The sequence below is a fragment of the Streptomyces sp. NPDC045956 genome (assembly GCF_056430705.1).
In genome coordinates, this window is record NZ_JBWKKZ010000013.1 from 1 (window position 1) to 113,976 (window position 113,976).

Annotated in this window: 98 protein-coding genes, 4 pseudogenes and 1 riboswitch; of the genes and pseudogenes, 24 read left to right on the forward strand and 78 right to left on the reverse strand. The window is 71.5% G+C overall.

Features of this window, described 5'->3' with window-relative positions:
- The 4 genes from AC07FV_RS29115 to AC07FV_RS29130 all read right to left on the reverse strand — a co-directional run.
- Positions 1-275, reverse strand: a 275-nt coding sequence (locus tag AC07FV_RS29115) for a flavodoxin-dependent (E)-4-hydroxy-3-methylbut-2-enyl-diphosphate synthase (protein WP_479090376.1), incomplete at its 3' end; no start/stop codon positions are given.
- A 233-nt stretch (positions 276-508) separates the two neighbouring features.
- On the reverse strand, positions 509-1,801 hold the full coding sequence (locus tag AC07FV_RS29120; RefSeq protein ID WP_383645921.1) for a M50 family metallopeptidase: 1,293 nt from the start codon (positions 1,799-1,801) through the stop codon (positions 509-511).
- A gap of 8 nt (positions 1,802-1,809) precedes the next feature.
- Positions 1,810-3,066, reverse strand: coding sequence for a 1-deoxy-D-xylulose-5-phosphate reductoisomerase (gene dxr / locus AC07FV_RS29125; RefSeq protein WP_356612182.1), 1,257 nt, complete (start codon positions 3,064-3,066; stop codon positions 1,810-1,812).
- Positions 3,067-3,526: 460 nt separating this feature from the next.
- Positions 3,527-5,473: an acyl-CoA dehydrogenase family protein gene (locus AC07FV_RS29130; RefSeq protein ID WP_479090378.1), complete on the reverse strand. Its 1,947-nt coding sequence runs from the start codon at positions 5,471-5,473 to the stop codon at positions 3,527-3,529.
- Between the two features lie 325 nt (positions 5,474-5,798).
- On the opposite strand from AC07FV_RS29130, the gene AC07FV_RS29135 reads away from it, so the two are divergent.
- Positions 5,799-6,812, forward strand: coding sequence for a LacI family DNA-binding transcriptional regulator (locus AC07FV_RS29135; RefSeq protein WP_479090379.1), 1,014 nt, complete (start codon positions 5,799-5,801; stop codon positions 6,810-6,812).
- A gap of 96 nt (positions 6,813-6,908) precedes the next feature.
- Here the strand turns inward: AC07FV_RS29135 and AC07FV_RS29140 are convergent, their stop codons facing one another.
- From AC07FV_RS29140 to AC07FV_RS29165, 6 genes are read right to left on the reverse strand one after another with little or no spacing between them, the layout of a single operon-like run.
- Positions 6,909-7,616 (reverse strand): glycoside hydrolase family 12 protein, encoded by a 708-nt coding sequence (locus AC07FV_RS29140; RefSeq protein ID WP_479090380.1) that lies wholly within the window; start codon positions 7,614-7,616, stop codon positions 6,909-6,911.
- Between the two features lie 35 nt (positions 7,617-7,651).
- Positions 7,652-9,883 carry a glycosyl hydrolase family 95 catalytic domain-containing protein gene (locus AC07FV_RS29145; protein ID WP_479090381.1) on the reverse strand — a complete coding sequence of 744 codons (2,232 nt, stop codon included), beginning with the start codon at positions 9,881-9,883 and terminating at the stop codon, positions 7,652-7,654.
- The gene (locus AC07FV_RS29150; RefSeq protein ID WP_479090382.1) at positions 9,880-11,856 is read right to left on the reverse strand and encodes a beta-galactosidase; all 1,977 of its coding nucleotides are present in this window, start codon (positions 11,854-11,856) and stop codon (positions 9,880-9,882) included. Before AC07FV_RS29150 ends, AC07FV_RS29145 begins: the two co-directional genes overlap by 4 nt.
- Positions 11,857-11,899: 43 nt before the next feature.
- Positions 11,900-12,847 carry a carbohydrate ABC transporter permease gene (locus tag AC07FV_RS29155; RefSeq protein WP_383645631.1) on the reverse strand — a complete coding sequence of 316 codons (948 nt, stop codon included), beginning with the start codon at positions 12,845-12,847 and terminating at the stop codon, positions 11,900-11,902.
- The gene (locus tag AC07FV_RS29160) at positions 12,844-13,881 is read right to left on the reverse strand and encodes an ABC transporter permease (RefSeq protein ID WP_479090383.1); all 1,038 of its coding nucleotides are present in this window, start codon (positions 13,879-13,881) and stop codon (positions 12,844-12,846) included. Before AC07FV_RS29160 ends, AC07FV_RS29155 begins: the two co-directional genes overlap by 4 nt.
- A 29-nt stretch (positions 13,882-13,910) precedes the next feature.
- Positions 13,911-15,596, reverse strand: a complete 1,686-nt coding sequence (locus AC07FV_RS29165) for an extracellular solute-binding protein (RefSeq protein WP_479090384.1) — start codon at positions 15,594-15,596, stop codon at positions 13,911-13,913.
- Positions 15,597-15,987: 391 nt separating this feature from the next.
- Here AC07FV_RS29165 and AC07FV_RS29170 point away from each other — a divergent pair, with 391 nt between their 5' ends.
- A complete protein-coding gene (locus AC07FV_RS29170; RefSeq protein ID WP_479090385.1) occupies positions 15,988-18,885 on the forward strand; it encodes a glycoside hydrolase family 3 C-terminal domain-containing protein in 2,898 nt (965 codons plus the stop codon).
- A gap of 219 nt (positions 18,886-19,104) precedes the next feature.
- On the opposite strand, the gene AC07FV_RS29175 is transcribed toward AC07FV_RS29170, so the two are convergent.
- The 3 genes from AC07FV_RS29175 to AC07FV_RS29185 all read right to left on the reverse strand — a co-directional run bounded on the left by AC07FV_RS29175 (position 19,105) and on the right by AC07FV_RS29185 (position 24,759).
- A complete protein-coding gene (locus tag AC07FV_RS29175; RefSeq protein ID WP_479090386.1) occupies positions 19,105-20,550 on the reverse strand; it encodes an aldehyde dehydrogenase family protein in 1,446 nt (481 codons plus the stop codon).
- 227 nt (positions 20,551-20,777) lie between these two features.
- Positions 20,778-22,481, reverse strand: a complete 1,704-nt coding sequence (locus AC07FV_RS29180) for a PucR family transcriptional regulator (RefSeq protein ID WP_479090387.1) — start codon at positions 22,479-22,481, stop codon at positions 20,778-20,780.
- A 154-nt stretch (positions 22,482-22,635) separates the two neighbouring features.
- The gene (locus tag AC07FV_RS29185; RefSeq protein WP_479090388.1) at positions 22,636-24,759 is read right to left on the reverse strand and encodes an ATP-binding protein; all 2,124 of its coding nucleotides are present in this window, start codon (positions 24,757-24,759) and stop codon (positions 22,636-22,638) included.
- A 256-nt stretch (positions 24,760-25,015) separates the two neighbouring features.
- Between AC07FV_RS29185 and gabT the strand changes: the two genes are divergently transcribed.
- Together gabT and AC07FV_RS29195 are read left to right on the forward strand one after the other, a co-directional pair.
- Positions 25,016-26,350, forward strand: coding sequence for a 4-aminobutyrate--2-oxoglutarate transaminase (gabT, locus tag AC07FV_RS29190; RefSeq protein WP_479090389.1), 1,335 nt, complete (start codon positions 25,016-25,018; stop codon positions 26,348-26,350).
- Positions 26,351-26,901: 551 nt separating this feature from the next.
- Complete coding sequence (locus AC07FV_RS29195) at positions 26,902-27,636, forward strand: phosphatase PAP2 family protein (RefSeq protein ID WP_479090390.1); 735 nt, start codon at positions 26,902-26,904, stop codon at positions 27,634-27,636.
- Here the strand turns inward: AC07FV_RS29195 and AC07FV_RS29200 are convergent.
- The 8 genes from AC07FV_RS29200 to AC07FV_RS29235 all read right to left on the reverse strand — a co-directional run bounded on the left by AC07FV_RS29200 (position 27,575) and on the right by AC07FV_RS29235 (position 37,268).
- Positions 27,575-29,386: a chitinase gene (locus AC07FV_RS29200; protein WP_479090391.1), complete on the reverse strand. Its 1,812-nt coding sequence runs from the start codon at positions 29,384-29,386 to the stop codon at positions 27,575-27,577. The genes AC07FV_RS29195 and AC07FV_RS29200 overlap by 62 nt on opposite strands.
- 87 nt (positions 29,387-29,473) lie before the next feature.
- Complete coding sequence (locus tag AC07FV_RS29205) at positions 29,474-29,932, reverse strand: hypothetical protein (protein ID WP_383645658.1); 459 nt, start codon at positions 29,930-29,932, stop codon at positions 29,474-29,476.
- Positions 29,933-30,058: 126 nt separating this feature from the next.
- On the reverse strand, positions 30,059-31,486 hold the full coding sequence (locus tag AC07FV_RS29210) for an NAD(P)/FAD-dependent oxidoreductase (protein WP_479090392.1): 1,428 nt from the start codon (positions 31,484-31,486) through the stop codon (positions 30,059-30,061).
- Positions 31,487-31,521: 35 nt separating this feature from the next.
- Positions 31,522-32,322, reverse strand: coding sequence for an ABC transporter permease (locus AC07FV_RS29215; RefSeq protein ID WP_479090394.1), 801 nt, complete (start codon positions 32,320-32,322; stop codon positions 31,522-31,524).
- Complete coding sequence (locus tag AC07FV_RS29220; protein WP_479090395.1) at positions 32,323-33,252, reverse strand: ABC transporter permease; 930 nt, start codon at positions 33,250-33,252, stop codon at positions 32,323-32,325.
- A complete protein-coding gene (locus AC07FV_RS29225) occupies positions 33,252-34,430 on the reverse strand; it encodes an ABC transporter ATP-binding protein (protein WP_479090396.1) in 1,179 nt (392 codons plus the stop codon). The genes AC07FV_RS29220 and AC07FV_RS29225 overlap by 1 nt, the downstream gene beginning before the upstream one ends.
- A complete protein-coding gene (locus AC07FV_RS29230; RefSeq protein WP_479090398.1) occupies positions 34,430-35,677 on the reverse strand; it encodes a polyamine ABC transporter substrate-binding protein in 1,248 nt (415 codons plus the stop codon). Before AC07FV_RS29230 ends, AC07FV_RS29225 begins: the two co-directional genes overlap by 1 nt.
- Before the next feature lie 55 nt (positions 35,678-35,732).
- A complete protein-coding gene (locus AC07FV_RS29235; RefSeq protein WP_479090399.1) occupies positions 35,733-37,268 on the reverse strand; it encodes a gamma-aminobutyraldehyde dehydrogenase in 1,536 nt (511 codons plus the stop codon).
- Between the two features lie 203 nt (positions 37,269-37,471).
- Between AC07FV_RS29235 and AC07FV_RS29240 the strand changes: the two genes are divergently transcribed.
- Positions 37,472-38,068: an NADAR family protein gene (locus AC07FV_RS29240; protein ID WP_479090401.1), complete on the forward strand. Its 597-nt coding sequence runs from the start codon at positions 37,472-37,474 to the stop codon at positions 38,066-38,068.
- A 125-nt stretch (positions 38,069-38,193) separates the two neighbouring features.
- Here the strand turns inward: AC07FV_RS29240 and AC07FV_RS29245 are convergent, their stop codons facing one another.
- Positions 38,194-38,865 carry a DUF4190 domain-containing protein gene (locus AC07FV_RS29245; protein ID WP_479090403.1) on the reverse strand — a complete coding sequence of 224 codons (672 nt, stop codon included), beginning with the start codon at positions 38,863-38,865 and terminating at the stop codon, positions 38,194-38,196.
- Positions 38,866-39,021: 156 nt separating this feature from the next.
- Here AC07FV_RS29245 and AC07FV_RS29250 point away from each other — a divergent pair, with 156 nt between their 5' ends.
- Both AC07FV_RS29250 and AC07FV_RS29255 read left to right on the forward strand, forming a co-directional pair.
- Entirely contained in the window at positions 39,022-40,083 is a 1,062-nt protein-coding gene (locus AC07FV_RS29250) for an adenosine deaminase (RefSeq protein ID WP_479090404.1), read from the forward strand.
- Positions 40,084-40,097: 14 nt separating this feature from the next.
- Positions 40,098-40,817 (forward strand): glycerophosphodiester phosphodiesterase, encoded by a 720-nt coding sequence (locus AC07FV_RS29255; RefSeq protein ID WP_479090406.1) that lies wholly within the window; start codon positions 40,098-40,100, stop codon positions 40,815-40,817.
- A 25-nt stretch (positions 40,818-40,842) separates the two neighbouring features.
- Here the strand turns inward: AC07FV_RS29255 and AC07FV_RS29260 are convergent, their stop codons facing one another.
- Positions 40,843-42,033, reverse strand: coding sequence for an extracellular solute-binding protein (locus AC07FV_RS29260; RefSeq protein ID WP_479090407.1), 1,191 nt, complete (start codon positions 42,031-42,033; stop codon positions 40,843-40,845).
- Positions 42,034-42,193: 160 nt separating this feature from the next.
- On the reverse strand, positions 42,194-43,633 hold the full coding sequence (locus AC07FV_RS29265) for a gamma-aminobutyraldehyde dehydrogenase (protein ID WP_479090408.1): 1,440 nt from the start codon (positions 43,631-43,633) through the stop codon (positions 42,194-42,196).
- A gap of 165 nt (positions 43,634-43,798) precedes the next feature.
- On the opposite strand from AC07FV_RS29265, the gene AC07FV_RS29270 reads away from it, so the two are divergent.
- From AC07FV_RS29270 to AC07FV_RS29300, 7 genes are all read left to right on the forward strand, one after another.
- Positions 43,799-44,314, forward strand: coding sequence for an Lrp/AsnC family transcriptional regulator (locus AC07FV_RS29270; RefSeq protein WP_383645693.1), 516 nt, complete (start codon positions 43,799-43,801; stop codon positions 44,312-44,314).
- Positions 44,315-44,316: 2 nt separating this feature from the next.
- Positions 44,317-45,684, forward strand: coding sequence for an aspartate aminotransferase family protein (locus tag AC07FV_RS29275; protein ID WP_383645695.1), 1,368 nt, complete (start codon positions 44,317-44,319; stop codon positions 45,682-45,684).
- 209 nt (positions 45,685-45,893) lie between these two features.
- Positions 45,894-46,715, forward strand: a complete 822-nt coding sequence (locus AC07FV_RS29280) for an ABC transporter ATP-binding protein (protein ID WP_479090410.1) — start codon at positions 45,894-45,896, stop codon at positions 46,713-46,715.
- Complete coding sequence (locus AC07FV_RS29285) at positions 46,697-48,133, forward strand: hypothetical protein (RefSeq protein WP_479090411.1); 1,437 nt, start codon at positions 46,697-46,699, stop codon at positions 48,131-48,133. The genes AC07FV_RS29280 and AC07FV_RS29285 overlap by 19 nt, the downstream gene beginning before the upstream one ends.
- Before the next feature lie 144 nt (positions 48,134-48,277).
- The gene (locus AC07FV_RS29290) at positions 48,278-48,685 is read left to right on the forward strand and encodes a VOC family protein (RefSeq protein WP_479090413.1); all 408 of its coding nucleotides are present in this window, start codon (positions 48,278-48,280) and stop codon (positions 48,683-48,685) included.
- A gap of 26 nt (positions 48,686-48,711) precedes the next feature.
- Positions 48,712-49,845, forward strand: a complete 1,134-nt coding sequence (locus AC07FV_RS29295; protein ID WP_479090414.1) for an LOG family protein — start codon at positions 48,712-48,714, stop codon at positions 49,843-49,845.
- 155 nt (positions 49,846-50,000) lie between these two features.
- Positions 50,001-50,711, forward strand: coding sequence for an LAETG motif-containing sortase-dependent surface protein (locus tag AC07FV_RS29300; RefSeq protein WP_479090415.1), 711 nt, complete (start codon positions 50,001-50,003; stop codon positions 50,709-50,711).
- A gap of 110 nt (positions 50,712-50,821) precedes the next feature.
- On the opposite strand, the gene AC07FV_RS29305 is transcribed toward AC07FV_RS29300, so the two are convergent.
- The 6 genes from AC07FV_RS29305 to AC07FV_RS29330 form a co-directional block, all read right to left on the reverse strand.
- Complete coding sequence (locus AC07FV_RS29305; RefSeq protein WP_479090416.1) at positions 50,822-51,622, reverse strand: maleylpyruvate isomerase family mycothiol-dependent enzyme; 801 nt, start codon at positions 51,620-51,622, stop codon at positions 50,822-50,824.
- 24 nt (positions 51,623-51,646) lie between these two features.
- The gene (locus AC07FV_RS29310; RefSeq protein WP_479090418.1) at positions 51,647-52,666 is read right to left on the reverse strand and encodes an ABC transporter ATP-binding protein; all 1,020 of its coding nucleotides are present in this window, start codon (positions 52,664-52,666) and stop codon (positions 51,647-51,649) included.
- A 2-nt stretch (positions 52,667-52,668) separates the two neighbouring features.
- On the reverse strand, positions 52,669-54,339 hold the full coding sequence (locus AC07FV_RS29315; protein ID WP_479090419.1) for an ABC transporter permease: 1,671 nt from the start codon (positions 54,337-54,339) through the stop codon (positions 52,669-52,671).
- Entirely contained in the window at positions 54,315-55,400 is a 1,086-nt protein-coding gene (locus AC07FV_RS29320; RefSeq protein ID WP_479090421.1) for a thiamine ABC transporter substrate-binding protein, read from the reverse strand. Before AC07FV_RS29320 ends, AC07FV_RS29315 begins: the two co-directional genes overlap by 25 nt.
- A 79-nt stretch (positions 55,401-55,479) precedes the next feature.
- A riboswitch (TPP riboswitch) is annotated at positions 55,480-55,585 on the reverse strand.
- A gap of 57 nt (positions 55,586-55,642) precedes the next feature.
- Positions 55,643-56,749 (reverse strand): dual-specificity RNA methyltransferase RlmN, encoded by a 1,107-nt coding sequence (rlmN, locus tag AC07FV_RS29325; protein ID WP_356612260.1) that lies wholly within the window; start codon positions 56,747-56,749, stop codon positions 55,643-55,645.
- Between the two features lie 126 nt (positions 56,750-56,875).
- Positions 56,876-57,136 carry a hypothetical protein gene (locus AC07FV_RS29330; protein WP_479090422.1) on the reverse strand — a complete coding sequence of 87 codons (261 nt, stop codon included), beginning with the start codon at positions 57,134-57,136 and terminating at the stop codon, positions 56,876-56,878.
- A 36-nt stretch (positions 57,137-57,172) separates the two neighbouring features.
- Between AC07FV_RS29330 and AC07FV_RS29335 the strand changes: the two genes are divergently transcribed.
- Positions 57,173-57,994, forward strand: a complete 822-nt coding sequence (locus AC07FV_RS29335) for a LamG domain-containing protein (RefSeq protein WP_479090424.1) — start codon at positions 57,173-57,175, stop codon at positions 57,992-57,994.
- Positions 57,995-58,244: 250 nt separating this feature from the next.
- On the forward strand, positions 58,245-58,400 hold the full coding sequence (locus AC07FV_RS29340) for a hypothetical protein (RefSeq protein WP_479090426.1): 156 nt from the start codon (positions 58,245-58,247) through the stop codon (positions 58,398-58,400).
- 517 nt (positions 58,401-58,917) lie between these two features.
- Here AC07FV_RS29340 and AC07FV_RS29345 read toward each other — a convergent pair.
- The 5 genes from AC07FV_RS29345 to rpsB form a co-directional block, all read right to left on the reverse strand.
- Positions 58,918-60,135, reverse strand: coding sequence for a phosphatidate cytidylyltransferase (locus AC07FV_RS29345; RefSeq protein WP_479090427.1), 1,218 nt, complete (start codon positions 60,133-60,135; stop codon positions 58,918-58,920).
- Positions 60,135-60,692, reverse strand: coding sequence for a ribosome recycling factor (gene frr, locus AC07FV_RS29350; RefSeq protein WP_356612270.1), 558 nt, complete (start codon positions 60,690-60,692; stop codon positions 60,135-60,137). Before frr ends, AC07FV_RS29345 begins: the two co-directional genes overlap by 1 nt.
- 181 nt (positions 60,693-60,873) lie before the next feature.
- A complete protein-coding gene (pyrH, locus tag AC07FV_RS29355) occupies positions 60,874-61,632 on the reverse strand; it encodes a UMP kinase (RefSeq protein ID WP_356612272.1) in 759 nt (252 codons plus the stop codon).
- Between the two features lie 206 nt (positions 61,633-61,838).
- A complete protein-coding gene (gene tsf, locus AC07FV_RS29360; RefSeq protein ID WP_356612274.1) occupies positions 61,839-62,675 on the reverse strand; it encodes a translation elongation factor Ts in 837 nt (278 codons plus the stop codon).
- Positions 62,676-62,770: 95 nt separating this feature from the next.
- Positions 62,771-63,700 (reverse strand): 30S ribosomal protein S2, encoded by a 930-nt coding sequence (gene rpsB, locus AC07FV_RS29365; RefSeq protein ID WP_479090428.1) that lies wholly within the window; start codon positions 63,698-63,700, stop codon positions 62,771-62,773.
- A 272-nt stretch (positions 63,701-63,972) separates the two neighbouring features.
- Between rpsB and AC07FV_RS29370 the strand changes: the two genes are divergently transcribed.
- Positions 63,973-64,632 (forward strand): murein hydrolase activator EnvC family protein, encoded by a 660-nt coding sequence (locus tag AC07FV_RS29370; protein ID WP_479090429.1) that lies wholly within the window; start codon positions 63,973-63,975, stop codon positions 64,630-64,632.
- A 207-nt stretch (positions 64,633-64,839) separates the two neighbouring features.
- On the opposite strand, the gene AC07FV_RS29375 is transcribed toward AC07FV_RS29370, so the two are convergent.
- The 18 genes and pseudogenes from AC07FV_RS29375 to AC07FV_RS29460 form a co-directional block, all read right to left on the reverse strand.
- A complete protein-coding gene (locus AC07FV_RS29375) occupies positions 64,840-65,397 on the reverse strand; it encodes a TetR/AcrR family transcriptional regulator (RefSeq protein ID WP_383645923.1) in 558 nt (185 codons plus the stop codon).
- A gap of 128 nt (positions 65,398-65,525) precedes the next feature.
- Complete coding sequence (gene whiG / locus AC07FV_RS29380) at positions 65,526-66,368, reverse strand: RNA polymerase sigma factor WhiG (RefSeq protein ID WP_383645737.1); 843 nt, start codon at positions 66,366-66,368, stop codon at positions 65,526-65,528.
- A gap of 283 nt (positions 66,369-66,651) precedes the next feature.
- A pseudogene (locus tag AC07FV_RS29385) lies at positions 66,652-67,029 on the reverse strand (DNA-processing protein DprA); the annotation flags it as partial.
- 153 nt (positions 67,030-67,182) lie between these two features.
- A pseudogene (locus AC07FV_RS29390) lies at positions 67,183-69,009 on the reverse strand (recombinase family protein); the annotation flags it as partial.
- A 107-nt stretch (positions 69,010-69,116) separates the two neighbouring features.
- Entirely contained in the window at positions 69,117-69,329 is a 213-nt protein-coding gene (locus tag AC07FV_RS29395; RefSeq protein ID WP_479090431.1) for a hypothetical protein, read from the reverse strand.
- Between the two features lie 58 nt (positions 69,330-69,387).
- On the reverse strand, positions 69,388-69,867 hold the full coding sequence (locus AC07FV_RS29400) for a hypothetical protein (protein WP_479090432.1): 480 nt from the start codon (positions 69,865-69,867) through the stop codon (positions 69,388-69,390).
- 281 nt (positions 69,868-70,148) lie between these two features.
- On the reverse strand, positions 70,149-70,517 hold the full coding sequence (locus tag AC07FV_RS29405; protein WP_479090434.1) for a hypothetical protein: 369 nt from the start codon (positions 70,515-70,517) through the stop codon (positions 70,149-70,151).
- A 478-nt stretch (positions 70,518-70,995) separates the two neighbouring features.
- Positions 70,996-71,376 (reverse strand): hypothetical protein, encoded by a 381-nt coding sequence (locus AC07FV_RS29410; protein WP_479090435.1) that lies wholly within the window; start codon positions 71,374-71,376, stop codon positions 70,996-70,998.
- On the reverse strand, positions 71,363-71,935 hold the full coding sequence (locus AC07FV_RS29415) for a hypothetical protein (RefSeq protein ID WP_479090436.1): 573 nt from the start codon (positions 71,933-71,935) through the stop codon (positions 71,363-71,365). Before AC07FV_RS29415 ends, AC07FV_RS29410 begins: the two co-directional genes overlap by 14 nt.
- Positions 71,928-72,257 (reverse strand): hypothetical protein, encoded by a 330-nt coding sequence (locus AC07FV_RS29420; protein WP_479090438.1) that lies wholly within the window; start codon positions 72,255-72,257, stop codon positions 71,928-71,930. Before AC07FV_RS29420 ends, AC07FV_RS29415 begins: the two co-directional genes overlap by 8 nt.
- Complete coding sequence (locus AC07FV_RS29425; RefSeq protein ID WP_479090652.1) at positions 72,254-72,478, reverse strand: NUMOD4 domain-containing protein; 225 nt, start codon at positions 72,476-72,478, stop codon at positions 72,254-72,256. The genes AC07FV_RS29420 and AC07FV_RS29425 overlap by 4 nt, the downstream gene beginning before the upstream one ends.
- Positions 72,478-72,738: a hypothetical protein gene (locus AC07FV_RS29430; RefSeq protein ID WP_479090440.1), complete on the reverse strand. Its 261-nt coding sequence runs from the start codon at positions 72,736-72,738 to the stop codon at positions 72,478-72,480. The genes AC07FV_RS29425 and AC07FV_RS29430 overlap by 1 nt, the downstream gene beginning before the upstream one ends.
- On the reverse strand, positions 72,735-72,941 hold the full coding sequence (locus AC07FV_RS29435; protein WP_479090442.1) for a helix-turn-helix domain-containing protein: 207 nt from the start codon (positions 72,939-72,941) through the stop codon (positions 72,735-72,737). The genes AC07FV_RS29430 and AC07FV_RS29435 overlap by 4 nt, the downstream gene beginning before the upstream one ends.
- Before the next feature lie 572 nt (positions 72,942-73,513).
- A complete protein-coding gene (locus tag AC07FV_RS29440; RefSeq protein ID WP_479090443.1) occupies positions 73,514-74,182 on the reverse strand; it encodes a hypothetical protein in 669 nt (222 codons plus the stop codon).
- A gap of 213 nt (positions 74,183-74,395) precedes the next feature.
- Entirely contained in the window at positions 74,396-76,603 is a 2,208-nt protein-coding gene (locus AC07FV_RS29445) for a bifunctional DNA primase/polymerase (protein WP_479090445.1), read from the reverse strand.
- A gap of 112 nt (positions 76,604-76,715) precedes the next feature.
- Entirely contained in the window at positions 76,716-76,946 is a 231-nt protein-coding gene (locus tag AC07FV_RS29450) for a helix-turn-helix domain-containing protein (protein ID WP_479090446.1), read from the reverse strand.
- Positions 76,947-77,375: 429 nt separating this feature from the next.
- Entirely contained in the window at positions 77,376-78,227 is an 852-nt protein-coding gene (locus tag AC07FV_RS29455) for a helix-turn-helix domain-containing protein (protein WP_479090448.1), read from the reverse strand.
- A gap of 11 nt (positions 78,228-78,238) precedes the next feature.
- Positions 78,239-78,973: a DUF6879 family protein gene (locus tag AC07FV_RS29460; RefSeq protein WP_479090450.1), complete on the reverse strand. Its 735-nt coding sequence runs from the start codon at positions 78,971-78,973 to the stop codon at positions 78,239-78,241.
- A gap of 172 nt (positions 78,974-79,145) precedes the next feature.
- Here AC07FV_RS29460 and AC07FV_RS29465 point away from each other — a divergent pair, with 172 nt between their 5' ends.
- Genes AC07FV_RS29465 through AC07FV_RS29475 form a run of 3 tightly spaced genes read left to right on the forward strand, consistent with a single transcriptional unit; the run spans position 79,146 to position 79,749 of the window.
- Positions 79,146-79,349, forward strand: a complete 204-nt coding sequence (locus AC07FV_RS29465) for a hypothetical protein (protein WP_479090451.1) — start codon at positions 79,146-79,148, stop codon at positions 79,347-79,349.
- Entirely contained in the window at positions 79,346-79,573 is a 228-nt protein-coding gene (locus AC07FV_RS29470; RefSeq protein ID WP_479090453.1) for a hypothetical protein, read from the forward strand. The genes AC07FV_RS29465 and AC07FV_RS29470 overlap by 4 nt, the downstream gene beginning before the upstream one ends.
- Positions 79,574-79,596: 23 nt before the next feature.
- Positions 79,597-79,749 carry a hypothetical protein gene (locus AC07FV_RS29475; protein WP_479090455.1) on the forward strand — a complete coding sequence of 51 codons (153 nt, stop codon included), beginning with the start codon at positions 79,597-79,599 and terminating at the stop codon, positions 79,747-79,749.
- Between the two features lie 147 nt (positions 79,750-79,896).
- On the opposite strand, the pseudogene AC07FV_RS29480 reads toward AC07FV_RS29475, so the two are convergent.
- The 15 genes and pseudogenes from AC07FV_RS29480 to AC07FV_RS29550 form a co-directional block, all read right to left on the reverse strand.
- Positions 79,897-80,955: pseudogene (locus AC07FV_RS29480) on the reverse strand (DNA-processing protein DprA); the annotation flags it as partial.
- Between the two features lie 227 nt (positions 80,956-81,182).
- Positions 81,183-82,808, reverse strand: a complete 1,626-nt coding sequence (locus tag AC07FV_RS29485; RefSeq protein ID WP_479090456.1) for a YifB family Mg chelatase-like AAA ATPase — start codon at positions 82,806-82,808, stop codon at positions 81,183-81,185.
- Positions 82,808-83,170 carry a YraN family protein gene (locus tag AC07FV_RS29490; RefSeq protein ID WP_383645744.1) on the reverse strand — a complete coding sequence of 121 codons (363 nt, stop codon included), beginning with the start codon at positions 83,168-83,170 and terminating at the stop codon, positions 82,808-82,810. The genes AC07FV_RS29485 and AC07FV_RS29490 overlap by 1 nt, the downstream gene beginning before the upstream one ends.
- A 128-nt stretch (positions 83,171-83,298) precedes the next feature.
- Positions 83,299-83,607, reverse strand: a complete 309-nt coding sequence (locus AC07FV_RS29495; protein WP_003965949.1) for a DUF2469 domain-containing protein — start codon at positions 83,605-83,607, stop codon at positions 83,299-83,301.
- Between the two features lie 56 nt (positions 83,608-83,663).
- Complete coding sequence (locus AC07FV_RS29500) at positions 83,664-84,188, reverse strand: NUDIX hydrolase (RefSeq protein ID WP_479090458.1); 525 nt, start codon at positions 84,186-84,188, stop codon at positions 83,664-83,666.
- Positions 84,178-84,954, reverse strand: coding sequence for a signal peptidase I (gene lepB / locus AC07FV_RS29505; RefSeq protein ID WP_479090460.1), 777 nt, complete (start codon positions 84,952-84,954; stop codon positions 84,178-84,180). Before lepB (AC07FV_RS29505) ends, AC07FV_RS29500 begins: the two co-directional genes overlap by 11 nt.
- A gap of 171 nt (positions 84,955-85,125) precedes the next feature.
- A complete protein-coding gene (lepB, locus tag AC07FV_RS29510; protein ID WP_479090462.1) occupies positions 85,126-86,118 on the reverse strand; it encodes a signal peptidase I in 993 nt (330 codons plus the stop codon).
- Positions 86,009-87,091, reverse strand: a pseudogene (lepB, locus tag AC07FV_RS29515) (signal peptidase I); the annotation flags it as partial. The gene lepB (AC07FV_RS29510) and the pseudogene lepB (AC07FV_RS29515), both read right to left, overlap by 110 nt.
- A complete protein-coding gene (gene lepB, locus AC07FV_RS29520) occupies positions 87,084-87,839 on the reverse strand; it encodes a signal peptidase I (RefSeq protein ID WP_479090463.1) in 756 nt (251 codons plus the stop codon). The pseudogene lepB (AC07FV_RS29515) and the gene lepB (AC07FV_RS29520), both read right to left, overlap by 8 nt.
- Before the next feature lie 45 nt (positions 87,840-87,884).
- Entirely contained in the window at positions 87,885-88,235 is a 351-nt protein-coding gene (rplS, locus tag AC07FV_RS29525) for a 50S ribosomal protein L19 (RefSeq protein ID WP_201822504.1), read from the reverse strand.
- Between the two features lie 135 nt (positions 88,236-88,370).
- The gene (gene trmD, locus AC07FV_RS29530) at positions 88,371-89,204 is read right to left on the reverse strand and encodes a tRNA (guanosine(37)-N1)-methyltransferase TrmD (protein WP_479090464.1); all 834 of its coding nucleotides are present in this window, start codon (positions 89,202-89,204) and stop codon (positions 88,371-88,373) included.
- Complete coding sequence (gene rimM / locus AC07FV_RS29535) at positions 89,204-89,767, reverse strand: ribosome maturation factor RimM (RefSeq protein WP_356612298.1); 564 nt, start codon at positions 89,765-89,767, stop codon at positions 89,204-89,206. The genes trmD and rimM overlap by 1 nt, the downstream gene beginning before the upstream one ends.
- Positions 89,768-89,917: 150 nt before the next feature.
- Entirely contained in the window at positions 89,918-90,157 is a 240-nt protein-coding gene (locus AC07FV_RS29540) for an RNA-binding protein (RefSeq protein WP_003973401.1), read from the reverse strand.
- Between the two features lie 2 nt (positions 90,158-90,159).
- Positions 90,160-90,579, reverse strand: coding sequence for a 30S ribosomal protein S16 (gene rpsP / locus AC07FV_RS29545; protein WP_053137692.1), 420 nt, complete (start codon positions 90,577-90,579; stop codon positions 90,160-90,162).
- A 222-nt stretch (positions 90,580-90,801) separates the two neighbouring features.
- Positions 90,802-91,398 carry a hypothetical protein gene (locus AC07FV_RS29550; RefSeq protein WP_356612302.1) on the reverse strand — a complete coding sequence of 199 codons (597 nt, stop codon included), beginning with the start codon at positions 91,396-91,398 and terminating at the stop codon, positions 90,802-90,804.
- Between the two features lie 671 nt (positions 91,399-92,069).
- On the opposite strand from AC07FV_RS29550, the gene AC07FV_RS29555 reads away from it, so the two are divergent.
- The gene (locus AC07FV_RS29555) at positions 92,070-92,939 is read left to right on the forward strand and encodes a class I SAM-dependent methyltransferase (protein ID WP_479090465.1); all 870 of its coding nucleotides are present in this window, start codon (positions 92,070-92,072) and stop codon (positions 92,937-92,939) included.
- A 152-nt stretch (positions 92,940-93,091) separates the two neighbouring features.
- Positions 93,092-93,700 (forward strand): hypothetical protein, encoded by a 609-nt coding sequence (locus AC07FV_RS29560; protein WP_479090466.1) that lies wholly within the window; start codon positions 93,092-93,094, stop codon positions 93,698-93,700.
- A gap of 75 nt (positions 93,701-93,775) precedes the next feature.
- On the opposite strand, the gene ftsH is transcribed toward AC07FV_RS29560, so the two are convergent.
- The 6 genes from ftsH to nsdA all read right to left on the reverse strand — a co-directional run bounded on the left by ftsH (position 93,776) and on the right by nsdA (position 103,487).
- Entirely contained in the window at positions 93,776-95,719 is a 1,944-nt protein-coding gene (gene ftsH, locus AC07FV_RS29565) for an ATP-dependent zinc metalloprotease FtsH (RefSeq protein WP_479090468.1), read from the reverse strand.
- Positions 95,720-95,837: 118 nt separating this feature from the next.
- On the reverse strand, positions 95,838-97,388 hold the full coding sequence (ffh, locus tag AC07FV_RS29570) for a signal recognition particle protein (RefSeq protein WP_479090469.1): 1,551 nt from the start codon (positions 97,386-97,388) through the stop codon (positions 95,838-95,840).
- 124 nt (positions 97,389-97,512) lie between these two features.
- Positions 97,513-99,960 carry a [protein-PII] uridylyltransferase gene (locus AC07FV_RS29575; protein ID WP_479090471.1) on the reverse strand — a complete coding sequence of 816 codons (2,448 nt, stop codon included), beginning with the start codon at positions 99,958-99,960 and terminating at the stop codon, positions 97,513-97,515.
- A gap of 41 nt (positions 99,961-100,001) precedes the next feature.
- A complete protein-coding gene (locus tag AC07FV_RS29580; protein WP_019328769.1) occupies positions 100,002-100,340 on the reverse strand; it encodes a P-II family nitrogen regulator in 339 nt (112 codons plus the stop codon).
- On the reverse strand, positions 100,337-101,683 hold the full coding sequence (locus AC07FV_RS29585; protein WP_479090473.1) for an ammonium transporter: 1,347 nt from the start codon (positions 101,681-101,683) through the stop codon (positions 100,337-100,339). The genes AC07FV_RS29580 and AC07FV_RS29585 overlap by 4 nt, the downstream gene beginning before the upstream one ends.
- A 310-nt stretch (positions 101,684-101,993) precedes the next feature.
- Positions 101,994-103,487 (reverse strand): transcriptional repressor NsdA, encoded by a 1,494-nt coding sequence (nsdA, locus tag AC07FV_RS29590; RefSeq protein ID WP_479090475.1) that lies wholly within the window; start codon positions 103,485-103,487, stop codon positions 101,994-101,996.
- Between the two features lie 445 nt (positions 103,488-103,932).
- On the opposite strand from nsdA, the gene AC07FV_RS29595 reads away from it, so the two are divergent.
- Complete coding sequence (locus AC07FV_RS29595) at positions 103,933-104,604, forward strand: bifunctional DNA primase/polymerase (RefSeq protein WP_479090476.1); 672 nt, start codon at positions 103,933-103,935, stop codon at positions 104,602-104,604.
- A gap of 188 nt (positions 104,605-104,792) precedes the next feature.
- On the opposite strand, the gene ftsY is transcribed toward AC07FV_RS29595, so the two are convergent.
- A complete protein-coding gene (gene ftsY / locus AC07FV_RS29600) occupies positions 104,793-106,001 on the reverse strand; it encodes a signal recognition particle-docking protein FtsY (RefSeq protein WP_479090478.1) in 1,209 nt (402 codons plus the stop codon).
- Positions 106,002-106,177: 176 nt separating this feature from the next.
- Between ftsY and AC07FV_RS29605 the strand changes: the two genes are divergently transcribed.
- A complete protein-coding gene (locus AC07FV_RS29605; protein WP_479090480.1) occupies positions 106,178-107,629 on the forward strand; it encodes a cytosine permease in 1,452 nt (483 codons plus the stop codon).
- Positions 107,630-108,061: 432 nt separating this feature from the next.
- On the opposite strand, the gene AC07FV_RS29610 is transcribed toward AC07FV_RS29605, so the two are convergent.
- The 3 genes from AC07FV_RS29610 to AC07FV_RS29620 form a co-directional block, all read right to left on the reverse strand.
- The gene (locus AC07FV_RS29610) at positions 108,062-109,480 is read right to left on the reverse strand and encodes a sugar porter family MFS transporter (protein WP_479090481.1); all 1,419 of its coding nucleotides are present in this window, start codon (positions 109,478-109,480) and stop codon (positions 108,062-108,064) included.
- A gap of 192 nt (positions 109,481-109,672) precedes the next feature.
- Positions 109,673-113,227, reverse strand: coding sequence for a chromosome segregation protein SMC (gene smc, locus AC07FV_RS29615; RefSeq protein WP_479090482.1), 3,555 nt, complete (start codon positions 113,225-113,227; stop codon positions 109,673-109,675).
- Between the two features lie 263 nt (positions 113,228-113,490).
- Entirely contained in the window at positions 113,491-113,703 is a 213-nt protein-coding gene (locus tag AC07FV_RS29620) for a hypothetical protein (protein WP_003973418.1), read from the reverse strand.
- Positions 113,704-113,976 lie beyond the last annotated feature (273 nt).

Below are 113,976 nucleotides of genomic sequence, written 5' to 3' on the forward strand. Positions count from 1 at the left end.
ACCGGGATCTGCGACTTCCTCGCGATCACCGGCAACGCGTCCGCGTCGTCCTGCGTGGGACAGGCCACCCGCACGATCTGACAGCCCGACGCCGTCAGCTCCGCGATCTGCTGCAACGTCGCACCGATGTCCGACGTACGGGTCGTGGTCATGGACTGGACCGACACGGGGGCATCGCCGCCCACCGCCACGGTCCCGACCTGGATCTGCCGGCTCTTGCGGCGCTCCGCGAGCCTGGTCGGAACGTCCGGCATGCCGAGAGAAATCGCAGTCATCTGCTGTGCAACCCCAAGTCGTGGATCAGGTCCGGCCCCGTTCAGCGGCGGGCTCCGGCCTTCGAGATTACGGCACCGACGTGAACGCCCGGCACGGGGCGTACGCGAGATACACCCTTTGGCGCCCTTCTGCCGGGCGGCCGGCGTGAAGCCCGACCCGGAAGGACATGCTCCAGGATCGGGCTCCTCGCCGGACCGCTCGAATGGTCCGGATCACCCGGACCGTCCTGGTATCAGCTGATACGTACCGGATTGACGACGTCCGCCACCAGCACCAGAAGGGTGAAGCAGACGAAGATGCCCGCCACCACGTAGGCCACCGGCATCAGCTTCGCCACGTCGAACGGGCCCGGGTCCGGGCGGCGCAGCACCTTGGCCGCGTTGCGGCGCAGCGACTCCCACAGCGCGCCCGCGATGTGGCCGCCGTCGAGCGGCAGCAGCGGGAGCATGTTGAACAGGAACAGGGAGAGGTTGAAGCCGGCCACCAGCATGACGAACATGGCCAGCTGCTGGGTGGGCGGGATGTCGAGGGTGGCGATCTCGCCGCCGACGCGGGCGGCGCCGACCACGCCCATCGGGGAGTCGGCCTCGCGGGGCCCGTCGCCGAAGGCCGCGTCCCACAGGGCGGGGATCTTGGCGGGCAGGGCGGCGAGGGAGTCGACGGCGTCGCCGATCCGGTCGCCCATCCAGGTCACGGACTGGCCGAAGTCCTGTTTCACCACGCCGGTGGCGGCGCTGAAGCCGAGGAAGCCGGCGGTGACGTACTCGCCCTCGACGATCTGCCCGTTCCCGTCCTTCTTGGCGACCTGGTTGGTGGCGATGGTCGCCTGGAGGGTGACCTCCTGGCCCCCGCGCTCGACGACGACCGGCACCTTGTCGCCGGGGTTGGCGCGGATCAGGTTGGACAGCTGGTCCCAGTCGTCGGTGCGCACGCCGTCGAAGGAGACGATCTTGTCGCCCGCCTTGAGGCCGGCCGCGGCGGCCGGGGAGGCCGGGTCGGACTTGGTGCAGTCGTCGCGGTTCTCCGTCTGGGAGATGACGCACTGGGAGACGGAGCTGACGGTGGTGGTCTGCTGCGAGATGCCGAAGCCCATCAGGACGATGAGGAACAGCACCACCGCGAGGATCAGGTTCATGAACGGGCCCGCGAACATCACGATGACCCGTTTCCAGGGCTTGCGTGTGTAGAACAGGCGCTTCTCGTCACCCGGCTGGAGTTCCTCGAAGGCGGCCGAGCGGGCGTCCTCGATCATGCCGCGCCAGGGCGAGGTGGAGCGGGCCTCCACCCGGCCGTCGGCGCCGGGCGGGAACATGCCGATCATGCGGATGTAGCCGCCGAACGGGATGGCCTTGACGCCGTACTCGGTCTCGCCCCTCTTCCGCGAGAAGAGCGTCGGCCCGAAGCCGACCATGTACTGGGGCACGCGGATGCCGAAGAGCTTGGCCGTGGACAGGTGCCCCAGCTCGTGCCAGGCGATGGAGAACAGCAGGCCGACCGCGAAGAGGACTATGCCGAGGATGAACATCAGGGTCGTCATGCACGGGCCTCCGCCGTCTGTGCCGCCAGTTCCCGGGCCCGGGTGCGCGCCCAGGTCTCCGCTTCGAGGACGTCCGCGACGGTGAGCGAGGTTCCCGTACGGGGGGTGCCGTGCTCCTCGACCACCCGCGTGACGGTCTCCATGATCCCGAGATACGGCAGCGCGCCGCGGCGGAACGCCTCGACGCACTCCTCGTTGGCGGCATTGAACACCGCCGGGGCCGTGCCCGCGAGCTCCCCGACGTGCCGGGCGAGGTTCACCGAGGGGAAGGCCTCGTTGTCCAGCGGGAAGAACTCCCAGGTCGAGGCCTTGCTCCAGTCGAAGGTCGGGGCGGCGTCCGGGACCCGCTCGGGCCAGCCGAGGCCGATGGCGATGGGCCCCCGCATGTCGGGGGGCGTCGCCTGGGCCAGGGTCGATCCGTCCGTGAACTCCACCATCGAGTGGACATACGACTGCGGGTGCACGACCACCTCAATGCGGTCGAAGGGAATGTCGTAGAGGAGGTGGGCCTCGATCACCTCCAGGCCCTTGTTGACGAGGGTCGCGGAGTTGATCGTGATCACCGGGCCCATGGCCCAGGTGGGGTGGGCGAGGGCGTCCTCGACGGTGACGCCCGCCAGCTGCTCCCTGGTCCGGCCCCGGAACGGGCCGCCGGAGGCGGTGACGACCAGCTTGCGCACGTCGGCGCGGGTGCCGGCGGCCAGCGCCTGGAAGAGAGCGGCGTGCTCGGAGTCGACCGGGATGATCTGCCCGGGCTTGGCGAGGGCCTTGACCAGCGGGCCGCCGACGATGAGCGACTCCTTGTTGGCGAGCGCCAGCGTGCGGCCCGCCTCCAGGGCGGCCAGGGTCGGGGCGAGCCCGATGGAGCCGGTGATGCCGTTGAGGACGGTGTGGCAGTCGGAGGCGGCGACCCGGGTGGCCGCGTCGGGTCCGGCGAGGATCTCGGGGAGCGGCTCCCCACTGCCGTACCGGGCGCCCAGCGCCTCGCGCAGCGCGGGGACGACGTCCTCGCGGGCGACGGCGACGGTCCGCGCCCCCAGCCGGTGCGCCTGCTCGGCGAGGAGGGCGACCCGGCCGCCGTTGGCGGACAGGGCGGTGACCCGGAAACGGTCCGGGTTGCGCAGCACGAGGTCGATGGCCTGGGTCCCGATCGACCCGGTGGACCCGAGGATCACCACGTCCTTCGGGCCGTCGCCCGCCACCGGGTCGTACACGAGGTGGGGGTCGGCGAGTGGGGCTGGACTGTCGCTCATCCCCCCATTGTTGCCGCAACCGCCCGCCGCGAGGACAGCGCGTCCCTCGCACGGGTGTCACGAGGTCCCGGCGGGTGGACCGCGGAGGTGTCCCCGGCCGGGGCACCGGCGTCCCCGCCCGGGCGCACCGGCGCTCCGGGGCGGGCGCGGGGGTGTTCCCCGCCGGACGCGGTCGGGCTCCCGGCCGGGCGGCGGGCGCAGCCGGGCGGCGGGCGCAGCCGGGCGGCGGGACGCAACCGGGCGGCGGGACGCAACCGGGCGGCGGGACGCAGCCGGGCGGCGGGGCGCAGCCGGGCGGCGGGCGCGGCCGGGTGAGGGAGCGCCCGCCGGCCCTCGGGAGCGGCCGAGGCCGCCGGGTCCGCCCCCGGCCGGGAGACCGCTCCCCCGGCCGCCCGCCCGGGGCGCGCGCGGGTTCCGGGCGGGGGTGCGGTGGGCCCGGCGCCGCGCCGCCGGGCGGGGTTCACCTGACGGGGCGGTGCACGTTCGCCCGCTGCGAGGCGCCCGGGGAGGCGTCGGCGATCCACGGGCCGTCGCCGGACGGGTCGACGATCCCCTGCTCCAGCCACTCGTAGGCGCCGCCCAGCACGCCCTTGACGACCTTGCGGTCGAGGTCGTCGGTGTTGCTCCACAGGCGGCCGAACAGCTCCTCGACGCGGATCCGGGCCTGGCGGCAGAAGGCGTCGGCGAGCTGGTAGGACTCGCGGCCGTGCTCGCCCCGGGTGCGCAGGTGCTCGGCGCGGACACAGGCGGCGCTCATCGCGAACAGCTCCGCGCCGATGTCGACGACCCGGCCGAGGAAGCCCTGCTTGGTCTCCATCCGGCCCTGCCAGCGGGACATGGCGTAGAAGGTGGAGCGGGCGAGCTTGCGGGCGGTGCGCTCGACGTAGCGCAGGTGCCCGGAGAGGTCGGGATGGCCCGACGGGTGGAAGTCGGCGTAGGCACGCGGGAGCTGGCCGGGCCCCGCGACGAGTTTCGGCAGCCACTTGGCGTAGAAGACGCCCGCCTGTGCGCCCGCGCGTGCCTTGTCCGACAGCGTCTTCTCGGGGTCGATCAGGTCGCCCGCGACCGAGAGGTGGGCGTCGACGGCCTCCCGCGCGATCAGCAGGTGCATGATCTCGGTGGAGCCCTCGAAGATCCGGTTGATGCGCAGGTCGCGCAGGATCTGCTCGGCCGGCACCGCGCGCTCGCCGCGGGCTTCGAGGGAGGCGGCCGTCTCGAAGCCGCGGCCGCCGCGGATCTGGACCAGGTGGTCGGCCATCAGGCAGGCCATCTCGGAGCCGTAGAGCTTGGCGAGGGCGGCCTCGATGCGGATGTCGTTGCGGTCCTCGTCGGCCATCTGGGAGGAGAGGTCCAGGACCGCCTCCAGGGCGAAGGTCGTCGCCGCGATGAAGGCGATCTTCGAGCCGACCGCCTCGTGCAGCGCGACCGGCTTGCCCCACTGCTCGCGCACCGCCGACCATTCGCGGGCGATCTTCAGGCACCACTTGCCGGCGCCCACGCACATCGCGGGGAGCGAGAGGCGACCGGTGTTCAGGGTGGTCAGGGCGATCTTCAGCCCGGCACCCTCGGCGCCGATGCGGTGCGCGGCCGGGACGCGCACCCGGTGGAAGCGGGTGACGCCGTTCTCCAGACCGCGCAGGCCCATGAAGGCGTTGCGGTTCTCGACCGTGACGCCCTCGGACGCGGCCTCCACGACGAAGGCGGTGATGCCGCCCTTGTGGCCCTCGGACTTCGGGACGCGGGCCATGACGACGAGCAGGTCGGCGACGACACCGTTGGTCGTCCACAGCTTCACCCCGTCGAGGACGTAGTCGTCCCCGTCGGGCACGGCGGTGGTCGCCAGGCGGGCCGGGTCCGAGCCGACGTCCGGCTCGGTCAGCAGGAACGCCGAGATGTCGGTGCGGGCGCACCGCGGCAGGAACGTGTCCTTCTGCTCCTGGGTGCCGAACATCTTCAGGGGCTGGGGCACGCCGATCGACTGGTGGGCGGAGAGCAGCGCGCCGATCGCGGGGTTCGCGGACCCGACCAGGGCGAGGGCCTTGTTGTAGTAGACCTGGGTGAGGCCGAGGCCGCCGTACTTGGTGTCGATCTTCATGCCGAGGGCGCCGAGCTCCTTCAGCCCGGTGATCACCTCGTCCGGGATGCGCGCGTCGCGCTCGATCACGGAGCCGTCGATCTTCGTCTCGCAGAAGTCGCGCAGTTTGGCGAGGAACTCCTCGCCGCGCTGGACGTCCTCGTCGGCGGGGAGCGGGTGGGGGTGGAGCAGGTCGAGGCGGAAGCGACCGAGGAACAGCTCCTTGGCGAAGCTGGGCTTGCGCCAGTCCTGTTCCCGGGCCGCCTCGGCGACCTGTCGGGCCTCGCGTTCGGTGACGGTGGGTCGGGAGGAGGGGGTGGTGGGGGCGGACATGAGTCTCACCTCGCCGCGAATCGGCATCGGGGGGAAGCACGTCCACCAAGATCGCCGGAGGCGTGCCGCGCGGCCTTGCGGACGTACGTGACTTACTGGTCGGTGCTACCCGATCGTATTTACCCGAGAGCGGGCGGCCCCACCACCCTTCGTGCGGCCGTTCGGCCGAAGCCCCGCAGGGAGCATCCCGGAGAAAACGGGCAGTCGAAGCGCTTCGACTGCCTATGGACACTCCACCCGCCCGGGCGCTAGTGTCGGACCACCCTCGCTCGTCCCCGCATCTCTCGCGCGCTGTCGAAGCGCTTCACATCACTTGGAGAGCCGGATGGTCACCCTCGCCGAGGTCGCCCAGCACGCAGGAGTCTCGGCCAGCACGGTGAGCTATGTCCTCAGCGGCAAGCGGTCCATCTCCACCACCACCCGGCAGCGGGTCGAGGAGAGCATCCGCAAGCTCGGCTACCATCCGAACGCCGGCGCCCGCGCCCTGGCCAGCAGCAGGTCGAACATCATCGCGCTGATGATCCCACTGCGCACGGACATGTACGTGCCGGTGATGATGGAGATCGCCATCGCGGTCGCCACCAGCGCGCGGACCCACGGGTACGACATCCTGCTGCTCACCGGCGAGGAGGGCCCCGACGCGGTGCGCCGCGTCACCGGCAGCGGACTCGCCGACGCGATGATCCTGATGGACGTCGAACTGGACGACGAGCGGCTCCCCCTGCTGCGGGGCACGAACCAGCCGTCCGTCCTGATCGGGCTGCCCGCCGACACCGAGGGGCTCACCTGCGTCGACTTGGACTTCCGGGCGACCGGCGCGCTGTGCGTGGAGCACCTGGCGGGGCTGGGGCACCACGACATCGCCGTCATCGGCGAGGCTCCCGGGGTCTACGAACGGCACACCGGCTTCGCCGAGCGCACCCTCGACGGGCTGCGCACGCGCGCGCGGGAGCTGGGACTGCGGCTGCTGCACCGTCCCTGCGAGGGCGGGTACGACGCGATGGCCGCGACCCTCGCCCGGATCTTCGACGAGCGTCCCGGCACCACGGGCTTCGTCGTCCAGAACGAGGCGGCCGTCGAGCCGCTGCTCGCCCTGCTCCGCCAGCAGGGCCGTGCGGTGCCCGAGGACGTGTCGGTGGTGGCGGTCTGCCCGGAGCAGGTCGCCACCCAGGCCTCGGTGCGGCTCACGTCGGTCGCCGTGCCCGCGCAGGACATGGGCCGGCACGCGGTGGAGCAGCTGCTCGCCAAGCTGGGCGGACGCGGGAGCGACGAGGTCGTGCTGCTCGCGCCGGAGCTGACCGTCCGGGCCAGCTCCGGCCCGGCGCCCGTAAGGCCGTAGGGTCCCTCGTTCCCCGGCCCGGCGGACACGGGCCGGGCCCGCGGCGGAGTGGAGGGGCCGGTCCCGGGCGGGACCGGCCCCTCGCCGCGTGCCGGGTCAGCCGCCGCTGACCGTCAGGTTGTTGGTGCGGAAGTCCAGGCCGCCGGCGGACGAGGTGATCTCGTAGCCGAACTGCACGTCGCCGATGGTCTCGTTGCCCATCCAGCCCTTGGTGTCCTTGATCCACTTCAGGACGGGGAGGATGTTCACCGTGCCGGAGTTCGAGTCCGAGGTGCGCAGGAACGAGAAGACCTCGTTGGCCCCGTTGTTCCCCTTGTAGACGTTCCAGGTGTGGCCGCCGAGGGTGGCCGTCCCCTGCGGGCTGCCGAGCGGGCCCACGGCGCCGTTGTGGTTGACCCAGAGCATGATCTCGTAGTCGTAGTCCGTGTCCCAGATGTCGTACGACGTGTTGTAGGCGCCGGACGACGGGACGGTGACGTTGTAGCTGCTGGTGAGCGAGGTGATGGAGGTGATCGGCTTGTTGATCACCTTCTTGGAGTTCGGGTAGGACTTGATGCCGCCGGTGTTCGGGTGGTCGGCCCAGACGCCCCAGTTGGTACCGGAGTTGGCCCACACGCACTGGGCGCCGGCGCCGGAGCCCCAGATGTTGTTGTAGAGGGTGTAGCCGTTCAGGTTCGTGTTGCCCCACTGGTCGCAGGAGTTCCAGACGGCGGCCTGGGCGGGGGCGGCGGCGACGCCGACGGTGACGCCGAGCGCGAGGACGGGGGCGAGCAGCGCGGTCAGGGTGCGGGTGCGTGGTGCCATGGGGGTTCCTTCCATGGGTGGGGGGAGGTGCGGGGCTACCGCGCCACGGCAGGCATGCCGGCGATGCCGAGGGCGCGGTCCTCTCCGGCGACCAGGTCGAGCGGTTCGGCGCCGGAGGAGGTCCGGAGTTCGACGCGGACGGTGCGGCCGGGGCGCAGGAGCGCTCGCGCCGTCCCGTCGGGCGTCCAGGCGAGGTCGAGTTCGGCTCCGAAGCGGGTGCGTACGCCTCGGATCTCGCCCCGCGGGCAGGACGCGGGGAGGGCGGGCAGCAGGACCAGCCGGTCCGGTGTGGACTGCACGAGCATCTCGATGAGCACGGCCGGGAGCGTGTGCGCGGCGTCCGCGTTGTAGACGTCGCGGTGGGGGTAGTGCGCGCTCATCAGGGAGGGGTGGAAGTAGTCGCCGTCGAGGACGCGGGCGAGGCAGTGGGCGACCCGTCCGGCGTCCCGGAGGCGGGCCGCGACCAGGGCGTGGTGGAGGTGCCCGTGGGCGGAGTCGTTCTCCGCGCCGCGTAGTTCGAGGGCGCGGCGGGCGGCCTCGGCGAGACGGGGGGTGTCGTACGGGTTGATCTCGTCGAGCGGCCACACCCCGTAGAGGTGGCTCAGGTGGCGGTGGTCGTAGGTGTCGTCCAAGCCGGGCCGCGCCCATTCGGCGAGGGCTCCGTCGGCGTTGGTCCGGTGGGGCGGGAGGCGGTCGGCCAGAGTCCGCCAGCGGTCGGCGTGCTCGGGATGGCGGTCGGCCGCGGTCAGCAGGGCGTGCCGGGCGGCGGAGAGGTCCATGGCCGCGTCGAGGGTGCCCCAGCCGGCGTTGGCGGGGCGGTTCTCGGGCGAGTAGGAGGGGACGACCGCCAGCCGGCCGCTGTCGTCGGTGCGGGTGAGGAAGTCCTCGTAGAAGAGGGCGACTTCAGCGAGGGCGGCGGTGGTGCGGGGGTCGCGGGCGCCGCGGGTCTCGTCGTGGTCCACTAGGGGCTTGAGCAGCCAGTCGGCGCCCGCCGTCCACAGGTGGAGCGGGTACTCGCGGCTGAAGTGGTAGGTGTGCCCGGACTCGCCGTCGGTGTGCGAGGGCGCCACGACACCCCGGGCGCCGAAGATCGCTCGGGCGTTGTCGCGCCAGTCGGGGAGCTGGCGGTGGACCAGGGCCGCGTGGGCCTCGGTGACCTCGGGCAGGGCGGCGGCCGCGGCGGACGCGGTCTGGAGGTTCAGGTTGGCGTTGGTGGTGAACGCCCCGGACCAGGCGGTGTTCCAGTCGCCGGTCCACAGGCCGGTCAGCCGGGGCGGGAGCAGGCCGCTGGCGGAGAGCAGGTGGTAGCGGCCGGCGGCGAAGAGGCGCTCCAGCAGGGCCGGGCCGCCGGCGCGCTCCAGCAGGGCCGAGCCCGGCAGGGCGCGCTCCGCGGGGTCCGCGTCGAGGTCGAGGGTGACGCGGTCGTAGGCGGTGCGGTGCAGGGCGAGGTGCCGGTCGAGGAGTCCGTCGTACGACGCCGCGTCCGGCAGCTCGCGCAGGGCGCGGCCCTCGGCGGCCACGTCCAGCTCGCCGGTGTGGCGGCGCACCCGGGTGAGGAGCAGTACCTCCGTGGCGCCCTCGACCAGGACGCCCGGCGGGACCAGCCGGGTGGTGCCGCCGGTGACGGCGACCAGGGTGACGCCGGTGTAGGCGAGGTCGCTGCCGGGGTAGTGCGCCCGCAGGCTGAGCAGGGCGCCCTCCGGGGTGCGGACCGCGCCCTGGCCGACGGCGAGCCCGGCGGGTGCGCCGGGGAGGCGGGGGTCGAGGGAGAGGTCGAGGGTGACGTGCGGGGCGGTGAGGCGCTGGACGATCACGTCGTCGGCGCGGGAGACGAAGACGCGGCTGGTCCAGGTGGAGTGCGTGGCGGTGGTCTCGCCGGTGGTGAAGTCGACGGAGCGGCGGTAGGCGGCGCGGACGTCGCCGGGCGGTCTGTTCAGGCGCAGCTGGAAGGCCGGGTGGAAGGAGCGCACCCATTGCAGCGGGCGGCCGTCGGTGAAGTCCTCGGCGGCGGTGGCGTCCCCGGCGAGCAGGCGGTCCTGGAGGGCCGGCAGGTCGGCGGCGAGCCGGGGTGGGCGGCGGAACGCGTCGTCGCCGTCCGGGCGGACGAGGGTGTGGTGGGTGACCACGACCCGGTCGGCGTTCGGATCGCCGAACACGAGGGCTCCGTGGTGGCCGTTGCCGCTGAGGAAGGCGTCCTCCCACCGGGTAGCGGGCTTCGGCTCCCAGGTGCCGTGCACGGGCCCGTCGGCCGGGCGGGTGCCGGTCATGAGGCGGACTCCGCGAGGACCGCGGCGCCGTACCGGCCGAGGGTGAGCCGGTCGGTGACGGTCGCGTCGGTCAGCAGGTCGCGGTGGGTGCCCGGGACGTCGACGGTGACCGGCTCGCGGCCGTGGTGGAGGAGATAGAGCAGGTCACCGCGGCGTACGGCCTCGACCTGCGCGGGGAGGCCGTCGAGCACGGGACGGACGCCCGCCTCGGCGGCGGCCCGGGTGAGCAGCCCGCGCAGCGCCTCGGGCTCCGGCAGCGTCGACAGGTACCAGGCCCTGCCCTTGCGCAGCACGGCCGGCATGCCGTCCAGCTCGCCGCCCCGGTAGGGGACGGTTTCGGTGGCGGTGCCGTCGGGTTCGATCTCCTCGGACCACAGGGTGCCGCGGAAGCCGTCGCAGGCGGCCGGCTCGTCGGCCTCCAGGGGCCACCACTCGTGCAGGGTGCGGATGCCGAAGAGGGCGCGCAGCCGGGCGTCCATGCCGCCGGGTCTGATCCGGTCGTCCTCGTCGGCGACGCCGGTGAGGAAGCCGCAGACGAGGGTGCCGCCGTCGCGGACGTAGGCGAGGAGGTTGTCGATCGCCGCGTCGGTGAGGGCGTAGAGCTGGGGCACGACGACCGCCTTGTACGGGCTCAGGTCGTGCTCCGGGTGGGCGAAGTCGGTGGTGAGGTGGGCCTCCCAGAGGGCCCGGTGCCACGCGTGGAGGACGTCGGGGTAGTCGAAGCGGGTGGAGGGCCGGGCCTCCTGGGCGCCGGCCCACCAGGCGTGCCAGTCGTGCAGGACGGCGATGCCGGCGGTGACGCGGGTGCCCGCGGTGTGCGGGCCGAGCCGGGCGAGGTCGGCGCCGAGCCGCTTGACCTCCTGGTACGTGCGTCCCTGCGGGCCCGCGTGGCCGAGCATCCCGGAGTGGAACTTCTCCGCGCCCTGCCGGGACTGGCGCCACTGGAAGTAGCAGACGGCGTCGGCGCCGCGGGCCACGGCCTGAAGGGACCACAGGCGGTTGAGGCCGCGCGGCTTGGGGTGGTTCACCGCACGCCAGTTGACGGGTCCGGCGGCCTGCTCCATGAGCATCCACGGGCCCCGTGCCTGGGATCGGGTCATGTCCTGCACCAGGGCGCCGTGCTGTGCGCCGAGCGGGTCGCGCGGGTCGGGGTAGAGGTCGACGGAGACCACGTCCTCCTCCTCGGCCCAGCGCCAGGCGTCCTGGCCGAACCACAGCGGCATGAAGTTGGTGGTCACCGGCAGGTGCGGGGTGTGGCGGCGGACGATGTCGCGTTCGGCGACGTAGCACTCCAGGAGCATGTCCGAGGTGAAGCGCCGGAAGTCGAGCACCTGGGTGGGGTTCTTCAGGTAGTGGGCGCGACGGGGCGGGGCGACCTCCTCCCAGTCGCCGTAGCCCTGGCTCCAGAAGGCGGTGCCCCAGGCGGTGTTGAGGGCGTCGAGGGTGCCGTACCGGTCGCGGAGCCAGCGGCGGAAGCGGGTGGCGGCCTCGTCCCCGTGGTCGGAGGTGCAGTACTCGTTGTTGATGTGCCACATCGTGAGCGCGGGGTGGTCCGCGTACCGGGCGGCCAGGGCCTCGGTGACGGCTGCCGCGTGCCGGCGGTAGGTGGTGCTGGAGTGGGAGAAGTGCTGTCGGCCGCCCCACCACTCGGTGCGGCCGTCCTCGTCGCGGGGCAGGGTGTCCGGGTGGAGGTGGCCCAGCCAGGGCGGGGGCGAGGCGGTGGGGGTGGCGAGGACGACCCCGATGCCGTGCGTGTGCAGCAGGTCCGTCAGGCGGTCCAGCCAGCCGAACTCGTAGGCTCCGGGGCGCGGTTCGAGCTTCGACCAGGAGAAGACGCCGAGGGTGACGGAGTTGACGCCGGCGTCCTTCATCAGGCGGACGTCCTCGTGCCAGGTCTCCTCGGGCCACTGCTCGGGGTTGTAGTCGCCGCCGTAGAGGATGCGGTGGCGGGTGGTGTCCGACAGGTTCGGCATCGGCTGGGCTCTCTGCTTGCGGGGGGCAGGGTGGTCGGGAGGGTCAGCCCTTGACGGCCCCCGTGAGCATCCCCTTCTTGAAGTGGCGCTGGACGAAGGGCGAGAGCACGGCCACCGGCAGCAGCGCCATCACCATCACGGCCATCTGCACGGCGAGGCCGGACAGTTCCCCGGTCTTGATCGCCTGGCCGAGGCCGACCGGTGCCTCCTGCTTCTGCACGAGCTGGATCATGACGTTCTGCAGCGGCATCATGTCCTGGTCGTTCAGGTACAGGGAGGCGTTGAACCAGGCGCTCCAGTAGCCGACGGCGTAGAACAGCGTGATCACGGCGAGGACGGCGCGGGACAGCGGCATGACGATCCGCCACAGGATGCGGAAGTCCCCGGCGCCGTCGATGCGGGCGCTGTCGATCAGCTCCTGGGAGATGCCCATGAAGAAGCCGCGCAGGACCAGGATGTTGAAGACGCTGATCGCGCTCGGCAGGATCAGTGCGAGATAGCTGTCCGTCAGCCCCAGCGACTGCACCAGCAGGTAGGTGGGGATGAGGCCGGCGCTGAAGAACATGGTGGCCAGCAGCAGCATCAGGATCCAGCGGTGGCCCAGTGAGCCGGTGCGGGACAGGCCGTAGGCGCACAGCACGGACACCGTCATCGAGAAGGCGGTGCCGACGAGGGTGATGCCGACGCTGACGAGCGCGGCGCGGGTGACCTGGCCGCCGCTGAGCAGTTCCTGGTAGGCGACGAAGGTGATGTCCTTGGGGATCATCACCAGGCCGCCGGCCTCGTCGATGGTCCCGCGCGAGGACAGGCTGGTGACGATGACGATCCACAGCGGGAAGACGATCGCCAGGCAGGCCAGGCCCAGCACCAGGCCCTTGCCGGCGACGCCGGCCGTGCTGGGCTTCTCCTCCCACACCGGCCGGGGCGGGGCCGCCCAGCGGCCCGGCTTCCGCGAAGGCTGCCGGACGTCCTTGTCGATGACGGTGGTCACTTCTTGTACACCCCCTGTTCGCCCATCAGATGGGCCACCTTGTTCGCGGCGAGCACCAGGCCCAGGCTGATGACGCCCTTGACGAGGCCGGCGGCGGCCGCGTAGCCGAAGTCCTGGTTGCGCACGCCGTTCCACCACACGAAGGTGTCGAGGACCTCGGCCGCGCCGGGTCCGACGTAGTCCCGTTGCAGCAGGATCTGTTCGAAGCCGACGGTGAGGGCGTCGCCGACGCGCAGCACCAGCAGCAGGGCGATCACCGGGCGCAGCGCCGGCAGGGTGACGTGCCACATGCGGCGCCAGCGGCCCGCGCCGTCCATCGCGGCGGCCTCGTACAGGTCGTGGTTGACCGAGGCGAGCGCGGCGAGGAAGACGATGATCCCCCAGCCGGCGTCCTTCCACACGCTCTGCGCGGTGATCAGGAAGGCGAAGGTGTCCGGGTTGGTCATGATGTTCAGACCGTCGTACCCGTTCTCCCGCAGCAGCTGGGAGAGGATGCCGGCGCCGCCGAAGAGCTGCTGGAAGACGGCGACGACCAGCACCCAGGAGAAGAAGTGCGGCAGGTACAGGATCGCCTGCGACACGGCCCGCACCCGGGGCCTGACCACACTGTTGATGAGCAGCGCGAGCAGGATCGGGACCGGGAAGTAGAGGACGAGCTGGAGGACGAAGAGGACCAGTGTGTTCTGGACCGCGTTCCAGAAGGCGGAGTCCTCGAAGATCCGCTGGAAGTTCTCCAGGCCGACCCAGGGGCTGTTCAGGATGGAGACGATCCCGTTGTCGCTGAGGTAGGGGTCGTACTCCTGGAAGGCGACGACGTTGCCCAGGATCGGCAGGTAGTTGAAGAGCAGGACCAGCAGCACGGCGGGCAGCGTCATCAGCAGCAGCACGCGGTCGCGTCTGAGTCTGAGCCCGAGCTTCAGCTTCCCGGACGGCGTCTTCCGCGTCCGGGGGCCGGTGGCGCCGTCGGACGCCACCGGGGTCTTCTCCGTCGTATCGGCCTCGGCCCTGCTCCGAGGCACCGTGCTGTGCGACACGGCCGTTCTCCTCGCCTCGTCCGCGCCGGTCAGCTCGCCGCCGAGCCGTTCTCGTCGAGCAGCTTCTGGTACCAGTCGCGGAGCTTGTCGCCGCCCTTGCTGCGCCACTCGGAGACGGCCTGCTGGACGTCGCTCATCTTCTTGCGGCCGCGGACGAAGTCGTCCTCGAGCTGCTCGAAGTCGTTGGAGAGGTTGGTGTAGCGGGCGGGCTCGGTGATCTGCATGCCGTAGAACGCGGACTTCCTGGTGAAGGCGCCCATCCGCTGCTGCCACTCGACCTGGCCCTTGCCGACCTCGGGGAAGTCGGGACGGGCCATGGTCGCGGCGGGGCTCGCGATCATCACGTAGGCGTTCATCACGTCGATGTTGCCCTGGTCGGTCTTGGTGGGGACGCCGTCCTCGACCTTGTAATGGGTGCCCTCCACGCCGTAGTTGGTCGCCATGTACTCCTTGGTGCCGTACGGCGCCGCGGTGACGTTGGCGACGGCCAGCACGTCACGGATCACCGACTCCGAGGCCTTCTTGTTGACGAAGGCGAAGATGCTCGCCGGGTTCTTGGCCCACAGCGTCGGGGCGCCGCCGTCGTGGCCGAAGATGTCCATGCCCCAGATCTTGAACTCGGGGTTCTGCGTGGCCTGTTCGGCGGTGCGGCTCCACCACTGCGAGATGTCCTGGTTGTAGACGAGGAACTCGCCGGCGGCGAACTTGGGCCCCGGGTCCTGGGCGCTGCTCTTGCCCAGTTCGGCGTCCGGGTGGACGACGCCGGCGGCGAACAGCTTGCGGGTCCACTCCAGCGCCTCGAGGTACTCGTCGGTCTCGATGCGGTAGACCAGCTTGCCGTCGACCTCGTTCCAGCCGAGCGACTTCTCCTCGCCGGAGAGCACTCCGAAGGAGTAGAAGGCGGTCCACTTCATGTCCAGGCAGGCCCAGCGCCTGGCCTTGGCGTTGGTGGCCTCCTTGGCCAGTGCCATGAACTCGTCGGCGGAGGTGGGGACTTCGTACCCCTCCTTCTCGAAGATGTCCTGGCGGTAGAGGGGCACGTTGTTGGGCACGTACGAGGACGGCATCGGCAGGCCGCGCAGCTTGCCGCCGAAGATGCACCGCTGCCAGGCGTCGGTGGGGATCGCGGCGAGGTTGGGGAAGTCCTTGACCGCGTCACCGGAGAGGTAGGGGCCCAGGTCGGCGAACTTGCCGATGATGGCGCTGGGTATCTTGCCGGTCATGTTCCAGCCGGGCACGACCACCACGTCGGGCACCTCGCTGGAGGCGAGGACCGCGCCGAGCTTCTGGTCGTAGGTGTTGCCGTCCTGGTTCTGCCAGGCCACGTCGACGCCGATGAGGTCGTTCATCGCCTTGTAGTAGGCGTTGCCGTCCTTCGGCGGGGACCCCCAGAACGGCGACATGACGGTGACCCGGCCGCCCTTGCCGAGCTTCTCGGGCACCGAGGTCTTCAGGCCCGCCAGGTCCAGCTTGCTGGTGAAACCGACCGCGGAACCGTTCTTGCTCGGGATGTCGGGGGCGACCACGTTGCTGGCCACGTAGGCCGGCAGCAGCTTCTTCGCGTCCTTGGCGGACGTGGTGCCGTCGCGCGAGCCGCCGTCGGATCCGCCGCAGGCGGAGAGCAGCGGCATGCCTCCGGCCACCGCTGCGGTGGCGACCGCCGTGGAGGCGAGGAACTTTCTCCGGCTGGGGCCGGAGGCGGCGTTCGGCGTCATTGCGTCAACCCTTCGTGGCGCACCAGGACACCCGGCGGTGGCCGTCGGCTGCGGTGTCTCGAGTGGAACTGGCTGAGCTGAAGCGGTCGTCGGAGGTGTGCCCGGTCTCCGTCGCACCTCACGGCACGTGCGGGAGTGCGGGCCTCGGCGTCGAAGCGCTTCGATGTTGCAGCGAGGTTAAGTGAACGCCTGAGGGTGCACAAGAGTCGATGCCGTAATTCCTCGGAGGTGTGCGCGGGACGGGTCCGGCCTAACCGGCTCATATAGCACGCCGGTTGTGGCGAGAAGTCGGAGGCGGTGCCGGGCCGTGTCTTGACACCCGACCCCGTGGGGACTGAGCATCGAAGCGCTTCGAAAGCGTCCGGCCGCTCCACCGCAAGGGGATCCCCACGTGACCGCATCCACGCCGCCCGCGCCCGCATTCCGTGATCCGCGCCTGCCGTTCGCGAAGCGCGTCGACGACCTGCTTGCGCGGCTCACGCTCGACGAGAAGACCGCGTTCCTGCACCAGTTCGCGCCCGCCGTCGAGCGGCTCGGTGTCGCCGCCTTCCGCACCGGTCAGGAGGCGCTGCACGGCGTCGCCTGGATGGGCCCGGCGACCGTGTTCCCGCAGGCCGTGGGGCTCGGCGCCACGTGGAACGAGGACCTGGTGCGCCGGGTGGGCGAGGCGGTGTCCCGGGAGGCCAGGGCGATGCGCGCCCGCGACGATCGCGTCGGCCTCAACGTCTGGTCCCCGACGGTGAACCTGCTGCGCCACCCCCTGTGGGGCCGCAACGAGGAGGGCTACTCCGAGGACCCGAGGCTCACCTCCGCCATCGCCACCGCCTACACCCGCGGCCTGCGCGGCGGACATCCGACGTACTGGCGCACCGCGCCCGTCCTCAAGCACTGGCTCGCGCACAACAACGAGACCGACCGGGACACGTCCTCGGCGTCCGTCCGCCCGCGCGTCCTGCACGAGTACGACCTGCGCGCGTTCCGCGAGACGGTCGAGGCGGGCGCGGTGGCCGGGGTGATGCCGGCCTACAACCTGGTCAACGGCCGCCCCAACCACGTCTCCCCGTACCTCGACCGGCAGCTGCGCACCTGGACGCGGGACGACCTCCTGGTCTGCTCGGACGCGGGCGCACCCTCCAACCTGGTCGACTCCGAGCACTACTTCGACACCCACGAGGAGGCGACGGCCGCCGCGCTGCGGGCCGGGGTGGACAGCTTCACCGACCACGGCACGGACTCCTCGAAGATCGTCGCGCGGGTCCGAGGCGCCCTGGAGCAGGGCCTGCTGACCGAGGACGACGTCGACGCGGCCGTGCGCCGCCAGCTGTCGGTCCGGTTCCGGCTCGGCGAGTTCGACCCGGAGCACGACCCGCACGCCGTCACCACCGCCGAGGACGTCGCCGCCGCGTTCGACACGCCGGCCCACCGGGAGCTGGCGCGGGAGGCGGCGGAGCAGGCCGTGGTCCTGCTGAAGAACGACGGTGTGCTGCCGCTGGCCCCCGACGCCCGGATCGCCGTCGTCGGTCTGCTCGCCGACGAGTGCAAGCTCGACTGGTACAGCGGCACGCTCATCCACCGCTCCACGCCGCTGGAGGGCGTGTACGAGCGGTTCGGCGCCGAGCGCGTGAGCTTCGCGGAGGGTGTGGACCGGGTCCGGCTGAGGACCGCCGCCGGTACGTTCCTGCACGTCCTCCCGTCGGACGGCGCCGCGGACCGGGCGGCCGGCGCCGAGGGCGCGCTCGACCCGGCCCTGCTGGCCGGCCGCACCGACCTGCCGCCGCTGACCACCGACGCCACCGGCACCGAACTGGCCCTGGTGGACTGGGGGGACGGTCTGCTCACCCTGCGGGCCCCCGACGGCCGGTACCTCTCCGTCGCCGAGGACGGCTACGTGCGCGCCTCCGCCGACCAGCCCGGCGGCTGGGTCGTGCAGGAGACCTTCCGGCTGGAACCGCACGGGGACGGGCACCTCCTGAGGCACACGGGAACGGGTGGTCACGTCCGTGTCGCCGCCGACGGCGTGAAGGTTGCCGCGCCGGACGCCTCCGCCTCCTCCGCCACCGCCTCCTCAGCCGCCGACGCCCCGGAGGTCTTCGGGCTGGTCGTCACCGAGCGCGGCGAGGACGCGGTGGCGCGGGCCGCGGCCGAGGCGGACGTGGTCGTGGTGGTGGCGGGCAACGACCCGCACATCAACGGGCGGGAGACCGAGGACCGTACGACGCTGCGGCTCCCCGACCACCAGGAGCGGCTGCTGCGCGCGGCCCGCGCCGCCAACCCGGAGACGGTGCTGGCTCTGACCTCCGCCTACCCGTACGCGGTCGACGCACAGGCGCTGCCCGCGGTGCTGTGGACCGCGCACGGCGGCCAGGCGGCCGGCACCGCGCTGGCCCGGGTGCTGGCCGGAGACGTCTCCCCGGCCGGGCGGCTGCCGCAGACCTGGTACGCGGACGACGCCGACCTGCCCGGTCTCCTCGACTACGACGTGATCGGCAGCCGCCAGACCTACCTGTACTTCGAGGGCACCCCGCTGTTCCCCTTCGGGCACGGTCTGTCGTACGCGTCCTTCGCCTACGCGGACCTGTCGGCGCGGGCGGAGGCCGGGAGGGTGTCGGTGTCCTTCACCGTCACCAACACCGGGGACGTCACCGCCGACGAGGTGCCCCAGCTCTACGTCCGCGCCGAGGACCCGTCGGTCCCCCGTCCGCGCCGCGAGCTGCTGGCCCACCGCCGGATCACCCTCGCCCCGGGCGCCACGGCGGACGTGTCCTTCGACGTCCCGTCGTCCGCGCTCGCCTTCTGGGACGTGGCGCCGGACCGGTGGCGGCTGGAGCCGGGACCGTACGCCCTGCTGGTGGGCGCCTCCTGCGAGGACGTGCGCCTGTCGGCGACCGTGACCCTGGACGGCGAGCCCACCGCGCCGCGCCCGGTGCGCGCACGGGGGCTGGCGGCGGCCGGCTTCGACGAGCAGAGCGGCACGGAGATCGTCGACCTGACGAAGACGACAGGCGACGCGGTGACGCCCGTGGACGGACGCACGGGCGAACTGCTCTACCGGGCCTGCGACTTCGGCGCCGGGGTCAGCGGGGTGACGGTGAGCGTGGCGGGCGCAGGCACCGTAGAGATCACCCTCGACGGCGGCCCGGCACCGGTGCTGCTCTCCCCCGACAAGCCCACCCCGGGTCCGTACGCCTACACGGAGCTGCGCGCCGCGCTGGCCGCCGAGGGCGTGCACGACCTCCGCATCAGACTGCGCGGCTCTCTGCGGCTCGCGCACGTCGGCTTCTCCGGTTGAGGGTCCGGAGCGAGCCGGCACGAGGGGGCCGGGCACCGGCATCGACCGGCGCCCGGCCCCGACTCGTCCCCCTGGGCCCTCGGGGTCCCGCCTCGGAGAGTCGCCGTTCCCACCGCGCGGCCTGAGGAAGCACCGGGTGGGGCGGCGGATCGGCCCGCGGACGGGCGACGGCCCGAGCCCCCGCACAGTGGGCTCGGGCCGACAGCCCCTGGGGGTGGGTCAGAGGGCGAGGCCCGTCAGGACCAGCACCCGCTCGTAGGTGTAGTCGTCCATCGCGAACCTCACGCCCTCACGGCCCACGCCGGACTGCTTGGCGCCGCCGTACGGCATCTGGTCCGCGCGGTAGGACGGCACGTCGCCGATGACGACGCCGCCGACCTCCAGCGCGCGGTGGGCACGGAAGGCGGCCTGGAGGTCGTGGGTGAAGACACCCGCCTGGAGGCCGTACTTGGAGTCGTTGACCGCGTCGAACGCCTCGGTCTCGCCGTTCACCTTCTGCACGCTGAGGACGGGTCCGAAGACCTCCTCGCAGGCGAGGGTGGTGTCCGCCGGGAGGTCGGTGAGGACGGTCGGCGCGTAGGAGGCGCCGTCCCGCTTGCCGCCGGTGTGCAGGGTGGCGCCGGCCTCGACGGCCTCCCGCACCCACGCCTCGACGCGCTCGGCGGCGGCCTCGCTGACCAGCGGCCCGACGTCCGTGGCGTCGTCGTTCGGGTCGCCGGTGACCTGGGCCTCGACGGCGGCGACGATGCGGGGCAGCAGGCGGTCGTAGACGGCGGCGTCGGCGATCACGCGCTGCACCGAGATGCAGGACTGGCCGCCCTGGTAGTTGGAGAAGGTCGCGATGCGGGTCGCGGCCCGGTCCAGGTCCTCGTCGCTCGCCCAGTCGCCGAGGACGACGGCCGCGCCGTTGCCGCCCAGCTCCAGGGTGCAGTGCTTGCGGGGCACCGAGTCCATGATCGCGTAACCGACCGTCTCGGAGCCGGTGAAGGAGATGACCGGCAGGCGCTCGTCCTGGACGAGGGCGGGCATCTTGTCGTTGGGCACCGGCAGGATGCTCCAGGAGCCGGCGGGCAGCTCGGTCTCGGCGAGCAGTTCACCGAGGACCAGGCCGGACAGGGGGGTGGCGGGCGCCGGCTTGAGGATGATGGGCGCGCCGGCGGCGATCGCGGGGGCGATCTTGTGCGCGCACAGGTTGAGCGGGAAGTTGAACGGCGCGATACCGAGCACGACGCCCTTGGGGAAGCGGCGGGTGAGGGCGAGCCGCCCCTGGCCGCCGGCGTCGGTGTCCAGGCGCTGCGCCTCGCCGCCGTTGAACCGGCGGGCCTCCTCGGCCGCGAAGCGGAAGACGGACACCGCGCGGCCCACCTCGCCGCGGGCCCACTTGATCGGCTTGCCGTTCTCGGCGGAGATCAGGCGGGCGATCTCCTCGGTGCGCTCGACCAGGCGCCGGCTGACGTGGTCCAGGGCGGCGGCGCGGACGTGGGCGGGGGTGGCGGCGAACTCGTCCCGTACGGCGTACGCGGCGGCCACGGCCTCCTCGACCTGGGCGTCGGTCGGCAGGCTCACCGTGCCCACCTGGCTGCCGTCCCAGGGGGACGTGACGTCGAAGCCGGACTCGCCGGTGGCCTGGCGGCCGGCGAGCCAGAAGGCGTGGGTGGAAGTCATGTCGAGTCCCGGCCCTTCCGCGTTGGGTGTGAGTACGTGACGGGGGTGCGGGGTCCACGGTAGGGCGGCAGGCGGCGGGGGGCGCTTGTCCGGCGTGTAGTGGTGGGAAGGGGTTGTTCGACGCAGCGGCCAGGTGGGGCGGGAGGAGCCGGGCGGACGGCGGGGCGGCAGGGGCAGGGCGCAGTGGTGGGGTGGGGCGGAGGATGGTGGACCCGGCGGCCCCGTCCTCACCCGCCGGACGGGCTGTTCTCCGTCGACGTCGCCTTCAGGGCCAGCCACAGCTCCATCCGTACGTCCGGGTCGTCCAGGGAGCGGCCGAGGATCTCCTCGACGCGGCGCATGCGGTAGCGCAGGGTGTGGCGGTGGACGCCGAGGTCGGCCGCGGCCGCGTCCCACTGGCCGTGGCGGGAGAGCCAGGCACGCAGGGAGGCCACCAGGTCGCCCCGGCCGGTGGCGTCGTGGTCCCGCAGGGCGCGCAGCAGGCCGTCGGCGAAGGCGCGGACCGCGTCGTCGGCGAGGAGCGGCAGGACCGATCCGGCGGCCAGGTGCTCGTGTTCCACGCAGACCCGCCCGCGCCGCCGGGCCACCGACAGGGCCTGCTCGGCCTGCTTGTACGCGGCGGAGGCGGCGATCGGCCCGGAGGGCGCCGACAGACCGACGACCAGGCCCTCCTCGTCACCGCCCGCCCTCGGCTCGGGCGCCGGACGGGCGGTCTCCAGCGCCGCGGCGTACTCGGTGCAGGCGGCGACGGCCGCGCCCCCGTCCACGGCGAGCACCACCAGCCGCTCGCCCTCGGGGACGACGAGCACCGCCTCGCCGGACCGGGCCGCCGCCGACTCCACGACCTCGGCGAGCGCGCCGAGCGGGTCGCCGTCGGTGTCGGCGGCGGCCAGCGCGGCGGCGGAGGGCTTGGGCGGGGCGGCCGGCACGCGCGCGTGCGAGCCGGCGTGCGCCCGCGCGGCGGACGCGGACGCCGACTCGGCGACGACGATCCGGAAGGGCGCGTCCAGCAGAGCGCCGTACAGGTCCCCGGCGACCGTGCGCGCGTGGTCCGGTTCGCCGGCCAGCAGCATGCGCAGCACGGCCTCGTCGATGCGCTGTTCGGCCTCGTGCAGGGAGCGCGAGCGCTCCGTGGTGAGGGTCAGCAGGGCGATGGCGGAGTGCACGGCGTAGCGCTCGGCGGTGCCGAGGGCGGCGGCGGTGCCGACGGCGAGGGCCGAGCGCGGGCGGCGGGAGGTGCCGAGGGAGTGGAGTTCGACCCGGTCGGCGTTCTCGGCGTGCTCCGCGCCCTCGGCACCGCCGACGACCGAGGAGGCAGGAGCGGGGCGCTCCCGCAGCCGCTGGACGTCCCCGGTGAGCCGCGCGGCCCTGCGGCCCGCCCAGTCGGGTGCCGCGGCGACCACGGCGCCCGAGGCGTCGTACAGCGCCGCCCAGCCGTCGACCTGCGTGGCGAGCGCGGCCAGCAGCCCTTCGGGACCGCCGGACAGGGCCTGCCTGGTCAGCTCTCGCTGGGCCGCGAAGCCCGCGGTGACCGCCCGGTACTGGTCGGCGGCGATCGCGGCGGACACGGCCTTGCTGATGGCGAGGAACGGGGTGCGGCGCGGCACCTCCAGCAGCGGCAGCCCCTCCTGCCGGGCCGCCTCGACCAGCGGCTCGGGGATGTCGTCGTAGTTGACCCCGACGGCGAATCCGAGTCCGACCACGCCGGCGCCGGCCAGGCGCTTCACGTACCGGTGCATCACCGCGGGGTCCTCGGCGTCCAGCTTCAACGCGGTGATCAGCAGCAGCTCGCCGCCCTCCATGTAGGGCACAGGGTCGGCGAGTTCGCTGACGTGCGCCCAGCGCACCGGCACGTCGAGGCGGTCCTCCCCCGCCCGCACGGTCAGCTTGAGCGCGGAGTGGTGGACGAGCGAGGCGAGCGTGGGTGGCATGGGGCCTGGGCCTTCGGATCTGCGTGCGGTGCGGGCGGTGCCTGCGGTGTGAGACAACCGTGATCTTTTGGCCGCCGCGTATGAACGACCTGTGTCGATTCTGCCTCACTGTACGGTCAGAGGCGTCCGCTCCGGCCGGACCGTCCGCGGTGGGTCACCCGCGCAGGTCCACCAGGAGCGGCGGCGCGTGCTCCCCCTTGACGGAGGTCAGCGACAGCACGGCGTGTCCCGCGGGCACGGCGTGCGCCAGCTCGGACGCGGACCAGCGCTCCCGCTCGACCTGCCGCACGGTCACCGCCCGCGCGGTGGGCGCCTTCCCGGTGATCACCCGGCGCAGCATGTGCACGGCCTTGCCCGCCGGCGTCTCGGCGATGATCTGCCGGTCGGTGACGTCCGTGGCGTCGGTCCACTCCTTGCCCCACACCGCGGCGAAGTCCTGCCCGTCCCAGGGGGTGAGCCCGGCCAGTGCCATCCGGCACCCGACGGACCCGAGCAGCGGCCCGCGCAAGGGACGCGGCACGTCGTCCAGCGTGCGCAGGGTCAGGACGACCCCGGCGCCCGCGGAGCGCAGCCGCTGGACGCCCCGTACCGCCTCGGGCGTGATCACGCCGCTCGCGTCGTCCAGCACCAGGCAGGCGAAGAGCGACCGGTCCTCGCGCACCGGGACGCTCGCCGTGAACTGGGCCAGGATCAGGCGCGCCAGGATGCGGGAGGCGTCGGCGTGCCCGCGTTCGGGCAGGTCGATGCGGACCCGTACGGGATGGTCGAGGGCCTTGAGCGAGAACGGCCGGGTCTGCCCCGAGGTGTCGAAGAAGGGGGCGAAGGCGGGCCGGTCCAGCAGGGCCACCCGGTCGGCGAGCACGCCGCCCACGTCCCCGGGGTGCGTCATCTGCCGCTCGCGCGCGTCCAGCTCGCGCAGCAGGGACGCGTGCCCGGCCGCCCGCAGCCCCTCACGCAGGGCGGCCAGCGGGCCGGGCGTGCCGTCGAGCAGCTGCCGCAGCTCCGGTACGCCGGGGAAGCGCCCGTGCACCGCGTGGAACGGGCCCAGGAGCTGGGCGAGGACCGTCGTGGAGCGGCGGGTGTCGCCGCCCGCGTGCGCGTCGGTGAGGTCCCCGACCAGGGCTTCCGCGAGGACGGCCGCGGCCTCGTCCGGGTCGGTGGTGCCGCCGTACAGGTCGAGGTCGTACACCGAGTCCGGGTGGCCGATCCGTACGACGACGTCGTAGGCGTCGGCCGGGCCGAGGGGGGCGCCCGCGGCGCCGACCACGACGACGGCGGCCCGTCCGGCCAGCGCGTGCAGGCACAGCGACTCGGTGAGCGGGCGCACGACGCTGCCGGTCTTGCCGGAGCCCGCCGGTCCGACGGCGAGCAGGGAGGTGCCGAGCAGGCCGGGGTCGAGGGCCAGGCCGGTGCCCCGGTAGGCGTAGGGGTTGCGGGCGTCGTCGGCGGTCGTCCCGAGCCGTACCTGTCCGGTGACCAGGTCGTGCCGGGCCTGCCGGAGGGGCAGGTCGCGGGCGCCGGAGGGGTGCGGGCAGGCGCCGGCGCCGTGGCCGAGCACCGCGCCGGTGAAGGAGGCGAGGCTGTGCCGGCCGCCGAGGACGCCCTGCCACGCGCGGCTGATGCGGGCGTGGTCGACGTCGCGCATGAGCCCCTGGCGCGCCTCGGCGGCGAGCCGTTCGGCGGCGTCGTGGGCACCGGCGGCGCGCAGCGCGGGCCAGTCGGCGGGGTCCTCGGCGGCCTGGGGCTGCGGCTCCCGCGCCTCGGGGCGCCGCAGCCGGGGCTTCACGAAACGGCGCCAGACCTCGTCCCAGCGGCCCAGCCGCCCGACCCCGACCATGATCGCGAGGACCACGAGCAGGGTGTAGCCGTCCCAGACGAGGAGGTTGACGACCTGGCTGTCGCTGGTGCGCCAGGAGTCCGGGGTGAGCAGTTCCAGGGGGAGGATCCACCAGCCGCCCAGGTAGCCGTTGGCCAGGAGCGACCAGATGAGCCACCCGACGAGGAACGCGATCAGGGCGCCGGTCAGCAGCTGCCTGCTGGGCATCTGCTCCGGCTCCTGCGCCGACCGCGGCCGGTGCCCGAACCGCCACACGCCGGGCAGCGCCTCGGGGCGGGGGGTCCGCAGCCACGCCACGAAGGCGGAGCCGTCCGGCAGGGGCGGGGCGCCCGGCGGCGCCGGGGGGCGCGGCGGCACCGACGGCACCTCGGGAGGCCCCGCCGGACGCGGCACAGGATTCGCATGCGTACCCCGCGCGTCCCGCATCCCGTCGCTGTCCATCGCCCTTGCCCCCTGACCAGCCGCTCCGTCCACCATCAGCGAGCCAATCTAACGCCCTCCCAGGGGGAGTTCACCGTTTACGCGGCCGGGCCCGCGTGGACGTGTCCGGATGCCGCCGCGCGGACCACCTGTCCACCACGGACAACCGACGTTCCGGGACACGCCCCCATGGAGCATGCCCGCTCCCCCGTCCCGGTCCTAGCCTGCGAGAAAAGAAGGCAAACGTCCGTCACCTCCGCAAGACCCAGGAGCCCTCATGACCGCACTTCCGCAGGAGCGCCGCGTCGTCACCGCCATCCCCGGCCCGAAGTCGCAGGAGCTGCAGGCCCGGCGTGCGGCCGTGGTCGCGCAGGGTGTGGGCTCCGTCCTGCCCGTCTTCACCGCGCGCGCGGGCGGCGGCATCATCGAGGACGTCGACGGCAACCGCCTGATCGACTTCGGTTCCGGCATCGCCGTGACCTCCGTGGGCGCCTCCGCCGAGGCCGTGGTGCGCAAGGCGTCCGCGCAGCTCGCCGACTTCACCCACACCTGCTTCATGGTGACGCCGTACGAGGGCTACGTCGCCGTCGCCGAGGCGCTCGCCGAGCTGACCCCGGGCGACCACGCGAAGAAGTCGGCCCTGTTCAACAGCGGCGCCGAGGCCGTCGAGAACGCGGTGAAGATCGCCCGCGCCCACACCAGGCGCCAGGCGGTCGTCGTCTTCGACCACGGCTACCACGGCCGCACCAACCTGACGATGGCGCTGACCGCGAAGAACATGCCGTACAAGCACGGCTTCGGTCCGTTCGCGCCCGAGGTCTACCGTGTGCCGGTCGCCTACGGCTACCGCTGGCCGACCGGCCCGGAGAACGCCGGTCCGGAGGCCGCCGCCCAGGCGATCGACCAGATCGGCAAGCAGGTCGGTGCCGAGAACGTGGCCGCGATCATCATCGAGCCGGTGCTCGGCGAGGGCGGCTTCATCGAGCCGGCCAAGGGCTTCCTGCCGGAGATCGTGAAGTTCGCCAACGACAACGGCATCGTCTTCGTCGCCGACGAGATCCAGTCCGGCTTCTGCCGCACCGGCCAGTGGTTCGCCTGCGAGGACGAGGGCATCGTCCCGGACCTGATCACGACGGCCAAGGGCATCGCGGGCGGGCTGCCGCTCGCCGCGGTCACCGGCCGCGCCGAGATCATGGACGCCGCGCACTCCGGCGGTCTCGGCGGCACCTACGGCGGCAACCCGGTCGCCTGCGCGGGCGCGCTCGGTGCCATCGAGACGATGAAGGAGCTGGACCTCAACGCCAGGGCGAAGAGCATCGAGGCGCTCATGAAGTCCCGTCTCACCGCCATGGCCGAGAAGTTCGACATCATCGGCGACGTCCGGGGCCGCGGCGCGATGATCGCCGTCGAGCTGGTCAAGGACCGCGCCACCAAGGAGCCGAACCCGGAGGCGACCGCCGCCCTCGCCAAGGCCTGCCACGCCGAGGGCCTGCTGGTCCTCACCTGTGGCACCTACGGCAACGTGCTGCGCTTCCTGCCCCCGCTGGTCATCGGCGAGGACCTGCTGAACGAGGGCCTCGACATCATCGAGCAGGGCTTCGCCCGCGTCTGAGCGAGGCCGCGGAGCACCCGCGAGCGGGCCGCCGCACGAGGCCGCGCAGGACCGCGGAGCGGACAGGTGAGCGAGCGTCCGAACGCGCATCTGAGCTGCGCTTCGCACGCCTGACGGGGCGAACCGCAGAGCGTGTGAAGAAGGTGTGCGAGGTGGATGGCAGGACGCCGATGGCCCTGTCCTGAGCCCACCCCCTGCCGTAGGTTCTAGGCAGATGAGAGATACACCCCGCCCGCAGGGGACTGCGGGCGGGATCTCAGGCCGAGGCCTCCCCAGCTTCGACCTGGTCGTGCCTCGCGCACACGACCGGAACCCACGGGTCCCGGATCTCCTCACGATCGGACGGTCGCCCGCCCCACACCCCCCGGGGCGCGCGGCGTTCCGGTCAGGACGGCCGCCCCGGCACCCGGGACGGCGGTTCACCGAAGGGCCGGCACACTCCCCCCCTTGCGCCGGCCCTTCGGTGTTCCCACAGACCGGCAGCCCCCGGCCAGGCACACGCCGCACGGGCGACGGGACCGGGTGCGGGCAGGCCTGCGAAGCTGGACGTCATGCCGGTCTCCCCGTCCTCGCGCGCTCCCCGTGGCCGCCTCTCCCGTGCCCGTCCCTCCCGTCCCCGCGCGCTCTCCGCTCTCGTCGGCGTGCCCGTCCTCCTGTTCGCGCTGATCACCTGGCAGGTCGTCGCCGACGGCCCGCTGATCGGCGTGGACGAACGGCTGAGCGGGACGCTCGTCCACCCCGACCGGTTCTCCGAGCTGCTGGCCGACCTGGGCAACGTGCAGGTGGCGGTGCCCGTCCTCGTCCTCGCGCTGGCGTACGCCGCGTGGCGCGGGCGGGCCGCGGGTCTGGACCTCTGGTGGCTGCCGCCCCTGGCCGGGGCCCTGGCGATGGCCCTGGTGCCGGCCGTGGTCGCCCCGCTGAAGGAGTGGACCGACCGCCCCGGGACCCCGGCCGTCCCGCCGGCCGTCGGCTACTACCCCTCCGGGCACACCGCCACCGCGGTCGTCGCGTACGGCGCGGCGACGCTGCTCGTGCTCGGGCTGCTGCGCTCGCCGGCCGTCCGCCGCGCGCTCGTCGTGCTCTGCGCGCTCCTCGTGCTGGGTGCCTCGTACGGACTGGTGCGCCGGGGCTACCACTGGCCGCTGGACGTGGTGGCCAGCTGGTGCCTGGGCGCGGTGCTGCTGGCCGGGGTGTGTCTGGCGGCGGGCCGGTCCCGGCGCCCGGTCACCCGAAGTACGTGTCGAAGTTCCTCTGGAACTCCCAGTTCGCGTACCGGTCCCAGTTGATCGACCACGTCATCAGGCCGCGCAGGGCGGGCCAGGTGCCGTGGGTCGCGTACGCGCCGCAGTCGGTCTTCCTGGTCAGGCAGTTCAGGGCCTTGGTGACCTCGGCCGGGGAGACGTGGCCGTTGCCGGCGTTGGTGGAGGCCGGCATGCCGATCGCGACCTGGTCGGGGCGCAGCGGCGGGAAGACCTTGCCGGCGTCGCCCGCGACCGGGAAGCCGGTGAGCAGCATGTCGGTCATCGCGATGTGGAAGTCGGCGCCGCCCATGGAGTGGTACTGGTTGTCGAGGCCCATGATCGGGCCCGAATTGTAGTCCTGGACGTGCAGCAGGGTCAGGTCGTCGCGCAGGGCGTGGATGACCGGCAGGTAGGCCCCGGCCCGCGGGTCCTGGCCGCCCCACTTGCCCGTGCCGTAGTACTGGTAGCCGAGCTGGACGAAGAAGGTCTCCGGGGCCATCGTCAGGACGAAGTCGTCCCCGTACCTGGCCTTGAGGGTCTTCAGCGCGGAGATCAGATTGACGATCACCGGGGTCTTCGGGTTCCGGAAGTCGGTGTCGTCGGCGTCCAGGGAGAGGGAGTGGCCCTCGAAGTCGATGTCGAGGCCGTCGAGGCCGTACTCGTCGATGATCTTCGAGACCGAGGAGACGAAGGTGTCCCGGGCCGCGGCGGTGGTGAGCCGCACCTGGCCGTTCTGGCCGCCGATGGAGATCAGCACCTTCTTGCCGGCCGCCTGCTTGGCCTTGATCGCGGCCTTGAACTCGGCGTCGCTCTCCACGTTCGGGCACTCCGCGACCGGGCAGCGCTCGAACCGGATGTCGCCGGAGGTGACCGAGGTCGGCTCGCCGAAGGCCAGGTCGATGACGTCCCAGCTGTCGGGCACGTCGGCCATGCGCGTGTAGCCGGAGCCGTTGGCGAAGCTCGCGTGGAGGTAGCCGACCAGGGCGTGGGCCGGAAGGTCGGATCCGCCGCCGCCCGGGCCCTCCGCGGTGGTCGCCGTGACCGTGGCCGACCGCGCGGACTCGCCCGCGTCGTTGACCGCGGCCACCTGGAAGGCGTAGGCGGTCGAGGGGTTCAGGCCGGTGAGGGTGGTGGAGGTGCCGGTGACGGTGCGGACCCGGGCGCCGTCGCGGTAGACGGCGTAGCCGGTGGCGCCCGGGACGGATGACCAGGACAGGTCGACGCTGGAGGAGGTGACCGAGCCGGTCCGCAGACCGCCGGGCACCGCCGGGGGCTGACCCGCCTCCCCGCCGGGGCCGGTCAGGGAGATGTCGTCGGCGTGGTAGGCGCCGGTGCCGTACCAGCCGTGGGTGTAGATCGTGACCTTCGTGGTGGTGGGGCCGGTGCGGAAGGTGGTCGTCAGCCGCTGCCAGTCGGGGGCGGACTGGGTCCAGGCGGAGACGTCGGTGGTGCCGGTGCCGCTTGCGCCGAGGTACACGTAGGCGCCGCGGACGTGGCCGGTCAGCGTGTACGGGGAGTCCGGCTTCACGGTCACCGTCTGCGCGCAGCGGGCGTGGTCGGCGCCGGCCGGGGTGGCCTTCAGGGCGGCGGTGCCGCTGCGCACGGGTGCGGTCACGGTCGCACCCGCCGTGCAGGTCCAGCCGTCCAGGCCGGTCTCGAAGCCGCCGTTCCTGGCGAGGTCCGCGTCGGCCGCACGGGCGGCCGACGAGAGCGCGGTCGTACCGGACGCGGCGAGTGCCGCGGCGGTCAGCAGCGTGACGAGGGTGCGACGGGCGCGAGGTCTGGAGCGTTCCACAAGTGCCTCCGGACATGGGGGAGATGGGGAGGGTGGAGCGCGCCCAATTTGGTCCAGACCAATTGGCTTGTCAACCCTTGCCGTCGGTCAGCCTCCGCCCTCCTCCCCCGCCAGGGCCGCCGCCGCCTCGTGCATCGCCAGTTCGAGGAGCGCGGGATCGGTCAGGGTGCCCGCCCCGTCCGGGGGGACGAGCCAGCGGGTTCCGCCGGAGGAAAGCCCTCCGGGGTAGGGCACCACGATCCAGGTGCCGAGCCCGGCCGACCGGACCCCGGTGCCCACCCAGCGGGCGGCGGTGCCGGCCGGCACGAAGAAGCCCGTACGCGCGTCGCCGAAGTCGGCGAGGACCGGGCCGGGCCGGTCCAGGACACGGGTGAGTACGTCGAGGGTCGGATAGCCGAGCCTGCTCGGCAGGATGAGCACGTCCCAGGCCTTGCCGGCGGGCAGCAGCGCGACCCCCTGGGGGTTGCGCTCCCATTCCCGCCGACAGGACTCCGGATCCGGTGCGACGGATGCCAGCCATGCGACGGCCGTCTTCGCACCAGGCATGTGAGGACCTCCCTCTCGCTCGTGGACGCGGGTGCGTCACGAGGGAGAGGGAGGTCCCCCGGCGGGCATTACGCGGGTCCGGGCGACCCGTTCGGGTGAACCGGGACACACGGCACCGCTGAAGGACTAGCTGTCGAAGCCGAGTCCCAGCCTGTCCATGGTCCGCAGCCAGAGGTTGCGCCGTCCCTCGGACGCGTCCGCGCGGGCCAGCGACCACTTGGTGAGCGCGATGCCGGTCCAGGCGAAGGGCTCGGGCGGGAACGGCAGCGGCTTCCTGCGGACCATCTCCAGTTCGGTGCGCTCGGTGCGCTCGCCCGCGAGCAGGTCCAGCATCACCTCGGCGCCGAAGCGGGTGGCGCCGACGCCGAGGCCGGTGTACCCGGCCGCGTAGGCCACCTTGCCCCGGTGGGCGGTGCCGAAGAACGCCGAGAAGCGCGAGCAGGTGTCGATCGCGCCGCCCCAGGCGTGCGTGAAGCGGACGCCCTCCAACTGCGGGAAGCAGGTGAAGAAGTGCCCGGCGAGCTTGGCGTAGGTCTCCGGGCGGTCGTCGTACTCGGCGCGCACCCGGCCGCCGAACGGGTAGATCGCGTCGTAGCCGCCCCACAGGATGCGGTTGTCGGCGGAGAGGCGGAAGTAGTGGAACTGGTTGGCGCTGTCACCGAGGCCCTGCCGGTTCTTCCAGCCGATCGAGGCCAGTTGCCCGGCGGTCAGCGGCTCGGTCATCAGGGCGTAGTCGTAGACCGGGACGGTGTACGAGCGCACGCGCTTGACCAGGTTCGGGAAGATGTTGGTGCCGAGCGCGACCGTGCGGGCGCGGACCCCGCCGTAGGGGGTGCGCACGGCCATGCCGGCGCCGAGCGGCCTGAGGGTGAGCGCCGGGGTGTTCTCGTAGACGCGTACGCCCAGTTTCAGGCAGGCGCGCTTGAGGCCCCGGACGAGCTTGGCCGGGTCGAGCATGGCCACGCCGCGGCGGTCGTACAGGCCCGCGCGGAAGGTCGGGGAGTCGACCTGTTCCCGCACGGCCTCGGCGTCCAGGTACTCGACGCCGTCGGCGAGGCCCTTGGCGCTGATCTCCCCGTACCAGTCCTTCAGCTCCCGGGCCTGGTACTCCTCGGTCGCGACGTCGATCTCGCCGGTGCGTTCGAAGTCGCAGTCGAGGGAGTGGCGGGCGACCGCCGCCTCGATCGCGTCGAGGTTGCGGGCGCCCAGTTCCTCCAGCCGGTGGATCTCGTCCGGCCAGCGGGTGAGGCCGTTGGCCAGGCCGTGGGTGAGGGAGGCGGCGCAGAACCCGCCGTTGCGGCCCGAGGCGGCCCAGCCCACCTCGCGGCCCTCCAGCAGCACCACGTCCCGCCCCGGGTCGCGCTCCTTGGCGATCAGCGCGGTCCACAGTCCGCTGTAGCCGCCGCCCACGACCAGCAGGTCGCAGCTCTCGGGGCCGGTGAGGGCGGCCTCGGGGCGGGGCCGGCCGGGGTCGTCCAGCCAGTACGGGACCGGCTGGGCGTCGGAGAGGGATTTCGTCCAGTCGTTGCTGCGGCTCATGGCGCTCGGGGCCATGATTTCAACTCCCTACGAATGCAGTGCTCGGTGCCTTACGCCGTGCGGCGCTTTCGGCGGCTGCCGATGGCCATGGAGGCCAGGACGAACAGTACGGCGATGACGAACATGGCCGTACCGACGACGTTGATCTGAACGGGCGTGCCGCGCTGGGCCGATCCCCAGACGAACATGGGGAAGGTGACGGTGGAACCCGCGTTGAAATTGGTGATGATGAAATCGTCGAAGGAGAGCGCGAAGGCCAGCAGCGCGCCGGCCGCGATCCCCGGGGCGGCGATGGGCAGCGTGACCCGCACGAAAGTCTGCACGGGCCCGGCGTAGAGGTCCTGCGCCGCCTGCTCCAGCCTCGGGTCCATCGACAGGACGCGCGCCTTGACGGCCGTCACGACGAAGCTGAGGCAGAACATGATGTGGGCGATCAGCACCGTCCAGAACCCCAGCTGAGCGCCCATGTTGAGGAACAGGGTGAGCAGTGAGGCGGCCATCACGACCTCGGGCATCGCCATCGGCAGGAAGATCAGCGAGTTGACGGCGCCGCGCGCGCGGAAGCGGTAGCGGACCAGCGCGAAGGCGATCGCGGTGCCGAGCGCGGTGGCGCCGAGCGTCGCCCAGAAGGCGATCTGGAGACTCAGCGACAGGGACCCGCACAGTCCCGCGACGCCGCACGGATCTTTCCAGGCGTCCGTGGAGAACTGCTGCCACTCGTAGTTGAAACGCCCGTTCGGCTTGTTGAACGAGAAGACCGTGACGATGACGTTCGGCAGGAGGAGATAAGCGAGCGTGAAAAGGCCCGCGAGGACGACCAGATTGCGCTTGAACCAGTTGACGAAGGCCATTCAGACCAGATCCTCCGTGCCGGACTTTCGGATGTAGACGGTCACCATGGCGAGGATCGCGGCCATCAGGATGAAGGAGAGCGCCGCCGCCGTCGGATAGTCCAGCACCCGCAGGAACTGGGACTGGATCACGTTGCCGATCATGCCGGTGTCGGCCGAGCCCAGCAGCGAGGCGTTGACGTAGTCGCCGGTCGCCGGGATGAAGGTGAGCAGCGTCCCGGACACCACACCGGGCATCGACAGCGGGAAGGTGACCTTGCGGAACACCGTCGACGGCTTCGCGTACAGGTCCCCCGCCGCCTCGTGCAGCCGGCCGTCGATGCGCTCCAGCGACGTGTACAGCGGCAGGATCATGAAGGGGAGGAAGTTGTACGTCAGACCGCAGACCACCGCGAGCGGCGTGGCGAGTACGCGGTCACCGGCCGTCCAGCCGAGCCAGCTGGTGACGTCCAGGACGTGCAGGGTGTTCAGGACGCCGACGACCGGGCCGCCGTCCGCGAGGATCGTCTTCCAGGCCAGGGTGCGGATCAGGAAGCTGGTGAAGAACGGCGCGATCACCAGGATCATGATCAGGTTCCGCCAGCGGCCCGCCCGGAAGGCGATCAGGTAGGCCAGCGGGTAGCCCAGCAGCAGGCAGAGCACGGTGGCGGAGGCCGCGTAGGCGACCGAGCGCAGGAACTGGGGCCAGTACTCGGAGAGCGCGTCCCAGTAGGTGAGGAAGTGCCAGGTGACCTTGTAGCCCTCCTCCAGCGAGCCCGTCTGCACGGACGTGGAGGCCTGGTAGACCATCGGCGCCGCGAAGAACACGACGAGCCACAGGATGCCGGGCAGCAGCAGCCAGTACGGCGTCCAGCGGCCCCGCCTGCGCGGGGGCTTCCCCTGCGGTGCGGGCGGGGAGAGCGGCGGTGGCGCCTCGGTGAGGGTGGACATCAGGCGGCCTCGCCCTCGGTCACGCCCGCCTCGATGTCCTGTGACGCGTCCAGGCCGAAGGTGTGCGCCGGGTTCCAGTGCAGGACGACCTCGGCGCCGGGCACCAGCCGGGCGTCGCGGTCGATGTTCTGGACGTAGACCTCGAACTCGGGGCAGGCGGCGCAGTCGACGACGTACTGCGTGGAGACGCCGATGAAACTGGTGCTGCCGATCCTCCCGGTGATCCGGTTGCGTCCCCCGGGTATGGACCCGGCGTCGTCGGCGTGGGTGAGGCTGATCTTCTCCGGGCGCACGCCCACCAGCAGCCTGCCGCCGGTCTCGGCCGGCGCGGAACAGCGGGCGCCGGGCAGGACCAGCTTGTCGCCGGCCGCCCGCACCACGACGTCGTCGCCGCTGCGGCTGTCGACCTCGGCCTCGACGAGGTTGGAGGTGCCGAGGAAGTTGGCCACGAAGGTGGTCCGCGGGTTCTCGTAGAGGTCGGCGGGGGCGCCGAGCTGCTCGACCCGGCCGCCGTTCATCACGGCGACCTGGTCGGCCATGGTCATGGCCTCCTCCTGGTCGTGCGTGACGTGCACGAAGGTGATGCCGACCTCGGTCTGGATGCGCTTGAGCTCCAGCTGCATCTGACGGCGCAGCTTGAGGTCGAGGGCGCCGAGCGGTTCGTCCAGGAGCAGCACCTTGGGGTGGTTGATCAGCGCGCGGGCGACCGCGACGCGCTGCTGCTGGCCGCCGGAGAGCTGGTGCGGCTTCTTGCGGGCCTGCTCGCCGAGCTGCACGAGGTCGAGCATCTCGCCGACCTGCTTCTTCACGCTCTTGATGCCGCGCCGGCGCAGGCCGAAGGCGACGTTCTCGAAGATGTCGAGGTGCGGGAAGAGGGCGTAGGACTGGAAGACCGTGTTCACCGGCCGCTTGTACGGCGGCAGCGCGGTCACGTCCTGGTCGCCGAGGTGGACGGTGCCGGCGCTCGGCTCCTCCAGGCCGGCGATCATGCGCAGGGTGGTGGTCTTGCCGCAGCCGGAGGCGCCGAGCAGGGCGAAGAAGGAGCCCTGCGGCACGGTCAGGTCGAGCGGGTGCACGGCGGTGAAGGAGCCGTAGGTCTTGCTGATGCCGGAGAGGCGGACGTCCCCGCCGTGCTCCGTCGCGTCTGTCTGTGCCTTCGTCGTCTTCATCGTCGTCATCACGCCCCAGTGAGCTTCGCGAACTTCTCTTCGTAGGCCGTCTCTTCCTTCGGGCTCAGGGAGCGGAAGGCGCGGGACTTGGCCTGCATGGCCTTGTCGGGGAGGATCAGCGGGTTGTTCGCCGCGTCCTCGTCGATCTTCGCCAGCTCGTCCTTCACGCCGTCCACGGGACAGACGTAGTTGATGTAGGCGGCGAGCTGCGCGGCCGGTCCCGGCTCGTAGTAGTAGTCCATGAGCCGCTCGGCGTTGGTCTTGTGCCGGGCCTTGTTGGGGACCAGCATGTTGTCGCTGGACGTGATGTATCCGCTGTCCGGGATGAGGAAGTCGACGTCCGGGTTGTCCGCCTTGAGCTGGACGACGTCGCCGGCCCAGGCCAGGCAGGCCGCGAAGTCGCCCTTGCTGATGTCGGACGTGTAGTCGTTGCCGGTGAAGCGGCGGATCTGGCCGCGGTCGACGCCCTTCTGGAGGCGGGCGATCGCGGCGTCGTAGTCGTCGTCGGTGAAGCGCCCCGGGTCCTTGCCCATGTCGAGCAGCACCATCCCGACGGTGTCGCGCATCTCGGTCAGGAAGCCGACGCGGCCCTTGAGCTTCGGGTGGTCGAGGAGGTCGGAGACCGTCCTCACCTCGACGCCGTCCAGCGCCTTCTTGTTGTAGGCGATGACGGTCGAGATGCCCTGCCAGGGGTACGAGTAGGCCCGGCCCGGGTCCCAGTCGGGGTTGCGGAACTGCGGGGACAGGTTCGCGAAGGCGTGCGGCAGGTGGGACGGGTCCAGCTTCTGGACCCAGCCGAGGCGGATCAGGCGGGCGGCCAGCCAGTCGGTGACGACGATGATGTCGCGGCCCGTCTCCTGGCCCGCCGCCAGCTGCGGCTGGATCTTGCCGAAGAACTCGTTGTTGTCGTTGATGTCCTCGGTGTACTTGACCTTGACGCCGGTCCGCCGGGTGAACGCGTCCAGCGTCGGGTGCCGTCCGCCGCTGTCGTCGACGTCCATGTACTCGGTCCAGTTGGAGAAGGAGACCTCCTTCTCCTTTGCGGACCGGTCCTCGGAGGAGACCCCGCCCTCGCTCTTGCCCGCCGGGGGGATGCCGCAGGCACTCAGCGCCCCGAGGCCGCCGACCGCCAGCGCGCCGCCCGTGGAGGCGCGCAGCAGCGAGCGGCGGGTGAGGGAGGCCCTGCCGTGGGTGAAACCGCGCCGCATGGCGGCCACGCGGGCCGGGGACAGGCGGTCGGGCTCGTACTGCTCCATGCGCGTGTGTGGCCTTTCGGGTGGGTCGGCCGTGGTCGGCGGCCTGGGGTGCTGGCTATCGGTCCCCGAAGACGGTGCGGTGCCAGTCCTTGGCAGCCACCGCGGTGTTGTCGAACATGACGTGCTTGACCTGCGTGTACTCCTCGAAGGAGTAGGCGGACATGTCCTTGCCGAAGCCGGACGCCTTGTATCCGCCGTGCGGCATCTCGCTGATGATCGGGATGTGGTCGTTGACCCAGACACAGCCCGCCTTGATCTCGCGGGTGGCGCGGCCCGCCCGGTACACGTCCCGGCTCCAGGCGGAGGCGGCCAGCCCGTACGGGGTGTCGTTGGCCAGCCGGATGCCCTCGTCGTCCGTGTCGAAGGGCAGCACGACCAGGACCGGCCCGAAGATCTCGGACTGGACGGCCTCGCTGTCCTGGGCCGCGTCGGCGATGAGGGTGGGCCGGTAGTAGGCACCGTCCTTCAGCTCGTCCTGCGGTGCCTCGCCGCCGCACACCACGCGCGCGTAGGAGCGGGCCCGGTCGACGAAGCCGGCGACGCGGTCGCGCTGGACGTGGCTGACCAGCGGGCCGAGGTCGGTGCCCGGGGCGAAGGGGTCGCCGACCCGGACGGTGTCCATGAGGGCGGCGGTCCGCTCGACGAACGCCTCGTACAGGGGCCGTTGCACGTACGCGCGGGTGGCGGCCGTGCAGTCCTGGCCGGTGTTGATGAGGGCGCCCGCGACCGCGCCGTGGACGGCGGCGTCCAGGTCGGCGTCGTCGAAGACCAGGAAGGGGGCCTTGCCGCCCAGCTCCAGGTGCAGGCGCTTGACGGTGGCGGTGGCGACCTCGGCGACGCGCTTGCCGACGGCGGTGGAGCCGGTGAAGGAGGTCATCGCGACGTCCGGGTGTCCGACGAGGTGCTCGCCCGCCTCCAGACCGGTGCCGGTGACGATGTTGATCACGCCGTCGGGGATGCCCGCCTCGGTGGCTGCCTGGGCGAACATCAGGGAGGTCAGCGGGGTGATCTCGGCAGGCTTCAGCACGACGGTGTTGCCCGCGGCGATCGCCGGGAGGATCTTCCAGGCGGCCATCTGGAGGGGGTAGTTCCAGGGGGCGATGGAGCCGACGACACCGATCGGCTCGCGGCGCACGTACGAGGTGTGGTCGCCCGAGTACTCCCCCGCCGACTGGCCCTGGAGGTGCCGGGCGGCGCCGGCGAAGAAGGCCGCGTTGTCGATCGTGCCCGGCACGTCGAACTCGCGGGTCAGCTTCAGCGGCTTCCCGCACTGGAGGGACTCCGCGCGGGCGAACTCCTCGGCGCGCTCGGCGAGCACCGCCGAGAACCGGTGCAGGGCGTCGGACCGCTCGCCCGGGGTGGCGCCGGCCCAGCCCGGGAACGCCTCCCGCGCGGCGGCGACGGCCGCGTCGACGTCCGCGGGACCGGCCAGGTCGTAGGTCAGGACGTCCTCGCCGGTCGCCGGGTCGACGACGGTGTGGGTGCGTCCGGAGGTGCCCTTCGTCAGACGGCCCGCGATGTACTGGGCCCCGTCCGCGAAGCGGTCCTGGGCCGGGAATCGGTCCTGGGTGGCGTTGCCCGGGTTGTGCATGTCGGCTCTCCTCGGTCTCCCCTGTGACGGGGACCGGCGTGGCTCAGGCTCGATGTGAGTGCCGATCCTGACAGAGCACTAGGCCCCCAACAAGTGATTCCGTTGTTGCCATTTGGTTACGCGACGGAATCTGTCGACCAGGTGTCGAGTCGCCACGGAAAAGGACGGACGGACTGTCAGTGGCGCGTGCCAGACTCGCGTGTATGCGGCAGAACACGGGGGCGGGGGGCCGGGGCGCGGTGGAGATCATCGACAGCAGGGAAGCGCTGACCGGACGGGTCCGGGCGGGCGAGAGGACCCGGTACCTGTGCTTCTGGGGGCACCGGCCGCGGCCGGACGGCCGGATCGGGACGAGCTGTCTGAGCCAGTGGTGGCCGTCGCCGTTCACCGTGGCCGGGGTCGCGTACGCGACGGCCGAGCACTGGATGATGGCGGGCAAGGCCCGGCTCTTCGAGGACGCGGAGGCCGAGCGCCGGGCGGTGGCCGCGGGTCATCCCGCCGAGGCCAAGAAGGCCGGGCGGCTGGTGCGCGGCTTCGACGAGGCGGTGTGGGAGCGGGAGCGGCTGCGGATCGTCGTCGAGGGCAGCGTGCACAAGTTCGCCTCGGACCCGGCGCTGCGCGCGTTCCTGCTGGGCACGGGCGACCGCGTGCTGGTGGAGGCCAGCCCCGTGGACCGGGTGTGGGGCATCGGCCTGGCCGCGGACGACGAGGCGGCGACCGACCCGGAGCGGTGGCGGGGGGCGAATCTCCTGGGGTTCGCGCTGATGGCGGCGCGGGAGCGGCTGCGCGGGTCCGGCTGACGCCGGCATCGTGGGCTCGGCTCACGCGCGCGTGAAGCACCGGCCGGCGACGGTGAGGCCGGCTGACGCCCGTGACGCACCGGCCGGCGCCCGCCTGATCCGCGTCGCGGGCGCCGCCGTCGTCGTCAGCCCTGGGGCTGCGCGGCCACGGAGACCGCCGCCGGGCGCGGGGCGCCGTAGTACGGGTCCTCGTACTCCGAGTCGTCGTTGATCGCGGCGACGATCGCAACCGCGATCACGGCCATCACGGCGATGCCGAGGACGATGCCGATGATCCCCATGATGAAGCCGGCCTGGGCCTGCCCGTGGTTGTTGGCCTCGCCCCGCTCGGCCCTGCGGCGCCCCTTGACCCCGAAGACCACGGCGAGGATGCCGAGCACCAGCGAGACCACGCCGTACGCGCAGAACATGCAGCAGGCCAGGATGCCCAGCACCATCGCGGCGGTGCCCATGCCGTTCTGCGGCGGCAGCGGAGCCCCGGGCCAGCCGTAGCCCTGGGGGTAGGCCGGGTAGCCGTACCCCCCTTGGTACCCCGGGCCGCCCGGCGCGACGGGCGGGGGCGGCACCGCGCCGTCGGGCGGGGGGAATCCGGCGGCGGGCATCGAGGCGACCGTGGCCTGGTCGTGCACGGACGGCGGCGGCTGCCAGGACGGTGTGCCTCCGACCGCGGGCGCCGGCTGCTGCGGCGGTGCCGTCGCGGCGTCCCGGCCCTTGTCCAGCGACGGCCCGCTCTGCGGGGGTGCCCAAGGGTCACGGGCACCGTTCGTGTCCCCGCCCGGCTGTGTCGCGTCGCTCATCTCGTGTCCCCCTGGGTCGATCGTGCCCGTCATGCTACGGTCCCGGGCCGCACGCCGTGAGACCGGCCTACGATGATCCCCGCACCACCGATCAGCCGATCACCCGCGTCCCGCCACCGCCCCGCGCGGCCGGGACGCCGTCCTGGGGAGGAACCCTTGACCGAGCACCTCGTGGACCCCGCCGTCCCGCGTGACCTGCACGCCTTCGTCGCCGGACTGCCCAAGGCCGAACTGCACGTGCACCACGTCGGCTCCGCCTCCCCGCGGATCGTCTCCGAACTCGCCGCGCGCCACCCCGACTCCAAGGTCCCCACCGACCCCGAGGCGCTGGTCGACTACTTCCAGTTCACGGACTTCGCGCACTTCATCGACGTGTACCTGTCCGTCGTCGACCTGATCCGCACCCCGGAGGACGTACGGCTGCTGACGTACGAGGTGGCCCGGGACCTGGCCCGCCAGCAGGTGCGGTACGCCGAGCTGACCATCACCCCGTACTCGTCCACCCGGCGCGGCATCGACGAGGGCGCCTTCATGGACGCGATCGAGGACGCCCGCAAGGCCGCCGAGGCCGAGTTCGGGACCGTGCTGCGCTGGTGCTTCGACATTCCCGGCGAGGCCGGCCTGGAGGCGGCGGAGGAGACGACGCGGCTCGCCACCGACGACCGGGTGCGGCCACAGGGCCTGGTCTCCTTCGGGCTGGGCGGACCGGAGATCGGCGTCGGACGGCCGCAGTTCAAGCCGTACTTCGACCGGGCGATCGCCGCCGGGCTGCACTCGGTGCCGCACGCCGGCGAGACCACCGGCCCGCAGACCGTGTGGGACGCCCTGACCGAGCTGCGCGCCGAGCGCATCGGGCACGGCACCAGCTCCGCGCAGGATCCGAAGCTCCTTGCCCACCTCGCCGAACACCGCATCCCGCTGGAGGTGTGCCCGACCTCGAACATCGCCACCCGCGCGGTGCGCACCCTGGAGGAGCACCCCCTCGCCGAGTTCGTGCGCGCCGGTGTCCTGGTGACCATCAACTCCGACGACCCGCCGATGTTCGGCACCGACCTCGACAACGAGTACGCCGTCGCCGCCCGGCTCCTGGACCTCGACGAGCGGGGCCTCGCCGAGCTGGCGAAGAACGCGGTCGAGGCGTCGTTCCTGGACGCGCCGGGCAAGGCCCGGATCAGGGACGAGATCGACACGTACACCGCCGCCTGGCTCGCCTCCTGAGAGTTGCCCCCGCCATGAACCCCCTGCGCGACGTGACCGCCGTGGCCCACCGCGGCGACCCGTACCGGCACCGCGAGAACACGATCGGCTCGCTGCGCTCGGCGTTCGACCGCGGCGCCGACGCCGTCGAGACCGACGTGCGCCTCACCCGGGACGGCGTGCCCGTGCTGCTGCACGACGAGACGCTGAAACGGCTGTGGCGGCACGACCGGCCGCTGCGCTCGCTGTCCGCCGAGGAGGTACGGGGACTGACGGCGGGCGGGGTGCCGACGCTCGCGGAGGCGCTCGCCGCGACGGGGGACGGCCGGCTGATGCTCGACCTGCCGGGCGGGCCTGACGAACGGGCGGTGCGGCGCATCGTGGACGTCGTCCGGGCGTGCGGGGCCGAGGACCGCGTGTACTACACCGCGGGCCCCGCGGCCATGCTGGCCGTGCGCGCCGCCGACCCCGCCGCCGAGATCGCCATGACCTGGACGACGGCGGCACCACCGCGGCCCGCACTGCTCGCGGCGGTGCGGCCGCGGTGGCTCAACTACCGGTGGGGGCTGGTGGACCGGGCGCTGGCCGAGCGCGTCCACGGCGACGGCTGCCTGCTCTCCGTGTGGACCCCCGACACCCGACGCTCCCTGCGCCGGCTGATCGCCCTGGGCGTCGACTCGATCACCACGAACCGCATCGACGTCCTGTGCACCCTGCGCGACCGGCACCCCGCCGCCACCGGCCCGCGCCCCTAGGGCCCCGGCGCAGGCCCCTCACCGGTCACACGCCCACGATCCCGTTCCACCGCTTCGCGAACTCCGTCCGCTCCCCCGCCGCGATGTCCCGCGCGATCGCGAGGCGTCGGCGCATCGCGTCGTCCGGGAAGATCAGCGGGTCCTCCGCCAGGGCGGCGGTCTCCTCGTCGCCCGAGGAGGCCAGCACGTCCCGGGCGGCCGGGACCGGGCAGACGTAGTTGACCCAGGCGGCCAGCTCGGCGGCGACCTCGGGCCGGTAGTAGTGGTCGATCAGCCGCTCGGCGTTGGCCTTGTGACCGGCCAGGTTGGGGATCATCAGGGATTCCGCCCACAGCTCCGCGCCCTCCTCCGGGACGACGAACTCGATGTCCGGGTCGTCCGCCTGGAGCTGGATCACGTCCCCGGAGTAGGCCTGGCAGGCCAGGACGTCACCGCCGGAGAGGTCCTTGATGTAGTCGTTGCCGGTGAAGCGCCGGATCTGGCCCCGGGCGACCTGCCGCTCCACCCGGTCGCACATCCGGTGGAAGTCGTCCGCCCTCCAGTCGGTGACGTCGACGCCGTCGCCCAGCATCAGCAGCGCGAACGCCTCGTCCAGGCCGGAGAGCAGGGTGACCCGGCCCTTCAGATCGTCCGCCCACAGGTCGGACACGTGCCGGATCTCCCGGCCGAGCCGGCGGCGGTTGTAGGCGATGCCGGTGATGCCCGACTGCCAGGGCACGGTGTACTTGCGGCCCGGGTCGAAGGCGGGCGAGCGCAGCAGCGGGTCCAGGTGCGCGGTCACGTTCGGCTGGTGGGAGCGGTCCATCTCCTGCACCCAGCCGAGCCGGACGAACCGCCCGCACATCCAGTCGCTGATGACGATCAGGTCGCGGTCGGTCGGCTGGTGGTTCATCAGCGACGGGCTGATCTTGCCGAAGAACTCGTCGTTGTCGTTGATCTCCTCGATGTACTCGACGGAGATGCCCGACCGCTTCTCGAACCCCGCCAGGGTGGGCCGCCGGCTCGGGTGCTCGGAGTCGGTGTCGATGTAGAGCGGCCAGTTCGCCCAGGTCAGCCGCGGTTCGCCGGCGGACCGGTCGGTCGCGGCGCGGTCGCCCGGCGCGACGTAGGCGGCCGGCACACCGCAGCCGGCCAGCGCGCCGAGGGCCGCGGAGCCGCCCAGGCCGCGCAGCAGGGTCCGGCGGGAGATCGGGGACGTCTTCGTCAGCAGGGGCATGGCCGCAGGATTCCGTGCCCGCGCCCACCGGGACAATCGACGCTGCGTCGAGCGGGCCCGGCCAGGCCCGACACCCTGTCGACCAAGGGCAGTTCAGGGTGCCTTGCGCGCCGCGGCCCCGGACGGGAAGCTCCGTCCGGGGCCGCGCACGACAGGCAGGTCAGGCGTCCAGCGACGTCATCACGTGCTTGACCCGCGTGTAGTCGTCGAAGCCGTACGACGACAGGTCCTTGCCGTAGCCGGACTTCTTGAAGCCGCCGTGCGGCATCTCGGCGACCAGCGGGATGTGGGTGTTGATCCACACGCAGCCGAAGTCCAGCCTCTTGGACATCCGCATGGCGCGGCCGTGGTCCTTGGTCCATACCGAGGAGGCCAGCGCGTACTCGACGCCGTTGGCCCACTCCACGGCCTGGTCCTCGTCGCGGAAGGCCTGGACGGTGATGACCGGGCCGAAGACCTCGTTCTGCACGATCTCGTCGTCCTGCTTGAGGCCCGAGACGACGGTCGGGGCGTAGAAGTAGCCCTTGTCACCGACCCGGTGACCGCCCGCCTCGACCTTGGCGTGGGCGGGGAGCCGCTCGATGAACCCGGAGACCTGCTTGAGCTGGTTGGGGTTGTTGAGCGGGCCGTACAGCACGTCCTCGTCGTCCGGCTGCCCGGTCTTGATGTCGGACGCGGCCTTGGCGAGGGCGCTCACGAACTCGTCGTGGATCGACTCGTGGACCAGCACGCGGGTGGCCGCGGTGCAGTCCTGGCCGGCGTTGAAGTAGCCCGCCTCCGAGATGCCCCCGACGGCCTTGGCGATGTCGGTGTCCTCGAAGACCACGACCGGGGCCTTGCCGCCCAGCTCCAGGTGGACCCGCTTGAGGTCCTTGGCGGCGGACTCGGCGACCGACATGCCGGCCCGGACGGAGCCGGTGATGGAGGCCATCGCCGGGGTCTCGTGCTCGACCATCAGGCGGCCGGTGTCGCGGTCGCCGCAGACGACGTTGAAGACGCCCTTGGGGACGATCGAGCCGATGATGTCGGCCATCAGGGCCGTCGAGGCGGGGGTCGTGTCCGAGGGCTTCAGGACGACCGTGTTGCCCGCGGCGAGCGCCGGGGCGAACTTCCACACGGCCATCATCATCGGGTAGTTCCACGGCGCGACCTGGGCGCAGACGCCGATCGGCTCGCGGCGCACCATGGAGGTCAGGCCCTCCATGTACTCGCCGGCCGAGCGGCCCTCCAGCATCCGCGCCGCACCCGCGAAGAAGCGGATCTGGTCGACCATCGGCGGGATCTCCTCGGAGCGGGTGAGCCCGACGGGCTTGCCCGTGTTCTCCACCTCGGCCGCGATCAGCTCCTCGGCGCGGTCCTCGAACGCGTCGGCGATCTTCAGCAGGGCCTTCTGCCGCTCGGCCGGGGTCGTGTCGCGCCAGGCCGGGAAGGCGGCCGCGGCGGCGGCCATGGCGGCGTCCACGTCCGCCTGCCCCGACAGGGGGGCGGTCGCGTAGGCCTCGCCCGTGGCGGGGTTGACCACCTCCGTGGTCCGTCCGTCGGCGGCGTCCCGGAACTCACCGTCGATGTAATTGCGCAGACGACGCAGCTCGGTGCTCACTGCCGGCCCTCCAAGGTTGGGTGTCCAATCACTGAGACACCCACCCTAATCCGTATACCGACGTTTTCAACACCCCCGATCGCCTCCAGGTTGCGAAATCCGTAGACTGGAACGGCCTGGACAACGAATTTCATCGATCCCGCCTTGCGAAACGGTCGATACGTCGTGCACAGTGAAGCCGTGGCCAGTCGAAGCGCAGACCAGAGGGACTCCCGCGAGTCCAGGAGCGGCGGTCCCCAGTTGGACGCCGTCTCCCTCGCCATCATCGAGCAGCTCCAGGAAGACGGCCGCCGGCCGTACGCCGCCATCGGCAAGGCCGTGGGCCTCTCCGAGGCGGCCGTGCGCCAGCGCGTCCAGAAGCTGCTCGACCAGGGCGTGATGCAGATCGTCGCCGTGACGGACCCGCTCACCGTGGGCTTCCGCCGCCAGGCGATGGTCGGTGTGAACGTCGAGGGTGACGTGGAGTCCGTGGCCGACGCGCTGACGGCCCTGTCCGAATGCGAGTACGTGGTGATGACCGCGGGCTCCTTCGACCTCATGGTGGAGGTCGTCTGCGAGGACGACGACCACCTCCTGGAGGTCATCAACCGACGCATACGGGCCGTGCCCGGCGTGCGCTCCACCGAGAGCTTCGTCTACATGAAGCTCAAGAAGCAGACCTATATGTGGGGAACCCGATAATCGTGAGCACCGACAAGGACCTCAGCAGGACCGCGTACGACCACCTGTGGATGCACTTCACCCGCATGTCGTCGTACGAGAACGCCCCCGTCCCCACCATCGTCCGCGGTGAGGGCACCCACATCTACGACGACAAGGGCAGGCGCTACCTCGACGGCCTCGCCGGCCTGTTCGTGGTCCAGGCCGGACACGGCCGCACCGAGCTGGCCGAGACCGCCGCCAAGCAGGCGCAGGAGCTGGCCTTCTTCCCGGTGTGGTCCTACGCACACCCGAAGGCCGTAGAGCTGGCCGAGCGCCTCGCGAACGAGGCCCCCGGCGACCTCAACAAGGTCTTCTTCACCACCGGCGGCGGTGAGGCGGTCGAGACCGCCTGGAAGCTCGCGAAGCAGTACTTCAAGCTGACCGGCAAGCCGACCAAGTACAAGGTCATCTCCCGCGCGGTCGCCTACCACGGCACCCCGCAGGGCGCCCTCTCCATCACCGGTCTGCCGGCCCTCAAGGCCCCCTTCGAGCCGCTCGTCCCGGGCGCGCACAAGGTGCCGAACACCAACATCTACCGCGCCCCGATCCACGGCGACGACCCCGAGGCCTACGGCCGCTGGGCCGCCGACCAGATCGAGCAGCAGATCCTCTTCGAGGGCCCGGAGACGGTCGCGGCCGTCTTCCTGGAGCCGGTGCAGAACGCCGGCGGCTGCTTCCCGCCCCCGCCCGGGTACTTCCAGCGGGTGCGCGAGATCTGCGACCAGTACGACGTGCTGCTCGTCTCGGACGAGGTCATCTGCGCCTTCGGCCGCCTGGGCACGACCTTCGCCTGCGACAAGTTCGGCTACGTGCCGGACATGATCACCTGCGCCAAGGGCATGACCTCGGGCTACTCCCCGATCGGCGCCTGCATCATCTCCGACCGCCTGGCCGAGCCGTTCTACAAGGGCGACAACACCTTCCTGCACGGCTACACCTTCGGCGGCCACCCGGTCTCCGCCGCGGTCGGCATCGCCAACCTCGACCTGTTCGAGCGCGAGGGCCTCAACCAGCACGTGCTGGACAACGAGGGCAACTTCCGCGCGACCCTGGAGAAGCTCCTCGACCTGCCGATCGTCGGCGACGTCCGCGGCAACGGCTTCTTCTACGGCATCGAGCTGGTCAAGGACAAGGCCACCAAGGAGTCGTTCAACGACGAGGAGACCGAGCGGATCCTCTACGGCTTTCTGTCGAAGGCGCTCTTCGACAACGGCCTGTACTGCCGGGCCGACGACCGCGGTGACCCGGTCATCCAGCTCGCCCCGCCGCTGATCTCCACCCAGGAGACCTTCGACGAGATCGAGCAGATCCTGCGCGCCACGCTGACGGAGGCGTGGACCAAGCTCTGATCCCCCTCTCGGGCGATCATCCCCTCGGATGATCGCCCCGGCCCCGGTGTCGCCCGATCGAGTGAGAAACGGCGGCCCGGGGCCGCGTGCTGTCCGGCCTCCTCCCGCCGACTGCCTACGGTGCCCAGTGACCGATCGGCCCCGCCCCTCGCGTCCCCCGGACGGGGGACGCGACCGGGGAAAACGGATCAGAACCGAGGTGTACGCCCATGGAGGCCCCGCCGGACAACGACGTGCTCTGGGCCCGCGCCCTGCACTTCCAGCACCACGACGGCTCCCCCGCGCTCCAAGGCGTGTCGCTCGGTGTCCGCGAGGGCGAGATCCTCGCCGTGAGCGGCCCGCGCGGCAGCGGCAAGACCACTCTGCTGCGCTGCCTGTCCGGACTGGTGCGGCCGCAGAACGGCGAGGTGTGGTTCAACAGCGTGCCGGTGCACACCCTGGGCCCGCTCAGGCGCGAGCGACTGCGCCGCGACCGGTTCGGCTGGATCGACCCCGCCCCCGCCCTCGTCCCGGAGCTGAGCGTCTGGGAGAACACCGCCCTCCCCCTCATGCTGCGCGGCACCGGGCGGCGCCGGGCCAGGACCTGCGCCCTGGAGTGGCTGGAGCGCCTCGACGTCGGCGCGAAGGCCCGCCGGCGCCCGCACCAGCTCCACCAGGCCGAACGGCAGCGGGTCTGCATCGCCCGCGCGCTCGCCGTCGCCCCCGCGGTCCTCTTCGCCGACGAGCCGACCGCCCCCCTGCACCGGGCCGACCGCGCGCACGTCCTGCGCACGCTCACCACGGCGGCCCGCTCGCACGGCATCACCGTCCTCCTCGCCACGCACGACGCGCAGACCGCCGCCCTGGCGGACCGCACGGTCGCGCTGCTGGACGGGCGGCGGGTGCGGACCGTGCACCTGCCGCCGGTCGCCGAGACGACGGTGGCCACGGGGGCCACAGGGCCCGACGGGGCCTCGGGCTCGTCCGGCCGCTCCGGCTCCTCCGGCCCCTCCGGAACGGAAGGCCTGGCGGCGTGCTCGCTCTCCGCCTGACCCGCGCCGCCCACCTCGCCGTCCACGTGCGCCGCCTGCTGGTCGCGGTGGCATCGGCGGGCACGGGCTTCCTGCTGCTGAGCGCCCTCGGTCACGCGCTGACCCACCCGGACACCCCGGGCGCCTCCGCGCTCCGCCTGGCCTGGTGCACGGCGCCGCTGGCCGCGACGGCGTACCTCGCCGTCGCGGTGGCCCGCACCGACCCCGGCACCCGGCCGCGCCCCGGGCTGTCGGCGATCGGCCTGGGCGCCGGCCGGCTGATGGCCGTCTCCGCGACGACCACGGCCCTGGCCGCCGGGCTCGGCTCGGTCGCGGCCCTCCTCTGCTTCCTCCAACTGCGCGGCGACCTGGCGGGCACCCCCTTCCGCGGCGACGTTACCGACGCCCTGGCCGTCGGTCAGTCCCTCCCCCTCCCGGCCGCCCTGACGCTGCTGGCCCTGGTCCCGGCCACGGCGTCGGCCGCCGTCGCGCTGACGCTGCGCCCGCGCGAACCCCGCCCCGCCCCGGCCTCCGGTTCCCGCCGCTACGGCCGTTTCGGCGCGTACGGCTGGGGCGCGGCCCGCGAGACCTTCGGCACCTACGGCCGCTTCGGCGCCCGCTGGGCACCGGCGGCTGCGGTCGCGGGAGGCGGCGCGACGGCCCCGACGCAGCCCGCGGGCGGCCCCGAGACCGGGGTGGCGCTGCTGGACGCCGGCGGTCCCCCCTCCGGTACGGGCGCCCCGCAGGCACCGGCCGGCCTCGCGGACCTCGCCGACACGGCGGACGGCCGCCCCAGGGCAGCGGCGGACGGCCCGCCGTCGGCGCCGGACGCCCCGTCCGCGCCCCGCCCCCAGAGCACCACCGCCCTTCCCTGGGGCATCGCCGTCCTGACCGCGGGCCTCGCGGTGGAGACCTACGCCGGCGACACGACCGCCGCCACGGCGGACACCGCCCCGTCCGCCGGTGTCCTCGTCGGCTGGGTCCTCACCGCCCTGGGCCTCGCCCTGGCCGGCCCCGGCCTCACCCACCTGTGCGGCCGGCTGCTCCAGGCGGTCCGTCCCGGCGCGCTGCGCCTGCTGGCCGGCCGGGTCCTCATGGAGGAGGCGCACCGCATCGGCCGCCCGCTCGGCGTCGTCTGCGCCGTGGTCTCCGCGGCCTGGGCGGCGGCCAGGCTGTACGACGCGGACGGCCAGGCCGTCGGCCCCCTGAGCACCCTCGGCGCCCTGCTCGTGGCCGGCTGCACGGTGGCCACCCTCCTGACCGCGGCCGTCGAGGCCAAGCACGCCCGCGCCGACACCACGGACGCCCTGCTGCGGCTGGGCGCGCCCCCGGCGACCCTGCGCGCCGCGGCCGCCGTACGGGCCGGCGCCCTGCTCGCCCTGTTCGGTCCACTGACCCTGGTCGTCGCGCAGTTGGCGTCCCTGCCGCTGAGCCGTTGACCCGCTGACCCGCTGACCCGCCGCAGAAAACTTCTCGAAGAAAATCGCACGTCGGCGATGAGTTCCGGGCGCCTCCCGCGTCTAACCCTTCGAACAGCACGACAGCAGCACGACAGCAGCAGGACACCGACGGGAGAGGCCCCCATGTACCAGCAGATGATCTTCGTGAACCTGGCCACCAACGACCTCGACGCCTCGAAGAAGTTCTTCACCGGGCTCGGTTACGAGATCAACGCCCAGTTCAGCGACGACACCACCGCGTCGATCCCGCTCAGCGAGACCATCGTCGTGATGGTGCACACCCCGGAGAAGTACCGCCAGTTCACGAAGAAGGAGATCGTGGACTCCGCGAAGAGCAGCGAGGTGCTGCTCGCGCTGAGCGCCGAGAGCCGCGAGAAGGTCGACGAGCTGGTGGAGAAGGCGGTCGCGGCCGGCGGCTCGGTCTCCGGCGAGACCCAGGACCACGGGTTCATGTACGGCCGCGCCTTCGACGACGTCGACGGCCACACCTTCGAGGTCGTGTGGATGGACCCGGCGGCGGTCGAGGGCTGAGCGGACCCCACGCCTAGCATGGGCGGGTGGATCCGACGACACCCGCCCAGCCCCAGTCCCACCACGCCTCGCACGACCGGGAGATCGAGAGCCTCGCCGAGTTCGACCGGGTCGTCTCGGCGCACGGCACGCTCGCCCACTACCGCGTCCAGGCCGTCGACCTGACGGCCCGTACGGACGCCCTGATGTCCGCGGACCCCACGGGCGCCGTCTTCCTCGGCTGCGCGATGGACCCCGGGGCCGCCGCCCGGGTGCGTGCCGCGGGCGCCCTGGTCTTCCCGCCCATACCGGGCCTGCCCTTCGACCCGTACCGGGCGCGCGTCTACTCCCCCGAGGAGCTGTACGCCCGGCTCGACGAGGGCTACGGGGCCACCCCGGACGCCCTCGCCCACGACTGGTTCCAGCAGACCAGGTCCGACGGCGACGTCTTCGCCTCCATGCTGCGCGCCATCCACGACGACGCCGTCTCCGACGCGGTCGACGAACTCCTCGCCGGCGCCCGGGTGGTGGGGGTCATGGGCGGTCACGCCATGGCGCGCGGCACCAGGCCGTACGCGGGCGCCGCGCGCCTGGGCCGGGAGCTGACCCGCGCCGGGTTCACCGTGGCGACCGGCGGCGGCCCGGGCGCGATGGAGGCGGCCAACCTCGGCGCCTACGCCGCCCCGTTCGGCGACGGGATGCTGGACGACGCCCTGCTGCTCCTGGCCGAGGTCGCGTCGTTCACTCCGTCGGTCACCGACTGGGCGCGCTCCGCCTTCGAGATCCGCGACCGCTGGCCCGGCGGCGGCGCCTCGGTCGGCATCCCGACCTGGTTCTACGGCCACGAGCCGCCCAACGCCTTCGCCGCGCACATCGCCAAGTACTTCGCCAACGCCACCCGCGAGGACGGCCTGCTGGCCCGCTCGAACGCGGGCGTGGTCTTCCTGCCGGGCGCCGCCGGCACCGTGCAGGAGATCTTCGACAACGCCACGCCGAACTACTACGAGTCGCGCGGCGAGCCCACGCCCATGGTGCTCGTGGACCGGGCGCACTGGACGGAGCGGCTGCCGGCGTGGCCCCTGCTCACGTCCCTCGCCTCGGGGCGGACCATGGAGTCCCGGATCGCGTTGGTCGACCGGATCGAGGAAGCTCCGGAGGCGCTGAAACGTCTGGGCGGTTAATAAGACGGTAAAGCCAAGTCCCTTGACGGGCATATGCGTTGACACTGCTTATGCATCGCTTATAGACCAGTGAGGCTCGTGGGTGTGCTGATGCCGCGACAACGGTGTCGGCACCCTCTCCACCCCCCGCATCCGCGCTCCCGTAAAGGACCAACGTGGCAGTCCTGTCCATAATCAGCCGCACGGCATCACGCCGTAGCGTCCGCGCCCTCGGTGTCGCCTCCGCCTCGGTGGCCCTGGCCGTCGGCGCCGCCGGCACCGCCCTGGCCTGCGACATCAGCGAGTTCTCCGCCGCCGCCAAGTGCGAGGGCGGCAAGGGTGTCATCACGGTCACCGACGTGGACCCGGCCGGTATCCCCGCCACCGTCACCGTCCACCTGCAGAACAACGGCGCCGACATCGAGAAGATCGGCGAGCAGGTGGTCAAGGGCTCGCGCGAGGGCACCACCATCACCTTCGCCGCCGACTGGAAGCCGAACGCCGAGTACCGCATCCACGTCAAGGCCGACAAGTACGTGGACGAGGACATCAAGCCGAACCTCGTGACCCCGTCGACCCCGTGCGCGACGGAGGGGACGCCGACCCCGACGCCGTCGGAGAGCTCCTCCACCCCGGCCGAGGAGACGGAGACGCCGGCCCCGGCCCCGTCGACGTCCGCCCCCGCGCCGGCGGAGAGCGAGAGCACCGCTCCGGCGGCCGTGCCGAGCAACGCGCCGTCCCCGGCGGCCGGTGACTCCAACCTCGCCGAGACCGGTGCCAACTCCAACACCGGCATGATCGCCGGCATCGCGGCGGCCCTCGTCGCGATCGGTGGCGGCGCGGTCTTCTTCGGCCTGCGCCGTCGCGGGGCGGGCGGCAACCGCTGACGTCGCACGCCCGTCGCGGCACCGGTGGCCCGTCCCCTGCCCGGGGCGGGCCACCGTCGCGTCACGGCCCACGGCCGGGCCCGGCGGCGGACCGGACCGCGGGCGCCGGCTCAGCCGAACGTCGCCCTGGCCAGCCAGAGGTCCAGCAGGCCGCGGTCGCCGAGCACCTGGAGCCCGGGGGCGTCCGGCGGGAGCCTGCGGTAGAAGGCCAGCAGCACGTCCGTGAGCGGCCCGCGCAGTGCCACGGTCGCCTTCTCGTGGCCGCGGCGCCAGGTCACCCCCTCCTCACGCAGTTCGATGAGCCACTCGGCGTTCACGTCGTCGCCGGCATCGGTGGCGTGCAGGTGAATGCTCCGGCCCGGGACCCGCAGCTCCTTCGCCGGTCCGTCCGGGAACACCCGCTGCACGAACCGCACGATCTCCAGCCACTCGTCGATCGCGTCGGCGGCCACGTCGGCCGCGACCGCCTCGAGGGGCCGTCCCGCCGCGAGGGCCGCGTCGACCCCGTGGACGAGGAGTTCGTGCGTCGTACGGCGGGCCCAGAAGCCCGCGGTGTGGTCCCCGAACCACGACCACGCCCGCCCGTCCGGTCCGGCCTCGCGCAGCGCGTGCACGGCCTTCGCGCCGGACTCCGCCAGCCACTCGTCCAGTGCGGCGGCGTCCCCGCGCGTCGGCGGCCCTCCGGACCCGGGCGCCGAGTCGACCGGAACCTCCTCCTCGGCGCGGGTACGGACGATCAGCTCCACCCAGCACAGGGCGCGGCCGACATGCCGTACGAGGTCCTCCAGAGACCAGTCCGGGCAGGTCGGCACGGTGGCCGACAGGTCGGCACCGGACCCGACGACGGCCCGCAACCGCCGTATCCGTAGGGCGGTTTCGTCGCAGTAGCGCTCATGGGCGAGGAGTGTCATGCCCGCGACCCTACGGTCGGGCGATCATCCGAGCACGACGATTTCCGCCCCGTCGAACTCCACCCCGACCACGTCCCCCACCTCCGGCGCCGCCCGCAGCGCGCACGCGGCCTCCAGGCGCGGGGCGTTTTCGGGCTGGAGGTGGACGGCGACGTGGGTGCCCCGGAAGGTGCGGGCGGTGACCGTGCAGCGCAGGCCGGCGTCGGCGGACGCCAGGCGGACCCCGGAGGGTCGGACCAGCAGGTCCCGCACTCCCTGCGGGGCGTCCTCGGGAACCGGCACCTTGCCCCACGGCGTGTCGCCGCTCTGCCCGGTGACCGTCGCCTCCACCACGTTGTCGAAGCCGAGGAAGCGGGCCACGAACGCGTCGGCCGGCCGCTGCCACACCTCCAGCGGCGTCCCCGCCTGGGCGATCCGCCCGTCCCGCATCACCACCACCCGGTCGGCGAGCGCGAAGGCCTCGCCCTGGTCGTGCGTCACGGCGAGCACGGTGGTGCCCAGCCGGCCGAACAGCTCCCGCAGTTCGACGACGAGACGCTCCCGCAGCGAGCGGTCGAGCTGGCCGAGCGGCTCGTCCAGCATCAGCAGCCGGGGTCGGGGCGCCAGCGCGCGGGCCAGCGCCACCCGCTGCTGCTCACCGCCGGAGAGCGCGGCGACGGACCGGCGGGCGGCGTCCGGCAGCCCGACCAGCTCCAGCAACTCGCCCACCCTGGCGCGCTGTTCCTCGCGCGAGGCGCCGCGCATCCGGGGCCCGAAGGCGATGTTCCCCGCCACGTCCCGCTGCGGGAAGAGCTGGTGGTCCTGGAACATCAGCCCCACCTCCCGCCGGTGTGCGGGCACCGCGGCCTGGTCCCGCCCGTCGAGCACCACCCGGCCGGCGTCCAGCGGCTGGAGCCCGGCGACCGCGCGCAGCAGCGTCGACTTGCCGCTGCCGCTGGGCCCCAGCACACACACCACCTGGTGCTCGGCGACCGCCAGGTCGACGGAGTCGAGCACCGCCCGCCCACCGAAGCGGACGGTCGCGCCCTCAAGGCTCAAAGGCATCCCTAGAACTCCCCGCTCCGGTCGGTCCGCAGCCGCTCCAGCACCACCAGGGCCACGGCGCACACCAGCATCAGAATCGTCGAAAGGGCCATGGCCTGGCCGTAGTTCATGTCCCCGGGCCGTCCCAGCAGCCGGGCCACGGCGACCGGCAGCGTCGGGCTGTCCGGCCTCGCGATGAAGACGGTGGCCCCGAACTCCCCGAGCGACACCGCGAAGGCGAACCCGGCCGCGACCAGCAGGGCCCGGCGCACCATCGGCAGGTCCACCTCGCGCCACACCCGCCAGGGCGACGCCCCGAGCACGGACGCCGCCTCCCTCAGCCGTACGTCCACCGCCCGCAGCACCGGCAGCATCGTGCGCACGACGAAGGGGACGCCGACCAGTGCCTGCGCGAGCGGTACCAGGATCCAGGTCGACCGGAGGTCCAGCGGGGGTTCGTCCAGCGCGATCAGGAAGCCGAAGCCGACCGTCACGGCGGACACCCCGAGCGGCAGCATCAGCAGCGCGTCGAAACCGCGCACGAAACGTCCCGCGTCACGCCGGGTGAGCGCGGTGGCGGCCAGCGCGCCGATCACCACGGCGATGACGGTGGCGGCGAGGGCGTACCGGAGGGAGTTGCCGATCGCCTCGATCGGCGGGACGAGGAAGGCGCCGCCGTCCGCGTGGGTCAGCGCCCGGTAGTAGCCGAAGCCGGACGCGCCGAGCGAGCGCTGCACCAGTACCGCCAGCGGCAGCAGGACGAGTCCGGCGACGGTGAGCAGCACTCCGGCCAGCAGCGCCCACTGCCCGGCCCCGCGCGGGCGGTGCGCCGTCCGGGCGGCGTCCACCAGGCGCAGGGCCGTCTCCCGCCGCCGTACCGTCCAGGCGTGCACGGCGAGGACGGCGGCGACCGCAGCGAACTGGATCATGGTGAGTACGGCGGCCGTGGACAGGTCGAAGACCTGCGAGGTCTGCCGGTAGATCTCCACCTCCAGGGTGGAGAAGGTGGGCCCGCCGAGGATCTGGACGACGCCGAAGGAGGTGAAGGTGAACAGGAACACCATCAGCGCGGCGGCGGCCACGGCGGGCCCGAGCGCGGGCAGCGTGACCGTCCGCCAGGCGGTGAGGCGGGACGCGCCGAGCATCCGCGCGGCCTCCTCCTGCCGGGGGTCGAGCTGCGACCAGAGGCCGCCGACGGTGCGCACGACGACCGCGTAGTTGAAGAAGACGTGCGCGAGCAGGATCGCCCACACGGTGGTGTCCAGCCGCAGGCCCCACACCTCGTCGAGCAGGCCGCCGCGTCCGACCAGCGCCAGGAACGCCGTACCGACGACGACCGTCGGCAGGACGAACGGCACGGTCACCACGGCCCGCAGGAACTGCTTGCCGGGGAAGTCGAAACGGGCGAAGACGTACGCGCCGGGCAGGGCGATCACGAGGGTGAGCGCCGTGGAGGCCAGGGCCTGCCAGGTGGTGAACCACAGCACGTGCCGGACGTCGGACTGGGCCAGCACGTCCGCGATCCGCCCGAACTGCCAGGCTCCGTCGACCTTCAGCCCGCGCGCGACGATCGCGGCGACCGGGTAGGCGAAGAACACCGCGAAGAACGCGACGGGCACGGCCATCAGGCCGAGCCGCGTCACGCTCCCGCGCGCGGTGCTCCGGCGCTTCACTTCAGGACGAGCGAGGTCCACGACTTGACCCACTGGTCGCGGTGGTCGGCGATCTTCGCCGGGTCCATGGTCTGCGGGTCCTCGGCCTGCGGCCCGAACTTCCGGAACGCCTCGGGGATCCGCGCGCCCTCACGCACCGGGTAGACGAACATGTTCAACGGCATGTCGTCCTGGAACTCCTTGCTGATCAGGAAGTCGAGGAGCGCCTTGCCGCCCTCGGGGTTCGCTGCGTTCTCCAGCAGTCCCGCGTACTCGACCTGGCGGAAGCAGGTGCCCTGGGCCACGCCCGTCGGCGCGGTGGCCGGCTGCGGGTCGGCGTAGATGACCTCGGCGGGCGGGGAGGAGGCGTAGGAGACGACGAGCGGACGGTCGCCGCCGGCCTTCTTGCCGCCGGACGAACCGGAGAACTCCTCGTTGTACGCCTGCTCCCAGCTGTCGACGACCTTGACGCCGTTCGCCTTCAGCTTCTTCCAGTAGCCCTGCCAGCCCCCGTCCCCGTACTTCGCGGCGGTGCCCAGCAGGAAGCCGAGGCCGGGCGAGGAGCTGCCGGCGTTCTCGGTGACGAGCAGGTCCTTGTACCGGGGGTCGGCCAGGTCGTCGAGGGAGTCCGGCGGGGTCAGCCCGTGCTCGCGGAAGTACGCCTTGTCGTAGTTGACGCAGACGTCCCCGGTGTCGACGGGCGTGACCCGGTGCTTGTCCTGGTCGGCCCGGTACTCGGGGAGGACCAGGTCGGAGCCCTTCGCCTCGTACGGCTGGAAGATGCCGTTGTCGAGGGCGCGGGACAGCAGCGTGTTGTCGACACCGAAGAAGACGTCCCCCTGCGGGTTGTCCTTGGTGAGGATGGCCTTGTTGACGGCCTGTCCGGCGTCGCCGTCCTCCAGGACCCTGACCTTGTAGCCGGAACGCTTCTCGAAGGCGGCGATGACGTCCTTCGACGCGGCCCACGAGTCATGGCTGACCAGGGTCACGGTCTTGGGGTCGCCGGATCCCTGAGCGTCGTCCGACGACGATCCGCAGGCGGCCAGCGTGCCGACCATGCCGAGTCCGAGGGCCAGGACGCTGACCTTCTTGGTGATGCTCACTGAATTCCTCCTGGGTGACCAGGAGAAGACGCGGCCCCGCCCGGGACCCCTGGCGAGGGTCCCGGGCAGGGCGCAACAGCTCGAGTGGTGACCGATCTCCCTACCCAGAATGACCTGGGCCAGGTTCGGAGGGTCTGCGGCCGGTGCCGCACTCTCAGCGCTGTGGCGCTCCCCTGTCGGAATATGAAGATGTACTTGTACGGACCTGTGAAGACCTGCGCGTGATACTGACGCCGGTCAGGTTACCGCTCGCTCGCGGCGAGCTGACCACACGCCCCGTCGATCTCCTGGCCACGGGTGTCCCGGATCGTCACCGGCACACCGTGCGCCGCGATCGCCTCCACGAACGCCTTCTCGTCCTCGGGCCGCGAGGCGGTCCACTTCGAGCCGGGCGTCGGGTTGAGCGGGATGAGGTTGACGTGCACGGGCCTGCCCTTGAGCAGCCGCCCGAGCCGGTCACCGCGCCACGCCTGGTCGTTGATGTCGCGGATCAGCGCGTACTCGATCGACAGCCGGCGCCCCGACCGCTCCGCGTACTCGAACCCGGCGTCCAGCACCTCGCGCACCTTCCACCGCGTGTTGACCGGGACGAGGGTGTCGCGCAGCTCGTCGTCGGGCGCGTGCAGCGAGATGGCGAGGCGGCACTTGAAGCCCTCGTCGGCGAACCGGTGGATCGCCGGCACGAGGCCGACGGTGGAGACGGTGATGCCGCGCTGGGAGAGCCCCAGCCCGTCGGGCTCGGGGTCGGTGAGCCGGCGGATGGAACCGACGACGCGCTTGTAGTTGGCGAGGGGCTCGCCCATGCCCATGAACACGATGTTGCTCAGCCGGGCCGGCCCACCGGGGACCTCCCCGTCGCGCAGCGCCCGCATCCCGTCAACGATCTGGTGCACGATCTCGGCGGTGGACAGGTTCCGGTCCAGGCCGGCCTGCCCCGTGGCGCAGAACGGGCAGTTCATGCCGCAGCCCGCCTGGGAGCTGATGCACATGGTCACCCGGTCCGGGTAGCGCATCAGGACGGACTCGACGAGCGTCCCGTCGAACAGCTTCCACAGCGTCTTGCGGGTGGTGCCCTGGTCGGTCGACAGGTGCCGGACCACCGACATCAGCTCGGGCAGCAACGCCTCCCGCAGCCCCTGCCGCGAGCCGGCCGGGATGTCCGTCCACTGCTCGGGGTCGTGCGCGTACCGCGCGAAGTAGTGCTGCGAGAGCTGCTTCGCACGGAACGGCTTCTCGCCGATGGCGGCGACGGCCTCCTTGCGCTCGGCGGGCGTGAGATCGGCGAGGTGCCGCGGCGGCTTCTTGACTCCGCGCGGGGCGACGAATGTGAGTTCTCCGGGCTTAGGCATGACCTTCCCAGTGTCGCAGATCGAAACCGGGGGCCCAGGCCGGTGCGGGGTGGGGGTGGTCACCCGCAGGTGCCGGCTGTCAGCGCTGGTCGACCTCGGACGGCCCAGGGAGGGCCCAGGACTCGGTCAGCCGTCGCCGCGGGTGCCCAGGTGGCGGCGCCACGGCACGTCATTCCGGCTGCGCTGGAGCGACCGGAGCTGTTCCCCGTCCGGCCATGTGAAGGTGCGGTCGGGTTCGAGACGGGCGTCATCCCAGTGAACGGCGTGGATGCCGTTCTCGGCGTCGGCTGCGAAGAACACACGGACCAGCCCCCGAAACGGCAGGCCGATACGTGAGCCCGGCGACCGAAACTCCTTGCGCCCGAAGGAGCGGGGCTGGAGGATCACAGCGGCATTCTGACCGGGTTTTGACAAAGGGGGGTCATGCACGACAGATACCGCGCCATGGTTGTGGCGCTGAGCGCCGTCGCGCTCTCGTTCACGCTCGGCGCGTTCCCTGGCACCGCCTACGCAGCCGGCGAAGAACACGGCCCTCGGGCTGGAGAGACGCCGCTCAGTCGGGAGGGCTACTGGCCCTTGGAGGCGGCGCCCGGCGGAGTCGCTCCGAATGTGGAGCCCGAGGGCCTGCCTCTGATGTTGAACGGCGATGCCTGGATCTACCACAACGAGGACATCTTCGGGAATCCTGCCCTGGTTGATCAGGGCGACCTCCGGCTCGACGGTGACGGTGACTGGGCGGCGACGTCCGCGGCACCGGTCGGCGGAAACGGGAGCTTCACTCTCGGTGCTCGCGCCCGCCCGGCCGCGGCCGACGACAGGACGCAGACGGTTCTGTCACTTCCGGGCTCCGATGCCGACCGCATTGCGATCCGGTACCAGGCGGCGAACGGGAAGTGGGAAGTCGTGGTGTCCACCGAGGACGAGGCGAATGCTCCGCACGTCGTCATCACCGAGGAACAGGATCTGCCTGACGACAATCCCTACGGCGTGGGCGATCACTTGGCCGTCGTCTTCGACGCCCCTGCTCATGAACTCCGCCTTTACGTGAACGGGCAGCTGGCCAACACCTCCACTGCCGTGGACACGACCTCGTGGACGGCCTCGGGCGGCCTTCAGGTGGGCCGCTCGGCGCACCACGGTGAGTACTTCAGGGGCACCCTGGACGAGGTGCGCGCCTACTCCGGCGTCGCGAGCCCGACCACGATCCGCCAGATGGCCGCCCTGACGGGACTTCCCGACCTCTGAGCGCCAGGCGGGCCGGGCAGCTCCCCTCAGCGCTACCGGCCCGCGGTCCACATGGGTGCCGGGCGCGGACTTCCTCCGAGGGAGATCGTGGGCCTGGGCGAGGACGCCGTCGACTTCGCGAGTGGCACCCTTCGCGGGGTCCGGCAGGTGAAGCACTTCTGGACGCGCACCTCATGCCGTCGAGCAAGGTGCGTACGAGGAAGGCCATAGATCGACGGTTCCGGCCCGAACGGCCGGGCACGCGCAGGGAATGACTTCCTACTACGCGGCATCGGTTCACCTGGCCGAGCGCTGGGAGGGCCCCCCGTGGTTCAAGTGGGCCTTCCTCGGTGTGTGGGCGCTCTGCGGAGTGTTCGTCCTCTACAAGCTGCGCCAGAACGGCTGGAAGTTCCCTCGGCGGCGCTGAGAGGGCTCGGCTGCGCAGACGCGGTGTGACTGCGCGAGCCTGTCGGCCCAGAGACGGCCCCCGGCGGTCGTAGGCGGTTTCCCCAGGTCACCGGGCGGCCGGGGGTCGTACGGAGGATGGAGCGACCCGTACGGATCGCACGCGAAAGGTGTGCGGACCGACCGCGGTGCCCGTCCCCCGGCCGTGGGTCGGGGATGTATGAACAGACAGCCGATGGCGAGCATGTACGCCGACAGGATCCACTGCGCGGCGGAGACGGTGACGTCGAAAGTCGCGCAGGCGGAGGAGTCGCCGGAGCGGCGGGGGTCGGCGGGCGGCGGGCCGAGGACGAAGCGAACGGGGCGCACCGGGAGGGGCGGGGAGCCCGACTTCCTCCGGCGACGCCCCGGAACGCACCGCGCCCCTCCCGCGAGGGCGGCCCGGTCGTGCGGCCGCGGGTGCGGAAGGGGCGGGGAGGCGGCCGGTACGACCGGCAGCGGTGGACCCGCGTGTCGGGCGGCCGGGACGGCCCGGGGGGTCAGCCCGACCCGACGAAGATCACCAACAGGAGCCACACCACCGGCGCCGTCGGCAGCAGGGAGTCCAGACGGTCCATGATGCCGCCGTGGCCCGGCAGCAGCGTGCCCATGTCCTTGATGCCGAGGTCCCGCTTGATCATGGACTCGCCGAGGTCGCCCAGCGTGGCGCTGACGGCGACCGCGAGGCCGAGCAGCAGACCCTGCCACCAGGTGCCGTCGTCGATCAGGAACTGCATGCACAGCGCGCCCGCCACCATCGCGAAGCCCACCGCTCCGAGCAGGCCCTCGCGGGTCTTGCCGGGACTGATGCGCGGGGCGAGCTTGGTCCTGCCGAACCGCCAGCCCACCGCGTAGGCGCCGGTGTCGCTGACGACCGTCAGCACCAGGAAGACCAGCACGCGCCAGGCTCCGTCGTCCGCCATGAGCATCATCGTGACGAACGTGGCCAGGAAGGGCACGTAGAACGCCGCGAACAGGCCCGCCGTGACGTCTCTGAGGTAGCCCTCGGGCGGCTCGGTCATCCGCCACACGAGGACCGCGAGCGCCGTGAGCGCCATGGCGACCCACGCGCCCTCCGAGCCGCGCACGTACCCGGCGACCACCATCGCGGCGCCGCCGATCGCGAGCGGTACCAGGGGCGCCTTGATGCCCTTGCGCTCCTCCAGCCGCGTGGTCAGCTCCCACAGGCCCACGACGACGGCGATCGCGACCACACCGACGAAGACGGCCTTGACGACGAACAGCGACGCGATGATCACCGCGCCGAGCCCGACACCCACCCCTATCGCGGCACCCAGGTCACGCCCCGCGGTCTTCTTCGGCTGCGGCCGGTGCTGCGCCGGCTGCGGGGCGTCGGGCATGGGCTCCGGATTCTGCGGCACCGCCGCATACGGCTGCGCCGACGGGTTCTCGTCGCGGTGTGTGCTGTCGCCGTATGTGCTGTCGCGACGTGTGCTGTCGCGATGTGCGCTGTCGCGGTGTGCGTCGCGATACGGCTCATCGCGGGACAGGGGGCCGCTCGGCCGAGCGGCCCCCTGGTCACCGTCCTGGGCACCGCCGTGTTCGGGTACGTCGGGCACGATGGGCATGGGGCGAGTCTGCTGCGCGTAGTGCGCATCGTACGCGGGACCCGCCGGGGCAGCGCCCTGGACAGGTCCCTGGTCGGACGGCCCCCAGTACCCGGCTTGTGGCGGCGCTCCCCAGGAAGAGTCGTTCATCAGACCTCGAGCAGCTCCGCTTCCTTGTGCTTCAGGAGCTCGTCCACCTGGGCGACGTACTTGGCGGTGGTGTCGTCGAGTTCCTTCTCCGCGCGACGGCCCTCGTCCTCGCCGACCTCGCCGTCCTTGACCATCTTGTCGATGGTGTCCTTGGCCTTGCGGCGCACGGAGCGGATCGAGACCTTGGCGTCCTCGCCCTTGCTCTTGGCGACCTTGATGTAGTCGCGGCGGCGCTCCTCCGTCAGCTCGGGGAACACCACCCGGATGATGTTGCCGTCGTTGCTGGGGTTGACGCCCAGGTCGGAGTCGCGGATCGCCTGTTCGATGTTGCGCAGGGCGCTCTTGTCGAAGGGGGTCACCACGGCCATGCGCGGCTCGGGCACGGAGAACGAGGCCAGCTGGTTGATCGGCGTCGGCGCGCCGTAGTAGTCGGCCACGATCTTGTTGAACATCGCCGGGTGCGCACGGCCGGTGCGGATCGCGGCGAAGTCCTCCTTGGCGACCACGACGGCCTTCTCCATCTTCTCCTCGGCCTCGAGGAGGGTCTCTTCGATCACCACTTGCTCCTGCGTGTCTTGAGTAGGCCCGGACGCGGTTCCCTGTCGGGACGGCGGCCGGCTGCGTCGCGTTCTTCCTGCACGGTTCCCGACCGGTGGGACATTGTCCATCCCCCGGCCCGGTCCCGTCCCGTCCGTCCCCCGGACAGGTGGCGTCCGCGGACGGGGGGTGGTCTTCGGGTCAGTCCCGGCTGCCTTGGTCACCCACAAGCGTGCCGATCTTCTCACCCTTGACGGCGCGGGCGATATTGCCCTCCTTCAGGAGCTCGAAGACCACGATCGGGAGGCTGTTGTCACGGCAGAGCGTGACGGCCGTGGCGTCGGCGACCTTCAGGTCCCGGGTGATGACGTCGCCGTAGCCGAGCGCGTCGAACTTCACGGCGTCCGGGTTGGTCTTGGGGTCGGAGTCGTAGACCCCGTCCACGCCGTTCTTGCCCATGAGGAGGGCCTCGGCGTCGATCTCGAGGGCGCGCTGGGCGGCCGTGGTGTCGGTGGAGAAGTAGGGCATGCCCATACCGGCGCCGAAGATGACCACGCGGCCCTTCTCCAGGTGGCGCACGGCGCGCAGCGGGATGTAGGGCTCGGCGACCTGGCCCATGGTGATGGCGGTCTGCACGCGGCAGTCGACGCCCTCCTTCTCCAGGAAGTCCTGGAGGGCCAGGCAGTTCATCACGGTGCCGAGCATGCCCATGTAGTCGGAGCGGGCGCGGTCCATGCCGCGCACCTGCAGCTCGGCGCCACGGAAGAAGTTGCCGCCGCCGATGACGATCGCGATCTCGGCGCCGTCCCGGACGACGGCCGCGATCTCGCGGGCGATGGCGTGCACCACGTCGGGGTCGACGCCCAGGCCCCCACCGCCGGAGAACGCCTCTCCGGACAGCTTCAGCATGAAGCGGCCGCGTACTTTGCCGTCGTCGCTCTTCTCGGCCTTGGTGGTCATGGAGATCTCGCCTCTTTTACGTGGGTCACACACACGAAGGAGGCCACTGCCGGTGGGGGCGTGATTCGCATCCCGTACGCGGCAATGGCCTCCTCGTCAGATCTGCTGTCGTCCGCCGCCACGCGCGCGTGCGCCAGGGCATGCGCGAACGGCGCCGACGACTGCTGTCGACCCTACCGGGGTCGAGCGTCCGTCGCGGTACGGACTCAGATGCCGACCTTGATGCGCGAGAAGCGCTTCAGGGTGACACCGGCCTCGTCCAGCACCTTCTGGACCGACTTCTTGTTGTCCAGGGCGTAGGGCTGGCCGAGCAGGGTGGCGTCCTTGAAGAAGCCGTTGAGGCGACCCTCGACGATCTTCGGCAGGGCGGCCTCGGGCTTGCCCTCGGCGCGGGTGGTCTCCTCGGCGACGCGGCGCTCGGACTCGACGACCTCGGCCGGCACGTCCTCCTTGGAGAGGTACTTCGGCGCGAAGGCGGCGATGTGCTGGGCGATGCCCTTGGCGATCTCGGCGTTCGGCTTGTCCAGCTCGACGAGGACACCGATCTGCGGGGGCAGGTCGGGCATCGTGCGGTGCATGTACGCGGTCACGAAGCCGCCGGAGAACTGCGCGAAGCGGTCCAGGACGATCTTCTCGCCGAGGTTGGCGTTGGCCTCGTCCACGTACGCCTGGACGGTCTTGCCGGGCTCGATCTCGGAGGCGAGCAGCGCCTCGAGGTCGGCCGGGGCGGCCTTGGCGACGTGCTCGGCGATGGTCTTCGCGACGTTCTGGAACTTGTCGCCCTTGGCGACGAAGTCCGTCTCGCACTTCAGCTCGACGAGGACACCCGAGGTGTTGTCGTCGGCGATGATCGAGACGACGGCGCCGTTCTCGGCAGAGCGGCCCTCGCGCTTGGCGACGCCCTTCTGGCCCTTGATACGGAGCGCCTCGACGGCCTTCTCGACGTTGCCCTCGGCCTCGTCCAGTGCCTTCTTGCAGTCCATCATGCCGGCGCCGGTGAGCTCGCGGAGCTTCTTGACGTCAGCGGCGGTGTAGTTCGCCATGATTCCGGAATCTCTCTCGAAGTCTGAAGATCTACGGGCCGGACGGCGGGGGCTTCGTGGGCCCCCGCCGTCCAGAACCCGAAGGTGGTGAGGGGTCAGGCCTGCTCGGCGTCCGCGGCCGGGGCGTCGGCGGCGGGGGCCTCGGCGGGCTTCTCGGCGTCGGCGGCCGGGGTCTCGGCCTCGGCGGCGGGGGCCTCGGCGGGCTTCTCGGCGTCGGCGTCGGCGTCGGCGGCCGGAGCCTCGTCGGCCTTCTTCTCGCCCTCGAGCAGGTCGCGCTCCCACGCGGCGAGCGGCTCTCCCGCGGCCTTGTCACCCTCGGCGCCCTTGCCGGCACCGGAGCGGGCGATGAGACCCTCGGCGACGGCGTCGGCGATCACGCGGGTGAGCAGGGTGACGGAGCGGATCGCGTCGTCGTTGCCCGGGATCTTGTAGTCGACCTCGTCGGGGTCGCAGTTGGTGTCGAGGATGGCGACGACCGGGATGTTGAGCTTCCGGGCCTCGCCGACCGCGATGTGCTCCTTCTTGGTGTCCACGATCCAGACGGCGCTGGGCACCTTGGACATCTCGCGGATACCGCCGAGGGTCTTCTCCAGCTTGGCCTTCTCGCGGGAGAGGACGAGCAGTTCCTTCTTGGTGAGGCCGGAGGCGGCCACGTCCTCGAAGTCGATCTGCTCGAGCTCCTTCAGGCGCTGCAGGCGCTTGTAGACGGTCGAGAAGTTGGTGAGCATGCCGCCCAGCCAGCGCTGGTTGACGAAGGGCATGCCGACGCGGGTGGCCTGCTCGGCGATGGCCTCCTGCGCCTGCTTCTTCGTGCCGACGAACATGACCGTGCCGCCGTGGGCGACGGTCTCCTTGACGAACTCGTAGGCGCGGTCGATGTACGACAGCGACTGGAGCAGGTCGATGATGTAGATGCCGTTGCGCTCCGTGAAGATGAAGCGCTTCATCTTCGGGTTCCAACGACGGGTCTGGTGACCGAAGTGGACGCCGCTCTCCAGCAGCTCCCGCATCGTGACGACGGCCATGGCCGTATCTCCTTGATTTTCTCGGTTGTGCCGCGCGAGCCGGACGGCTCCCGCGCCTGACGCCCGCGATGCGCCTGCCGCAAGGGACCGAGGGGCGCTGACACGAGCCTTTGCGGGCCTCGTGTCGGGGCGTGCGAAGTCGACCCGGTGACCCGGATCGCCATCAGAAGTGTACGGGACCCACGGGGCACCGGGTGACGCGGCTGTCCACAACCGCGGGGCGGTCCACAGGGCGGGGTGAAGAGGGCCCCGGGTGCGGCACGGTTTCCCGCATGCGAGCGAGGCGATGGGTGTGCGCGGGGCGAGGGGCGGGGCTGTGGGCGGTCGTGTGGCTGCTGCCGTTCGTGGCGGTCCCGGGGCCGCCGCGAACGGCGGCGGTGGTGACGGCAGGGGCTGCCGGAGCGCTTCCGGACCCGTCCGTGCCGGCCGTGGCACACGTCTGGCCGGTCGGTGGCCGTCCCCCGGTCCTACGGGGCTGGGAGGCCCCGGCGACCCCCTACGGTCCGGGCCACCGCGGCGTCGACCTCGCCACGAACGCCGGGACTGCGGTGCGGTCGGTGGCGGCGGGCAGGGTGTCGTTCGCGGGCCGGGTGGCGGGGAAGGGCGTGGTCTCGGTGGAGCTGGCCGGGACGGGCGATCCTCCCCTGCGGACGACGTACGAGCCGGTCGAGGCGTCCGTGGCGCGGGGCGACGAGGTCGCGGCGGGCGAGGTGCTCGGCACGGTCCAGCCGACCGGCTCCCACTGCGCGGGCTGCCTGCACTGGGGCCTGCTGCGCGGCGGGGTCTACCTCGATCCGCTGTCCCTGCTCCCCCCGTGGCTGCTCGACGGCGGCCCGTCGAGGCTTCTGCCGGTACTGGGGGTCCCCCTGCCGCACGCCCCTGGCGACCGTGCGGGCGGGTCGGGCCGGTCCGGCGCGGAGATCGCCCCGTGACGGCGCCGGACGAAGGCGCCGGTCACCGTGGCCGTCGGGACACACGGACACGCCGGACACCTGCCCGCCGGTACACCCGGCCGCGCCCGGACCCGGACGGCACGCCGCGACTCCGGACGAAGGCATCGGACACACCTGAACACCCGGCCACGCGGCTACTCGGCCACTCGGCCACTCGCACGCCGTGGCCCGGTCGCGCCTGGCTGGTCAGCCCCGTACGCCTCGCAGAGCCATGGAGACAGCGGCCTCGGTGACGGCCGTCGGTTCCTCCGCGGCACCCAGCTCGATCCTCCGCACGGCCGCGTCCACGACCCCTTGCAGCAGCATCGCCGCGAGCCGCGGCTGCTCGTGCCCCATCTCGCCCAGCGCCTCGACGATCATCGCGATCAGCCCGCCGTGCGCCGCCCGGATCTTCTCCCTCGCGCCGGCGTCCAGCTCGCTCGCGGAGATGGCCACCACGGCCCGGTGCCGCCGGTCTCCGACCAGGTCGAGCTGGGTGCGCACGTACGCCTCGACCTTGGCCTCGGCGGACGCCTCACGCTCCATCGCCGCCTCGACCTCCGCGGCCCAGACCGGGAAGTCGACGGCGCACAGCTCCTCGACGACCGCCGCCCGCGAGCGGAAGTACTCGTAGACGGAGGAGCGCGCGAGGCCCGTCCGTTCGGCGAGGGCGGGGAAGGTCAGCGCCTCCGTTCCGCCGTCGGACAGCAGGGAGCGTGCCGCGTCCAGCAGGGCGGCACGCTGCATCGACCGGTGCTCGGCCACGGAGGCCGCTCGAATCCTTGGCACGCCCCCACTTTACGGACGCGCCACCCCCTACGGGAGTCACTCGTCCGGCCACGCGACCGCCCACGGGGCCACCGCCAACACCATCGGCCGCACATCACCGCTGGTCAGCGGCCGAATCCCGCCAGCTTCGCGCGCAGCTGCAACACCGACTTGGTGTGGATCTGGCTGACTCTGCTCTCCGTCACCCCGAGCACGTTCCCGATCTCGGCGAGCGTGAGCCCCTCGTAGTAATAGAGCGTGACGACGGTCTTCTCCCGCTCGGGCAGCGTGTTGATGGCCCGCGCCAGGAGCCGTCGCAACTCGCGGTCCTCGGCGACCTCCACCGGGTTGTCGGCGGCGGTGTCCTCCAGGGTGTCCATGAGGCTCAGTCGGCCCCCGCCCTCCCCACCGGCGTGCAGCAACTCCTCCAGCGCCACCACGTTGGCCAGCGACAGCTGACTGAAGACCGCGTGGAGGTCCTCGACCGCGATCCCCAGCTCGACGGCCACCTCGCTCTCCGACGGGGTGCGGCGCAGTCGCGCCTCGAGCGTCGCGTAGGCGCGTTCCACGTTCCGCGCCTTCTGGCGGACCGACCGCGGGATCCAGTCCAGGGCCCGCAGTTCGTCGATCATCGCGCCCCGGATCCGGGTGATCGCGTACGTCTCGAACTTGATCTCCCGGTCGACGTCGAACTTCTCGATCGCGTCGATCAGCCCGAAGACCCCCGAGGAGACGAAGTCCGCCTGCTCGACGTTGGGCGGCAGCCCCACGCTCACCCGGCCTGCCACGTATTTGACCAGGGGCGAGTAGTGCAGGATCAGCTGTTCCCGCAGCCGCTCGTCCCCCGTCGCCTTGTACGACCGCCACAACTCGTCGAGCGTCGAGGGGGCGGGCGGTCGCACGCTGCCACCGTCACGGGCGGCTGGGGGGATCGCCGCCCGTTCGGGCCCGGAGGTGTGCTGGGGCATTCGTCGCCTTGTGCCGTTCTGCCGTGATGCGGGTGCCTGGTGGGGCCGCCGGTCTGCTGTCTGGTTGTCGCCTGCTGTCGGACGTCTGCGTGGGGGTCTTCGTGAGCGTAGCGTGACTGGACTGTCGCGGTGCGCGAAGAGCGGAGGGAGGGTCGTACGCAGATACGTTCCGCTGAACGCTCTACAGGGGGGATGATGATCGCTCTACGTGATCACTCGAACACCTCAACTGCCCGGATTCCCAAGGGCGTCGGGGTTCCCCCGGACGGCCGAACACGCTGCGTCAGGACGGGCTCCGGCCGCCGCGGACCGAGATCATCGGCTGGCGTGTCAACTTCCAGCCGTCGCCGTGTCGTTCGACGTAACCAAGTGCTCGAAGCTCGTACAGTCTCGCGATCGCGTCGTCCTCCGTGGTCTGCGCCCGGCGTGCCACCTCGGCCGCCGTGGCCGCTCCGCGCCCGGGGAGCCCGGCGAGCACCTGGCGGGCCCGGGGCTCCAGCAGGTCGGTGGGGAGCACCGGTCCGCGCCGGTCGGGAGCCAGCTCGCCCATGTCGCCGACCAGTTCCACGACCTCGGCGGCGTCGCTGACGAGCACCGCGTCGCCGCGCAGCAGTTCGTGCACCCCGGCGGAGAGCGCGCTGGTGGCCGGCCCGGGCATACCTGTTCCGGCGGACACCGCTTCTTCCTGGATATCGGCGTCGGTCAGGACGCGCGGGTCCACGCGCCCCTCCACCCGGAACGGCGGCACCAGGTTGAGTTCAGGGATCGGCCGGTAGCCGGGGCCCTCGGTCGGCAGGGTGGCCATGATCTCGTCCCACACCCCGCAGTTCCGCCAGGTCTTGTACCGGGAGTGGATGCCCTTCCACGCGCCGAACCGCTCGGGCAGGTCCTCCCAGCGGCACCCGGTGCGCGCCTTGTAGAACATCGCGTCGAGCATCAGCCGACCGGGGCGGAGCCGGTGGTAAGGAGGCTCCCACGCCTTGACGACCGGCTCAGCCGCCGACCACTCCTCATCGGTCAGCTCGGCGGGCACCTTGCGCCCGGCGGCCTTGAACCACTCAGCCATCGAGCACGACAGCCCGAGCTTGGGCTTCGGCACCGGGCCCGTGATCGTGACCTTCACGTCCAGGAGCGCCAGCACCTCGGCTTGGTGGGCGGGGTCCATGTCGGCCAGCCGGGTGCGCGCCATCGTGGCCAGCGCTTCCAGGTCGCGCGCCCGCTGGGCCGTGGCCTCGGTCTCCTCCATCCACTGGGCGGCCTCGTCGCGCAGGTCGGTGAGCTGGCGTCGCTCCTCCGCCAGCGCAGCGGTGGCCGATGCCACGGCCGACGCGGGCAACCCCGCCTTGGCGTACTCGGTGACCATCGTCGTGATGGCCTTGTCCAGGTTGGCAATCTGGCGGTCGAAGTCTTCGATGCGGTCGGCGTGCTGCACCTGGTCGCCCTCGGCCATGCCGACCCACTCAGCCGCCATCGCCTTCAGCCGGTCCGGGTCGCCCAGCAGGTTCACGACCTCACCCCAGACGGCCGACTCCATCGCGTCGGCGTCGACCATCTTGCATGTGCAGGTCGGACCGCCCGGGTACTTCGAGGCCAGGCCGGAACAGCGGTACCAACGACCCTCGCGGCTGGTGCGCGCCATGCCGACGTGATGCGAGTTGCAGCCCGTGTGCTCGTTGAACAGTCGCTTCGACAGCGGGTAGGGCTGCGGCTGCGGTTTGCCCTTGCCCTTGGAGGTCTGGCCCAGGGCTGCCGTCAGGGCGGCCACCTCGTCCGGCTCGAAGATGGGCTTGAGCTTGATGATGACCGTCTCGCCGTTGAGCGGCTTGCCGTCCCGGCCGAACTTCGCGCCGTGTCCGGCGTGCTTGCGGTTGGGGTTCCGGAAGATCACCCGGGCGTTGATGGTGGACTCGCTGAGGAGCTTGGCCCGGAGGTTGGAGTGCGACCAGGGGACGCCCGATCGGGTGAGGTAGCCCTCAGCGTTCAGCCGGGCAGCGAGGGTGCGCGTGTTGTTGATGCCGTCCTCGACCACGTACCGATAGGCCAGCCGCAACACCTTGACCTCGGCCTCGCACTGGACGAGGTGTGACTTGCCCTTCTGACCCTGACAGGCGATCTCGTAACCGTAGGGCGGCATGCCGCCCGGCCAACCGCCCTCCTCGGCCTTCTCCTGCAACCCGCCTTGAGTGCGCTTGCGGATGGTCTCCCATTCGGTCTCGGCGTAGTCGGCGTCACGGCGCATCTTCTTTCGACCCTCGGCCGTGCTGTTGTCGTAGTCGTCCTCTACTACGCCGACGTAGACGCCGATGTCTTCGAGGGCCCAGACCCACCGCCAGAAGGCGCGACCGGTTCGGCCGATGGCGCGGCCCTCGCTCACGACGACGATGTCGAAGGGCTTCGGCTTGCGGTGCGCGTCGGCCATCAGCCGCTTGAGGTCTTCGCGGTCGGCGGCCTCCAGGCTGCCGCTGATGCCCTCGTCGGTGTAGGTGCCGACGTGGTCCCAGTCCTTGCGCCCGATGTACCGGGTGATCTTCTTCAGGGCGGCTTGGACGCCGTACCCCTTGGCCTGCTCCTCGGTCGAGACACGGGCGTAAGCGACCGCCCGCAGCCGGGCCGTCTGGGTCACCCGCTCAACGACGCCCATGGCGATATCGAGGGCGTCTGTGCTTCGCTGGTTCACGCTGGGTTTCGCTTTCTCTCAGCACTTCGGCCCGGTCGGGGGCCATCACCCCCCGACCGGGCTCGTCCGTGTCAGGCGCGGTCGGCAGGGGCGAAGTAGTCGGTGCAGTCGGCCCAGATGAAGTCGCCGCTGGCCTCGTCGGCCGCGATCTGGCGCACGCGAAGCTCGTGCGTCTCGGGGCAGTCGGCCACGGCCTTGTTGGCGAGCCGCTGGATCTCGTCGCGGTCGAAGGACTGGGCGGTGACCATGCGGCCCTGCGGGTTGCGGTACTGGATCTTGAACACTGGGGCTCCTCTCGGGGAGCCGGGCGGCCTGAGCCGACCGCCCGGCGGGGCGGGTCGGTCAGCCGATGAGCTGGAACTTGGTGGTGGTCTTGGTCGCGCCCTTGGCGTCGGTGTAGGTGAAGGTGTCGCCCTCGACGGTCCCGGTGCGCTCCCAGCGGCCGACCTTGGCCGTGACCTTTTTGGGGGCGGTCTTCTTGGCCTTGCGCTGGGCGGCACGGGCGGCCTTCTCGGCGGCCTTGTCCCGGGCCCGGGTGATTCCGGCCTTGACCATGTAGCCGAACGTGAACTTGGCGGCCAAGGAGTCGGCCTGCCCGCTGGTGCGGTGGCCGTCCTCGGCGACTCGGGTGACCAGCTCGCCAGCGGCACCGGCCCGGATCAGGAACGACTTCAGCTTGGCGTCGTGGCCGGGGGCGAACAGCCGCTTGGTCTCCGCCTGGCAACCGGTGGTCCGGCCGTCCTCCAGCTCGTAGCGGCTGCACTCGCAGCGCGTGGACTCGGCGGCGGCGGTGGTCTTCGCGGCGGTGGTGTTGGCGGCCATTTCACTTCTCCCTGAATTCCCGAATTCCCCCCGGCGGCTGCCGAGAATTCAAGAAAATCATGGGATTTGCGCACCGCACAATTCCTGAAATTTAGCCGAATCTAAAAAGGCACTCGGAATAGGCGTGACCACACCCATTCGCGCACCGCCATTCACGGCAAGTAATCGGCACTTGAACTTGAGCCTGAACAGGGGGGAGACCCCCCTCCTGGGGGCTCCGTGGCCGGTGGGAGGGGGTGTCTGGGGGTGTGTTCAGGTTCGAGTTCAAGTTCAAGTTCGGGTCAGAAGCCGCCGCCGATGAAATCGCGGTTGCTGGCCAGGTCCCATTTCCGCTCGCCCTTGCGGGGGCTGGCGATCCGCGCGATGTCCTCTTGGTGGAGCTTGCGGAACATGGGCTGGAGGTCACGCGCGAGGGCGGCCACGCGCCGCAGGTCGGCGTGCATTTCCTTCATCTGGTCGACGATGGCGTCGTGAAGGGGGAACTCCTCGTCGGCGTGCCGGGCCATCGTGCCGAACGCCTGGGCGATCTGGTCGTACGCGTCGGCGAAGCCCATGAAGTCGTGGCCGACCTGCATCATGCCTTCGGGCGCGTAGACCGTGGCGGCACCCAGCATCTCGGCCGCTGCCTGGTTGAAGTGGGCTTGGCTCATGTCGACTCCTGCTGCTGTCACGTCACGTTGATTTGGCGATTACGGGTGGTGGCCGGCGGTCATGTTGAGGGTTGGCCTCGCGTGAGATCGTTGGGCCACCTGCTGCCGCCGATCCCTCGGGTTCACGGCCCGGGGTCCGGTGGATCTGGCTTGCCTGGTCGTCAAGGTCGAGCCGATCCGGCTTGCTGGGTCGTCAAGGTCGGCCCGATCAGGTCGGGACTCGGGCCGGACCTCAACGCCCGGATCTCGATCAGGAGTTGCGCGGTCGGCAAGGTCCGGCCCTCGTGCTGGCCGATCCGGCGGGGGTCCGAGCGGACCGAGGAGCGTCACCCGGCAGAGGCAGGCTGACGCCCGTTCCGCGCACCGCTCTGGCTGCGGCTCCCGGCGGCTCTCCCTGGATCTCTCGTGCGCCCGGCGGGCCCGTGGGCCCCCGGCGGGACGGGAGGCCGTCCGTGCCCCCGTCCCGCCCCGCCGCTGCCTACCGTCCGCCCCGCACGCGGGTGGCCGGACGGCTCTCGTCCACGATCTCGGTCCGGCCGTCCGCGTAGGTCCGGATCGCCTGGCCGGTGATCGGGTCGCGCCGCTCGCTGTAGGACTCGGCCGCCCGTGCCGCGTGCGCGTTGGCGCTCCCGATCCCGGCTGCCTTGCGGATCTCGGCGGCCTGCTCCTCGGTCATGGTGCCGTCGCCCTCGATCGGCTCGCCCTGGACCACCGCCGAGTCCAGCGGGGTCCGGCCATCCCGGTAGTGGAACCGCCCGGCCACCTGTCCGCCGTACATCTCCTCCCGCAGGTCGTCCACGCTCGGGCCGTCCGGGGTCATCGGGCCCTGCACGATCTGGCCGAAGTTACGGTTCGTCATGTTGCTTCGCCTCCTGGTGCATCTTGTTGAAGATCTCGATTCCTTCGGGGCTGTCCATCGGTACGCCATACTTCGCTTCAAAGCCGTCGCGCATCAGCCCCATTTGGAAACGAAGGTCGAGGAGCTGGCCCTTGGCCTCTTCGGCTTCCTCTTGGTTGGTGAGTTCGGGGGTCATGCGCTGGGCGGCCTGGGTCAGATCGCCGATCGCCTTGGAGGCGAACGCGTAATCCCGGTGGGTGCGAGCGGTGCGCAGCAGCATTCGGGCCACTGCGATGTCCTCGTGTAGGCCGAGGGCGATTCCGGCTGACGCCTTTTTCAGCTCGGCAATTCGAGCCTTCAACGCCTTTTCGGTCTGCGACGTGTCGAACGTGATGCCGTTCGCCTTGGCGATTCGGGTAACCGAAGCCCACGGAATCCCGGTGCGCCGTGAAATTTCATTTCGCCCCATGCCTTGCTGGGCGAGCACAACGACCATTTCCGCGCGAGGTTGGACTAGGTCGTCTCCGGCCGGTTTCGCGACCTCGTTGCCGATGCTTTCCGGCTCCTCCTGCTTAGGCACCTTCACCCCGCAGGCTCAGCCCCGGGTCTCCCGGCTTCCAGTTCGTGACCCATTCCGCGATCTTGTCCAGGTCGGCCAGCGCTTCCGGCGTCTTGCACCGTTCGGCCACCTCGTCCAGCTTCCGCAGCGTGGCCACCTTGGCTGCGTCCAGCGGCGTCCCTTTCAGGACTTCGCCCTCTCGGCTTCCGCTCCATTCTCCGGCCGTCATCGGGGTCACGCCCTCCTCGTCCAGCCACCAGCCCGTGACCTCGCTGGCGAGCTGTTCCCGCTTTCTGCCGACCGGCCCTATCAGCCACGTCCGCGTGTCCACCGGCTCGATCACTTTTCCTCCTCGGGGAAAGCAGCCGCCACCAGCAGGTGAACCCGGCGATCCCGCATCCGTCCGTCTGAACAGCTCATCCGAACCGTGGGGAATCCGTCCCGGTCCTTTCGCGTCTTGAGCGTGCGACCTCGGGCGATCGGTCCCCAGCTCCGCACTTCCCCGAAATTCGACACCTCGTAGATCCGATCGAATCCGGGAATCTTGCGCCATTCCTCGGTCATCACTTGGCGGCCTCCTTGGCTTTCGACCACTGGGCCACCTGCGCCCATGCCTCATCGCGCCCCATCAGCCGCAGCTCGCTGACATTCCCGGGGTTCGTGTCGACCCCCCTCAGGCTGGCCAGCTTGGGCGTGACGCCCTCCTCGGTGACGGTCCAGCTCTCCACGCGAACCGGCACCACCCCGTAAGGCGTCTCGACCATCGCCCACCAGACGGGCGCGTCCGGTGCTTTCAAGTCCACGTATGAAAATTCGCGCTTCATTCCGTCACCTCCCTTTTCAGTAGCTCGTCAATCGTGCAGCCCATGAAAGCGGCGATTTTGATAAGGCTCGGCACACTCGGTGTGCAGGCCCCGGTTTCCCAACGCCAGATCACCACGTGCGAGGTGCCGAGCGTCTCGGCAGCGTTCCGAATAGACATGCCCTGCCGCTCACGAAACCGCCGCAACTTCTGTCCGGCGCTCATATCTCTATGTAATCACCTGTGAAAACACCCAGAAATACCGGTTGCCCAAGGTGCAAGTTGCTCGCATGGCAATTGGTCTTTTAGGGCCACCCCGCCGGGTCTTCACTGGTGTTTGGTCTCGTAGAGGGACGAGGGAAGTTCTGGGTCCACCACTTCCCCGCTCATGTGGACCGCCCGGGGAAAGTGAGCCCCACCCAGCCGACGGGTCTGGGTGGGGCTCACTGGTATTTCTCGGGCCACTGCCGCCAGCGTTTGATAGGTGGTAGCTCGATGACTTATCTCGATGGGCCATTGAGTTACCTCCGAACGAAGCCCCCTCGATCAACCGGAATCAGGCCCGGTCCGAGGGGGCTTCGTCATGTTGGCGGCAAGGTGACCGCCGGCCTTACTTCCAGTGATTGGCGATCACGACTCGTTATTGCAGGCCAGCCCTGGCGCTCTCCGGGGCCACCTGCTGCCGTGCCCTGGTGTCGTCCGGGCCTCCGGTGGTATCTCCCGTGGCCTCTGGGCCCGTGCCGGGGCCCTCGTGCCGCCGGGCCTCTCTCGTGCCCTCCGGAGTACCGTCCCGGCCCTCAGCCCTCTCGATGCGGGCAAACACCGCCGTTCCAGTGTCGTCCTGAATTGCAGTTCCAACACATGACTTGGAAGCCGACCGGGTAGCCCTCACGCCGCAACCAGCGGTAAAGGGTTCCGTTACCCCCGTTGATCACTTCACGTCGGTGAGCTGCACCGTCATTGTTGACATGGTCTATGGTCAGCAACATCAGCCTATGCTCGCCACAGCAGGCGCATTTCCCACCATACGCTGACATCACATCAATTCTCACCTTACGCCTTTTACGCTGACCAATGTTGATTGGCTCGATTGGTGGGGCCAGGTGGGGGCAATCACCGCCATTGAAATAGCGTCCTGCGTTGCAGTTGATGCACAGCGTTTGAAACCCAGTCGGGAAGTCGTTCTTGTCAAGCCACCGGTACAGGCTCGCCCCGTTCTTTCCAATGCTTCGACGGTGTTCGGCTCCATTGTCCCAATAATGGTCAATGGTCAAGAAACGTTCGATCGTTTCGCCGCAGCACGCACACTCGCGGCCGTAGTAATCCAGGCACGCGGCACGTCGAGCAGCATTCGCCTCGTTTTCGGCAACTCTGCGACACTCTTTGCATTCTCCTCTGACCGTGATTTTGTCAGGGGTTCTCAAGTGGCCACGCTTGCATGTCGGTACTTCAATTTCGATTGCCATCGAGTCCTCATCCTGATGATTTCAGCCGACGTGTTCGGCGCGGGCGGGGGTGTGTGCCGGGGGGTGTGCGTGCTCCTCTCTCCGGAGGAGAACGCACACCCCGCACACCCCCTTGTGCACACAGTGTGTGCACACCCGCACACCCCCTCTGACCGGGGACGCTGTGGGTTGCGGGGGGTGTGCACGAGATTGTGCAGCGCACACCCTCCGGGCTCAGGTCGCCAGCCGGTACCGCTTGGGCTGTCCGGCCTTCCAGTCCGGGTCTTCCTCGACCCGTCCGGAATCAATGAGCTTCGCCACCGACCGACTGACAGTGGTCCGGTCCTTGCCAGAAACCTTGTCGAGTTCCGGCTTTCCGACCCATTCGCCCTTGGCGGCCTTGATGTGGGTAATCAGCTTGAACTCAAGCGGTCCCCAGTCGCCCCCAGGAACATCCGGCTTGGGTTCGGTCTTCGACCCACCCTTGTCGGTCCAGTGCATTTCGAGCGGACCGGGCGCGGTGGTCGTTACGTCCACCTGGAACGTGTGACCTGTGCTGAGGCCGTTACGGTGCTTGAGCACTTCCGCCGTGAACTGCCCGTCCTCGGTCTTGGTGAACTTGGTCTTAGTCGCCAGCCGGATTGCAATGCTGCTCTGCTGGACCTTGACCGACGCACCACGGGCGTGCTTGCCACCGGCCATGCCCTGATGGTCGATCAGGTAGAACGCGACATCCGGGAACCGTGAAACGAACTGCTCGATGTTGGTCCACAGCTTCATGGCACCCGCGTTGTCGTCTTCCAGCCCTGAATTGCTCATCAGCCGCGAAACCGAGTCGGCCCCGATGAGCGTGGCCTCAGGGTGGCGCTCCATCAGCTTGTCGAGCATTTCCGGGTGAGCGGCGAGGTTCCACCCTCGGTGGCCGTACCGCTTGAATCCTGCGCTCTGTTCCGGCGTGAGCTGGAAGGCAGACAGCTTGTCGAATGTCTGGTCTTTCGGCGACTCCTCATCAATGAAGATGACGGTTTCACCTCGGCGCAGGCGTTCGGCAGCAGCCCACAGAAACAGCATGGTCTTTGCCGACTCATAGTCGCCGATGACCAGCGAGAGCCACCCCGGCTGAATGAACAGACCGGCTCCGCTGAAGTCGCGTTCAACCGCCTCGCACTCGTCCCAGTCGTCCGGCTCACCAAGGTCAGTGTTACCGGGTGCGGCAAGGATCTTTGCCTGTTCGTCGGCCCGGTGCCACGCCGCCCGCTCAAACAGTTGCATTCGGGCGTACGGCGTCGCGTCGTATTCCTCCGGGCTGCGCTCCATCAGGGCGGCCAGGTGGCCCAGGTACTTGGCCTTGGCGATGTCGCGGATGTACATACCCGCAACGTCGTTGAAGACCTTCTCATCGAATTCGTCCCACGCCTCGACGGCTTCGGCCACGTCCATATCGCCCTTGGCGAGCTTGGCCGCTACAGCCGCCCCACTCATGCCGGGGTGATGGCGCTCATCGGACTTCTTGACCGATTCCCAGACCTTCAGGATTTCGGTCTCCGACTGCGGGTGATCCGAGACCAGGTCAACCGCACGGAGCAGGGCCTTGGCCGTCTCCTCGGTGAGCTGCTTCCGGCCCTTCATGACCGCCAGCAGTTCACCCGCGCCCTGGGTGAGCCAGTCGTTGCCGCGCGCCGGGTCGTCTGCCCAAAGGTTCGTCAGCGCATCCTTCGGACGGGCCACCTCGCCGACGATGGCCGGGGTGTCGTCCCGAAGGTGCCAGCCCTCCGGGTTGTCGGCCCACCCTGCGGGCAGCTCCGGCAGCTCGTCCACGGTCGGCACGCGGTCCGACGCGTTGCCCTCGGGGTCGTACCACCGGTACGTCAGCAGCGGCCCGGAGTTCGTCTTGTCGTCCTCGTGAACGACGGACGGCCAGGCAACGGCGTACCGGTGCGTGTACTGGATGACCTCGATGTCCGCCGTGGGCTTGGTCGGCCACTTCCGGCCCTCCGGCACCCGGTAGAACCGAATGCGTGACGGCCCCTCGCCGCGACGGGTAGACGTCCAGGTCGGCGGCAACTCGCCCAGCTTGGTTTCCAGCTCCGCAAGCTGGCTCGCGCCCTGCTTGATCCGGCCGGACTTGTCCGGGTAGCCGTGGTCCACGTCGATACCCACAACGTTGCTCGGCACCCGAAGGCCGATGTTGCCGGACCACGACGCACAGTCGTCGTCGGTCGGCCAGCCACCGTCAGCCCCGGTGTACCCGCCCGGCGGGCTGGCCTTCTTCTTGGCGGACAGCTTGAGCGTGCCGAGCCAACCAGCCTCGCGGTATTGCTTCCAGGCCGATCGAAACGGGTCTTGCGCCGTGCTCAAATCCGCTGCTTTGCTGGTGGCGACGGGATCACTCTGGCGGCCCTCGGTTGTGGCGACCGGGGGTCGCTGCATGTCGGTGGTCACTTGGTCTGGCCACCTCCGCCCTGGTCCTTCGCGGGGCGGTTGCCGAACAGCAGCTTGATCAGGCGTCGGCGCTCCGCGTCGGTCATCGGACGAGCGTCCTTGGCGATGTCCATCAGGCCGACACCTCTTCGCGGTCGGCGCTGGCGATCAGCTCGGTGTACTCGACGCCAAGGGCGTCAGCCAGCTCGCCGATCCCGTCGAGGAGCGGCGTCTTGATGCCGTACTCCCACCGGTTGATAGACGAGACGTGTCGGCCGACCTTGTCGGCAAGCTCATGGCGGCTCAGGCCGCGAGCTTCACGGATACGCCGCATGGCGGCACGGTCGAAATGCAGGGCGGGCATCGCAGTCCCCTGGGTCAGGTGGATTGGGAGTGCGGTACACCGCTGGTTTCCTCGGCCCGCCCCGCCAAGAAATGGGGGCCTGACCCGGTGCCGTAGCGCCGGACTGATCCCATGGGAGCATGCAGGTCCCCAGGGGCACAATCTGGTAATTGCCGAGGTCGCAAGTCACCTCGCTGGAGGGTCAGCAACCCTCGGGCGGTAGTTGCTCGTCGTGACGGTTTTCAACACGGGTGGTGACGGCCGGCCCGGACCTACCCCCTCAACATGAACGCGGGATCTCCGGGGCCGTGCCAGCAGCCGCCCGCATACATCGTCCTGGGCCGGGACGGGGTACGGGAGCGCCTGGAGCCCTCGCGCGGGGCGTCCGGCCGTACCCGCCAGCACGAGGCCCCCGGAGATACCACGGAGAGCCTCGCCCCAGATGACCCGTCAACGCGGGTTCAGCGCACGTCGAGCCGCGTTGATGACGTTGTGAGCGTCGGCCCCGTACACGGCCGACTCGCCCAGGGTTCGCCAGACCTTCGAGTACAAGGCGATGTTGTCGGCGTCGTCCAACCACATCTCGGCGTGCCAGTCCTCCGCCACCACCAGGCGGTCATCAAGGACCCAGAAGCCGTTGGCGGGCACGATCTTGACGGAAGCCGTGAACGGGATGACGCCCAGTTCCACGGTGTCCATGCCGAGCATCCCGGTAAGGCGGTCGAGCTGGGCGGCCAGCACCGAGGGCGGACAGATCAGCGACCGCAACGCCGCTTCCCACGTCAGAACGTGTAGCTTGCGACCGGGCTGGTACAGCCACTCTTGCCGCTGCACCCTGGACCGCACGGCGGCCTCAATGTCGCTGGCTCCGCCCAACAGGTCGGCGTACCGCTGGATGACGTGACGCGCGTACTCGGGGGTCTGCAACAGACCAGGGATCACCGACTCTTCCCAGAGCCACATTTCCGAGGTGCGGTCGATCTCGGCGCTCAGCCCCTCGTGCAGCGGCTTGAAGCCGTTCGCCAGCGCGCGACGCCATGACCTGATGTGCGACTCGAACCCCGCCAGCCGGGCGGCAAGCTCGGGGTACACGCCCGGCTGCTCGGTCGCGTCGGCCCACGCCCTCAGGTCCTCGGGGGTGGCCGTCTGCTTACCGTTCTCCAGCTTGCTGACCTTGGACCCCTGCCAGCCCAACCGCTGGGCGAGCTGCTGACCGGTGAGCCGACCACCCGGACAGGTGAACCGGAGTTCGCGCAGTCGCGCCCCCAGGGCCACCCTGGCTTGCTGGTAGTCAGTGCTCACCGGTCATGCGCTCATTCGGTCGCGGCGAACTGGTCGAACGGCACCGCGTGGTGCATCGCCGCGTCACGCACGATGGCGTACCGCACGACCTCAGCCGGTTCGGTGATCAGCTCGATGTCCGTGATGTTGTCGGCGTCGTCGAAGTGCAGCAGCGCGACCAACCGCGAGTCGAAGATCCAGAAGTCTTCGGCGGGCAGGTCGGCCGCGTCCTCGCGCCACAGGTACCGGATGTCCTCGCCGACCGCCGCGTTGTGCCGGGCGTAGTCGAGTAGGAACCGCTGCTCGGTGGTCATCGGGCGGTCGGCGACGCGCACCCGGCCGACCGTCTTGCCTGCCTCGGTCTGGGCTTTGATGTTGACGAACCAGGGTTCGTTGGGGTCGCAGGGTGAGGACCCCGTGGCGAGGAACGCCTGAAAGTCGGGGTCCTCACGGTCCGAGGCGTAACCGCGTCGGGTCTCCAGCCGCCAGGCGGTGTGCTTAAAGGTCTCGAACAGTCGGCGGAAGGTGGCCCGGTCCACCGGTTCGGGCACGCGCTCCATCTCCTTCGGTCCCCAGTTCACGAGCAGTTCGCGCGGCACGGCCACCGCTGCCTCGGCGGCCCCGAAGTGCTGGAGCTGCGCGAGGTCTGCCGGGTCGGTGACGGGCGTGCCTTGGACGATGATTTCGCCGGTGCCCTCGTCCGTGTGCAGGGCGGGGCAGCCGTCGACCTTGCTGTCTGTGCCGGTGAAGCGAAGCTGACGAGCCATGGACGCTCTCCCTTCCAGGGGTGTTGATCCAACAGCATGGCCGGGGGTCCGGCTCGGTTCTACGGGGTCAGGCACGGTCCCGGAGAAAACAGCAGCAAACTTGGTGGGCGGTCGAGCAATTTCGAGAAAGTAGCGTACCGCCCGCCAACTGCCCACTTCTAGCGTCCGGTTCATGGCAACCAAGGAACAGCAGGACATCGACCCATTCACGGCGGTGGAGTCCTTGAGAGCGGCCCTGGCCGACGCCGGGATCGTCCTCCCCTCGCTGAGCGTCGACCCCGCGTCGCCGCAACTGCGCCTGGTGGAGCTGGGGCGGGTGCGCGCCGACGTGGCCGCTCGCCTGGCCGAAGCACTCCAGCGAGGAGGCCGCGAGTGAAACCGCTGGAGGAGGGGGCTCTTGTCATCGACACCGAGCGCGACAGGTTGGGCCACGTCATGGGGCACGAGGGCCCGTACGTCCAGCTTCGGCCGGTGGCTGGCGGACGTGAGTGGGACGCCGACCCTGCTCACGTCCGCCCGGTCACCGACGAGGAGCGGCTGAGGTCCGTCCGGGAGCGAACACGGGCTCTCAACTCGGCCAGCAGCGGCGGCGTGCTCTGATGGCGGCCACGGACACCTCCACCATGTCCGCTGAATGCGCCCTCGCCCAGCGTCCGGAGTACAAGGACCTTCACCGCGAGTGCCGCCAGACCCGGGACGTGCCCCTGCCTCACAGCAGCGGCATCCTGCTCGTGCGCCGCTGCACCTGCCCCCACCACCGCTACACCCCCGCATAGGCCGTCGTGGGGTCTCCGTGGCTCTCCCTGGACATGAGAACGCCCCGCCGGTACTCGCGCCCGGCGGGGCGTCTCTGTGCGCCCCCGTGGCCGTCCGTGGGCTCAGGCGGCGATGGCCAGCCGGAACCGGATCGGAGCCAGAGCGGCACCCCCGGAAAGAGGTGTCGGTACGCCCATCGTGTGCCGGCCGAGGCGTTCGGCGGCACGTGCCGTGACCAGAGAACCGCTGCGGTAGGCGGCTTCCACGACCACGGTGCCCCGGGTCAGCGCGGCGATCACCCGGTTGCGCAGGATGAATCTGCTCGGCGTCGGGTGATCGCCCGGGGGCAGCTCACCGACGACCAGCCCCTGTTCCGCGATCCTGGTGATCAGCCCCGTGTGCCCGGGTGGGTAGGGGCGGTCGACTCCGCAGGCCAGGACGGCGGCGGTGGCGCCGCCCGCGCCGAGGGCCCCCCGGTGGGCCGCGCCGTCGACCCCGTAGGCGCCGCCGGACACCACGACCCACCCGCGCTCGGCCAGGCCCGCGGCGAGGGTGGCCGCCATGTGGGCGCCGTACTCGGTGCAGGCGCGGGCACCCACGACGGCCACCGACCTCAGCGCCCACATCCGCAGGCTCGGCCGACCGCGCACCCACAGCCCGAGGGGCCGGGCGTCCCCCAGGTCGTCGAGCTGCCCGGGCCATTCGGCGGATCCGGGCGCGACGAACCTCACCCCTGCCGCCCGGGCGACGGCCACGTCCCTGCGGGGGTCGGCCCGGTCGGCCCTGGCACGGAGCCCGGCCCACCGCTTCGCGCTGACCCCCGGCAGGGGACGCCCGTCCTCACGCAGGCGTCGCACCACGTCAGCGACGCCCCGCTCACGCACCCAGCGCCCGCCGGTCTCGTCGCCGGGCTCGAGGACCCGGGTGAGGAAGACCCTGCCGAGCAACTCGCCGTCCACCTCACCGGGAGGGTGATCTCCATGGCCCCGCACTCCGACATCCGGGGCACCGGCAGCGCCCTCACCGGCATCATCGGCCCGGGAGACGCCGCCCCCGGCCCGGTAGCCGCACCCAGGCCCGGTACCGCCCCCGGCCCGGCGGTCAGGCCCAGACGCGAGGCCCTCCCGCGCCCCATGATCATGCCCAGGCACAAGCCCACCCCCGACCCGCTGATCGCGCCCCGGCACGCCCCCCTCCCCCGCCTGATCCCCGGCCCCGGCGACCATCCCGCCCTCCGGCACGGTCCCGTCCCCGGCTCGATGGTCAGGCCCGGCCGTGAGCCCGTCCCCGGCCCGACAACCGCGCCCAGGCCCGGTCCCGCCCCCGGCCCGATGATCATGCCCAGGCGCAATCACACCCCCGACCCGCTGATCGCGCCCCGGCACGCCCCCCTCCCCCGCCTGATCCCCGGCCCCGGCGACCGTCCCGCCCTCCGGCACCGCCCCACCCCCGGTCATGTCAGCGCCCCCAGAGCCATGGGGACGCCCCGCGGGACTCCTGTGCGCAGTTGCAGCGCGAGGGCGACGTCCCCCGCGTCGGGCCGGTCGTGGCCGACGAGGTCGGCGACGGTCCAGGCGACGCGCACGACGCGGTCGAGGCCCCGGGCGGTGAGCACGCCCCGCTCCAGGCTGCGCTCCGCCTCCTCCAGCGCACCGGGCGCAGCGTGCCAGCGGCTGCGCAGCTCGCGCCCCGGCACCTCGCTGTTGGACCGCCAGGGCGTGCCCGCCAGTCGCGCCGCCGCCCGGTCCCGGGCCGCTCGCACCCGGTCGGCGACCTCGGCGGTGGTGTCCCCCCGCGTGCCCTCGCCGGCCAACTGGGCGCGGGTGATCCGGTCCACCTCGACCCGCAGGTCGACCCGGTCGAGCAGCGGGCCGGAGAGCCGCGCCTGGTAGCGGCGGATCGCCGACGACGGGCACTCGCACAGGTCCTCTCTCCGCGAGAACCGCCCGCACGGGCACGGGTTGGCGGCGAGGACCATCAGGAACCGCGCGGGAAAGCGCACGACACCCGCGCTGCGGGCGATGACGACGTGACCGGCCTCGAGCGGCTGGCGCAGCGCGTCGAGCACCCGGCTGCTGAACTCCGGCGTCTCGTCCAGGAAGAGCACGCCTCTATGGGCGAGGGAGACAGCTCCCGGCCGCGCGATGCCGGCACCGCCCCCGACCAGGGCCTGCATCGTGGCCGAGTGATGCGGTGCGCAGTAGGGGGCCACGTCGATCAGGGGTTTGCCCGGCGGCAGCAGGCCCGCCACCGAGTGCACCGCGGTGACCTCCAGCGACTCCGCCCGGCAGAGCCGAGGCAGGATGGCGGGCAGCCGCTCGGCGAGCATGGTCTTCCCGGCACCGGGCGGCCCCTCGAGGAACAGGTGGTGGCCGCCGGCCGCGGCGACCTCGACCGCCGTGCGCGCCGACTCCTGACCCACGACGTCGGCGAGGTCGTGCCCGTGGTCGTGCTGTCCCGCTCCCATGCTGCGCATGCCGGTGGCGGCTCCGGTGCCGGGCATCCGCAGACCGGCCAGCAGCGGGTCGGGGCGGCCCTGCTCGTCCCGCTCCTCCTCCGGGACGGGTTCGTCGGCGAGGACGGCGATCAGCTGGCGCAGGCTGCGCACGCCGAGCACCGACACACCGGGCACCAGGGACGCCTCGGCGGCGGCGCACTCGGGGACGACCACCTGTTCGTAGCCGGCCTCGGCGGCGGCGAGCACCGCCGGGAGGATGCCGCGCACCGGCCGCACCCGTCCGTCCAGCCCCAGCTCGCCGATCATCACGATGTCGGCGAGCACGCGGGGATCGATCCGCTCGGCGGCGCCCAGGACGGCCGCGGCGACCGCCATGTCGAACCCGCTGCCGCTCTTCGGCACCGATGCCGGGCTGAGGCCCACCGTCAGCTTCTTCTGCGGCCACTCGGCGCCCGAGTTCACCACCGCGGCCCGCACCCGGTCCCGGCTCTCGGTCAGGCTCTTGTCCGGCAGCCCGACCAGGGTGAACGCCGCCACGCCCGGTTCAAGGTCGGCCTGGACCTCGACCACCACGCCCTCGACGCCGGCGAGCGCCACGGAGCACGTTCGTGCGAACCCCATCACGCCACCCCCCGGGCGTGTTCGACGACGGGGGCGCCGCGTCGCGGGAGGAGGACGCCGACCAGGTCGATGCGGACGCCGCCGGGCGGGGCTCCTCCGTGGGTCTGGATCCAGCGCTCGCCGAGCCGTCGCAGCCGGTCGGCCTTCTCGGGGCTCACCGCGGCCATCGGGTGCTCGAAGGCTCCGCCCCTGCGCGTCTTGACCTCGCACACCACCAGGACGTCCCCGTCCCGGGCCACGATGTCGATCTCACCGGTCCTGCCACAGCGCCAGTTGCGCTCCACCACGGTCATACCGGCCCCGGTCAGCCGGCGGGCGGCGAGTGTCTCGCCGTACTTGCCGATCGCAGCTCGTGCGTTCATGTCGGCACCACCTCCGGCGCCAACGATGGGGGTGGCCCGACGATCTTTTGGATCTTGGTGGACGGTCAGCCGACTGTGGACAACGTCGTCACCCGCACGAGTGCGGTGCGGTGACCGCTTGACGGCTGTCAGCCGCCGGGAAGCTCCAGGTCGCTCTTGTTCAGCTCCTCGATGTTCACGTCCTTGAACGTCAACACGCGCACCTGCTTGACGAAGCGGGCCGGCCGGTACATGTCCCAGACCCAGGCGTCCGCCATGGAGACCTCGAAGAACACCTCACCCTGGACCGAGTGCACCTGCATCTCGTAGTCGTTGGTCAGGTAGAAGCGCCGCTCGGTCTCGATCACGTATTTGAACAATCCGACGACATCGCGGTACTCCCGGTAGAGCTTGAGCTCCATCTCGGTCTCGTACTTCTCGAGGTCCTCGGCGCTCATGGCATGTTCCCCTTCAGCCGTGCGGTCCCACCATTGTGCGCCAGTGCCGTGCACCCCTAGACGATTTCGGTGTCCAGGGTCACCGGCCCGGCGGGGGGCCCTTCGTCGAGCAGCGTGCGCAGCAGCCCGGCGAGTCTGGTCGGATACACCGTCTCACGTGCCCGGGCCAGTTCCTGACACGTCCACCAGCGCGCTCCGGCGACGCTGCGCCGCTCCAGTTCGGTCAGCCCCAGGGCCTCGGTCGCGGTCTGTGTCGTGCGGGCCAGGTAGTACCACTCGTCCTGGTCCCAGCGGCGGCCCGCGAAGGGGAAGGAGCACCTGCGCCGCCACAGCACCGGACCGAGCTCGACGTCGGTGATGCCGGTCTCCTCCACCAGCTCCCGCCGCGCGGCCTGCTCGCGGGTCTCGTCGCCCTCCACGCCGCCGCCGGGAGTGAACCACCAGTCGTCGGCCGGGTCGTCCGGCTCGTGTCCGTGCAGGAGCAGGATGCGGTCGTCGGGGTCGAGCAGCACCACCCGGGCGACCCGGCGCAGTCCGCCCTCGTAGGAGTCGTGCCCGGCCCGCGTCGGCTCAGCGGACACCGGTGGGCCCCGTCCCCTTCCGGGCACGGGAGGCCGCAGCCCTCTTGGCGAAGGGCCCGTACGCGGCCCCGGCCAGGATCAGCACCGCCCCGGCGATCACCAGGACGCCGACCGTCCGCAGCGGTCCGGGCGACGAGAGGTCCCCCAGCGTCTCGAAGCCGCTCGGGCGCTCCAGCATGCCGTCCATGGGCCAGACCACGGCGTCGACGCGAGCGTCCACGGCCCCGCGCGACACGGTCCCGCCGGCCGCGTCCGTGAGGTGGGCGGTGGAGTCCACGGAGTTGTCCCGCTCGTCGCCGAGCAGGAAGAGGCGGCCCTCGGGGACGGTCACGGTCGGGAAGTCGGTCATCTCCGCCGGCGTGCCGGCGGGCAGGTACGGCTCGTCGATCACCTTGCCGTTGACCTTGAGCTTCCCCTCCTGGCAGCAGGAGACGACGTCCCCGCCGACGGCGACGACCCGCTTCACCATGGGGGCGTCGGCCCAGGTCGCGTCCTTGAAGACGACGACATCGCCGCGGCGGACGTCGGCGCCGTCGACGCGCTGCGCCAGGACCCGGTCCCCGGCGTCGATGCTGGGCGTCATCGAGCTGGTCGGCACGGTGTAGGGCCGGTAGACGACCGCGCCCCAGCCGAAGCCTCCGAGGAACAGCACCAGGCCCAGCGCCACGGCGATACCGGACAGCCGCTGTCCGGTCCGGCCGCCGGCCGGGGCCCTGTTCGCTCCGCCGTCACGCGGGGTCGTACGTGTCGTGCTCTCGCCACCCATGGATCCGCACCCTACCCGGCGGTACCGGAACGGGGCAGCCCCTCCCGGAGACCGGGGGGCCGGCGGGCCGCCTCCGCGAGAGGGGCCACAAGGCGTGCGACACGGACCGCCCGCGGCGGCTGGCAGGGCCCGCCCCCCGGTATACGCCCGGAGGTGTACGCCCGGAGTGCCTCAGCGGGTGTCGGCGGCGGCGATGCGGCGGCGCCGCCACCAGACGACCGGCACGACCCCGGCGAGGGCCAGGCCCTGGGGCGCGGCCGAGAGCGCGGCGGCGGCCGACGACCGGGCCTGCAGACCGTCCTGGTCGAAGGTGTCGGGGACCGGCAGGGTGTCCCAGCGGTTCATCGGCCAGGCGATCACGATGGCGCGGCCGACGACCTCCTTCACCGGCACCATGCCGCCGTGCTTGTCCGACTGGTTGTAGCGGGAGTCACGGGAGTTCTGTCGGTGGTCGCCCATGACCCAGATCGAACCCTCGGGCACCTTGACCTTGAACTGGCCGCCCTGGTCGTCCTGGCTGCACGGGGTGTTGCCGGGGTAGACGTAGTCCTGCTCGTTCAGCGCCTTGCCGTTGACCTTGAGCGGGCCGGTGCCCTGGCACTCGACGGTGTCACCGCCCACGCCGATGACGCGCTTGATCAGGTCCTTCTCGTCCGCGGACGGCATCAGACCGATCCAGCTGAGGACCGTCTGCAGCGCGTTCGGGTCGGGGGTGGGCTCGCCGGCCAGCCAGTCGTCCGGGTCGTGGAAGACGACGACCTCGCCGCGCTCGGGCTCGGAGCCGAACCAGGGGGTCAGCTTGTCGACCAGGACGCGGTCATTGATCGTGAGCGTGTTCTGCATCGAGGCGGACGGGATCGAGAACGCCTGCACCAGGAACGTCTTGATCAGCAGCGCGAGTACCAGTGCGATGCCGATCAGGATGGGCAGCTCCTTCCAGAAGGAGCGCTGCTTCTTCGCCTCGCGAGGTGCCGTGGCGGGCGTCCCGCCCACCCCCTCGTCCTGGGGCCCGCTCTGTTCGTCCGTCACCCTGCCGCCCTCGGTCCCGGAGTCGTGCCCGGAGGCCGGGGCGCCGTCCGCGGCCGGGACGGGAGTCTCCACGGGGTGTCCGCGGTCCTCCTCGCCGTCGTGTCCGGACCGTGCGCCAACCGCCACATCCCCCACGCCAACTCCTCACTCTCTGCCACCGCCTGCCCCGTACACGGTGCAGGCCCACCACTCCCATAACGAGCGGGAGTTCCGCAGGGGTCGGGAGTTGCATCATCGCGTTCGGATCGTCGGGGGCAACCCTATGCGACAGCCGGGGAGCGGCGGTCGCACCGGAGGCCGCGTCGGGCACGGACGCGTACGTCTTCGGCTCGTCCAGGGTGGTCCAGTGGCCGAAGGGCCAGGCGATCACCATGGCGCGCCCCACGACCTCCTCCTCGGAGACCGTGCCGAAGTCGGTGCCCTGGTGGAACCGGGAGTCGGCGGAGTTCGACCGGTGGTCGCCCATCACCCACAGCCGTCCCTCGGGGACCGTGACGTCGAACGCAATCGTGGAGGGCCTGTCTCCCGGATACAGGTAGTCCTCGGTCAGCGGGACGCCGTTGACGGTGACCCGGCCCTGGGTGTCGCAGCACTTGACCCGGTCCCCGCCCACCCCGACGACCCTCTTGATGAGGTCCTTCTCGTCGTCGGACGGCAGCAGGCCGATGAAGGCGAGGCCTTCCTTGACCTGCTTGACGACGACGGGGTCGTCCTTCTTGGTGGTCTGCTCGCCCCGGAGCCACCCCCCGGGATCCCGGAACACGACGACGTCCCCGCGCTGCGGCTCGGAGCCGAACCAGGGCGTGAACTTGTCCACCAGGACACGGTCGCCGATCCGGATCGTCTGCTCCATGGAGCCCGAGGGGATCACGAACGCCTGGACCAGGAAGGTCTTCAGCACCAGCGCTATCAGGACGGCGACGCCCACGAGGAGCGGTATCTCCTTGACGGCACTGCGCCTGCGGCGCCGCTTCACCTTGCGCTGGAGCTTGCGCCGCTCGGCGCGCGACCGGCCGCCGGACGGCGCCTTCGCGCGCCGGGAGCCGGTGGGCAGCAGGTTCTCCGCGGGGCTGTCGGCCGCGCCGCGCGGTTTGCCCCGGTTACCCATCGGCGCCCTCGGCCCGACCGGACCGGCGTGCAGCTGGAGCCGGTTCGTCCGCGTCCGGTACGCGCGCGTAGGCGTCGGGACGGTCGAGGTGCGTGGCGTGGGAGAAGGGCCAGACGATCCAGTCGGCGCGGCCGATCACCTCGCCGACCGGGACCATGCCGCCGCCCGGCGAGCCGAGGTGGTCGCGGGAGTCGCTGGAGTCGGCGCGGTGGTCACCGAGGACGAACAGGGTGCCGTCCGGGACCACGACGTCGAAGGGCACCGTGGACGGGCGGTCGCCGGGGTACAGGAACGCCGACTCGTCGACCGACTGGCCGTTCACCTGGACTGCCCCCTCCCGGTCGCAGCACACCACATGGTCCCCGCCCACACCTACAACGCGTTTGATGTAGTCACCGTGCCCGAAGAGCCCGGTCCCGTCGAAGACGACGACGTCACCCCGCCGCGGCGCACCACCGAAACGGTACGCCAACTTGTTTACGAGAACCCGGTCGCCGATCCTCAATCCGCGCTCCATGGAACCGCTGGGAATCTGGAACGGCTGGAGCACGAAGGTGCTGAGCAGCAGCAGGAACAGCAGCAGCGTCAGCAGGGTCACGGTGATCCGGCCGCCCGGCACCCAGTCGGTGAGCCGGCCCGCGAACGCGGAACGCGACCGGTCCTCCGGTCCCTCCGCTTCCGAGCGCTGCTCGGAGTCGGAGGAACGGGAGGAGCGGTCGCGTTCCGTGGGCTGTGCTTCGGTGTCCATCGGGGCCAGATGCTATCCGGCCCCGGCATGGACCTCGGAGGGCGCTCAGCTGTCGCGCTTCTCCTTGATCTTCGCGGCCTTGCCGCGCAGCTCACGCAGGTAGTACAGCTTCGCGCGACGCACGTCACCGCGGGTGACGAGCTCGATCTTCTCCACGATCGGGGTGTGCACCGGGAAGGTGCGCTCGACGCCGACGGAGAAGGAGACCTTGCGGACCGTGAAGGTCTCGCGCACGCCGGCACCCTGGCGGCGGATGACCACGCCCTTGAACTGCTGCACACGGGAGCGGTTGCCCTCGATGACGCGGACGTGGACGTTGACGGTGTCGCCCGGGCGGAAGGCGGGGACGTCGCTGCGCAGCGACGAGGCGTCGACGGAGTCGAGCAGGTGAGACATTGCGTCTGCTTTCTTCGCTGATGCCACAGGTCATCAACGGAAACTAGGTGTTGAGGATCAGGGTCGTGCGGGTCGGGACGGGCGACGTCTCCCCCTGTGGCAGGGGCGCGCTCCGGACGGACGCACAACAGCGGCCTATTCTTCCACGCCGGGGGTCCTGCGCCAAAATCGGCCGTACGGCTCCCCCGCCGGGTCGGGCTGCCAGCCCAGGATGGAGAGCATCTCCCGGTCCTTCTTGTCGAAGGCCTTCGGATCGCACCGCTCGATCAGGTCGGGCCGGTTGGCCGTGGTGCGCCGCAGGGCCTCGTCGCGGCGCCAGCGGGCGATCTTCCCGTGGTGCCCGCTGAGCAGCACGTCGGGGATGCCCCGTCCGCGCCACTGCGGCGGCTTGGTGTGGACGGGGCCCTCCAGCAGGTTGGCCATGGCGCCGGGCGCGAAGGAGTCGTCCCGGTGGGACTCGGCGTTGCCGAGGACGCCGGGCAGCAGCCGCGCCACGGCCTCGGTGACGACCAGGACGGCCGCCTCGCCGCCGGCCAGGACGTAGTCGCCGATGGACACCTCGTACACGGGCATCCTGGTCGCGTACTCGTCGATCACGCGGCGGTCGATGCCCTCGTAGCGGGCGGGCGTGAAGATCAGCCAGGGGCGCTCGGAGAGCTGGACGGCGAGGTCCTGGGTGAAGGGCCGGCCGCTGGGCGTGGGCACGATCAGGGCGGGTCGTCCGGAACCCGTCTCGTAGCCGTCGGCCAGGACGGAGTCGAGCGCGTCGCCCCACGGCTCGGTCTTCATCACCATGCCGGGGCCGCCGCCGTACGGGGTGTCGTCGACGGTGTTGTGGCGGTCGTACGTCCAGTCGCGCAAGTGGTGCACGTGGACGTTCAGCTGCCCCCGCGCGCGCGCCTTGCCGACGAGGGAGACGTTCAGCGGTTCCAGGTACTCGGGGAAGATCGTGACGACGTCGAGCCGCATCACGCCTCGTCCCCGGCCGCGTCCTCGGCGTCGCGCGCGGAGGCGATCTCCGCGCGGTCGTCGATCAGACCGGGCGGCGGGTCGATGACGGCGCGCTGCTCGTCCAGGTCGATCTCGGTGACGATCTCGGAGACGAAGGGCACGTAGACCTCGCTGCCGTCGGGGCGCTCCACGACGAACAGGTCCTGCGTGGGCAGGTGGGAGATCTCGGTGATCCGGCCGACCTCCGTGCCGTCGGCGGTCACCACGTCGAGGTCGATCAGCTGGTGGTCGTAGTACTCGTCCTCGTCCTCGGGCCGCTCTTCGGGGTCGACGTCGGCGATCAGGAGGGTGTTGCGCAGCGCCTCGGCGCCGGTGCGGTCGTGCACTCCGGCGAAGCGCAGCAGGAGACGGCCGCTGTGGACGCGGCCGGTCTCGATGGTGAGCGGTCCGGTGGAGGCGGGGTCGGTGGCGAGTACGGCACCGGGGCCGAGCCGCAGCTCCGGCTCGTCGGTGCGGACCTCCACGGTGACCTCGCCCTTGATGCCGTGGGCGCGGCCGATGCGCGCGACTACCAGCTGCACGGTGCTTGCTTCTCCTGTCGGAACTACGACCGGGACCCACAGCCTTCGACCATGGTCCGGGACTACGACGAGTCGGTCACGGCGCACAACGACTGCGGGCCGGGGACGGCCGGTGGCCCTCCCCGGCCCGAGCCGGTGCTGCGTTTGACGTCAGCGGACGTGGTCGACGTCGACGAGGTCGACGCGGACACCACGGCCGCCGATGGCGCCCACGACGGTGCGCAGAGCGCGCGCGGTGCGGCCGTTGCGGCCGATCACCTTGCCGAGGTCGTCGGGGTGCACCCGGACCTCGAGCACACGCCCGCGGCGCAGGTTGCGCGAGGCGACCTGCACATCGTCAGGGTTGTCGACGATACCCTTCACGAGGTGCTCGAGAGCCTCCTCGAGCATGCTCAGGCCTCGGTCGACTCGGACGAGGCCGCGGCCTCGTCCTTCTTCTCGGCCTTCTTCTTCTGGGTGATGGCCTCACCCTTGCCGTCGTCCTCGCCGCCGAACGCCTCGAAGGACGGACGGGCCGGCTTCTCGGCGGCCACGAGCAGCGGCGCCGGGGCGGGCTCGCCCTTGAACTTCTGCCAGTCGCCGGTCTTCTTCAGGATGGCGAGCACGGGCTCGGTCGGCTGGGCGCCGACACCGAGCCAGTACGCGACACGCTCGGCGTCGACCTCCATCACCGACGGGTTGTACGTCGGGTGGTACTTGCCGATCTCCTCGATGGCCCGGCCGTCACGGCGGGTACGGGAGTCGGCGACGACGATGCGGTAGTGAGGCGAACGGATCTTGCCCAGACGCTTCAGCTTGATCTTGACTGCCACGGGAGTGGGTTCTCCTGGTTTTGACGTGGGTGGGCACGGCGAGAGAGCCGCGTGGGGTTGCGGTACCCGAGTGCCCGATGGACGCGTCAGCCGGAGGAGAGAGGGGTCCTGTGCGACTGTCGAGTACAGCTGACCATTGTGCCACACGCGGGCGTGCCCATCGGACCGAGGGCGGACCGAGGGCACCGCGCCCGGATCCGGCCGCCACGAGCAGCCGGATCCTCAGCTCGCCACCGCGCCGACCACCTCCGGAATCCGGAACGGCTTGCCGCAGCCGCCGCACATGATCGGGGCCTGGGCCAGGACGGACGGGACGACCCGGACGTTGCGTCCGCAGTCGCAGACCGCCTTCACCCGCACCCCTCCGCCGGAGGAGCCGTGGCGTGCGGCCGGCCCGCGGAAGCTGCGTGCCGAGTCGGTCGCGGTCGCGGCGGTGTGGGCCTTCAGCGCGCGCTGGAGGCGTTCGATCGTCGGGCGGTAGCGGCGCTTCGCCTCGGGGGTGAGCGTGACCAGCGAGAATCCGCTGCTGGGATGCGGCTCCTCGGGGTGGTCGAGGCCCATCTCCTCGGCGATCGCGAGGAAACGACGGTTGTGATAGCGCCCCGCGCGGGAGGTGTCGCGTACTCCGCGCGCGGCGGCGATGCCGTGGACTGCCTCATGGAGCAGTCGCTCGAAGGAGAGCTCGTGCCCGCAGGCGGACGACGACTCTCCGATCAGGGACTCGGGCGCGGCAAGATCGGGCAGCTCGGTGTGGTGCCGCTGAATGTCGGCCCACGCCTGCGCCAGCTCTGCGGCGAGAACAGGTGGTGTCGTGCTCACGTAATGACAACGAGCCGGAGTGCCGCTGTGTTCCTATTCCGGGGCATCCCAAATAATTTGCACGTACCCGTCAGTTGCCGCTGATGCGTCGCGACGAGGGCGGGTGCGCTGATCTGCGGAGAAGCCTCACAGCTCGTACCAAGCTGGTGCGTAGTCCGACGTACGCGCCGGCGCGTAGATCCTGTCCACGCGCGGGGGGCGTGAGAATGCCCGATGCGCAAGAGGCGTTTCGGTCGCTGTGCCCCCGTCGGAGCTCCACCCGATCGGGCGCGCCGACGGAGGCGAGGTTACCGGGTGTGCCACCGGCGTACGGCACCGCCCCTCCCCTCTGCGGGTTTCCGTCACCGGGCGGCGGTCGCCGGGCTCGGCGACCTTGGCCGGAACCGCGCCCTCCGCGTCGTCGCGACCCGCTGTCATCACCGAGCGCCACGATCAGGCCATCCGCCGAAGGGGTCGCGCGGGTGCTACCGCGAGTACCGCGCGGCCAGGCCCACATTGCCGGGAAGTGAAATCTCGCCACCGCGGCGGGGACCGGGCAAACCGGCGCCCGCTACCACTGGACGCCGGAGCGAGCCCGGAGTTTCCTGGCATACGGGGGGAGTGCGAGCGCACTGCACGGGGGCCACCGAATCCGGCACAGCGGCAACACTCGGCGATTGGGGCGCTTTCCTATGACACCTACGCTCGTGCGGCAGCACTCGTCTCACGCGGGGGCGACGCCCCGCGTGGACCCGCGTGCACGCGCGCGTGACTGGTCCGAGATACAGGAGCGGATGCTCGTACCGCTGTACGAGGCCGTCTACGAGCGGCTGCACGTGGGCGGCGGCACCCGGATGCTGGGGCTGGGCTGCGGGTCCGGACTGGCTCTGCTGATGGCCGCCTCGCGCGGCGCGTCGGTGACCGGGGTCGACTCCCGCTTCCCGGAGCGCGTCGAACTGGCACGGCAGCGGTTGCTGCCCGAAGCGCCCGGAAGCCGGGAGGCAGGCGCGCGTGCGGACGCCGCCCGGGTCGTCGAAGGCGGTCCCGGTGACGCGGCGGACCCGTCGGCGCCGGCGTTCACCCTGGTGACCGCCTTCGAACCCATCGGGTGCCTGGCGGGCGACTCGGAGGGGCTGGGCGAGCTGCTCGCCCGGGCCGTGCCGCTGGCCGGGCGCGGGGCGGCCGTGGTGCTGGCCGGCTGGGGCCCGCCGGAGCGCTGCGCGACGACGTCGGTGCTGCGGGTGGCCACCAAGCTCGCGGACCCGCTGCGCGGCGCGGGCCGGTGGCGCCCCGCCCTGCGCGACGACCTGGAGGAGGTGGCCCAGCGCGCCGGCCTCCGGCCGGACGGTTCGGGGCGGGTGGCGTGCCCCTTCGGGTACGGCGACGTCGACAGCGCGGTGCGCGGACTGCTGTCGACCGGCCTGTTCGACGCGGCGATCGCGGCGACCGACCAGGAGCAGGTCGACAAGGAGCTGGCGGAGGCTCTGCACGCGCACCGGCGGCCGGACGGGACCGTGTGGATGCCGAACGTGTTCCGGTACCTCATCGCCCGGACGACCTGACGAAGGGGCCCGGCCGGACGCGTGCGGCCGGGGAAGGGCTTCCCGCGGTGGCGGCGGGTCGGATGCGGAGCCCGGCGGGGCTCGCACGGGTGCTCCCGGTGCATCCGGGCGCTCTACTCTGGTCCACCTCCCCTGGGAAAGAACCCCTCTGCATGCAGGAGCCCGCAGTGCCGCACCGCACGAGCCCGTCGCGCCTCGCCGCGCCCGTCGCCGTCCTCGCCCTGACCCTCACCGCGTGCGGGGCCGGGGGCGGGGAGGACGCCGACGCGAGGAGCCCCGGGGCCCCGGCCGCTCCGGAGCGCGCGGCGTCGGGCGGCGACGTGGCGGTGGGCGAGGCCGTGACGGGAAAGGTCGAGGAGGTGCCCGGCACCGTCACCTACGAGGTCGTGACGCGGAAGGTCGACGTCGGCACGGAGGCGGAGGCCGCCGAGATGGTGGCCGACGCGGCGGACGCCGAGGGCAGGGTGCCGGCCGTCGCGCACCTGGAGTACACGCACCGGGGCGGCCCCGCCCTCACCGGAGTCTCCGAGGTCCACGACGCCGCCGCGGTCTTCGCCGACGGGCAGCGCGGCGGCATCCTCGTCGGCGCCCCGGACGACACCCCGGGCTGCGAGGACCCGTACGCGGTGGAGAGCTGGAAGCAGGGCGAGAGCCATGTCTTCTGCGAGACCTACCTGGTCCCCGCGGACGCCACGAGCGTCGAGGTGCACTGGTCGGAGGAGGACGGCGAGCCCTGGGTCTGGAAGTTCCCACGCGAGTAGCGGGCCCCGGGGGTCCGGTCCGGGGCCCGGGGGGCCCCGCGCCGGTAGCGGCCCCGGGGCGGCGCGGAACCGCGTTCACCCCTCCGGACTGTCCTTGGCCGACCGCGTGATCCCGGCGATCCGGTACGCGTCCGCCTCGTCCAGGGTCTCCTCGGCCAGCAGTGCCTCGGCCAGCGCGTCGAGCTGTCCGCGGTGCTCGCGCAGCTTGCGCAGGGCCTGCGCGTAGCACTCGTCGACCACCCGCCGCATCTCGCCGTCGATGGCGTCGAGGGTCCCCGGTGCGGCGGCGAGTCCGTAGGCCTGCTGGGCGTCGTCGGGGAGGGCGGAGAGCCGGCCGACCTGCTCGCTCATGCCCCAGCGGCCGACCATGCCGCGCGCGATCCGGGTGACCTGTTCGAGGTCGCTCTCCGAGCCGGTGGTGATCACGTCGTACACCACCTGCTCGGCCGCCATGCCGCCGAGCGCGCCGATGATCCGTCCGCGCAGGTACTCCTCCGTGAACGCGTACTTGTCCGAGTCCGGCGTCGACAGCGTCACCCCGAGCGCCCGCCCGCGCGGCACGATGGTGATCTTGCGGACGGGGTCGGCGCCCGGTTGCAGCATGCCCAGCAGGGCGTGCCCGCTCTCGTGGTAGGCGGTGCGCCGACGCTCGTCCTCGGGCATCACCAGGGGGCGTTCGGCACCCAGCTGGACCTTCTCCAGTGCCTCGGAGAGGTTCGCCTGCGTCACCCGGTCCTGCTTCCGCTTGACCGCGAGCAGTGCGGCCTCGTTGGCGAGGTTGGCGAGTTCGGCGCCGGTCATGCCCGGGGTCGTGCGGGCCACCTGGGTCAGGTCGACGTCCGGGGCGAGCGGGATCTCTCGGGTGTGGATCTCCAGGATCGCCCTGCGGCCGCCGCGGTCCGGCGGCGAGACGGTGACCAGCCGGTCGAAGCGGCCGGGGCGGGTCAGGGCGGGGTCCAGGATGTCGGCGCGGTTGGTGGCGGCGATGACGATCACGCCCTCGGCGCCCGAGAAGCCGTCCATCTCCGTGAGGATCTGGTTCAGGGTCTGCTCGCGCTCGTCGTGGCCGCCCATGCCGGAGCCGCCGCCCCGCGCGCGGCCGATGGTGTCGATCTCGTCGATGAAGATGATCGACGGCGCGACCTTGCGCGCCTCGGCGAACAGCTCCCGCACCCGGGAGGCGCCCACACCCACGATCATCTCGATGAACTCGGACGCGGACGCGGAGAAGAACGGCACGCCCGCCTCGCCGGCGACCGCGCGCGCGAGGAGGGTCTTCCCGGTGCCCGGCGGGCCGGACAGCAGGACGCCCCGGGGCATCTTGGCGCCCATGCGGCGGTACTCGTCGGGGTTCTTCAGGAAGTCGACGACGTCGCTCAGTTCGCCCTCGACCTCGTCGATCCCGGCCACGTCGGCGAAGGTGGTGCGGGGCTCGCCGGCCTCCAGCTCGACCGGCTTGGGCGGTGCCTTGCGGCCGAGCATGCCGCCGGCGCCGCCGCCGAGGGCGCCCCTCATGCGGCGCGCGATGAAGATCCACAGCACCACGAGGAGCAGCATCGGCGCCAGCGCGATCAGCAGGTTGACCAGGAAGCTGCGCTGCCGGACGACCGGTTCGGCCGTGACGGTGACGTCGTGCTCGGTCAGCTCCTCCCACAGCCGGTCGTCGGCGAAGGTCGGCCGCTCGGTCGTGAACCTGGTGTAGTTCCCGTCGCCCTCGGGGTTGTCCCGGGCCTTCCTCAGCTGGCCCTGGATCGCGTCGCCCTTGGCGTAGATCTTGCTGACGTTGCCCTCGTCGACCTGCTTGCTGAACTCCGTGTAGGAGATGGTCGGCTCGTCACCCTCGTTGAAGAAGGAGAGGACGAGGTTGGCGATGAGGTAGACGATCAGCGCGGCCAGGGCCAGGTTCCACCAGCCGCCGCGCATCCTTCTGCCGGACGGCGGCTTGGGCGGCTCGTCGGGCGTGCCCTCGGTGCGCCAGGGTCGCTCGGGGGCCTTGCGCGGCGGGGACGGGTTGGTCATATCCGGACGTTACGACACGAAGGCCGCGCGGGCATGTGGGTGTACGGCGCCCTACGGCACTGGGGGCGCCCCGCGCTGCTGCGCGCGGGGCACCCCCAGTGCCGTACTGCCAGAGGCGTCAGCCCATGAACTTCTTGAACTCGTCCGGCAGCTCGAAGTCCTGGCCGCCCTGCTGGGGCAGGTTGAAGGCGCCGCCGTTCTGCGCGGCGGCGGCGCGGCGGGCGGCCTCCTCCTGCTCCTGCTGCTTGCGCTTCATCGGGTTGCCGGAGCGCTGCTTGCCCTTGGTCTTCTTCTGCTGCTTCTTCTGCCGGCCCGGGCCGCCACCCATGCCCGGCATCCCCGGCATGCCGGGCATACCGCCGCCCTGGGCCATGCGGGACATCATCTTGCGGGCCTCGAAGAACCGCTCCACCAGGCCCTTCACCGCGCTGACGTCGACGCCGGAACCCTTGGCGATACGGGCGCGGCGCGAGCCGTTGATGATCGTCGGCTCCTGGCGCTCGGCCGGGGTCATCGACTTGATGATGGCGGCCGTGCGGTCGACGTCGCGCTCGTCGAGGTTGTTGATCTGGTCCTTGATCTGGCCCATGCCCGGGAGCATGCCGAGCAGCTTGCTGATGCTGCCCATCTTCCGGACCTGCTCCATCTGGGCCAGGAAGTCGTCCAGGGTGAAGTCCTGGCCCTTCTTGGACGCCAGCTTGGAGGCCATCTTCTCGGCCTCTTCCTGGCTGAACGTCTTCTCCGCCTGCTCGATCAGGGTGAGCAGGTCACCCATGTCGAGGATGCGGGAGGCCATCCGGTCAGGGTGGAAGGCGTCGAAGTCCTCGAGCTTCTCGCCGTTGGACGCGAACATGATCGGCTTGCCGGTCACCGAGGCGATCGACAGGGCCGCACCACCGCGGGCGTCACCGTCGAGCTTGGAGAGCACCACGCCGTCGAAGCCGACGCCGTCGCGGAAGGACTCGGCGGTGTTGACCGCGTCCTGACCGATCATCGCGTCGACGACGAAGAGGATCTCGTCGGGGCTGACGGCGTCGCGGATGTCCGCGGCCTGCTGCATCAGCTCCTGGTCGATGCCGAGGCGGCCGGCGGTGTCGACGATGACCAGGTCGTGGACCTTGGCCTTGGCGAACTCGATGGAGTCCTTGGCCACCTTGACCGGGTCGCCGACGCCGTTGCCCGGCTCGGGCGCGTAGACCGCGACGCCGGCGCGCTCGGCGACGACGCTCAGCTGGTTGACGGCGTTGGGACGCTGGAGGTCACAGGCGACGAGGAGCGGCGAGTGGCCCTGCTCCTTGAGCCACCGGCCCAGCTTGCCCGCGAGGGTGGTCTTACCGGCACCCTGGAGACCGGCCAGCATGATGACGGTCGGGGGCTGCTTGGCGAAGCGCAGGCGGCGGGTCTCGCCGCCGAGGATGCCGACCAGCTCCTCGTTGACGATCTTGACGATCTGTTGCGCGGGATTCAGCGCCTTGGAGACCTCGGCGCCCAGGGAGCGCTCCTTGACCTTCTTGATGAAGGCACGCACGACGGGCAGCGCGACGTCGGCTTCGAGGAGCGCGATGCGGATCTCGCGGGCCGTGGCGTCGATGTCCGCCTCGGTCAGCCGTCCTTTGCCCCGGAGGGATTTGAAGGTGGCTGACAGGCGGTCGGAGAGAGTATCGAACACGGCGGCGTAGGTCCTCGCGTCGGCGTTGGTGTGGGTCGCCCTCCAGGGTATCCGGCCTGGCAAGCAAAGTGTCCCTGCCCGCCGAGGGGAGCGGGGCCCCTCGGCGTACGGGACGACCGCGGGCTCACCCCCGCAGCGCCTCCTCCAGCGCCCGCGCCACGTCCCCCGCCTCCTCCCCCGGCAGCCGCGCGCCCTCCGGGCCGGTGACGTAGAAGGCGTCCACCGCGTTGGAGCCCAGCGTCGACGCGTGCGCGCTCCGCACCCGCACGCCCGCCGCCTCCAGTGCCCGCCCGAGCCGGAAGAGCAACCCCGGCGCGTCCTGGGCGCGGACCTCGATCACCGTGGCCAGCCGGGAGGCGGCCGGGGCGACGGTCACCCGGGGCGGGGGCGGTTCCACACCCCGGCGCCTGGGATAGGCGGCGTCCCGTTCCGCGAGCCGGCCGGCGATGTCCAGGCTGCCGTCCAGGGCCCTGACCAGGTCGGCACGCAGGCGGACGGCCTGGGGCAGGGAGCCGTACTCGGCGGCGACCCGCCAGTCCAGCAGCAGGACGGAGCCCTCGACGCCGTCCGGCAGCGGCAGGGACCGCAGCTCGGCGGTGCGGACGGTCAGCCGGTGCATGGCGAGGACCCCGGCCACCGCGGGGAGCACGCCGGCCTGGTCGGGCACGGCGATGAGCAGCTCCACGCCGAGCGGCTCCGGGTCGTCCCCCGGCGCCGGGGCCGCGGGCGGCTCGGTCTGGGCGCGCAGGGTGAGGACCGGCCCGCCGGTGCGGAAGGCCTCGACGGCGAGTCTTTCCTGCTCGGCGGTGGGCGCGGTGGCCTCGGGCTCCTCCAGCGGGTCGCCCGCCAGCACCGCCGAGGCGCGTTTCACCAGGTCGGCGACGAGCGAGCCGCGCCAGGAGGACCAGGCGGCGGGCCCGGTGGCCAGCGCGTCCGCCTCGGTCAGGGCGTGCAGCAGTTCGAGGGTGTGCTCGGTGCCGACCGCCTCGGCGACCGCCCGCACGGTCGCCGGATCGTCCAGGTCCCGCCGGGTGGCGGTCTCCACCAGCAGCAGGTGGTGGCGTACGAGGGTGGCGAGGACGGCCGCGTCGACGCGGTCGAAGCCGATGCGGGCGGCCACGTCCCGCGCGATGGTCTCACCGGCCACGGAGTGGTCGCCGGGCCAGCCCTTGCCGATGTCGTGCAGCAGCGCGGCGACCAGCAGCAGGTCGGGCCGGTGGACGCGGCGGGTGAAGCCGGCCGCGCGCACCGCGGTCTCGATCAGGTGCCGGTCGACGGTCCACACGTGCACGGCGTTGCGCTGCGGGCGGCAGCGCACCCGCTCCCAGTCGGGCAGGAGCCTGGTGATCAGCCCTTCGGCCTCCAGCGCCTCCCAGACCTGCACCGTGGGCCGGCCGGAGCCCAGCAGGGTCACCAGTTGCTCGCGTGCCTCGGCGGGCCAGGGGGTGGGCAGCGGGCGGCCGGTGGCCGCGAGCCGTCGCACGGCGTGCAGGGAGAGCGGGAGCCCGGCCTGCGCGGCGGCGGCCGCGGCCCGCAGCGGGAGCACGGGATCGCGTTCGGGGCGTGCGGTGCGGGCGAGCACCACCTCGCCGTCCTGCTCGACCACGCCCTCGGCGAGCGGCGAACGCTCCGGGGCGGGTTTCCCGCCGCCCAGCATGGCGCGCAGTCTCGGCCGCACGGACCGCGCCCGCAGGACGCGCCCCACCTCGCGCCAGGTGACGTCACCGGCGTAGGAGATGACGCGTGCCGCCTCGTAGACCTGCCGGAGCAGGGCGTCGGCGTCCAGCAGGCCCAGCTCGGCGGCCACCTGGTCCTGCTCCTGGAGGGCCAGCCGGTCGGTCGCCCGCCCTGTCGTCAGGTGCAGCGCGTCCCGTACGTCGAGCAGTCGGCGCCGGGCGTCGGCGAGGCCCTCGCGCGGGGCGTCGGCCAGCCAGGAGGCGGCGACCGCGCGCAGTGCGGTGGCGTCCCGCAGACCGCCCCGGGCCTCCTTGAGGTCGGGTTCCAGCAGGTACTGCAACTCGCCCTGGCGTTCGGCGCGCTCCGCGCACAGCTCCCGCAGTTCGGGCAGGCGCCGGGGGGCCTGGTTGCGCCAGTCGGCGAGGACGGCCGTACGCAGTCCCGCGGTCAGCCCGGCGTCGCCGGCGAGGTGGCGGGCGTCGAGGAGCCCGAGCTGGACCTTGAGGTCCTCGCCCGCCGTCTTCCGGGCCTGGGCCGGCGTGCGCACGGAGTGGTCCAGGGCGAGGCCGAGGTCCCACACCGGGTACCAGAGGCGGTCGGCGAGGGCGGCGACCGCCTTGTCGTCGCCGCCGTCGTGCAGCAGGAGCAGGTCGAGGTCGCTGCGCGGGGACAGCTCACCCCGGCCGTAGCCGCCGACGGCGACCAGGGAGACGCCCCGGGCCGGGCCGCCCGCCGCGGCGACGAGGCCGGACAGCCAGTCGTCCGTCAGCCCGGCGAGGGCGGAACGGCGCGGCGGCCCGGACCGCGCCCCCTCGGTGAGGAGGCGCAGCCGGGCCGCCGCGTAGCCGCTGGGTCCCGAGTCCTCTGCTTCTTTCGTCACGTCCGTACCCGTCACCCGGCGACTCTCCCGTCCCGTTCCCGTGTTTGCGAGCAGCGTCAGAGCGCGTCGGGTCCGCGCTCACCGGTCCGGACGCGTACGGCGGTGTCGACCGGGACCGACCAGACCTTGCCGTCGCCGATCTTCCCGGTGCGGGCCGCCTTGACCACGACCTCGATCAGCTGCTCGGCGTCGTCGTCCTCGACGAGGACCTCGATGCGGATCTTGGGCACCAGGTCGACCGTGTACTCGGCACCGCGGTAGACCTCGGTGTGGCCGCGCTGGCGGCCGTAGCCGCTGGCCTCGGTGACGGTGAGGCCGTGGACTCCGAAGGCCTGGAGGGCCTCCTTGATCTCGTCGAGCCGGTGCGGCTTGACGACGGCGGTGATGAGCTTCATGCGTCCACCTTCTTGCTCTCGGCCGGCGCGGCCGCGGAGGCGCCCGGCGTGGCGGTCGTCCGGGCGGCACCGCCGCCGGCGCCGCTGAAGTCGTATGCGGTCTCGGCGTGCTCGGCCTGGTCGATGCCGGCCACCTCGTCGTCCTCCGGCACGCGCATGCCGATCGTCTTGTGCAGGACGAAGGCGAGGGCGGCGGAGACGATCAGGGAGTAGGCGAGCACCCCGAAGACACCGGCGCACTGCTTCCAGAACTGGTCCAGGCCGCCTCCGTAGAAGAGGCCCTCGACGTCGGACTGGCCCTTGCCGGTGGCGAAGAAGCCGACGAGCAGGGAGCCGAGGATGCCGCCGACCAGGTGGACGCCGACGACGTCCAGGGAGTCGTCGTAGCCGAACCGGTACTTCAGGGAAACGGCCATGGCGCACAGGACACCGGCGACGATGCCGACGGCGATGGCGCCGAGCGGGGAGACCGCGCCGCCCGCCGGGGTGATGGCGACCAGGCCGGAGACGGCGCCGGAGGCGGCACCCAGCGTGGTGAAGGCGCCGTGCCGGATCTTCTCGTAGGCGAGCCAGCCGAGGACGGCCGCGCCGGTGGCGACCTGCGTGTTGACGAACATCAGCGCGCCGACGCCGTCGTCGTTGCCCAGCCACGAGCCGGCGTTGAAGCCGAACCAGCCGAACCAGAGCAGGCCCGCGCCGAGCATGACCAGCGGGAGGCTGTGCGGGCGCATCGGGTCCTTCTTGAAGCCGACCCGCTTGCCGATGACCAGGATCACGCCGAGCGCCGCGGCACCGGCGTTGATGTGCACGGCCGTACCGCCGGCGAAGTCGATCACACCCAGTTCGAAGGCCCAGCCGCCGGCGCCCCAGACCCAGTGGGCGACCGGGAAGTAGACGATCGTGGCCCACAGGGCGATGAACAGCGCCCAGGCCGTGAACTTCACGCGGTCCGCGAGGGCGCCGCTGATCAGGGCGGGGGTGAGCACCGCGAACATGAGCTGGAAGACCAGGAAGACGAAGACCGGGATGGTGTAGCCGTCCCACAGCTCGGTCAGCCCGATGTCGCTCAGGCCGACCCAGTCGGAGTTCCAGCCGACGATGCCGCCGGTGTCCGTGCCGAACGCCATGGAGAAGCCGTACAGCACCCACAGGACGGTGACGATGCCGAGGCTGATGAAGCTCATCATCAGCATGTTCAGGGTGCTCTTGACGCGGACCATGCCTCCGTAGAAGAAGGCCAGGGCCGGCGTCATGAGCATCACCAGGGCGGAGCAGATGAGCATGAAGCCCGTGTTGGCGGCAGAGAGCTCCGTCTCTGCGGCGAGCGTGATGGCTGGAGCCATCGGCGTCTCCTCGTCGTTGGTACGGCCCCGTGCGGGCGAAGCCTGGCGGCATGAGGGGTGGGCCGGTTATGCGCCACGAGATTGACGCAGCGCGGTTTCGGTGGAGGCCCCTGGTTGTTTCGCCGCCGTGACGAAGGCGCTGTGCGTGTTACGCGCCGGTGAACTGCCGGGTGCGGGGCGGGCGCCCCCCTGGGGCGCGCCCTGTCGTCCGCGGGCACGAGCCGGCCGCGGCGGGCCTCCGGATGACCTGGCATGGGGGAGCCGAGTCGGGCTGTTCGGGAGGGCCGGCCGCGGCCGGGGCTGGTGGGTTTCAGACCGCCTCGGCGGTCTCCGGCAACTCGACGGCGAGCCGTTCGGTGAGGTCGACGACCACTCCGAGGTCGCCGAAATCGCGTACGGCCGTGTCGACGGTCTTGCGGATGCGGGTGTTGACGCGTTCGGAGCGGACCTTCTTGGCGATGCCCATGGCCTCGGTGACCAGGCCGGTGCTCGCCTCGGGCTCCTTGTGCAGCAGGTGCACGGTGGCCATGCCGATGAGGTTCAGCGCGTAGGAACGCTGGTGCTCCTCGTCCTCGGCGAAGAGTTCCACGGCCCGCCGCATCAGGGGCTCGGCGAGGGAGGCGTAGGCGGGGCTGCGGCCGGCGACGTAGGCGAGGTCGCGGAAGGAGTGGCTGTTCTCCCCGTACAGCTCGGCCTCGGAGAAGAAGCGGATCCAGTCGGGGTCCGGCTCGTCCCACTCGTCGGCCTCGGCGAAGGTGTCCTCGGCCATCCGCACGGCCCGCTTGCAGCGGCCGGGCTGTCCCATGTTGGCGTAGGCGCGGGCCTCCATCGCGTACAGCATCGACTGGGTGCGGGGGCTCGCGCAGTCCCGGCTGCCGTACTGCGCGAGGTGGATCAGCTCCAGCGCGTCGTCGGGCCGGCCGAGGTGGATCATCTGGCGGCTCATGCTGGAGAGGATGTACGAGCCGAGCGGCCGGTCCCCGGCCTCCTTGGCGGCGTGCAGCGCGAGCACGAAGTACTTCTGCGCGGTGGGCTGGAGCCCCACGTCGTACGACATCCAGCCGGCCAGCTCGGCGAGTTCGGCGGCGACCTTGAACAGGGTGGCCCGGGTGGCCTCCGACTGGGGTTCCTGGAGCAGGTCGGTCACTTCGTGGAGCTGGCCGACGACCGCCTTGCGGCGCAGACCGCCGCCGCACTGGGCGTCCCAGCGGCGGAACATCACGGCGGTGGACTCCAGCAGGTCCAGCTCGGGCTTGGACAGGCGTCCCCGCGCGGCCGGGGCCGGCGCCGGCTCGCGCCCGGCGCCGGCGGCCTGGGGCGCGGGAACGAGCCAGCGCTGCATGGGCTCGATCAGGGACGGGCCCGCGGAGAGGGCCAGCGAGCTCCCGAGGAAGCCGCGCCGCGCCAGCATCAGGTCGCTGCGCGAGAACTCGCTGAGCAGGACCACGGTCTGCGGGCCCGTCCAGGGCAGGTCGACGCCGGTCGCGGAGGGCGTGGGGCGGGTGGAGCGCAGGCCCAGGTCCTCGACGGAGACGACGACACCGAAGCGTTCGGAGAACAGCTCGGAGAGGATGCGTGGGATCGGTTCGCGCGGGTTCTCCCCGTCGAGCCAGCGGCGCACGCGCGAGGTGTCCGTGGAGATGTGGTTGGCGCCCAGCTGGCGCGCCCTGCGGTTGACCTGGCGGGCCAGCTCGCCCTTGGACCAGCCGCTGCGGGCGAACCACGAGGTGAGCAGCTCGTTGGGGCGCTTGTCAGCGTGCGACGCGCTTGCCGCGCTCGTACCGCTTCCGCCGTTGCCGCTCACTGGAACGCCCCCATCCCTGAGACCACCTGTCGCCGAGTGCGCCAAGCCCTATCAGAATGCCGGTGGTTGTGGCCGCCCGTCCCCTGGTTGCCACCCTTCGAACGGAAAGTCGAGTTGCCTCCGGCATACCCATGAGTGCATGTGCCCCACGGCGTCATGCACACAAAGTAATCCTACGATCACCCGTCCAGCCACGCCGATCGCAGAATCGCCACCATTCGCCACCCCTTCGAATGAACTCCCGGTGGCCTGGGCGCGATTCACTTGACAGAGGCCGACCAGGAGTCGGTGCAACGGTGCACATCGGGGCGCGCACGGGCGAGCGCACCACCCTCGGTGCTTCCGGGCGCTGTCTGAACAGCGCCCCGCTGGGGAGGTGGAAGCACAGAGTCACGTTTCGCGTCCGCTGCGTAACCGTCGCTGCGTCGAACCCGTTGGAGGGGGCATGGGCTTCACGATCGGCATCGGCGGCACTCGGGGCATGCGCGACATCCGGTCCGGTGCGCGGCGCCGCGGCCGGGCGTCGGAGTGCACGGTCGTCGCCGAGTTCACCGGGCTGTGGGGCTGGGCCGTGGTGCCGGGGGCACGGGCCGCCGCGGGGGCCTGCTCCTGCGGCCGGGAGGACTGCCCGGCACCGGGCGCGCACCCCCTGGCCTTCGCTCCGGAGGTGCCCGCCGGCGCGACGCTGGACGAGGCGAGCGAGGCATGGGCCGAGTATCCGGGCGCATCGGTGATGCTGCCGGCCGGGCGGACCTTCGACGTGATCGAGGTCGCCGAGCCCGCCGGGCTGCGGGCGCTGGCGCGGCTGGAGCGCATGGGCCTCCCGCTCGGGCCGGTCGCGGCGACCCCGCAGGGCCGCGCGCTGTTCTTCGTCGCGCCGGGGGCTGCCGCCGAGCTGCCCCGCCTGCTCTACCGGATGGGCTGGGACGACCCCTCCGCCCTGGACCTGCGTGGACTGGGCCGCGGTGCGTACATCACCGCCCCGCCTTCCGACCGCGCCGGCCGGGGCCCGGTGCGCTGGCTCCGCGCCCCGGCCCTCGACTCGGCGACCAGGCCACCGGCGGCCCGCCTGCTGCTGGGGACGCTGGCGTACGTGGCCCATCGCTCACGGGCCTAGCCCTCCGGCTGCTGATCGTCCGGCCGCTGACTCACCAGCCGCTCGCCCTCCGACTGCCGGCCCCCGTCCGCTGGAGCGCTCGTGCGCCGCGCGGACGGTCGTACGGAAGAGCGCCCGCCCCCGATGACGGGGGCGGGCGCTTCCTCGTGCACGTGGCCGGTGCGGGCACCGGGTGCGGCCGAGTGGTGTCACTCGCCGATGAGGGCGTCCACGAACGCGGCCGGCTCGAACGGCGCCAGGTCGTCCGCGCCCTCGCCGAGCCCGATCAGCTTGACCGGCACACCCAGCTCGCGCTGCACGGCGACCACGATGCCGCCCTTGGCCGTGCCGTCCAGCTTGGTGAGCACGATGCCGGTGATGTCGACGACCTCGGCGAAGACCCGGGCCTGGATCAGACCGTTCTGGCCGGTGGTGGCGTCGAGCACGAGCAGCACCTCGTCCAGCGGCGCGTGCTTCTCCACGACCCGCTTGACCTTGCCCAGCTCGTCCATGAGGCCGGTCTTGGTGTGCAGGCGGCCGGCGGTGTCGATGAGGACGACGTCCGAGCCGATCTCCTTGCCCTCCTTGACCGCGTCGAAGGCGACGGAGGCCGGGTCGCCGCCCTCGGGGCCGCGGACGGTGTGCGCGCCGACCCGCTCGCCCCAGGTCTGGAGCTGGTCGGCGGCAGCGGCACGGAAGGTGTCGGCGGCGCCGAGGACGACGCTGCGGCCGTCGGCGACCAGGACGCGGGCGAGCTTGCCGGTGGTGGTGGTCTTCCCGGTGCCGTTGACCCCGACGACCATCACGATGCCGGGCGTGCCACCGGGCGGCTCGGTCTTGACCTCGCGGTCCATGTCCGGGCCGAGGAGAGCGATCAGCTCCTCGCGCAGCAGGCCGCGCAGCTCCTCGGGCGTGCGGGTGCCGAGCACCCTCACCCGCTCGCGCAGCCGTTCGACCAGCTCCTGGGTGGGCTGCACGCCGACGTCGGCGGTGAGCAGCGTGTCCTCGATCTCCTCCCAGGTGTCCTCGTCGAGGTGTTCCCGGGAGAGCAGGGTGAGCAGGCCCTTGCCGAGGGCGTTCTGCGAGCGGGAGAGGCGGGCACGGAGCCGGACCAGACGGCCGGCGGTGGGCTCGGGAACCTCGATCTGCGGGATCTCGAGCTCTTCGACGACGGGCGGCTCCTCGACGGTGGCGGTGCCGCCGTCCGGGAGGTCGACCTCCTCTATCGTCCGGCGCGTTTCGTCGCGCGGCGTCTCGGCCTCTTCGCCGACGTGCGGCTCGGCCGGAGGGGCGGTGATGTCGGGCGTGGAGGGGGGCGGCGGAGGCAGCTGCTTCTTACGGCGACTGCCCACGACCAGCCCGCCGAGCGCACCGATCACGACCACGGCGATGACTACAGCAAGGATGACGATGTCCATAACCCGTCCAGTATCAGCCATGGACCCCCTCAGGCGGCCTCTTGTGTGTTCCTCCCAGGGACAAAGGCCCCTGGAGGGAAGGAGTCGGAGCAAAGTACGATGGAAGAGGCCACGTCAACGCGCGTAGAGTCCCGACCGCCCCCTCTTCTCCCACGATCGAGGCACGGACCCCCCACATGAGCAAGACCGCCGAGACCGAAGGCGCCCTGGAAACGCGTGGCATCGAGCAGGTGCCCGACGAGGAGCGCACCGCCCGGACCCGCGAGCTGTTCCCGACCTGGGTAGGCGCCAACATCAGCGTGCTGCTGCTCACGATGGGCGCGAGTCTCGTCGTGGCGTACCGGCTCAACTTCTGGCAGGCCCTCGTGGTCGCGGCCGCCGCCCCGGTCCTCTCGTACGGCCTGGTCGGGCTGATCGGGATCGCCGGAAAGCGCGGTGGAGCACCCGGCATGGCGCTGTCCCGGGCGGTGTTCGGGCAGCGGGGCAATCTGCTGCCCGGTTCGCTGATCTGGGTCGCCCGCTGGGGCTGGGAGACGATCAACGCGGTGACCGGCGCCTACGCCCTGCTCACCGTGCTGGACATCGTGTTCGGTGTGCGGGCCGACGCGGTGCTGGACATGGTGACGCTGCTGGCCTTCGTCGTGGCGACGTTCGCGATCTCCGGGCTGGGCATCAACGCCGTGCAGAAGTGCAACAAGTACGCGGCGTACCTCTTCGGCGCCTTCTCGGTGCTGGTGCTCGGCTACCTGGTCGTCGACACCGACTGGTCGGCGGTCTTCGACCGGTCCGCCGGGTCGGTGGCGGCGATGATCACGGGCGTCGGCCTGATCGCCGCCGGCGGTGTGAGCTGGATCCCGTCGGCCCCGGACTTCACCCGGTACCTGCCGCGCACGGCCTCCTCGAAGGGGATCGTGGGCGTGACAGTCGGGGGTGCCGGGATCGTCGTCCTGCCCATGGTCCTGATGGGCATGGTCATGGCCGTCTCCACTCCGGACCTGGCCTCGGCCTCCGACCCGGTCTCCTTCCTCGGTGAGATCCTGCCGACCTGGATCGCGGTGCCCTACCTGCTGATCGCGCTGATCGGCATGCTGCTGATCAACTCGATGTCGATGTACTCGGCCGGCTTCACCGCGCAGACCCTCGGCTTCAAGGTCCCGCGGCACTGGGCGGTCTCCGTCAACGCCGTCATCTCACTGATCTTCGGTGGCGTGCTGATGCTGGTGGCGACCAGCTTCATGGGTTCCTTCATCGCCTTCCTGTCGCTGCTGGCCGTCGCCTTCTCCGCCTGGGTCGGTGTCTTCGGCGCGGACATGCTGCGCCGCAAGGAGTACGACGGCGAGGCCCTGGCCGACACCGGGCGCACCAGTGCCTACTGGTACCGCGGCGGCTTCTCCCCCGCCGCCGTCGCCGCCTGGGCGGTCGGGCTGCTCGCGGGCCTGATGTTCACGACGTCCGACTGGTTCACCGGCCCGCTCGCCTCGAACAACGTCATCGGTGAGTACGGCCTCGGCTGGGTCGCCACGGTGGTGATCTCCGGCCTGCTCTACGTGGTGCTGCCGAAGCCGCCGGTGACCGTCCCGGCGGCGCCCGCGGAGCGGGCCGAGCAGCCCGCGACAGTGACCGTCTGACCTGGACCGTCCGTCCGCTGTCCGTCCGGACGCTCGAGGCCCCCCGCACCCGGTGGTGCGGGGGGCCTCGACGTGTCCGGGCCGGGTCGAACGACTCACCCCCGGCCGCGCGGAGCGCACCGCGCCGAACGCGACCCGCCGCTCCCTGCGGCCGGACGTCGTACGCCCCGGGGCGGCGCGGGCCACGCGCCTGTCGGGGTCTGTCCACCGCGCCTGCCAGAGGTCTCGCCACCGCGGGCCGCGGCCGCACCGGCGGGCCGTGCCGGTGCACCGGCGGGTACCGGGCCGAGAGGGAGCCCTAGCCCGTCGGCCTCCTCCGGGAGGCGGGTACGAGACCGCCGCCCCCGTCCGGAGTGACCGGTACGGGGGCGGCGGACAGTGCGAGGAGAGGGGCAGCGGGGACTTGGCCCTTCTCCCCGGGATCGGGGGCGGTCAGCCCATCTCCTCCAGGGCCTTGCCCTTCGTCTCCTTCACGAACTTGAGCACGAAGGGGATGGAGAGCGCGGCGAAGATCGTGTAGATCACGTAGGTACCGGAGAGGTTCCACTCGGCCAGCGACGGGAAGCTCGCGGTGATGGCCCAGTTGGCGATCCACTGCGCGGAGGCGGCCACGCCCAGCGCGGCGGCGCGGATGCGGTTCGGGAACATCTCGCCGAGGAAGACCCACACGACCACGCCCCAGGACAGGGCGAAGAAGAGCACGAAGACGTGGGCGGCGATCAGCGCGACCCAGCCCTGCGTGGCCGGCAGCTTGCCGTCGACGAGGTCGAAGGAGAACGCCCAGGCCTCCAGGGCCAGGCCGATCACCATGCCGACCGAGCCGATGAGGGCCAGCGGCTTGCGGCCGACGCGGTCCACGAAGATCATCGCGATCACGGTGCCGACGATGTTGATGATCGACGTCGTGAAGGAGTAGAAGAACGAGTCCGTCGGGTCGACGCCGACCGACTGCCACAGCGTCGAGGAGTAGTAGAACGCGACGTTGATGCCGACGAACTGCTGGAAGACCGACAGGCCGATGCCGATCCAGACGATCGGCTTGAAGAAGAAGGTGCCGCCGAGCAGGTCCTTGAAGGAGGACTTCTCCTCGCGGTGCATCGCGTGCTCGATCTCGGCGATGCGGGCGTCGAAGTCCACGTCCTTGCCCTCGACCTCTTCGAGGATCTTCCGGGCGCGCTCGTGCTTGCCGACGGAGATCAGGAAGCGCGGCGACTCGGGGATGGCGAAGGACAGCAGGCCGTAGAGGACGGCCGGGACGACCATGACGCCGAGCATGACCTGCCAGGCCTCCAGGCCCATCAGCTCGCCGCGCTGGTCGCCGCCGGCGGCGTTGAGCAGACCCCAGTTGACCAGCTGCGACACGGCGATGCCGACGACGATCGCGGCCTGCTGGAAGGAGCCGAGCCGGCCGCGGTAGGCGGGCGGGGAGACCTCGGCGATGTAGGCGGGGCCGATCACCGAGGCCATGCCGATGGCGAAACCGCCGATGACGCGCCACATGGCGAGGTCCCACAGCGCGAAGGGCAGTGCGGAGCCGATGGCGCTGACGGTGAAGAGGACCGCCGCGATCTGCATGCAGCGGATGCGGCCGATGCGGTCGGCGATGCGTCCCGCGGTCGCCGCTCCGATGGCACAGCCGATCAGCGCGATGGCGATGACCTGGGCCAGCACCGCGGAGCCGACGTCGTAGCGGTCCCGGATGGCCTCGACCGCGCCGTTGATCACGGAACTGTCGTAGCCGAACAGGAAACCGCCCATGGCGGCCGCCGCGGCGATGAAGATGACGTGCCCGAGATGTTCGGGGTGAGCCGCTCTGGCTCCTGATGGGGGTGCCTGCGGTGTGCTGGCCACGTGTACTCCTCGGGCTGCCGGCAACGCTGCCGGGGTGGATCGCCTTCGAGATGCCATTGAAGGGACCTGAAGGTAAAAGCAACGTTGCAGAGACTATGCCTTCAAGTTTCGAAGTCAATAGGGCAAGAGCTATGAGTTTGGAGATGGCGATCCGAGTTAAGCGTTCAAGAGTTGAAGCGATCCCGGTCAGGGCTACCGCAGCCGCTGGCTGATGACCTTCGACACACCGTCGCCCTGCATGGACACGCCGTACAGGGCGTCGGCGACCTCCATCGTCCGCTTCTGGTGCGTGATGACGATCAGCTGCGAGGCCTCCTGCAACTCCTGCATGATCCGGATCAGCCGCTGGAGGTTCGTGTCGTCGAGCGCCGCCTCCACCTCGTCCATGACGTAGAACGGGCTGGGCCGCGCCTTGAAGATCGACACGAGCATCGCCACCGCGGTCAGGGAGCGCTCACCACCAGAGAGCAGCGAGAGCCGTTTGACCTTCTTGCCCGGAGGCCGGGCCTCGACGTCCACCCCGGTGGTGAGCATGTTGTCCGGGTCGGTCAGGAGAAGCCGCCCCTCACCGCCCGGGAACAGCCGGCTGAAGACGCCCTCGAACTCCCGGGCCGTGTCCCGGAAGGCCTCGGTGAAGACCTGTTCGACGCGCTCGTCGACCTCCTTGACGACCTGGAGCAGGTCGGCGCGGGTCTTCTTCAGGTCCTCCAGCTGTTCGCTCAGGAACTGGTGTCGTTCCTCCAGCGCGGCGAACTCCTCCAGGGCCAGCGGATTGACCTTGCCGAGCTGCTGGTAGGCGCGCTCGGCGGCCTTCAGCCGCTTCTCCTGCTCGGAGCGGACGAAGGGCCGGGGGCGGTTGCGCGGGTGCTCCGGATCGTCCGGCAGCTCCTCGCCCTCGGCGGGGGGCGAGGGCGGCACCTCTTGATGGGGGCCGTACTCGGCCGCGAGTCCCGCCGGTTCCACACCGAGTTCCTCCAGCGCCTTGGTCTCCAGCTGCTCGATGCGCAGCCGCTTCTCGGCGCCGAGTACCTCGCCCCGGTGGACTGAATCCGTCAACTTGTCCAGCTCCGCCTTGAGGTCGCGCCCGGCGGTGCGCGCGGCGGACAGCTCCTGCTCGCGGCGGGCCTTGGCGGCCTCGGCGGCGGTGCGCTCCCCGTCGGCCCGGACCAGGGAGACCTCGATGTGCGCGAGCAGCTGCCGGGCGCCGGCGGCGACCGCCTCCGCGACGGCCGCCTCGTGCCGCAGCCTGGCCCGGCGCTGCTCGGCACGCGCGCGTGCCTCGCGTTCCGCGCGGGCGGCGCGGTCCAGGGAGTCGGCCCGCCCGGCGAGGCCCTTGACCCGCTCCTCGTGGGTACGGGCCTGGAGCCTGGCCTCCATCTCGGTCTGGCGGGCGTTGGCTCCGTCGGCGGCGAGCCGGTCGCGCACGGAGGTGTCGGGTTCCTCCTCGACCGGCATCTCCTCGGCGACGGCGAGCCGCTCGGCCAGTTCCTCGACGTCCGTCAGCGCCTTGTCCAGCGCCTCCTGCGCCCGGGCGACGGCAGCGGCGGACCGCTCGGCCTCCCCGGCCGCCCCCCGCGCCTGCCCCGCCAGCCGGCCGAGCTGCTGGGCTACGGACGACTTCTCCCGGTCGGCGGCCCGGCGCCGTTCCCCCAGCTCCTCGACCAGCGCGGCACACTCCCGGCGCCGTCCGTCGGCCGCGTCCTGCGCCTCGGCCAGTTCCCCGCACCGCACGCCCAGCTCCTCCAGCTCCGCGGCGGCCTGGTCCACGGAGGCCTGGACCTCCAGGAGGCTGGGCGCCCCGGCGGAGCCGCCCTGCGCGAAGTGCGCGCCCAGCAGGTCGCCCTCGGCGGTGACGGCGGTCAGCCCGGGCCGGGCGTAGACGAGGTCCTCGGCGTCCTCCAGGGTGGCGACCACGACGACCCCGCGCAGCAGCCGCCGCACGGCGGGCATCAGCTCGGAGGGCCCGCGCACCAGATCGGCGGCGTACGGCGCCCCGACGGCGCGCGGTTCCTCCGGTACGTCGTCGGGGGCGCCGGCGAGGAGCAGGGCGGCCCGCCCGGCGTCCTGCTTGCGCAGCAGGCGGATGGCGTCCGCGGCGGCCGTCGGGGAGGTGACCGCGAGGGCGTCTGCGGCGGCGCCGAACGCCGCGGCCAGGGCGACCTCGTGGCCCGGGGTCACGGTGAGGAGTCCGGCGGCCGGGCCGAGCAGACCGGTGAGCCGGTCCTGGGCGGCGAGCAGCGACCCGGTGCCGTCCTTGCGGCGCAGTCCCAGCGCGAGCGCCTCATGGCGGGCCCGTGTCGCCGCGCGCTGCCGTTCCGCCGCGGTGGCCGCCTCCCTGGTGGCGCCCAGAGCCGCCTCCGCCTCGGCCAGTCCCCGCCTGGCGGCGTCGTACCGCTCGGCGAGTTCCTGGTCGTCGGCGTCCAGACCGTCGACCTCGGCCTGGAGCGCCTCGTACTCCTCCTGGGCCGCGGCGGCCCTCTCCCGGGACTCGTCCCGGGCCTGTGCCAGCCGCTCGATCTCGGCCTGGGCAGAGGCGGCGCGCGAACGGGCCGCGCCGACCTGGCCGCTGAGCCGGGCCAGTCCTTCCCGGCGGTCGGCGATGGCCCGGGCGGCGTCCTTGAGGCGGCGTTCCTCCAGGGCCAGCTCGCGTTCGAGGTCGGCGCGGTGGGCGACCGTGTCCTCCAGGGCGTGCTCCGCGGCCTCCAGGGCCGCCTCGAGTTCGGCCTCCTGGTCGCGGACGCGGGCGGCCTCGCGCTCCAGTTCCTCCGGGTCCCGGCCGCGCCGCTCCTCGGGAGGAGCGGAGGTGGCGCTCTTCACGCGCGCCTCGGCGAGCGACACCGTGCCGCGGACCCGTTCGGCGAGCTGGGAGAGCTCGTACCAGGTCTGCTGGGCGCGCTGGAGGCGCGGGGTGAGCCGGCGCACCTCGTCCTCCAGGTCCGCCTCGCGGCGCAGCGCCCTGCCCAGCTCCTGTTCGGCGGCCTCCTTGCGTTCCTTCAGGGCGGCCTCGTCGGCGATCTCGGCCTGGAGCGCGTCGCGCAGCCGTACGAGGTCGTCGGCGAGGAGCCTGAGCCGCGCGTCCCTCAGGTCGGCCTGGATGACGGCGGCGCGTCGGGCCACCGCCGCCTGCCGGCCGAGCGGCTTGAGCTGGCGCCGGAGTTCGTCGGTGAGGTCCTGCACGCGGGCGAGGTTGGCCTGCATCGCGTCCAGCTTGCGGAGCGCCTTCTCCTTGCGCTTGCGGTGCTTGAGGACGCCGGCGGCCTCCTCGATGAAGGCCCGGCGCCCCATGGGGTCGGCGTGCAGGACGGAGTCGAGCCGGCCCTGGCCGACGATGACGTGCATCTCGCGGCCGATGCCGGAGTCGGAGAGCAGTTCCTGGATGTCCAGGAGGCGGCACGTGTCACCGTTGATCTGGTACTCGCTGCCGCCGTTGCGGAACATGATCCGCGTGATGGTGACCTCGGCGTACTCGATGGGCAGCGCCCCGTCGGAGTTGTCGATGGTCAGCGACACCTCGGCCCGGCCGAGCGGCGGGCGGCCGGTGGTGCCGGCGAAGATCACGTCCTCCATCTTGCCGCCGCGCAGCGACTTGGCGCCCTGCTCTCCCATGACCCAGCTGAGCGCGTCCACGACGTTGGACTTGCCCGAGCCGTTCGGACCGACGACGCAGGTGATGCCGGGCTCGAACCGGAGTGTGGTCGCCGAGGCGAACGACTTGAATCCGCGGAGGGTCAGGGCCTTCAGGTGCACGCCGCCGGACTCTACCTCTCGCGGGTGTCTCACTCCATGAACCGGTGAACCGCCGCGGTTTCACGAGTGAACGTGCAGGGCACATCAGACGTTGAAGAGGGTGAAAGGATGCGCGGGGGAGAAAAGGGCGGGCCGGACGGCGGGGACGGGGGCAGGAAGCAAAGAAAGAAGGGACGCCGAAGCGTCCCTTGCAGACTCTGACACCTGAGCGGTTGTACGGGCGGGCCCGACCACTGCTGTGCCGCGTTGGAGCGATGCAGTGATCAGGTGAGCGCAGGCTCCGCCTGGTGTGCGTCAACGCTCTCCATGCTCTCCATGATCCTGTCGTGAGAAGCGGCAGCCGCCAACGCGTCGTTCTCCGCCTGGATCCGTCCGAGCTCGGATTCCAGGTCCTGGACGCGCTGCTGGAGCCGTCGCATCTCGGCGAGGAGTCGCGGGTCGGAGCCGCCGACGTAACCGAGAAGCGCCTTTGCCATGATGGATGGTCCTCCACAATGAGTGACCGACCGAAGCGGTTGGGTCGTGAGGGAATCGCACCCGCGGTGCTTGGCACTTTGGAGTTTTTCCTGCCGTTCAACCATGCCAAACAGCTAAGGTGCGCGGGGCTTTCAGCGTCTCACCAAAAAGTTTGACGGTCAACACGATCACGCCCCGTATTGACGGACGCCCGGGGGCACACGGCCTGGGAACGGCGACGCGGCGACTCCTGCGGGCCCCTGGGGGCGTGGCGATCATTCTGCGTGCGGAGC

What these genes read in the sequence shown, in the direction of transcription:
- AC07FV_RS29220 (WP_479090395.1), bottom strand. Translation starts at nt 33,252, where the DNA reads ATGTCCACCCTCACCGAGGCGCCACCGCCGCTCTCCCCGCCCGCACCG.
- AC07FV_RS29605 (WP_479090480.1), top strand. Translation starts at nt 106,178, where the DNA reads ATGAGCAAGACCGCCGAGACCGAAGGCGCCCTGGAAACGCGTGGCATC.
- AC07FV_RS29370 (WP_479090429.1), top strand. Translation starts at nt 63,973, where the DNA reads ATGCGAGCGAGGCGATGGGTGTGCGCGGGGCGAGGGGCGGGGCTGTGG.
- AC07FV_RS29240 (WP_479090401.1), top strand. Translation starts at nt 37,472, where the DNA reads ATGCGGCAGAACACGGGGGCGGGGGGCCGGGGCGCGGTGGAGATCATC.
- AC07FV_RS29130 (WP_479090378.1), bottom strand. Translation starts at nt 5,473, where the DNA reads ATGTCCGCCCCCACCACCCCCTCCTCCCGACCCACCGTCACCGAACGC.
- AC07FV_RS29195 (WP_479090390.1), top strand. Translation starts at nt 26,902, where the DNA reads ATGCCGGTCTCCCCGTCCTCGCGCGCTCCCCGTGGCCGCCTCTCCCGT.
- AC07FV_RS29260 (WP_479090407.1), bottom strand. Translation starts at nt 42,033, where the DNA reads ATGCCCCTGCTGACGAAGACGTCCCCGATCTCCCGCCGGACCCTGCTG.
- AC07FV_RS29150 (WP_479090382.1), bottom strand. Translation starts at nt 11,856, where the DNA reads ATGCCGAACCTGTCGGACACCACCCGCCACCGCATCCTCTACGGCGGC.
- AC07FV_RS29460 (WP_479090450.1), bottom strand. Translation starts at nt 78,973, where the DNA reads ATGGCTCGTCAGCTTCGCTTCACCGGCACAGACAGCAAGGTCGACGGC.
- AC07FV_RS29425 (WP_479090652.1), bottom strand. Translation starts at nt 72,478, where the DNA reads ATGACCGAGGAATGGCGCAAGATTCCCGGATTCGATCGGATCTACGAG.
- AC07FV_RS29340 (WP_479090426.1), top strand. Translation starts at nt 58,245, where the DNA reads ATGACTTCCTACTACGCGGCATCGGTTCACCTGGCCGAGCGCTGGGAG.
- AC07FV_RS29490 (WP_383645744.1), bottom strand. Translation starts at nt 83,170, where the DNA reads ATGAACGCACGAGCTGCGATCGGCAAGTACGGCGAGACACTCGCCGCC.
- whiG (WP_383645737.1), bottom strand. Translation starts at nt 66,368, where the DNA reads ATGCCCCAGCACACCTCCGGGCCCGAACGGGCGGCGATCCCCCCAGCC.
- AC07FV_RS29430 (WP_479090440.1), bottom strand. Translation starts at nt 72,738, where the DNA reads ATGAAGCGCGAATTTTCATACGTGGACTTGAAAGCACCGGACGCGCCC.
- AC07FV_RS29555 (WP_479090465.1), top strand. Translation starts at nt 92,070, where the DNA reads ATGACACCTACGCTCGTGCGGCAGCACTCGTCTCACGCGGGGGCGACG.
- tsf (WP_356612274.1), bottom strand. Translation starts at nt 62,675, where the DNA reads ATGGCGAACTACACCGCCGCTGACGTCAAGAAGCTCCGCGAGCTCACC.
- AC07FV_RS29175 (WP_479090386.1), bottom strand. Translation starts at nt 20,550, where the DNA reads ATGACTTCCACCCACGCCTTCTGGCTCGCCGGCCGCCAGGCCACCGGC.
- AC07FV_RS29475 (WP_479090455.1), top strand. Translation starts at nt 79,597, where the DNA reads ATGTCCGCTGAATGCGCCCTCGCCCAGCGTCCGGAGTACAAGGACCTT.
- rpsB (WP_479090428.1), bottom strand. Translation starts at nt 63,700, where the DNA reads ATGGCCGTCGTCACGATGCGGGAGCTGCTGGAGAGCGGCGTCCACTTC.
- ftsH (WP_479090468.1), bottom strand. Translation starts at nt 95,719, where the DNA reads ATGACCAACCCGTCCCCGCCGCGCAAGGCCCCCGAGCGACCCTGGCGC.
- AC07FV_RS29245 (WP_479090403.1), bottom strand. Translation starts at nt 38,865, where the DNA reads ATGAGCGACGCGACACAGCCGGGCGGGGACACGAACGGTGCCCGTGAC.
- AC07FV_RS29485 (WP_479090456.1), bottom strand. Translation starts at nt 82,808, where the DNA reads ATGGGGTTCGCACGAACGTGCTCCGTGGCGCTCGCCGGCGTCGAGGGC.
- AC07FV_RS29140 (WP_479090380.1), bottom strand. Translation starts at nt 7,616, where the DNA reads ATGGCACCACGCACCCGCACCCTGACCGCGCTGCTCGCCCCCGTCCTC.
- AC07FV_RS29185 (WP_479090388.1), bottom strand. Translation starts at nt 24,759, where the DNA reads ATGGACAGCGACGGGATGCGGGACGCGCGGGGTACGCATGCGAATCCT.
- rlmN (WP_356612260.1), bottom strand. Translation starts at nt 56,749, where the DNA reads ATGCCTAAGCCCGGAGAACTCACATTCGTCGCCCCGCGCGGAGTCAAG.
- AC07FV_RS29310 (WP_479090418.1), bottom strand. Translation starts at nt 52,666, where the DNA reads ATGCCTTTGAGCCTTGAGGGCGCGACCGTCCGCTTCGGTGGGCGGGCG.
- AC07FV_RS29400 (WP_479090432.1), bottom strand. Translation starts at nt 69,867, where the DNA reads ATGGCCGCCAACACCACCGCCGCGAAGACCACCGCCGCCGCCGAGTCC.
- dxr (WP_356612182.1), bottom strand. Translation starts at nt 3,066, where the DNA reads ATGAGCGACAGTCCAGCCCCACTCGCCGACCCCCACCTCGTGTACGAC.
- AC07FV_RS29405 (WP_479090434.1), bottom strand. Translation starts at nt 70,517, where the DNA reads ATGAGCCAAGCCCACTTCAACCAGGCAGCGGCCGAGATGCTGGGTGCC.
- gabT (WP_479090389.1), top strand. Translation starts at nt 25,016, where the DNA reads ATGACCGCACTTCCGCAGGAGCGCCGCGTCGTCACCGCCATCCCCGGC.
- AC07FV_RS29120 (WP_383645921.1), bottom strand. Translation starts at nt 1,801, where the DNA reads ATGTTCATCCTCGGCATAGTCCTCTTCGCGGTCGGCCTGCTGTTCTCC.
- AC07FV_RS29465 (WP_479090451.1), top strand. Translation starts at nt 79,146, where the DNA reads ATGGCAACCAAGGAACAGCAGGACATCGACCCATTCACGGCGGTGGAG.
- AC07FV_RS29450 (WP_479090446.1), bottom strand. Translation starts at nt 76,946, where the DNA reads ATGCCCGCCCTGCATTTCGACCGTGCCGCCATGCGGCGTATCCGTGAA.
- AC07FV_RS29180 (WP_479090387.1), bottom strand. Translation starts at nt 22,481, where the DNA reads ATGCCACCCACGCTCGCCTCGCTCGTCCACCACTCCGCGCTCAAGCTG.
- AC07FV_RS29225 (WP_479090396.1), bottom strand. Translation starts at nt 34,430, where the DNA reads ATGACGACGATGAAGACGACGAAGGCACAGACAGACGCGACGGAGCAC.
- AC07FV_RS29580 (WP_019328769.1), bottom strand. Translation starts at nt 100,340, where the DNA reads ATGAAGCTCATCACCGCCGTCGTCAAGCCGCACCGGCTCGACGAGATC.
- AC07FV_RS29280 (WP_479090410.1), top strand. Translation starts at nt 45,894, where the DNA reads ATGGAGGCCCCGCCGGACAACGACGTGCTCTGGGCCCGCGCCCTGCAC.
- pyrH (WP_356612272.1), bottom strand. Translation starts at nt 61,632, where the DNA reads ATGACCACCAAGGCCGAGAAGAGCGACGACGGCAAAGTACGCGGCCGC.
- AC07FV_RS29585 (WP_479090473.1), bottom strand. Translation starts at nt 101,683, where the DNA reads ATGGCTCCAGCCATCACGCTCGCCGCAGAGACGGAGCTCTCTGCCGCC.
- AC07FV_RS29595 (WP_479090476.1), top strand. Translation starts at nt 103,933, where the DNA reads ATGGGCTTCACGATCGGCATCGGCGGCACTCGGGGCATGCGCGACATC.
- AC07FV_RS29165 (WP_479090384.1), bottom strand. Translation starts at nt 15,596, where the DNA reads ATGACGCCGAACGCCGCCTCCGGCCCCAGCCGGAGAAAGTTCCTCGCC.
- AC07FV_RS29210 (WP_479090392.1), bottom strand. Translation starts at nt 31,486, where the DNA reads ATGGCCCCGAGCGCCATGAGCCGCAGCAACGACTGGACGAAATCCCTC.
- AC07FV_RS29215 (WP_479090394.1), bottom strand. Translation starts at nt 32,322, where the DNA reads ATGGCCTTCGTCAACTGGTTCAAGCGCAATCTGGTCGTCCTCGCGGGC.
- AC07FV_RS29235 (WP_479090399.1), bottom strand. Translation starts at nt 37,268, where the DNA reads ATGCACAACCCGGGCAACGCCACCCAGGACCGATTCCCGGCCCAGGAC.
- rplS (WP_201822504.1), bottom strand. Translation starts at nt 88,235, where the DNA reads ATGTCTCACCTGCTCGACTCCGTCGACGCCTCGTCGCTGCGCAGCGAC.
- AC07FV_RS29145 (WP_479090381.1), bottom strand. Translation starts at nt 9,883, where the DNA reads ATGACCGGCACCCGCCCGGCCGACGGGCCCGTGCACGGCACCTGGGAG.
- AC07FV_RS29335 (WP_479090424.1), top strand. Translation starts at nt 57,173, where the DNA reads ATGCACGACAGATACCGCGCCATGGTTGTGGCGCTGAGCGCCGTCGCG.
- AC07FV_RS29410 (WP_479090435.1), bottom strand. Translation starts at nt 71,376, where the DNA reads ATGACGAACCGTAACTTCGGCCAGATCGTGCAGGGCCCGATGACCCCG.
- AC07FV_RS29620 (WP_003973418.1), bottom strand. Translation starts at nt 113,703, where the DNA reads ATGGCAAAGGCGCTTCTCGGTTACGTCGGCGGCTCCGACCCGCGACTC.
- AC07FV_RS29255 (WP_479090406.1), top strand. Translation starts at nt 40,098, where the DNA reads ATGAACCCCCTGCGCGACGTGACCGCCGTGGCCCACCGCGGCGACCCG.
- trmD (WP_479090464.1), bottom strand. Translation starts at nt 89,204, where the DNA reads ATGCGGCTCGACGTCGTCACGATCTTCCCCGAGTACCTGGAACCGCTG.
- AC07FV_RS29440 (WP_479090443.1), bottom strand. Translation starts at nt 74,182, where the DNA reads ATGGCAATCGAAATTGAAGTACCGACATGCAAGCGTGGCCACTTGAGA.
- AC07FV_RS29135 (WP_479090379.1), top strand. Translation starts at nt 5,799, where the DNA reads ATGGTCACCCTCGCCGAGGTCGCCCAGCACGCAGGAGTCTCGGCCAGC.
- AC07FV_RS29205 (WP_383645658.1), bottom strand. Translation starts at nt 29,932, where the DNA reads ATGCCTGGTGCGAAGACGGCCGTCGCATGGCTGGCATCCGTCGCACCG.
- lepB (WP_479090463.1), bottom strand. Translation starts at nt 87,839, where the DNA reads ATGGACACCGAAGCACAGCCCACGGAACGCGACCGCTCCTCCCGTTCC.
- AC07FV_RS29305 (WP_479090416.1), bottom strand. Translation starts at nt 51,622, where the DNA reads ATGACACTCCTCGCCCATGAGCGCTACTGCGACGAAACCGCCCTACGG.
- AC07FV_RS29560 (WP_479090466.1), top strand. Translation starts at nt 93,092, where the DNA reads ATGCAGGAGCCCGCAGTGCCGCACCGCACGAGCCCGTCGCGCCTCGCC.
- AC07FV_RS29495 (WP_003965949.1), bottom strand. Translation starts at nt 83,607, where the DNA reads ATGAGCGCCGAGGACCTCGAGAAGTACGAGACCGAGATGGAGCTCAAG.
- AC07FV_RS29290 (WP_479090413.1), top strand. Translation starts at nt 48,278, where the DNA reads ATGTACCAGCAGATGATCTTCGTGAACCTGGCCACCAACGACCTCGAC.
- lepB (WP_479090460.1), bottom strand. Translation starts at nt 84,954, where the DNA reads ATGGGTGGCGAGAGCACGACACGTACGACCCCGCGTGACGGCGGAGCG.
- AC07FV_RS29230 (WP_479090398.1), bottom strand. Translation starts at nt 35,677, where the DNA reads ATGGAGCAGTACGAGCCCGACCGCCTGTCCCCGGCCCGCGTGGCCGCC.
- ftsY (WP_479090478.1), bottom strand. Translation starts at nt 106,001, where the DNA reads ATGGACATCGTCATCCTTGCTGTAGTCATCGCCGTGGTCGTGATCGGT.
- AC07FV_RS29345 (WP_479090427.1), bottom strand. Translation starts at nt 60,135, where the DNA reads ATGAACGACTCTTCCTGGGGAGCGCCGCCACAAGCCGGGTACTGGGGG.
- AC07FV_RS29435 (WP_479090442.1), bottom strand. Translation starts at nt 72,941, where the DNA reads ATGAGCGCCGGACAGAAGTTGCGGCGGTTTCGTGAGCGGCAGGGCATG.
- AC07FV_RS29540 (WP_003973401.1), bottom strand. Translation starts at nt 90,157, where the DNA reads ATGCTCGAGGAGGCTCTCGAGCACCTCGTGAAGGGTATCGTCGACAAC.